Source organism: Bradyrhizobium sp. IAR9 (assembly GCF_013408065.1).
Lineage (GTDB): Bacteria > Pseudomonadota > Alphaproteobacteria > Rhizobiales > Xanthobacteraceae > Bradyrhizobium.
This window is the reverse complement of record NZ_JACBZW010000001.1, coordinates 916,488-1,031,830: the sequence shown is the minus strand read 5'-3', so window position 1 is coordinate 1,031,830 and position 115,343 is coordinate 916,488. Positions and strand designations below refer to the sequence as shown.

General features: G+C 61.4%; 95 protein-coding genes (1 of these 95 only partly in view). 74 read left to right on the top strand and 21 right to left on the bottom strand.

Annotated elements, in window-relative coordinates; translation table 11 throughout:
- The 5 genes in view from GGD67_RS04885 to GGD67_RS04865 are tightly spaced (at most 22 nt apart) and all read left to right on the top strand, a layout consistent with a single transcriptional unit that may run on beyond the window.
- On the top strand, window positions 1–734 hold the 3' portion of the coding sequence (locus GGD67_RS04885) for a carbohydrate ABC transporter permease (RefSeq protein WP_092261879.1). Its footprint begins 208 nt before the window's first position; only the last 734 of its 942 coding nucleotides appear in the window; its start codon lies beyond the left edge, outside the window; the stop codon is at window positions 732–734.
- Entirely contained in the window at window positions 727–1,575 is an 849-nt protein-coding gene (locus tag GGD67_RS04880; RefSeq protein ID WP_179731197.1) for a carbohydrate ABC transporter permease, read from the top strand. Before GGD67_RS04885 ends, GGD67_RS04880 begins: the two co-directional genes overlap by 8 nt.
- A 22-nt stretch (window positions 1,576–1,597) precedes the next feature.
- Window positions 1,598–2,695 (top strand): Gfo/Idh/MocA family protein, encoded by a 1,098-nt coding sequence (locus GGD67_RS04875; protein ID WP_179731195.1) that lies wholly within the window; start codon window positions 1,598–1,600, stop codon window positions 2,693–2,695.
- Between the two features lie 10 nt (window positions 2,696–2,705).
- Window positions 2,706–3,350, top strand: coding sequence for a ThuA domain-containing protein (locus GGD67_RS04870; RefSeq protein ID WP_028143575.1), 645 nt, complete (start codon window positions 2,706–2,708; stop codon window positions 3,348–3,350).
- Window positions 3,347–4,396 carry a LacI family DNA-binding transcriptional regulator gene (locus tag GGD67_RS04865; protein WP_179731193.1) on the top strand — a complete coding sequence of 350 codons (1,050 nt, stop codon included), beginning with the start codon at window positions 3,347–3,349 and terminating at the stop codon, window positions 4,394–4,396. Before GGD67_RS04870 ends, GGD67_RS04865 begins: the two co-directional genes overlap by 4 nt.
- 129 nt (window positions 4,397–4,525) lie before the next feature.
- Here the strand turns inward: GGD67_RS04865 and GGD67_RS04860 are convergent, their stop codons facing one another.
- Both GGD67_RS04860 and GGD67_RS04855 read right to left on the bottom strand, forming a co-directional pair.
- A complete protein-coding gene (locus tag GGD67_RS04860; RefSeq protein ID WP_179731191.1) occupies window positions 4,526–5,566 on the bottom strand; it encodes a tripartite tricarboxylate transporter substrate binding protein in 1,041 nt (346 codons plus the stop codon).
- A gap of 211 nt (window positions 5,567–5,777) precedes the next feature.
- Window positions 5,778–6,746, bottom strand: coding sequence for a LysR family transcriptional regulator (locus GGD67_RS04855; protein ID WP_179731473.1), 969 nt, complete (start codon window positions 6,744–6,746; stop codon window positions 5,778–5,780).
- Window positions 6,747–6,919: 173 nt separating this feature from the next.
- Between GGD67_RS04855 and GGD67_RS04850 the strand changes: the two genes are divergently transcribed.
- The 9 genes from GGD67_RS04850 to GGD67_RS04810 all read left to right on the top strand — a co-directional run bounded on the left by GGD67_RS04850 (window position 6,920) and on the right by GGD67_RS04810 (window position 18,227).
- The gene (locus GGD67_RS04850; protein WP_179731189.1) at window positions 6,920–7,540 is read left to right on the top strand and encodes a UbiX family flavin prenyltransferase; all 621 of its coding nucleotides are present in this window, start codon (window positions 6,920–6,922) and stop codon (window positions 7,538–7,540) included.
- Between the two features lie 28 nt (window positions 7,541–7,568).
- Window positions 7,569–9,002: a UbiD family decarboxylase gene (locus GGD67_RS04845; protein ID WP_179731187.1), complete on the top strand. Its 1,434-nt coding sequence runs from the start codon at window positions 7,569–7,571 to the stop codon at window positions 9,000–9,002.
- Window positions 9,003–9,127: 125 nt separating this feature from the next.
- Complete coding sequence (locus GGD67_RS04840) at window positions 9,128–9,967, top strand: helix-turn-helix transcriptional regulator (RefSeq protein ID WP_018316067.1); 840 nt, start codon at window positions 9,128–9,130, stop codon at window positions 9,965–9,967.
- Window positions 9,968–10,110: 143 nt separating this feature from the next.
- A complete protein-coding gene (locus GGD67_RS04835) occupies window positions 10,111–13,119 on the top strand; it encodes a molybdopterin cofactor-binding domain-containing protein (protein WP_179731185.1) in 3,009 nt (1,002 codons plus the stop codon).
- Window positions 13,116–13,931: a xanthine dehydrogenase family protein subunit M gene (locus tag GGD67_RS04830; RefSeq protein ID WP_179731183.1), complete on the top strand. Its 816-nt coding sequence runs from the start codon at window positions 13,116–13,118 to the stop codon at window positions 13,929–13,931. The genes GGD67_RS04835 and GGD67_RS04830 overlap by 4 nt, the downstream gene beginning before the upstream one ends.
- Window positions 13,928–14,446, top strand: coding sequence for a (2Fe-2S)-binding protein (locus GGD67_RS04825; protein WP_179731181.1), 519 nt, complete (start codon window positions 13,928–13,930; stop codon window positions 14,444–14,446). The genes GGD67_RS04830 and GGD67_RS04825 overlap by 4 nt, the downstream gene beginning before the upstream one ends.
- On the top strand, window positions 14,439–15,983 hold the full coding sequence (locus tag GGD67_RS04820; RefSeq protein ID WP_179731180.1) for an AMP-binding protein: 1,545 nt from the start codon (window positions 14,439–14,441) through the stop codon (window positions 15,981–15,983). The genes GGD67_RS04825 and GGD67_RS04820 overlap by 8 nt, the downstream gene beginning before the upstream one ends.
- Before the next feature lie 29 nt (window positions 15,984–16,012).
- A complete protein-coding gene (locus GGD67_RS04815) occupies window positions 16,013–16,819 on the top strand; it encodes an enoyl-CoA hydratase/isomerase family protein (protein WP_179731178.1) in 807 nt (268 codons plus the stop codon).
- Window positions 16,820–16,895: 76 nt separating this feature from the next.
- Window positions 16,896–18,227, top strand: coding sequence for an MFS transporter (locus tag GGD67_RS04810; protein WP_179731176.1), 1,332 nt, complete (start codon window positions 16,896–16,898; stop codon window positions 18,225–18,227).
- Between the two features lie 39 nt (window positions 18,228–18,266).
- Here the strand turns inward: GGD67_RS04810 and GGD67_RS04805 are convergent, their stop codons facing one another.
- Together GGD67_RS04805 and GGD67_RS04800 are read right to left on the bottom strand one after the other, a co-directional pair.
- Complete coding sequence (locus GGD67_RS04805) at window positions 18,267–19,001, bottom strand: SDR family NAD(P)-dependent oxidoreductase (RefSeq protein WP_179731174.1); 735 nt, start codon at window positions 18,999–19,001, stop codon at window positions 18,267–18,269.
- Window positions 19,002–19,010: 9 nt separating this feature from the next.
- Window positions 19,011–20,051, bottom strand: coding sequence for a LacI family DNA-binding transcriptional regulator (locus GGD67_RS04800; protein WP_179731172.1), 1,041 nt, complete (start codon window positions 20,049–20,051; stop codon window positions 19,011–19,013).
- Between the two features lie 168 nt (window positions 20,052–20,219).
- Between GGD67_RS04800 and GGD67_RS04795 the strand changes: the two genes are divergently transcribed.
- From GGD67_RS04795 to GGD67_RS04760, 8 genes are all read left to right on the top strand, one after another.
- A complete protein-coding gene (locus tag GGD67_RS04795; protein ID WP_179731170.1) occupies window positions 20,220–21,521 on the top strand; it encodes a sugar ABC transporter substrate-binding protein in 1,302 nt (433 codons plus the stop codon).
- Window positions 21,522–21,583: 62 nt separating this feature from the next.
- Window positions 21,584–22,471: a carbohydrate ABC transporter permease gene (locus tag GGD67_RS04790; protein WP_049814758.1), complete on the top strand. Its 888-nt coding sequence runs from the start codon at window positions 21,584–21,586 to the stop codon at window positions 22,469–22,471.
- Between the two features lie 4 nt (window positions 22,472–22,475).
- Window positions 22,476–23,303 carry a carbohydrate ABC transporter permease gene (locus GGD67_RS04785; protein ID WP_179731169.1) on the top strand — a complete coding sequence of 276 codons (828 nt, stop codon included), beginning with the start codon at window positions 22,476–22,478 and terminating at the stop codon, window positions 23,301–23,303.
- A 7-nt stretch (window positions 23,304–23,310) separates the two neighbouring features.
- Window positions 23,311–24,315: a zinc-binding dehydrogenase gene (locus GGD67_RS04780; RefSeq protein WP_179731167.1), complete on the top strand. Its 1,005-nt coding sequence runs from the start codon at window positions 23,311–23,313 to the stop codon at window positions 24,313–24,315.
- Between the two features lie 6 nt (window positions 24,316–24,321).
- Window positions 24,322–25,395 (top strand): ABC transporter ATP-binding protein, encoded by a 1,074-nt coding sequence (locus tag GGD67_RS04775; RefSeq protein WP_179731165.1) that lies wholly within the window; start codon window positions 24,322–24,324, stop codon window positions 25,393–25,395.
- On the top strand, window positions 25,392–26,351 hold the full coding sequence (locus GGD67_RS04770) for a sugar kinase (protein ID WP_179731163.1): 960 nt from the start codon (window positions 25,392–25,394) through the stop codon (window positions 26,349–26,351). The genes GGD67_RS04775 and GGD67_RS04770 overlap by 4 nt, the downstream gene beginning before the upstream one ends.
- On the top strand, window positions 26,348–27,385 hold the full coding sequence (locus GGD67_RS04765; RefSeq protein WP_179731161.1) for a tagatose 1,6-diphosphate aldolase: 1,038 nt from the start codon (window positions 26,348–26,350) through the stop codon (window positions 27,383–27,385). Before GGD67_RS04770 ends, GGD67_RS04765 begins: the two co-directional genes overlap by 4 nt.
- A gap of 48 nt (window positions 27,386–27,433) precedes the next feature.
- Complete coding sequence (locus GGD67_RS04760; protein WP_179731159.1) at window positions 27,434–28,561, top strand: mandelate racemase/muconate lactonizing enzyme family protein; 1,128 nt, start codon at window positions 27,434–27,436, stop codon at window positions 28,559–28,561.
- Window positions 28,562–29,135: 574 nt separating this feature from the next.
- On the opposite strand, the gene GGD67_RS04755 is transcribed toward GGD67_RS04760, so the two are convergent.
- Window positions 29,136–29,393 carry a hypothetical protein gene (locus tag GGD67_RS04755; protein WP_179730456.1) on the bottom strand — a complete coding sequence of 86 codons (258 nt, stop codon included), beginning with the start codon at window positions 29,391–29,393 and terminating at the stop codon, window positions 29,136–29,138.
- On the opposite strand from GGD67_RS04755, the gene GGD67_RS04750 reads away from it, so the two are divergent.
- Window positions 29,290–30,495, top strand: coding sequence for an ABC transporter substrate-binding protein (locus GGD67_RS04750; protein ID WP_409411096.1), 1,206 nt, complete (start codon window positions 29,290–29,292; stop codon window positions 30,493–30,495). The two genes, GGD67_RS04755 and GGD67_RS04750, sit on opposite strands and share 104 nt — an antisense overlap.
- 108 nt (window positions 30,496–30,603) lie before the next feature.
- A complete protein-coding gene (locus tag GGD67_RS04745; RefSeq protein ID WP_246790733.1) occupies window positions 30,604–32,406 on the top strand; it encodes an AMP-binding protein in 1,803 nt (600 codons plus the stop codon).
- 106 nt (window positions 32,407–32,512) lie between these two features.
- On the opposite strand, the gene GGD67_RS04740 is transcribed toward GGD67_RS04745, so the two are convergent.
- Window positions 32,513–33,025 (bottom strand): helix-turn-helix domain-containing protein, encoded by a 513-nt coding sequence (locus GGD67_RS04740; protein ID WP_179731153.1) that lies wholly within the window; start codon window positions 33,023–33,025, stop codon window positions 32,513–32,515.
- Between the two features lie 235 nt (window positions 33,026–33,260).
- On the opposite strand from GGD67_RS04740, the gene GGD67_RS04735 reads away from it, so the two are divergent.
- From GGD67_RS04735 to GGD67_RS04705, 7 genes are all read left to right on the top strand, one after another.
- Window positions 33,261–33,890, top strand: a complete 630-nt coding sequence (locus GGD67_RS04735) for a 2-hydroxychromene-2-carboxylate isomerase (RefSeq protein WP_179731151.1) — start codon at window positions 33,261–33,263, stop codon at window positions 33,888–33,890.
- 42 nt (window positions 33,891–33,932) lie between these two features.
- The gene (locus GGD67_RS04730) at window positions 33,933–34,670 is read left to right on the top strand and encodes an SDR family oxidoreductase (protein ID WP_018316088.1); all 738 of its coding nucleotides are present in this window, start codon (window positions 33,933–33,935) and stop codon (window positions 34,668–34,670) included.
- Between the two features lie 13 nt (window positions 34,671–34,683).
- Window positions 34,684–35,865, top strand: a complete 1,182-nt coding sequence (locus tag GGD67_RS04725; RefSeq protein ID WP_179731149.1) for an acyl-CoA dehydrogenase family protein — start codon at window positions 34,684–34,686, stop codon at window positions 35,863–35,865.
- A gap of 24 nt (window positions 35,866–35,889) precedes the next feature.
- Window positions 35,890–37,020 carry an acyl-CoA dehydrogenase family protein gene (locus tag GGD67_RS04720; protein WP_179731147.1) on the top strand — a complete coding sequence of 377 codons (1,131 nt, stop codon included), beginning with the start codon at window positions 35,890–35,892 and terminating at the stop codon, window positions 37,018–37,020.
- A 14-nt stretch (window positions 37,021–37,034) separates the two neighbouring features.
- Window positions 37,035–38,222: an acetyl-CoA C-acyltransferase gene (locus tag GGD67_RS04715; protein WP_179731145.1), complete on the top strand. Its 1,188-nt coding sequence runs from the start codon at window positions 37,035–37,037 to the stop codon at window positions 38,220–38,222.
- Window positions 38,223–38,245: 23 nt separating this feature from the next.
- Complete coding sequence (locus tag GGD67_RS04710) at window positions 38,246–39,250, top strand: nitronate monooxygenase family protein (RefSeq protein ID WP_179731144.1); 1,005 nt, start codon at window positions 38,246–38,248, stop codon at window positions 39,248–39,250.
- Window positions 39,251–39,368: 118 nt separating this feature from the next.
- The gene (locus GGD67_RS04705; protein ID WP_179731142.1) at window positions 39,369–39,980 is read left to right on the top strand and encodes a TetR/AcrR family transcriptional regulator; all 612 of its coding nucleotides are present in this window, start codon (window positions 39,369–39,371) and stop codon (window positions 39,978–39,980) included.
- Between the two features lie 92 nt (window positions 39,981–40,072).
- On the opposite strand, the gene GGD67_RS04700 is transcribed toward GGD67_RS04705, so the two are convergent.
- Window positions 40,073–41,233, bottom strand: coding sequence for an iron-containing alcohol dehydrogenase (locus GGD67_RS04700; protein ID WP_179731140.1), 1,161 nt, complete (start codon window positions 41,231–41,233; stop codon window positions 40,073–40,075).
- 652 nt (window positions 41,234–41,885) lie between these two features.
- On the opposite strand from GGD67_RS04700, the gene GGD67_RS04690 reads away from it, so the two are divergent.
- A complete protein-coding gene (locus tag GGD67_RS04690; protein ID WP_157644194.1) occupies window positions 41,886–42,206 on the top strand; it encodes a hypothetical protein in 321 nt (106 codons plus the stop codon).
- Between the two features lie 524 nt (window positions 42,207–42,730).
- Window positions 42,731–44,020 carry a c-type cytochrome gene (locus GGD67_RS04685; protein ID WP_179731137.1) on the top strand — a complete coding sequence of 430 codons (1,290 nt, stop codon included), beginning with the start codon at window positions 42,731–42,733 and terminating at the stop codon, window positions 44,018–44,020.
- Between the two features lie 7 nt (window positions 44,021–44,027).
- On the opposite strand, the gene GGD67_RS04680 is transcribed toward GGD67_RS04685, so the two are convergent.
- Both GGD67_RS04680 and GGD67_RS04675 read right to left on the bottom strand, forming a co-directional pair.
- A complete protein-coding gene (locus tag GGD67_RS04680; RefSeq protein ID WP_038970411.1) occupies window positions 44,028–44,327 on the bottom strand; it encodes a hypothetical protein in 300 nt (99 codons plus the stop codon).
- Between the two features lie 52 nt (window positions 44,328–44,379).
- Entirely contained in the window at window positions 44,380–46,350 is a 1,971-nt protein-coding gene (locus tag GGD67_RS04675) for a 4Fe-4S binding protein (RefSeq protein ID WP_179731135.1), read from the bottom strand.
- Window positions 46,351–46,529: 179 nt separating this feature from the next.
- On the opposite strand from GGD67_RS04675, the gene GGD67_RS04670 reads away from it, so the two are divergent.
- The 10 genes from GGD67_RS04670 to GGD67_RS04625 all read left to right on the top strand — a co-directional run bounded on the left by GGD67_RS04670 (window position 46,530) and on the right by GGD67_RS04625 (window position 55,702).
- Window positions 46,530–47,255, top strand: coding sequence for a biotin/lipoate--protein ligase family protein (locus GGD67_RS04670; protein WP_312013654.1), 726 nt, complete (start codon window positions 46,530–46,532; stop codon window positions 47,253–47,255).
- Entirely contained in the window at window positions 47,252–47,791 is a 540-nt protein-coding gene (locus tag GGD67_RS04665) for a DUF6505 family protein (RefSeq protein WP_179731133.1), read from the top strand. Before GGD67_RS04670 ends, GGD67_RS04665 begins: the two co-directional genes overlap by 4 nt.
- A complete protein-coding gene (locus GGD67_RS04660; RefSeq protein WP_179731131.1) occupies window positions 47,788–48,795 on the top strand; it encodes a DUF6352 family protein in 1,008 nt (335 codons plus the stop codon). The genes GGD67_RS04665 and GGD67_RS04660 overlap by 4 nt, the downstream gene beginning before the upstream one ends.
- Complete coding sequence (locus GGD67_RS04655) at window positions 48,792–49,307, top strand: DUF3305 domain-containing protein (protein WP_179731129.1); 516 nt, start codon at window positions 48,792–48,794, stop codon at window positions 49,305–49,307. The genes GGD67_RS04660 and GGD67_RS04655 overlap by 4 nt, the downstream gene beginning before the upstream one ends.
- Window positions 49,304–49,939, top strand: coding sequence for a DUF3306 domain-containing protein (locus tag GGD67_RS04650; RefSeq protein WP_179731127.1), 636 nt, complete (start codon window positions 49,304–49,306; stop codon window positions 49,937–49,939). Before GGD67_RS04655 ends, GGD67_RS04650 begins: the two co-directional genes overlap by 4 nt.
- A gap of 137 nt (window positions 49,940–50,076) precedes the next feature.
- Window positions 50,077–50,856: a molecular chaperone TorD family protein gene (locus GGD67_RS04645; protein WP_179731125.1), complete on the top strand. Its 780-nt coding sequence runs from the start codon at window positions 50,077–50,079 to the stop codon at window positions 50,854–50,856.
- Between the two features lie 29 nt (window positions 50,857–50,885).
- Window positions 50,886–51,095 carry a twin-arginine translocation signal domain-containing protein gene (locus tag GGD67_RS04640; RefSeq protein WP_026201605.1) on the top strand — a complete coding sequence of 70 codons (210 nt, stop codon included), beginning with the start codon at window positions 50,886–50,888 and terminating at the stop codon, window positions 51,093–51,095.
- A 14-nt stretch (window positions 51,096–51,109) separates the two neighbouring features.
- Window positions 51,110–54,052 (top strand): formate dehydrogenase subunit alpha, encoded by a 2,943-nt coding sequence (locus tag GGD67_RS04635; protein ID WP_018316105.1) that lies wholly within the window; start codon window positions 51,110–51,112, stop codon window positions 54,050–54,052.
- Between the two features lie 12 nt (window positions 54,053–54,064).
- Window positions 54,065–54,661: a formate dehydrogenase FDH3 subunit beta gene (fdh3B, locus tag GGD67_RS04630; protein ID WP_018316106.1), complete on the top strand. Its 597-nt coding sequence runs from the start codon at window positions 54,065–54,067 to the stop codon at window positions 54,659–54,661.
- Window positions 54,662–54,700: 39 nt separating this feature from the next.
- Window positions 54,701–55,702 (top strand): formate dehydrogenase subunit gamma, encoded by a 1,002-nt coding sequence (locus GGD67_RS04625; protein ID WP_018316107.1) that lies wholly within the window; start codon window positions 54,701–54,703, stop codon window positions 55,700–55,702.
- 31 nt (window positions 55,703–55,733) lie between these two features.
- Here GGD67_RS04625 and GGD67_RS04620 read toward each other — a convergent pair whose 3' ends face one another.
- Entirely contained in the window at window positions 55,734–55,931 is a 198-nt protein-coding gene (locus GGD67_RS04620; protein WP_246784211.1) for a hypothetical protein, read from the bottom strand.
- 854 nt (window positions 55,932–56,785) lie between these two features.
- The gene (locus GGD67_RS04615; protein WP_179731121.1) at window positions 56,786–57,001 is read right to left on the bottom strand and encodes a hypothetical protein; all 216 of its coding nucleotides are present in this window, start codon (window positions 56,999–57,001) and stop codon (window positions 56,786–56,788) included.
- A gap of 685 nt (window positions 57,002–57,686) precedes the next feature.
- Here GGD67_RS04615 and GGD67_RS04610 point away from each other — a divergent pair.
- The 3 genes from GGD67_RS04610 (at window position 57,687) to GGD67_RS04600 (ending at window position 60,294) form a co-directional block, all read left to right on the top strand.
- Window positions 57,687–57,908 (top strand): hypothetical protein, encoded by a 222-nt coding sequence (locus tag GGD67_RS04610; protein ID WP_246784212.1) that lies wholly within the window; start codon window positions 57,687–57,689, stop codon window positions 57,906–57,908.
- A 204-nt stretch (window positions 57,909–58,112) separates the two neighbouring features.
- Window positions 58,113–59,231 carry a serine/threonine protein kinase gene (locus GGD67_RS04605; RefSeq protein ID WP_026201606.1) on the top strand — a complete coding sequence of 373 codons (1,119 nt, stop codon included), beginning with the start codon at window positions 58,113–58,115 and terminating at the stop codon, window positions 59,229–59,231.
- Window positions 59,218–60,294 (top strand): nucleotidyltransferase family protein, encoded by a 1,077-nt coding sequence (locus tag GGD67_RS04600; protein WP_246783312.1) that lies wholly within the window; start codon window positions 59,218–59,220, stop codon window positions 60,292–60,294. The genes GGD67_RS04605 and GGD67_RS04600 overlap by 14 nt, the downstream gene beginning before the upstream one ends.
- A 128-nt stretch (window positions 60,295–60,422) precedes the next feature.
- Here GGD67_RS04600 and GGD67_RS04595 read toward each other — a convergent pair whose 3' ends face one another.
- On the bottom strand, window positions 60,423–60,806 hold the full coding sequence (locus tag GGD67_RS04595) for an H-NS family nucleoid-associated regulatory protein (protein WP_018316113.1): 384 nt from the start codon (window positions 60,804–60,806) through the stop codon (window positions 60,423–60,425).
- Window positions 60,807–61,502: 696 nt separating this feature from the next.
- On the opposite strand from GGD67_RS04595, the gene GGD67_RS04590 reads away from it, so the two are divergent.
- The gene (locus GGD67_RS04590; protein WP_018316114.1) at window positions 61,503–61,871 is read left to right on the top strand and encodes an H-NS family nucleoid-associated regulatory protein; all 369 of its coding nucleotides are present in this window, start codon (window positions 61,503–61,505) and stop codon (window positions 61,869–61,871) included.
- A 55-nt stretch (window positions 61,872–61,926) separates the two neighbouring features.
- Here the strand turns inward: GGD67_RS04590 and GGD67_RS04585 are convergent, their stop codons facing one another.
- From GGD67_RS04585 to GGD67_RS04575, 3 genes are all read right to left on the bottom strand, one after another.
- Window positions 61,927–63,396, bottom strand: a complete 1,470-nt coding sequence (locus GGD67_RS04585) for an exopolysaccharide biosynthesis polyprenyl glycosylphosphotransferase (RefSeq protein WP_026201608.1) — start codon at window positions 63,394–63,396, stop codon at window positions 61,927–61,929.
- 107 nt (window positions 63,397–63,503) lie between these two features.
- Window positions 63,504–65,516: a hypothetical protein gene (locus tag GGD67_RS04580; protein ID WP_179731120.1), complete on the bottom strand. Its 2,013-nt coding sequence runs from the start codon at window positions 65,514–65,516 to the stop codon at window positions 63,504–63,506.
- Between the two features lie 73 nt (window positions 65,517–65,589).
- Entirely contained in the window at window positions 65,590–67,929 is a 2,340-nt protein-coding gene (locus tag GGD67_RS04575) for an AAA family ATPase (RefSeq protein ID WP_179731468.1), read from the bottom strand.
- A gap of 350 nt (window positions 67,930–68,279) precedes the next feature.
- On the opposite strand from GGD67_RS04575, the gene rfbC reads away from it, so the two are divergent.
- From rfbC to GGD67_RS04530, 9 genes are all read left to right on the top strand, one after another.
- A complete protein-coding gene (gene rfbC / locus GGD67_RS04570) occupies window positions 68,280–68,837 on the top strand; it encodes a dTDP-4-dehydrorhamnose 3,5-epimerase (RefSeq protein WP_018316118.1) in 558 nt (185 codons plus the stop codon).
- Window positions 68,838–68,851: 14 nt separating this feature from the next.
- The gene (gene rfbB, locus GGD67_RS04565) at window positions 68,852–69,910 is read left to right on the top strand and encodes a dTDP-glucose 4,6-dehydratase (RefSeq protein WP_179731118.1); all 1,059 of its coding nucleotides are present in this window, start codon (window positions 68,852–68,854) and stop codon (window positions 69,908–69,910) included.
- A gap of 7 nt (window positions 69,911–69,917) precedes the next feature.
- Entirely contained in the window at window positions 69,918–70,907 is a 990-nt protein-coding gene (gene rfbD, locus GGD67_RS04560) for a dTDP-4-dehydrorhamnose reductase (protein ID WP_179731116.1), read from the top strand.
- Window positions 70,816–71,703, top strand: a complete 888-nt coding sequence (rfbA, locus tag GGD67_RS04555; RefSeq protein ID WP_179731114.1) for a glucose-1-phosphate thymidylyltransferase RfbA — start codon at window positions 70,816–70,818, stop codon at window positions 71,701–71,703. The genes rfbD and rfbA overlap by 92 nt, the downstream gene beginning before the upstream one ends.
- Before the next feature lie 1,193 nt (window positions 71,704–72,896).
- Window positions 72,897–78,713 carry a DUF4082 domain-containing protein gene (locus GGD67_RS04550; protein ID WP_409411103.1) on the top strand — a complete coding sequence of 1,939 codons (5,817 nt, stop codon included), beginning with the start codon at window positions 72,897–72,899 and terminating at the stop codon, window positions 78,711–78,713.
- 11 nt (window positions 78,714–78,724) lie between these two features.
- Complete coding sequence (locus GGD67_RS04545; protein ID WP_038948915.1) at window positions 78,725–79,045, top strand: hypothetical protein; 321 nt, start codon at window positions 78,725–78,727, stop codon at window positions 79,043–79,045.
- Window position 79,046: 1 nt separating this feature from the next.
- Window positions 79,047–81,242 carry a peptidase domain-containing ABC transporter gene (locus GGD67_RS04540; protein ID WP_409411097.1) on the top strand — a complete coding sequence of 732 codons (2,196 nt, stop codon included), beginning with the start codon at window positions 79,047–79,049 and terminating at the stop codon, window positions 81,240–81,242.
- The gene (locus GGD67_RS04535) at window positions 81,239–82,666 is read left to right on the top strand and encodes an HlyD family type I secretion periplasmic adaptor subunit (protein WP_246784214.1); all 1,428 of its coding nucleotides are present in this window, start codon (window positions 81,239–81,241) and stop codon (window positions 82,664–82,666) included. Before GGD67_RS04540 ends, GGD67_RS04535 begins: the two co-directional genes overlap by 4 nt.
- Before the next feature lie 18 nt (window positions 82,667–82,684).
- Window positions 82,685–83,863, top strand: a complete 1,179-nt coding sequence (locus tag GGD67_RS04530) for a hypothetical protein (RefSeq protein WP_246784215.1) — start codon at window positions 82,685–82,687, stop codon at window positions 83,861–83,863.
- Between the two features lie 16 nt (window positions 83,864–83,879).
- Here GGD67_RS04530 and GGD67_RS04525 read toward each other — a convergent pair whose 3' ends face one another.
- Window positions 83,880–84,767 carry a glycosyltransferase family 2 protein gene (locus GGD67_RS04525; protein WP_179731112.1) on the bottom strand — a complete coding sequence of 296 codons (888 nt, stop codon included), beginning with the start codon at window positions 84,765–84,767 and terminating at the stop codon, window positions 83,880–83,882.
- A gap of 194 nt (window positions 84,768–84,961) precedes the next feature.
- On the opposite strand from GGD67_RS04525, the gene GGD67_RS04520 reads away from it, so the two are divergent.
- The 11 genes from GGD67_RS04520 (at window position 84,962) to GGD67_RS04470 (ending at window position 96,975) form a co-directional block, all read left to right on the top strand.
- On the top strand, window positions 84,962–85,756 hold the full coding sequence (locus GGD67_RS04520) for a WecB/TagA/CpsF family glycosyltransferase (RefSeq protein ID WP_179731110.1): 795 nt from the start codon (window positions 84,962–84,964) through the stop codon (window positions 85,754–85,756).
- A gap of 3 nt (window positions 85,757–85,759) precedes the next feature.
- A complete protein-coding gene (gene wecB / locus GGD67_RS04515) occupies window positions 85,760–86,884 on the top strand; it encodes a non-hydrolyzing UDP-N-acetylglucosamine 2-epimerase (RefSeq protein ID WP_179731108.1) in 1,125 nt (374 codons plus the stop codon).
- Entirely contained in the window at window positions 86,877–88,139 is a 1,263-nt protein-coding gene (wecC, locus tag GGD67_RS04510; RefSeq protein ID WP_179731107.1) for a UDP-N-acetyl-D-mannosamine dehydrogenase, read from the top strand. Before wecB ends, wecC begins: the two co-directional genes overlap by 8 nt.
- Before the next feature lie 40 nt (window positions 88,140–88,179).
- On the top strand, window positions 88,180–89,244 hold the full coding sequence (locus GGD67_RS04505; protein WP_179731459.1) for a Gfo/Idh/MocA family protein: 1,065 nt from the start codon (window positions 88,180–88,182) through the stop codon (window positions 89,242–89,244).
- A gap of 52 nt (window positions 89,245–89,296) precedes the next feature.
- Entirely contained in the window at window positions 89,297–90,772 is a 1,476-nt protein-coding gene (locus tag GGD67_RS04500) for an oligosaccharide flippase family protein (protein ID WP_179731105.1), read from the top strand.
- 35 nt (window positions 90,773–90,807) lie between these two features.
- Window positions 90,808–91,302 carry an acyltransferase gene (locus GGD67_RS04495; protein WP_179731103.1) on the top strand — a complete coding sequence of 165 codons (495 nt, stop codon included), beginning with the start codon at window positions 90,808–90,810 and terminating at the stop codon, window positions 91,300–91,302.
- 121 nt (window positions 91,303–91,423) lie between these two features.
- The gene (locus GGD67_RS04490) at window positions 91,424–92,602 is read left to right on the top strand and encodes a DegT/DnrJ/EryC1/StrS aminotransferase family protein (RefSeq protein WP_179731101.1); all 1,179 of its coding nucleotides are present in this window, start codon (window positions 91,424–91,426) and stop codon (window positions 92,600–92,602) included.
- Window positions 92,599–93,600 (top strand): NAD-dependent epimerase/dehydratase family protein, encoded by a 1,002-nt coding sequence (locus tag GGD67_RS04485; RefSeq protein ID WP_083859315.1) that lies wholly within the window; start codon window positions 92,599–92,601, stop codon window positions 93,598–93,600. The genes GGD67_RS04490 and GGD67_RS04485 overlap by 4 nt, the downstream gene beginning before the upstream one ends.
- Window positions 93,540–94,736: a DegT/DnrJ/EryC1/StrS aminotransferase family protein gene (locus GGD67_RS04480; protein WP_210286305.1), complete on the top strand. Its 1,197-nt coding sequence runs from the start codon at window positions 93,540–93,542 to the stop codon at window positions 94,734–94,736. Before GGD67_RS04485 ends, GGD67_RS04480 begins: the two co-directional genes overlap by 61 nt.
- The gene (locus GGD67_RS04475) at window positions 94,733–96,223 is read left to right on the top strand and encodes a bifunctional 2-polyprenyl-6-hydroxyphenol methylase/3-demethylubiquinol 3-O-methyltransferase UbiG (RefSeq protein WP_179731095.1); all 1,491 of its coding nucleotides are present in this window, start codon (window positions 94,733–94,735) and stop codon (window positions 96,221–96,223) included. Before GGD67_RS04480 ends, GGD67_RS04475 begins: the two co-directional genes overlap by 4 nt.
- The gene (locus GGD67_RS04470) at window positions 96,220–96,975 is read left to right on the top strand and encodes a bifunctional 2-polyprenyl-6-hydroxyphenol methylase/3-demethylubiquinol 3-O-methyltransferase UbiG (protein ID WP_246784216.1); all 756 of its coding nucleotides are present in this window, start codon (window positions 96,220–96,222) and stop codon (window positions 96,973–96,975) included. Before GGD67_RS04475 ends, GGD67_RS04470 begins: the two co-directional genes overlap by 4 nt.
- Before the next feature lie 56 nt (window positions 96,976–97,031).
- Here the strand turns inward: GGD67_RS04470 and GGD67_RS04465 are convergent, their stop codons facing one another.
- Entirely contained in the window at window positions 97,032–98,327 is a 1,296-nt protein-coding gene (locus tag GGD67_RS04465) for a glycosyltransferase family 4 protein (RefSeq protein ID WP_246784217.1), read from the bottom strand.
- A 437-nt stretch (window positions 98,328–98,764) separates the two neighbouring features.
- On the opposite strand from GGD67_RS04465, the gene GGD67_RS04460 reads away from it, so the two are divergent.
- Window positions 98,765–99,742: a glycosyltransferase gene (locus GGD67_RS04460; protein WP_179731091.1), complete on the top strand. Its 978-nt coding sequence runs from the start codon at window positions 98,765–98,767 to the stop codon at window positions 99,740–99,742.
- A 76-nt stretch (window positions 99,743–99,818) separates the two neighbouring features.
- On the opposite strand, the gene GGD67_RS04455 is transcribed toward GGD67_RS04460, so the two are convergent.
- Together GGD67_RS04455 and GGD67_RS04450 are read right to left on the bottom strand one after the other, a co-directional pair.
- Complete coding sequence (locus GGD67_RS04455; protein WP_179731089.1) at window positions 99,819–101,090, bottom strand: hypothetical protein; 1,272 nt, start codon at window positions 101,088–101,090, stop codon at window positions 99,819–99,821.
- A complete protein-coding gene (locus GGD67_RS04450) occupies window positions 101,087–101,872 on the bottom strand; it encodes an FkbM family methyltransferase (RefSeq protein ID WP_179731088.1) in 786 nt (261 codons plus the stop codon). Before GGD67_RS04450 ends, GGD67_RS04455 begins: the two co-directional genes overlap by 4 nt.
- Window positions 101,873–102,011: 139 nt before the next feature.
- On the opposite strand from GGD67_RS04450, the gene GGD67_RS04445 reads away from it, so the two are divergent.
- Together GGD67_RS04445 and GGD67_RS04440 are read left to right on the top strand one after the other, a co-directional pair.
- Window positions 102,012–103,085 (top strand): glycosyltransferase family 2 protein, encoded by a 1,074-nt coding sequence (locus GGD67_RS04445; protein WP_179731086.1) that lies wholly within the window; start codon window positions 102,012–102,014, stop codon window positions 103,083–103,085.
- 21 nt (window positions 103,086–103,106) lie between these two features.
- Window positions 103,107–103,934 carry a right-handed parallel beta-helix repeat-containing protein gene (locus tag GGD67_RS04440; RefSeq protein ID WP_179731084.1) on the top strand — a complete coding sequence of 276 codons (828 nt, stop codon included), beginning with the start codon at window positions 103,107–103,109 and terminating at the stop codon, window positions 103,932–103,934.
- 26 nt (window positions 103,935–103,960) lie between these two features.
- Here the strand turns inward: GGD67_RS04440 and GGD67_RS04435 are convergent, their stop codons facing one another.
- On the bottom strand, window positions 103,961–104,923 hold the full coding sequence (locus tag GGD67_RS04435) for a class I SAM-dependent methyltransferase (protein ID WP_038948887.1): 963 nt from the start codon (window positions 104,921–104,923) through the stop codon (window positions 103,961–103,963).
- Window positions 104,924–105,625: 702 nt separating this feature from the next.
- Between GGD67_RS04435 and GGD67_RS04430 the strand changes: the two genes are divergently transcribed.
- The 4 genes from GGD67_RS04430 to GGD67_RS04415 all read left to right on the top strand — a co-directional run bounded on the left by GGD67_RS04430 (window position 105,626) and on the right by GGD67_RS04415 (window position 112,960).
- Window positions 105,626–108,160, top strand: a complete 2,535-nt coding sequence (locus tag GGD67_RS04430; RefSeq protein ID WP_246784218.1) for an Ig-like domain-containing protein — start codon at window positions 105,626–105,628, stop codon at window positions 108,158–108,160.
- Window positions 108,161–108,430: 270 nt separating this feature from the next.
- Window positions 108,431–110,188 (top strand): type I secretion system permease/ATPase, encoded by a 1,758-nt coding sequence (locus GGD67_RS04425; RefSeq protein ID WP_179731453.1) that lies wholly within the window; start codon window positions 108,431–108,433, stop codon window positions 110,186–110,188.
- Window positions 110,185–111,501: an HlyD family type I secretion periplasmic adaptor subunit gene (locus GGD67_RS04420; RefSeq protein WP_179731082.1), complete on the top strand. Its 1,317-nt coding sequence runs from the start codon at window positions 110,185–110,187 to the stop codon at window positions 111,499–111,501. Before GGD67_RS04425 ends, GGD67_RS04420 begins: the two co-directional genes overlap by 4 nt.
- Before the next feature lie 844 nt (window positions 111,502–112,345).
- Complete coding sequence (locus tag GGD67_RS04415; protein ID WP_179731080.1) at window positions 112,346–112,960, top strand: transglutaminase-like cysteine peptidase; 615 nt, start codon at window positions 112,346–112,348, stop codon at window positions 112,958–112,960.
- A gap of 144 nt (window positions 112,961–113,104) precedes the next feature.
- On the opposite strand, the gene GGD67_RS04410 is transcribed toward GGD67_RS04415, so the two are convergent.
- Window positions 113,105–115,189: a Calx-beta domain-containing protein gene (locus tag GGD67_RS04410; protein ID WP_210286304.1), complete on the bottom strand. Its 2,085-nt coding sequence runs from the start codon at window positions 115,187–115,189 to the stop codon at window positions 113,105–113,107.
- Window positions 115,190–115,343: the final 154 nt, after the last annotated feature.

Genomic DNA, 115,343 nt, shown 5'->3' with positions numbered 1-115,343 from the left:
GGCCGACCAACTGGATCGGCTTCGACAATTACCGCTTCGTGCTGGAGACGCGCGCCTTCTGGCTCGCGCTGCGCAACAATGGGCTGATTATTGCGGTCTCGCTCGCGATCCAGCTGCCGCTCGCGCTGACGCTCGCCTTGATGCTCGCCGAACGCTTTCGCGGGTCGGTTGCGCTACGCATGCTGTTCTTCATGCCCTATATCCTGGCCGAGATCGCGACCGGGCTGATCTTCAGCTTCGTCTATGACGGCGACTACGGCCTAGTCGCCTCGATCTGGCGCAGCTTCGGCGCCGAGCCGCCGCATTTGCTGGCCTCGACCGACACGTCGATGCTGGCCGTGCTGATCGTGATCGTGTGGAAGTATTTTGGCTTCCACATGATGCTGTTCATCGCGGCGCTCCAGAGTCTCGACAAGAGCCTGATCGAGGCGGCACGCATCGACGGTGCGACGCGCTGGCAAGCCCTGCGCCATGTCGTCATTCCCTTGCTCTATCCGACGATCCGCCTCTCGGTGTTTTTCGCCATTGTCGGCTCGCTGCAGCTGTTCGACCTCGTCATGCCGCTGACACGCGGGGGGCCTGCGGACTCCTCGAACACGATGGTGAGCTTCCTCTACAACAACGGCATCTCGCGCATGCGGGTCGGCTATGGCAGCGCCATCGGCGTCATCCTGTTCGCGATCTGCGTGACCTTTGCCTTTACCTACAAGCGTTGGTTCATGCGCGATGAATAGTGCGAAGATTTCCCGCAACCCGGTCGATCCTGCCGTGCTGTTCAAGGCCGTGTTCCTCGCCATCGTGGCCATCTTCGTGCTGGTGCCGCTGCTCGCGACGTTGCTCGGCGGCTTCAAATCGCTCGGCGAATTGCGCGTCAACCCGTTCGGTTTGCCGCGTCAATGGGAATGGCAGAATTACTCCGACATCCTGTTCTCCGCGCGCTACTGGCAGCTCCTGCGCAACTCGCTGATCATATCGTCGCTCGCGGTGGTGTTGACCCTGATCACCGCATCGATGGCGGCGTTCACCTTTGCCCATGTCAAGTTCTACGGCAGCTCGATGCTGCTGAGCTATCTCACGCTCGGCCTGCTGTTTCCGGCGGCGACCGCGGTGCTTCCGCTGTTCATCAAGGTGCGCGATCTCGGGCTGCTCGATACCTATTTCGGCGTTGCCTTGCCGCAGGTGGCCTTCAGCCTCGCGATGAGCGTGCTGCTGCTACGGCGGTTCTTCAAGGACATTCCCTACGAACTGCTCGAGGCTGCGCTGGTCGACGGCTGCAGCTACATCAAGTTCTTCCGCTATGTGACGTTGCCGCTGTCGCGGCCGATCCTGGCGACCGTCGGGACCATCACCTTCGTCAACAGCTGGAACGCCTACCTGTTGCCGCTGGTGATGCTCAACACGGATGCGCTCTATCCGTGGCCGCTCGGCATCATGGTCTATCAGGGCGAGTATTCGTCCGAATGGCACCTGATCCTGGCCTTCATCACGTTGACCATCCTGCCGACGATCATTCTCTTCCTTCTGGCGCAGAAGCACATCGTTGCCGGCCTCACTGCGGGTGCGGTCAAGGGATGAATGGACCCTTACGGAGATCACAATGAGAAAAGTCGGAATTGGAATCATCGGCTGCGGTGTCATCAGCACCGCCTACCTCAAGGCGGCGCAACGCTTCCCGGTCATGGAGGTCAGGGCGCTCGCCGATATGCGCAGTGAAGTCGCGGAGCGGCAGGGTGCCGTTTTCGGGCTGCCGGCGATGCGGGTCGATCAATTACTCAAACGCGATGACGTCGAGGTCGTCATCAATCTCACGGTGCCGCTGGCACACACTGATGTCAGTCTCGCGGTGCTGAATGCCGGAAAGCATGTCCATTCCGAGAAGCCGCTCGGCATCAACGCCGCCGAAGCCCGCAAGGTGATCGATCTCGCCGCACAGAAGAACCTGCGCGTCGGCTGCGCGCCCGACACGTTCCTTGGCGGCGGGCACCAGACCGCCCGCAAGCTGATCGACGACGGTGCGATCGGCACGCCGGTGGCGGGCAGTGCCTTCTTCGGCTGCCCCGGCCATGAGCGCTGGCACCCGGCGCCGGGCTTCTATTACTTGCGCGGCGGCGGGCCGATGCTCGACATGGGGCCGTACTACATCACCGATCTCGTGCAATTGCTCGGCCCGGTCGCGAGCGTGATGGGCTCAACCGCGCGGCCGAAATCGGAGCGCCTGGTCACCAGCCAGCCGATGAACGGCACGCTGATCCCGGTCGAGGTTTCGACCCATGTCGCGGGCACGCTTGAATTCGAGAGCGGAGCAGTCATCTCGATCGCGATGAGCTTTGATGTACCGAAGCACCGGCACGCGCCGATCGAGATCTATGGCGACAAGGGCAGCCTGCAGGTGCCGGACCCGAACCGCTTCGGCGGCGAGGTGCACCTCGCCAGGACCGGTGGCGAGTGGGAAGCAATGCCATTGACGCACGGCCATGTCGAAGGCGAGTTCCGCTCCATCGGGGTCGCCGACATGGCGTCCGCGATCCTGAACAACCGACCGCACCGCGCCAGCGGCGCGCTTGCGTTCCACGTGCTGGAGGTGATGGAGGCGTTCCAGACCTCCGCCGATGAAGGGCGCCGCGTCAAGATCGAGAGCAGCGTCGAGCGGCCGGCGATGCTGCCGGCGGGACGTGAAACGGGACAGATCGACTGAGGAAATGACCATGCGCAAGGCAATGATTGTATGGGGCGGCTGGCCGGGACACGATCCGGATCTCTGCGCCTCGATGATTCGCGGCTGGCTGAGGGCGGAAGGCTTCGAGGTGCGGATCGAGACGACGACGGCGGCATTCGCCGATCCCGCGATCCATGACATGTCGCTGATCATCCCGATCTACACGATGTCGAAGATCGAGAAGGCGGAAGCGCTCAATCTCTGCGCTGCGGTGCGGAGCGGCGTCGGGCTCGCCGGCCATCATGGCGGCATGTGCGATGCGTTCCGCGATTCCGTCGACTACCAGTTCATGTGCGGCGGGCAGTGGGTTGCCCATCCCGGCAACATCATCGACTACAAGGTCGACTTGACGAAGCCGGATGACCCCATCATGAAGGGCCTGAACAGTTTCGAACATCGTTCCGAGCAGTATTACATGCATGTCGACCCCGCCAACGAGGTGCTGGCGACGACGACCTTCACCGGCGAGCACGCGCCGTGGATCGAGGGTGTGGTGATGCCCGTGGTCTGGAAGAAGCGCTACGGCGCGGGCAGGGTGTTCTATTCTTCGCTCGGCCACCGTGCCTACGAGCTCGACGTGCCGGAGATCCGGACACTGATGACCCGCGGCATGCTGTGGGCGGCGCGCGAATGACGGGTGGGGCGACGCAGCCGGTGATTCGTGCCACGCTCGAGGACGTCGCGCGTGCGGCCGGCGTTTCGCTTGCGACCGTCGATCGAGTCGTCAACCGGCGCGAGGGCGTGCGCGCCAAGACCGTCGCGCGTGTCGAGGCCGCGGTGGCAAAACTCGGCTATCGCGCCGACGTCGCGGCCGCGCGGCTCGCCCGTGGGCAAACATTCCGCTTCGCCTTCGTGCTGCCGACCGGCAGCAACAGCTTCATGACCAATCTGAGCGAGCAGGTCCTGCGCACCGCGGACTGGCTAGCCGGCCAGCGCGGCTTCATCGACATTCTCCATGTCGATGTGTTCGATGCGGATGTGCTTGCCGGCGCGCTGGAGACCCTGTCGCCGGCCTACCAGGGCGTTGCCGTCATCGCGCTCGATCATCCCAGGGTTCGGGCCGCGATCGACGAGCTCGTCGGACGCGGGGTCGCCGTGGTGACCCTCGTGTCGGACGCGCCAAGTTCGCGCCGCCTGCACTATGTCGGCATCGACAATCCCGCCGCAGGCCGCACTGCCGCGACGCTGATGGGGCGCTTCCTCGCCGGGCGCGAGGGGACGGTCGCGGTGATCGCGGGGTCGCTGTCGCTGCGCGATCACACCGAACGGCAGTTCGGTTTCCACCAGATCCTGTCCAGCGAGTATCCGAACCTGCCCGCGCTGCCGGTCATCGAGGGCCGCGACGATAGCGATCGCACACGGGAGCTCACGGCCGCGCTGCTGGCGCGCCATGCAGATCTTCGCGGCATATACTGCTGCGGTGCCGGAAACCGCGGCATCGCCGATGCGCTCGAGGCTTCGGGCCGCGCTCGCGAAGTGGTCTGGATTACCCATGAGCTGACCCAATACACACGGCGTTTCCTGGTTCGCGGCACCCTCGATGCCGTGATCAATCAGGATCCCGGGCACGAGGCGCGCTCCGCGGCACGCATTCTGCTCGCGCACTGTTCGGGCGAGCCAATCAGCGCCGATCAGGAGCGCATCCGCATCGACATTTTTCTGCGGGACAATCTGCCGTAACGCGAGCTCATACCGCGAGCGCCGCAGCGTTGAGCCTGGCGCGGGCCGGTCAGCGAGCGAGCTTTGGGCGAGCAGAGCGCGGATAGCGGATCACGCGGAAGAGGCTGACGACTACCCAAAAGCTGTAAGTCACATCGGCTCGATGCCGATCTTCTTGATGATCCCGGCCCATTTCTTGGTTTCCGCGGTCATGAAATCCTTAAGACCTCGGGGGTCCATCACCAGGGGCTCGGCGCCCTGCTCCACCAGGAGGGTGCGCACCTTCGGATCGTTCATGGCTTCGATCATGGCGGCATAGAGCTTGTCGATAACGGCGGTGCCCGTGCCCGCGGGCGCGAGCAGGGCAAGCCACGCCGCGCTCTCGTAATCCTTCAGGCCAGCCTCGGCCGCGGTCGGCACGTCCGGCAGCGCCGTCATGCGTTTGTCGCTGGCAACCGCGAGCGGGCGCGCGTCGCCGCTCCTGATCAGACCGATGACGTTCGGCAAGAGCTGGAAGCCCAGTGGGACTTGGCCCGCGATGAAGTCCGGCGTGTAAGCGGCGATGTTGCGGTAAGGAACGTGGGTTATCTCGGTGCCCGTGAGCTGCTCGAAATAGGCGGCCGCGAGGTGCTGCGACGAGCCGACTCCGACCGTCCCGTAGTTCAGCTCCCGCGGGCGCGCCTTGGTGTACTCGATCAGCTCGCGCAGCGATTTTGGCGGCAGCCTCGAATTGATCACAATGACATTCGGCAGCGTGGCAAACAGCCCGATCGGGGCAAGATCCTTCAGCGGATCGTAGGGCAGCTCCTTGTACAATGATCGGTTCGCGGCTAGTGGGCCGGAGGTGCTCATCAGCAGCGTGTAGCCGTCCGGGGCGGCATGTGCAGCGGCCGCGGTACCGATATTCCCGCCGGCTCCAGGGCGATTGTCGACCACGAAGGCCTGTCTCAATGACGCCGACATGCGGTTAAGCAGGATGCGCGTGATGACGTCGCTGGCGCTGCCGCCTGCGAAGGGCACGAGCACCTGGATCGGACGCGCGGGGTAGTCTTGCGCTTGCGCAGGACGCAGCCCGGTGGCGGAGAGAGCTGCGCCCAGGCCGAGCGAGAGCAAAGACCTGCGGTCAGGGTGAAATCCTTCAACGCGCGGCGCTGTGCCGTCCGTGATCTTGCTGTGACCGAACCTTGCCATCTCGGACTGAATCTCCCGACCGTGTCTTGTTCTGCAAGCCTTGGGAGCGTCCGTGACAAGAATGTCCGGGAGGAGCGCCAGGCCGCGATTTTCTGCGTCTGGACCGTAGTTAGCGGCTTGACGTGACCGTCATGCCGGCTCGTCTCGAAACTTACCAACCCGTCTCATTTTGCAACGGGCGCGACATCTTGTCCGAATGAGCGTTCGGAATTCAGGAAATAATCTTCCCAGCCTTGCGACGCCGCTTGCGGGATGACGAGGCTGCGCCGCCGGAGCCAGGTTCAGCCAACTCCTTTGCCACCGCTGCGGCCTGCGCCAGATCGTGGCTGATGACGTCCAGCACGGCCTTGGCGGCAACCGAGACCGCTCGCCGCGGGTGATGCACCCAGGCGATCGAGCGAACGATCCGTTGCGCGTCGAAACGATGGGCTCGAATGGTTCCGCTTGCCAGTGATTGCCGGAGCGCGATGGTAGGCAGCACGGTCGCGAAGTCGGTGGTCGCGATCACGTCGCAGAGGGCGGGCAGCGTGTCGAGCTCCAGGCGCGGCCGCAGGTCGATGCCGAGGGCTGCGGCGTGCTCATCGAGGATCAGCCGCAGTCCGTGGCGCTTCGATGGTAGCACCAGATCGAAATTCGCGATGTGGTCGAAGCGCAGTTTTGCGGGCGGCTTGATCGGGCCGTCCTTGCGGCAGGCGAACACCATTTCCTCGTCCATGATGTGATGCGCCGCGAGCGGCGTCCTTCGGCGCGGCACGTTGATCAGCGCGAAATCGAGCTGGCCGCTGTTGACCCAGTCGACCAGCGTTTCGGTGTAGCCTTCGCACGCGGAGAGGATGATCTCGGGATAGCGGCGCGCGACCGTCGCCGACGAGCTTGCCATGGTGCTCTGCGCGACCGAGGTGATGAGGCCGACCGAGACGCGGCCCGAAATCCGCCCGCCGATCTGGGCCATCTCCTGGCGCGCATACTCGGCATCGCGCACGATAGGCGCCGTCAGCCGCACCAGCGCCTCGCCGGCGCTGGTCAGCGTCATGCCCTGGACGCTGCGGTCGAACAGCTTTTGGCCAAGCTCGGCCTCGAGCTTGGCGATTTGCATGCTGAGCGCCGGCTGCACGATGTTGAGCCGGCGCGCGGCCCGCGTGACGTTCTTTTCATCGGCCAGGCACAGGAAATATTGCATCTGCCTGAGTTCCACGACGCTAGTCCTTCGTTCGCCAACTCGCTCGCGATCCATCATCTCTGATGATGAATGATATAATCAATCATTATTTGTTGTGATGGCAGAGATTGCCTAGTTTTGCGGCCGGCCACGTGACCTCGAGGGTACGTGCCTACGGGAGCGAAATCAGACATATGCAGCACGCAGCGCCCAAGCGCATGATCATCGGCATCTCCGGCGCCTCGGGCGTCACCTATGGCGTGCGCCTGCTGCAACTCCTGCGCAATGCCGGCGTCGAGACTCACCTGGTGATGTCGAGGACGGCCGAGCAGACCTTTGCCTACGAGACCGACCTGAAGATCGCGGAGGTGAGGGCGCTCGCCAATGTCAGCCATGCGATCGACGACATGGCTTCGGCAATCTCGAGCGGCTCGTTCCGTACCGCCGGCATGATCGTGGCGCCGTGCTCGATGCGCTCGATGTCCGAGATCGCCTCGGGCGTCACCACGACGCTTTTGACCCGCGCCGCCGATGTTGTGCTCAAGGAGCGCCGGCGCCTGGTGCTGATGGTGCGCGAGACCCCGCTGCACTCCGGGCATCTCAGGACGATGACGGCCCTATCAGAGATGGGCGCGATCATCGCGCCACCTGTGCCCGCCTTCTACGCAAAACCCGAGAATCTCGACGACATGGTCGAGCACACCGTCGGCCGGGTGCTCGACCTCTTCGATATCGATATGGGCGTGGTGCGCCGCTGGGGCGAGGACGAAGCGCTCAAGCGCCGCTCGCCGTCGCTGCGCAAGATCGCGCCCTGACCCGAACGCCCGAGGAGAGATAGGTCATATGCGAATGCAAAATTCGGCGAGGCAAAATTCGGCGAAGAGCTCGAACGCACCGGCCGATCTGCGTGCCTGGCTCGCTTACCTCGCCGAGCGCGGCAAGCTCGCGATTGCCCGCGAGGGCATTGCGCTGACCGATGAGCTCGCCGCTATCGCGAAGCGGCTGGAGCGCGACAGCGCGGTGCTGTTCCCGCGCCCCGACGGGCACGAAATTCCCGTCATCGCCAACCTGTTTGCCGGCCGTGATTGGGTCGCCGATTCCATCGGCGTCACCGAGGACCAGTTGCTGCCACGATTCCTTGCTGCCGCAAGCAATCCGCTGCCGACCCGCGAAGTTCCCGACGGTCCAGTGCAAGAGGTCGTTCACGACGACGTTGATCTGCTCCGACAGCTTCCAGTGCCGAAGCACAATGAACGCGATAGCGGTCCCTATATCACGGCCGGCCTGCTGATCGCCCGCAATCCGAGGACCGGCGTTCAGAACGTTTCGATTCATCGTTGTCAGGTCAGCAGCAGGAATCGTATCGGCGTTCTGCTACTGCCGCGGCACACTTTCTCTTACTATCGTCTCGCGGAGGAGCTGGGCCAAGCGCTGGAGATCGCTATCGTCATCGGCGCGCATCCGGCGCTGCTGCTGGCTTCGCAGGCGATTGCTGCGCTTGACGAGGACGAGATGGCGATTGCGGGCGCGCTGCTCGGCTCGCCCGTGGACGTCGTCAAATGTCGCACCAATTCGGTTCGCGTTCCCGCCCATGCGGAGATCGTGATTGAAGGACGGATTCTGCAAGGCGTACGCGAGCCGGAGGGTCCGTTCGGGGAATTCCCGCAATATTACGGCCCGCGCGCCAATCGCGAGGTGATCGAAGTCGATGCGATCACGCATCGCGCAGCGCCGATCTTCCATACCATCGTCGGCGGCGGCTTCGAGCACCTGATCCTCGGCGGCGTGCCGCGCGAAGCGACGCTGCTCCAGCATCTGCGCCGCAGCTTCCCGTCCGTGCTGGATGTTCGCCTCACGCGCGGCGGCACCTGCCGCTACCATCTCGCGATCAAGATGGACAAGACCAATGACGGCGAGCCGAAGAACGTCATGATGTGCGCCTTCGGCGCGCATTACGACATCAAGCAGGTGGTTGTGGTCGACAAGGATGTCGATATCTCTTCCTCCGAGGAGATCGAATGGGCGGTGGCGACGCGCTTCCAGGCCGACCGCGATCTCATGGTCGTCGCCGGCGCGCTCGGCTCGAAACTTGATCCGACCACGGATGACGGTATCGGCGCCAAGATGGGCCTCGACGCGACCGCGCCGGTCAGGGCGTCCGAGCTCGCCTTCAAGCGCATCCGCGTCAAGGGCGAGGAGGACGTCGACCTGGCCAAGGCGCTGCAGGCCGATCCGGGCGCTGCGGTCGCGCGCCTTCTTGCGGAGGCGCGGATGTGAGCGGGTTACCGCCGCGGAAGCGGCTTGCGTCCGTTTGCGCCGTTGGAATATGTAGCTGGGGCGGCCTATAGTGCCGCACCAGCAAGGCAACCATTTTGCGGCGCAACGCCGGGAGGAAGAAACTGATGTCGACGGCCCTGCGCATCGCTCATGGCGCTTTCGGCAGGGTCGCTCTGCTCGACATGGACCGTTCGCTGGTCCGCCACGCTCATCATCACTGCCACGTCCTGCTCAAGGTCGAGGGCGCCGACACCCAGTTTCTGGTCGGCGACCAGGTCACGCCGCTCACGGACACGGCCGCCGTTCTGGTCGACGGCTGGAAGCCGCATGCCTATGTGCATGACGTCAATCGCCCGCGTACGCTCATCATGGCGCTTTATATCGAGCCGGAATGGCTGAAGGAGTTCCGGCCCGGATGGGCCGCGAGCGGCGCGCCGGGCTTTTTCGAGCGGCCCTCGGGCGAAGTCTCGCCGCGCATTCGGCAACTCACGCTGCATCTTGCGGCCGAAATGATGGCGAATCCCGATGCGGTGCGAACCCACGAGCAGACCCTTTCGGACCTCATGATCACGGTGATCGAGCGCTTCACGCCCTGGCGCAGCTTTCCGACCTCGATCCGCGGCATGAGCGCCGTGAGCTGCGACTGGCGGATCCGCCGCGCGATGGACGCGATGCGCGTGAACGATTCCTACGCCAACGTCGATCAGTTCGTGAAGGGCGCGGGCCTGTCGCGCGCGCAGTTCTTCCGCCTGTTCGAGACCTCGCTCGGCGTTTCGCCAAAGCTTTACCTCAACGTCGTCCGTATGGAGCGGGCGCTCGACGCGGTGATGCGCGAGGACACGCCGCTCGGCGAGCTCAGCGAGCGCTTTGGTTTTCCGGAGCCTGCGCATTTCACGCGCTTCTTCCGCGATCATGCCGGTGTCAGCCCGCGCGAGTTTCGCAACGTCTCGCGACTCGCGGGCTGATCCTTGCGGGTTGATATTGCGCTGCACGCTCTCGAATGAGACGATTTGGTAAGTCGTGAGAGCGGGCGGTATGGCCCTCGCGCCTCCTGTCCTGACAAACGTCGCCGTCGCGTCAGAGAACGCGTCGGGAGGTATGCCGGGACATGGTGCAGGCCGCGGTTCAATCCGCAAATTCGGTTGATCAGGGTGGCGACAAGCCGTGGGTCGGGCGTTCAATCGAGCGTGTCGAGGATGCCACGCTGCTCAGCGGTCGCGGCCGCTTCATCGACGATCTCGGCGTCCAGCCCGGCACGCTGCATGCGACGATCCTGCGCTCGCCGCACGCCCACGCCGATATTGTTTCGATCGACGTTGAAGCGGCCAGGCGGCTGCCGGGCGTTGCCGCGGTCCTGACCGGCGAGCAGATCAAGGCGGTCACCACAAGTCTCGTCGTCGGCGTGAAGGCGCCGGTCGAGTGCTGGCCGATCGCGGTCGAGCGTGTGCGCTATGTCGGCGAACCGGTCGCCGTGATCGTGGCGACTGATCGTGCCCGTGCTGAAGATGCAGCCGAACTCATCAATGTCGCGTATCGCCCGCGAGCGGCCACAGTCGACCCGCTCGGGGCGATAGCACCGGGTGCACCGGTCCTGCACGACGGTTTTCCCGGCAATCTCGCCAGCGACCGCGCGTTCCACTACGGCGATCCTGAAAAAGCGTTTGCGGATGCGCCGCATCGCTTCTCCATCGACATCCGCTATCCCCGTAACTCCTGCACGCCGATCGAGACTTATGGCGTCGTCGCCTCGCATGATGCCGGCGAGGATGCCTTTGAGGTTCTCGCGAATTTTCAGGGGCCGTTCAGCATTCACACCGTGATTGCGCGTGCACTGAAGGTGCCGGGCAATCGGCTGCGGCTGCGCACGCCGCCGGATTCCGGCGGCAGCTTTGGCGTCAAGCAGGGCGTGTTTCCGTACATCGTTCTGATCGCGGCTGCTGCGCGCGTCACGGGCCGGCCGGTGAAGTGGATCGAGGATCGGCTCGAGCATCTCACCGCGTCGGTGTCAGCGACCAACCGCGCGACGACATTGGCCGCGGCGGTTGCGGCCGACGGCAAGATTCTCGCGCTCGACTGGGACCAGGTCGAGGATTGCGGCGCGCATCTGCGCGCGCCCGAGCCCGCCACGCTCTACCGCATGCACGGCAACATGACGGGGGCCTATGACATCAACCACGTCAGGATTCGCAACCGCGTCGTGGTCACCAACAAGACACCGACCGGCCTCAACCGCGGCTTTGGCGGGCCGCAGGTCTATTTCGCGCTGGAACGCCTGGTGCAGCGCATCGCGATCGGGCTCGGTCTCGATCCGCTCGATGTCATCAAGCGCAATCTGATCGAGGCAGGTGCCTTTCCCTATCGTACCGCAACCGGCGCGTTGCTCGATTCCGGCAACTACCAGGACGCGATCGCGCGCGCGGTCGAGCAGGGCAGGCTTGCGGAACTGAAGGCGCGGCGCGACGCGGCGCGGGCAGAGGGGCGTCTCTACGGGATCGGTTTCACGGCGGTGGTGGAGCCCAGCGTCTCCAATATGGGTTACATCACAACGGTGCTGACCGCGGCCGAGCGCCGCAAGGCCGGGCCGAAGAACGGGGCGCAGGCGACCGCCACTGTCGGCCTCGATCCGGTCGGCAGCGTCACTGTTCACGTCGCCTCCGTGCCGCAGGGGCAGGGCCATCGCACCGTGCTGTCGCAGGTGGTCGCCGACGTCTTCGGCCTTGAGCCGAAAGACATCCGGGTCAACACCGAGATCGACACTGCCAAGGACGCCTGGTCGATCGCGTCGGGCAACTATGCCAGCCGTTTTGCTGCGGCGGTGGCGGGCACCGCCAAGATCGCGGCCGAGCGCGTCGCCGGCCGTCTCGCCCGTATTGCTGCCAGCCAGCTCAACGTCGAGGCCGCGGACATCGAGTTCGCGAAAGGTTTCGTGGCCTCAAAACACAATCCGGAGAACCGGATCGCGTTCTCGCGTGTCGCAGCGCTCAGTCATTGGTCGCCGGGCTCGCTGCCTGACGATGCCGGCCAGACCATCCGTGAGACCGTGTTCTGGACGCCGCCGGAGCTGACGCCGCCCGGCGAGGACGACCGCATCAACTCCTCGCTGTGCCATGGCTTCATCTTCGACTTCTGCGGCGTCGAGATCGACCGCACCACTCTGCAGACGCGGATCGACCGCTACGTCACCATGCACGATTGCGGCACCATCCTCCATCCCGGCATGGTCAATGGCCAGATCCGTGGCGGCTTCACCCAGGCGCTCGGTGCCGCGCTCTACGAGGAATATGCCTACGCCGAGGACGGCAGTTTCCTCACGGGAACGCTCGCGGACTATCTGCTGCCGACCACCACCGAGGTGCCGGAGCCCGAGATCTTCCACATGGAGACGCCATCGCCGTTCACGCCACTCGGCGCGAAAGGCGTCGGCGAAGGCAATTGCATGTCGACGCCGGTCTGCCTCGCCAACGCGGTCGCGGACGCGCTCGGCGTTGCCGACATCACGTTGCCGCTGGTGCCCGCGCGGCTTGCCGAGCTGGTGCGCGGCGCCGAGCCGCCGCCTCCCGCGGATGGCGTGGCCGCGGCGCCTGCGCGCGAAGCAGATCGGCGGCTTCGCGGCGAAGGGCAGGCCTCGGTGAGAGAGACGCCCGGGCAGGTTTGGGCCATGCTGCTGGATCCCGCCACGCTCCAATCGATCATTCCCGGCTGCCAGCGCGTCGACAAGATCACCGATACGCATTTCCGCGCGGATGTCACGCTCGGCATCGGCCCTGTCACCGGGCGCTACCGCGCCGACGTGGAGCTGTTCGATCTGGATCCGCCGCGCGCGGTCACCTTGCGCGGCGGCGCCACCGGCGCGCTCGGCTTCGGCAGCGCTGAGGGGCGCGTCACGCTCGCGCCCGACGGCAGCGGTCGGACGAAGCTGACCTACAGCTATGACGCCGCGATCGGCGGCAAGATCGCAAGCATCGGCGGCCGGCTGCTCGACGGCGCGACGCGGGTGATCATCGGCCAGTTCTTCGCAGCGCTCGCCCGCAGGGCCGGCGGTGGTGGTGCGTCGGGCGGCTTCTCGCTGTTGGCTCTGCTGGCGAAGGTCGCCGGCCTGTTCGGGGGGCGCCGATGAAGCCGCCCGCATTTGACTATCTCCGCGCCGAGACCGTCGGCGAAGTCCTCGACGGGCTGGCGCAACAAGGCGGCGATGCCCGTGTGCTCGCCGGCGGACAGTCGCTGATGGCGATGCTCAACATGCGCCTGGCCAAGCCGAAGCTTCTGATCGACATCATGCGGATCCCGGAGCTCCGCAAGATCGAGCGGAAAACTGATGCCGTCGTCATCGGTGCCGGCGTGCGCCAGGCCGATCTGCTGGCCTGGCCGGATCTGGCCGAGGCATTGCCGCTGGTGGCGCTGGCGCTGCCCTGCGTCGGTCACATGCAGACCCGCAGCCGCGGCACCATCTGCGGCTCGCTCGCGCATGCCGATCCCAGCGCCGAGATGCCGCTCGCGCTGGTTGCGCTCGGCGGCGAGGTGCTTTTGCGCAGTGCCAGGCGTCGTCGCCGCGTCGCGGCCAGGGATTTCTTCGCCGGCATGATGCTGACGGCGCGCAGCGACGACGAGCTGATCGAGGGCATCTCGCTCCCGGTCATCAATGGATCTCGCTTCGCGTTCCGCGAGGTCGCGCGCCGGCACGGCGATTTTGCCATCGTGGCCTGCGCCGCGATGAAGACGCCATCCGGCGTCCGCCTCGCGGTCGGTGGCGTTGCGGACGTCCCGACCGCGCGGGATTGGCCGCGACTAGAGGGCAGCGCGCTCGACGATGCCCTCAACGCCTTTGCCTACGAGCTCGGTGCCCGCGACGACGTCCATGCCACCGCGCGCTATCGCCGCGACCTCGTGCGCATGATCGGCCGCGATCTGATCGGCGAGGTTCTGCGATGACCCGTTTCAAATCCGACGCCCGCCATCCCATCCACGTCTCGCTGAATGGCGAGCCCGTCGCGGGGGAAGCCGAACCTCGGACGCTGCTGTCCGACTTCCTGCGGCACCAGTTGGGCGCCACCGGCACCCATGTCGGCTGCGAGCACGGCGTCTGCGGAGCCTGCACGGTCGTCGTCGACGGCATGCTGACCCGTTCCTGCCTCACGCTGGCGGCGCAGGTCGATGGCTGCGAGATCAGGACGGTTGAAGGGCTTGCACCCGCGGCCGATCGTCTCGGCGTACTGCAACAGGCCTTCCGCCGTCACCACGCGCTCCAGTGCGGCTTCTGCGCCGCCGGCATCCTGATGTCGCTCGATCATTATCTCGCCAGGAACCCGGCGCCGACCGAGGCGGAGATTCGCGATCTCCTCAGCGGGCATCTGTGCCGCTGCACCGGCTACACGCCGATCGTCCAGGCGGCCCTCGAAGCCGCCGCCCAGCTCGCTTCATCGAAAAAAGAGACGTCAGATGCTTGATCTCGCCAGCAGCTTCATGGCCAGCGCCGCGCGCGATCCGCGCGCCATCGCTCTGGTCGACGGCGATCTCCGCCTGACCTACCGGCAATGGTACGACAAGATCTCTGCTTTGGTCGCATCCTTGGGCCGCCTGGGCCTCAAACCCGGCGACCACGTCGTCACGCTGCTGCAAAACCGCTGGGAGGCCGCGACGCTGCATTGGGCCTGCCAGTTCGCAGGACTCGTAATCACCCCGATCAACTGGCGCGCCAAGGCCGACGAGCTGGACTTCTGCATCGAGAACGCCGAAGCCCGCGCGGTTTTCTACCAGGATGTTTCTGCCGAGGCGGTGCGGGGTTCGGCGCTCGCTGGCCGGCTGCTACGCGTGTCGGTCGATCCGGGCACAGGCGAGGCGGTCGGCTTTGCTGATCTGATCAGGGGCAGCGCGCTCGACGCCGAGCCGTGCGTCGACTCTGATGCCTGGTCCATCATGCTCTACACGTCGGGCACGACCTCGCGGCCGAAGGGCGTGCCGCGGCGTCATCGCGCCGAGCGTGCCGCGGCGATCGCCCATGTCGCGCAAAATCTCTACGGCCGCGGCGAGCGCACGCTCGGCGTGATGCCGCTCTACCACACCATGGGCGTGCGCTCGTTGCTCGCAATGTCGCTGATCGGCGGCAGCTTCATCTGCCTGCCGCGCTATGACAGCCGCCAGGCGCTGGAGCTGATCGAGCGGGAAGGGATCACCAATCTCTATCTGGTGCCGACGCTCTATCACGATCTCGTCCATCACGAGGGCTTTGCCCGGACCAATGTCTCCAGCGTGCGCAAGCTCGGCTTTGCCGGCGCCTCGATGACGGATGGCCTGCTGAAGAAGCTGAACGAGGCCTTCAGGCCGGAGCTGTTCGTCAATCATTACGGCAGCTCCGAGATCTACACCTTCACGATCGATCAGAACGCTACGGCAAAACCCGGCTCGGCGGGCAAGGCAGGGCTGAACCAGCACGTCAAGGTCGTGCGCATCGGCGCGCGTTCGGTGACGGAGCTTGCCGCGGTGGGCGAGGAGGGTGAGATCATCGCCACGCTCGCGGGCGACGAAGCCTTTGAGGGCTACTGGCGCCGCCCCGAGGCCGACGCCAAGTCGCTGCGCGAGGGCTGGTATTTCACCGGCGACACCGGCTTTATCGATCCGGACGGCGACCTGTTCGTCACGGGCCGCGTCGACGACATGATCATCACCGGCGGCGAGAACGTCTCGCCGGTCGAGATCGAGAGCTGCCTGTCGCTGCACCCGGCCGTCGACGAGGTCGCGGTGGTTGGCGTCGCCGACGAAAAATGGGGCAAGGTCATCGCCGCCTTCGTCAAGCGCAATCGCAACGTTTCCGAGATCGAGCTGGAGAAGTTCTGCCGCACCTCGGGCCTCGCCAATTTCAAGCGGCCGCGCCGCTACGTCTTCGTCGACGCGATTCCGAAATCGCCGGTCGGCAAGCTGCTGCGGCGCCTGCTCGTCGCCGGAGAATACGAGACCGAGCGCCGGCCGCCATCGGACGCCGCTTGATCGTCACGCATCAACAGAAGGAAGCGAAAATGCCGTCACCCTATACTTTTGCCGATCCTCGGCTCGCCAAGCTCGATGGGTTCAAGGTCGAGATCGATGAGGCGCATGAGCGCGCGGACATCATCCTGGGACGTCCGCCCTACAACGTCGTGGCGATGCCGCAGCGTGACCAGCTCCGGCTGACCTTCGAGACTCTCGACGAGGATCCGCGCGTGCGCATCATCGTGCTGCGCGGAGAGGGCGAGCATTTCTCGAGCGGCGGCAATATCGGAGGCTTCATGGAAGCGAGCCCCGAGCACGTCTCCAAGCTCGCCTGGAACATCGCCGCGCCGGCGCGTTGCGCGAAGCCTGTCATCGTCGCCAATCGCGGCTATTGTTTCGGCGTTGGCTTCGAGCTGTCGCTGGCCTGCGATTTCCGTATCGCCTCGGAGACCACGCAGTACGCGCTGCCCGAGCAGAAGCTCGGCCAGATCCCGGGCTCCGGCGGGTCGGCGCGGCTGCAGAAGATGGTCGGCATCACCCGCACCAAGGACATCGTGATGCGCTCCAAGCGCATCTCGGCGAAGCAGGCGCTGGAGTGGGGCATCGCCACCGAATGCGTGCCCGATTCCGAACTGGAGAGGGCGACCGACAAGCTCGTCGACGAGCTCCGCAGCTTCTCTCCGCTGGCGCAGCGCACCGCCAAGAAACTCCTTAACGACACCGAGGATACGACGCTCGCGATCGCCATCGAGCTCGAAGGCCATTGCTACAGCCGTCTGCGCCAGTCGGAAGATTTCAGGGAAGGCGTCGAGGCCTTCAACGCCAAGCGTCCGCCGAAATTCGCCGGTCGCTGATACGCGACGCAACAAGCTGCCGCGGTTCGCAATGGCGCGGACCGCGGTCTTATTCAAACGGGGAGGGTAAATCAAAATGGCTGAGATGGATATGCCGGTCGCCGGTGCACGGGCATCGAACGATAACAAGCAGATGGTCAATGCGATCATCGCGTCAGTGCTCGGATGGGCACTCGACCTGTTCGATTTGTTCATTCTGCTCTATGTGGCGCCGGTGGTTGGCGCGCTGTTCTTCCCGTCGAGCAATGCGGCGCTGTCGCTCGCCGCGGTCTACGGTTCGTTCGCCGTTACGCTGCTGATGCGACCGCTCGGTTCGGCGGTGTTCGGGCACTACGCCGACGTGCACGGCCGCAAGCAGGCGATGCTGATCGCCATCATCGGCGTCGGCATCAGCACGGCTGCGTTCGGCTTGCTGCCGACCATTGCGCAGGTCGGCGTGATCGCTCCCATCGTGTTCCTGATCCTGCGCCTGGTGCAGGGCGTGTTCGTCGGTGGTGTCGTAGCCTCGACCCACACGATCGGTACGGAATCGGTGCCGCCGCATTGGCGCGGCGCGATGTCGGGCCTGGTCGGCGGCGGCGGCGCCGGCATTGGCGCGCTGCTGGCGTCCTTCATCTTCCTGATCACATCCTCGGTATTTCCCGGAGATGCCTTTGCCGTCTGGGGCTGGCGCTTCATGTTCTTCTCGGGGCTGCTGAGCTCGCTGCTCGGCTGGTTCATCTTCCGTAATCTTGAAGAATCTCCCTACTTCAAGGAGCTCAAGCGCCAGCAGGGCAACAAGCAGGCGAAGGTCTCGAAGGCGCCAGTCAAGGACGTATTGTCCCGCGAGTATCGCGGCGTCCTGCTGATCAACCTGCTCATTACCTTCGGCGGCGGCGCCGGTTATTATCTGACCTCGGGGTACCTGCCGAGCTTCCTGAAGGTCATCAACGCGGTTCCGAACCAGACCTCCTCGCTGATCCTGATGGGCGCCAGCGTCTCGGCGTTCTTCGCCGCGGTGCTGGTCGGCGCGCTGAGCGATCTCATCGGCCGCAAGAAGACGTTCCTGCTGATCGGGGTCCTGGCGGCGGTGCTGTTGCCGCTGTGCTATCTGAACCTCGCCACGACCAAGGACACCACGCAGATCACGCTTCTTGCGCTTGCCATCGCCTTCATCGGCAATGCCGGCTATGCGCCGGTGCTGATCTTCCTGAACGAGCGGTTCCCCACGGCGCTCCGCGCCAGCGGCACCGGCCTGTCCTGGAATATCGGCTTTGCGCTGGGCGGTATGATGCCGACGTTCGTTTCGCTGGTAAGCGGCAGCCCCGCGGAGATTCCGATGTCGCTGGCCTACTTCGCAGTCGGCGTGTTCGTGATCTATTTGATCGGCGCGGTCGTGATCCCCGAAACCAAGGGCAACTTCCGCTGAGCTGGATCGGCGCGGCTGCACCTGCGGCCGCGCCAGCCACTACCCCGCAAGAAACCCGCCATCCACCGCGACCACCGTTCCGGTCGCGTATTGCGAGGCCGGCATGCAGAGGAAGGCGACGGCACCGGCGATGTCCTCGGGCTGGCCCCAGCGCTTGAACGCGGTGCGGTCGGCGATGCGCTGATAATGGGCGCGGTCGGTGCGGCCGGCGGCATTGATCGCGGTTTCGACATAGCCGGGCGCAACGGCGTTGACGCGGATGCCGTCTTCGGCCCACGCCAGGGCCAGCGCCTTGGTCAACATCACGACGCCGCCCTTGCTGGCGCAATAGGCAGGAATCCGCGGCAGAGCCAGAGTTGCATTCATCGAGGCGATGTTGACGATCGATCCTTTCATCTTCGCCAGCTGCGAGCGGAACGCCATGCAGGTCCGGAACGTGCCCGTGAGATTGACGTCGAGCACTTTCATGAAGGTCTCGATTTCGTATTCCTTGTCCCGCGCCAGGATGCCGGCGCAATTGATCAGCGCATCGACGCGTTGGTGCTGCCCGGCGAGTGACGCGACGGCTTCATCGCTCGTGACATCGAGCGTCGTGAGCGCAAGTCCGGCGCGCGGCTTGAGCAGGGAGCGTGCGAGATCGGCGTCATTGACGCCTGTGGCGGTCACCGTCGCCCCGAGGTCGCAGAACTGGTTGCTGATCGCGGCGCCGATGTCGCCGGCGCCACCGATCACGACGGCATGAAAGCCGGGGGTGAGAGAAAAGCTGGCACTCATCGGAAGATCTCATTTCGGGATTGCGGGAGGCGGAGCTGTCGATTCCCGGACCACCAGCGAGAAGTCGATCTCGCGATGCATGATGGTCTGCTCGCCGGCGAGGCTGCGCACCAGATATTCTCCGGCCCGCTGCCAGGTCTCGTCGGTTGGGACGTGGATCGTCGTCAGGCTCGGTCGCAAATGGCGGCTCCAGTCGAGGTCGTCGAAGCCGACGACCGACAGATCACGCGGCACCGAAAAGCCGCTGCGCTCCGCTTCCAACAGGACGCCATAGGCAATGACGTCGTTGCCGCAGACCACGGCCGTCGGGCGATTCTTGAGGTTGAGGAGATGGCGGGCCGCCTCGCGCGCGTCGTCCAGGGTATAGGGCACCTCGACATGCCATTCCGGAGGCAGCTCCAGGCCGTTCTCCGCGAGCGCGCGGCAAAAGCCGGCGACGCGGGCGCCGGCGCGGTCGTTGTTGCGCTGAAGCGCGGAAACGATTCCGATCCGGCGGTGGCCGAGCTCGATGACATGCCCGGCCGCCCGATGGGCGGCGGCCTCGTTGTTCGTGCCGACGCAAGGGTAGGGCCGGTCGGGCTGATAGATCCCGACATTGATGAAAGGCACTGCATTGTCCGCGAGTAGCTTGCGCAACCCCTCGTGATGGCAGTCGCCCCGCAGCACGAGGCCATCGACGCCGCGGCCGATCAGGTTGCGGGCCTGTTGCAGCTCGACGTCGAGATCGTATCCGCTCGTGGTGAGAAACAGCATGTAACCCACCGAGGAGAGGTATTTTTGCAGCGAGGCGATGCCGCGCGCGAACATCGTGTTGTCGATCGTCGGCACGATCGCGCCAAGCGTACGCGATCGCCGCGATGACAGAATGCGGGCCGGCGCATGCGGGATGTAACCGACGGCTTCGATTGCCTGCGCGATGCGCGCGCGCAGGGACGGGCTCACCGCATCGGGATTGTTGAGCGCACGCGAGACCGATGCCGTCGACACGCCGGCTCGTGCCGCGACGGCGCGGATGCCTTGCTTCGTCAATTTGGCGGACGGTGCGTTCATAATGTAACGTTACAATATCGTCCCACGAGCGAGGTAAGCAGAATAGTTGCGATAATGCCGCACAAAAGATCGATTGTCTATCGCTTGACAGAGGTGCGTTGGCGCTTAGGATGTAACCGTTTTCAGAAAGTGCCGACAGCATAATGCGGCCAGCGGGAGGAGAGTTCGATGAAAGTCAGCATGCTCGCGACGCGCGTCGCGTTGCCCGTTCTTGCGATTGCCGCCGTCAGCGCGCAGGCGCGCGCAGCCGATTTCGACTGGATGAAGTTCAAGGGCAAGACCGTCACCTTTCTCGCCAACAACAATCCGGTTTCGCAGGCGCTGCTCACCTATAAGGCCGATTTCGAGAAGCTGACCGGCATGACCCTCAAGGTCGACGGCTATCAGGAACAGCAGATGCGCCAGCGTCTGGTCACCGTCATGAACGCGAACAGCGACGAGGTCGATGTGTTCATGACGCTGCCCTCGCGCGAAGGCGAGCAATTCGCCGCTGCCGGCTGGTACGGCGATCTCACCGCGATGGCCAAGAACGAGGTCGCCAAGGACTACGATCCGGCGGGGTTGAGCCAGGCCTTGCTGAAGGCCGCGACGTTCGGCGGCAAGCTGACCAGCATGCCAATGAACATCGAGGGCCCGATTTTCTATTACCGAACCGATATCTTCAAGAAGTGCGGCCTCGAGGCGCCGAAGACCATCAAGGACGTCGAGGCCGCCGCCGAGAAGATCAAGACCTGCGACAGCACGGTGACGCCGTTCGTCTCGCGTGGCCTCAAGCCTGCGATCGCCTACACCTTCAGCAACATGCTGCACAATATCGGCGGCACGTATATCGCGAGCGGCAAGTCGAGCCTGTGCTCGGCCAAGGGCAAGGAGGCGCTTGACACCTATAGCCGGTTGCTGCGCGACTTCGGACCGCCCGGCGTCGTCAATTATAGCTTCCAGCAGATTTCGGCGCTGTATCGCGGCGGCCGCGCGGCGATGGCGTTCGAATCCTCGAATGAATTGCGCACGGTGATGGAAGGCGGCGCGCGCCTGAAGGACACTGGCCTGTTGCCGTTCCCGGCGGGCGAGGCCGGCCAGGTGCCGACCACGATCGGCTGGGGCATGGCGGTGTCCTCGCACAGCAAGCAGCCCGATGCGGCCTGGTACTTCGTGCAGTGGGCGACGAGCCCCGAGGTGCAGAAGAAGATGGCTCTGCAGGGCATTGCCCCGCCGCGTCCGTCCGTCGCCAACGACCCCGAATATCGCAAATGGATCGACGAGGAGCCGGTGCGCAAGGAATGGCAGGCCGCGCTCGATGTGCTCGCCACCAAGGGCTCGTCCGAAGTCGGCTATCCCATCGTCGCCAATCCGCAATCGCGGGAGTTCATTGGTCAGGCGGTGCAGGATTTGATCCTGAAGCAGAAGACCGTCGATCAGGCTTGTGCGGACGCCGACAAGGCGCTGGACGCGCTGATCGCGCTGAACTGACCGCCTGGTGCCGGCTGGTGTCCGCGCCGGCCGGCACCTAACTCGATCGAGGACAGGAATACATGTCTGATACGGCTGCGACACTCACGCAGGACCGGCAGAAGCTGGAAATGGCGGCGCTCTCGGCACCGGCCGTGATTTTCACGGTCGCGATGATCGCATTTCCGGTCGTCTATACGATCTGGCTCGGCTTCCAGACTTTCTCTTCGACCGGCAAGCAGTCCTTTGCCGGCCTTGCCAATTACACCAAGCTGATTTCCGACGTCGAGTTCTGGCATGGGTTGTGGATCACCATTGCATTGTTCGTGCTCTCGCTGGTGCTGCAGCTCGTCTTCGGCGTCTGGCTTGCGTTGGTGCTGTTTCATGCCAAGCGCCTTCCTGGGATCGTGCGCTCGCTGTTCATCTCGCCGTTCATGATGCCGCCGGTGGTCGCCGGCATGATGTGGCTCGTGATTCTCGATCCGTCGCTGGGCGCGGCCAATTACATCCTGCAATCGCTCGGCTTGCCGCCATCGGACTGGCTGGCGTCGCCGACATGGGTCATTCCGACGGTCGCGCTGATCGATAGCTGGCAATGGACGCCGTACGTCGCCCTGATCGTGCTCGGCGGCCTGCAATCTCTGCCGCCGAGCGTCTACGAGGCCGCGCAGATCGATGGCGCATCTGCGTTCAAGACCTTCCAGCGCATCACGCTGCCACTGCTGCTGCCGACCATCGTCACTGCAGCCATCCTGCGCAGCGTCGATCTCCTGCGCTTCTTCGACATCATCTACATCACGACCCAGGGCGGCCCCGGCAACGCCTCGAATACGCTCAATATCTACGGCTTCCGGGTCGGCTTCGAGTTCTTCAACATCGGCTATGCCAGCGCGTTGATGCTGACGCTGACCGCGATCGTGTTCGGCGCCGTTCTCGCCTTCAACCGCCTGCGCGGCGCGGTAGCGTGGTGATCTCATGACCGACGCAGTCAACACCGACCGCTGGATACGCTGGCTCAACCTGGTGCAACTCGTGCTGGCCGGCGTTATCATCATGACGCCAACGGTCTGGATGGTGCTGTCCTCCTTCAAGCCGTCCTTCGAGGTGACGGCCTATCCGCCGACCCTGATCTTCACGCCGACGCTGGACAATTATGTCGAGCTGACCAAGACGACGCCGTTCCTGAGCTACGCCCTCAACAGCCTGATCGTGACCGTCGGCTCGACGGCGCTCGGGCTCCTGTTCGGAATCCCGGCCGCGTTCGCCGTCTCCTGGACGCGCATTTCGTGGCCGGCGATCCTGACGCTCGCGGCGCGCATGGCACCGGGAACGCTGTTCCTGCTGCCGTGGTACGTCATGTTCCGGCAGGTCGGCATGATCGGGTCGTACACGGCGCTGATCCTCAGCCACGCGGTGATCACACTCCCGATCGTGATCTGGGTTCTGCTGCCGTCGTTCGACGGCATCCCGCGCAGCGTGTTCGAGGCGGCGCAGGTGGATGGATGCAGCGTCACACGCATCCTCTGGCGCATCGCGCTGCCGCTGGTGGCGTCCGGCATCGCCGTCTCGGCCATACTCGCCTTCGTATTCTCGTGGAACTACTTCCTGTTTGCGCTGGTGCTCTCCAATGGCGACACCAAGACGCTGATCGCGGCTGCCTTCAATTTCATCGGCGAAGGCTCGACGCAATGGGGCGCCCTGATGGCCGCGGCGACGCTGATCGCATTGCCGCCGCTGGTGCTGGCGGCTCTGGTTCAGCGTTGGCTGGTGTCCGGGCTGACGCTCGGCGCGGTGAAAGGTTAGGTATCTGATGAACGAAATGCCTCGTCCGAACGCGATCATGCAGGCGGCGGTGTTCCATGGTCACGAACGCATCACCATCGAGCCGGTGCGGATGCCCGACGTCGGAGCAGGCGAGGTGCTGGTGCGGGTCTCGCGCACCGCGCTGTGCGGCTCCGACTTCAAGCTCTGGCACAAGGGCGCCGAGTTCACCGCCGGTCACGAGATTTTTGGCGTGGTCGAGCAGCCCGGCCACCGCCTGCATGGCCGCCGCTGCGCCGTCTATATCCCGCTGCACTGCGACCACTGCGCGGCCTGCAAACGCGGCGACACCCAGATGTGCCTGGAGGTCTCGAGCCTGATCGGCTGGAACAGGCCGGGCGGCTATGCTGAATACGTGCCGGTGCCGGAAAACTGCCTGCTGCCGGTGCCCGACGATATCGAGGACAACCTCGCGCCGCTCTTGCTCGACACCATCGGCACCTCCGGCCACGCCGTCCGGTTCGTCAGTCGTGTCGTGCCGCCGGACGAGGCAGGTGCGGTCCTCGTGATGGGAGCGGGGCCTGTCGGTCTCGGCGTCGTGCTGGCACTCCGCAGTCTCGGCTATGATGACATCCATGTGGCCGATCCGAACGCCGCACGCTTGAATATCGCCCGATCGTTCGGCGCGAAACCGCATCCGGTCGGCGACACATCGAAACGGTTCGCCCTCATCATGGAATGCTCCGGCGCGCATGCGGCACGCAATCTCGGCATCGAGCTCGTCCTGCCGCGCGGGGCGCTGGTGCTGGTCGGCGAGAACGCCGCGCCCTGGACCATCGAGGAAGGCAAGGTGTTCCGCCGCAAGGACTTCTACATGATCCGCACGTTCTACTTCCCGGTCTCGGATTTCGAGCCGAATGTCGAACTGCTGCGCCGGTACAAGGACGAATACCGCGTCCTCGTCGACGGCGAGTTCGGCCTGTCCGCTTTGCCTGAGAACTTCGCCCGCTTCGCCAAGGGCGAGTTGATCAAGCCTGTACTGGCGCTGGACTAAGCGATCATGGCCTCGATCTCGATCCGCAACCTTACCAAACGCTACGGCAATTTCACTGTGATCCCCGATCTCAATCTGGAGATCGCGGACCACGAATTCGTGGTTTTCGTCGGCCCGTCCGGTTGCGGCAAGTCGACCTTGCTCCGGATCATCGCAGGTCTCGAGCCCATTTCCTCCGGCGACCTCTACATCGGCGACACGCGCGTCAACGGCGTGCAGGCGGCGCAGCGCGACATCGCGATGGTGTTCCAGGATTACGCGCTCTATCCGCACATGCGGGTTTACGACAACATGTCCTTTGCGCTGGAGCTGCGGGGAACGCCGAAGGCGGAGATCGACGCGCGGGTGAAGCGCGCGGCGGCGCTGCTGCATATCGAGCCGTATCTCGACCGCAAGCCGAAGGAGCTCTCCGGCGGCCAGCGCCAGCGTGTCGCCATGGGACGTGCGATCGTGCGCAATCCAAAAGCCTTCCTGTTCGATGAGCCGCTCTCAAATCTCGACGCCAAGCTGCGCGGGCAGGTGCGCGCAGAGATCAAGGCGCTGTCGCAGGAACTCAAGACCACCATGGTCTTCGTGACGCATGACCAGATCGAGGCCATGACCATGGCCGACCGCATCGTGGTGCTTCAGAGCGGCACGATCCAGCAATACGACACGCCCGAGGCGGTCTACGAGCGGCCGGCCAACCAGTTCGTCGCCGGCTTCATCGGTTCGCCAGCCATGAATTTCTTCCCGGTCGAATGGCGACAGGAGCGTGCGATCCTTTCGCAAGGCGGAACGGTGGTGCCGTTGGGCGAGGAGACGGCAAACGGGCTGCGGTGGGCCCGGAGCGCTGTGCTTGGCATTCGCCCCGAACATTTTGCCGTTGCCACCGATGCTGCCGACGGCATTACAGTGAACGTCAAGCTCGTTGAGCCGCTCGGCTCGGACACGCTGATCCATTTCGATCTTGCCGGCGCGGCATCCATCGCGCGGGTTGATCCGTCGCTGCGACCGAAGGTCGGCGATCGCATCAATCTGCGACCGCAGCCCGGCAAGACGCATCTGTTCGATGCCGCAAATGGACAGGTCGTGCGGTGAGCGCATTGGTCAACATCGGCGATCTCTCGGCGCTGGCGGACGTCGCGTCCAAGGCGAGGCCCGTGCACGTGATCTGTCTCGGGTTGTCCGCGCTCGACCAGGTCTGGCGCGTCGACCGGCCGTTCTCGGGTGGAAGCGAGAAAGTCAAGGCCGTCGAGTACGGCACGCTCGGCGGCGGCATGGCCGCCAATGCGAGCGTTGCGGTCGCAAAGCTCGGTGCATCCGTCGCGTTCTGGGGGCGGGCAGGGAATGATGCTGCCGGGCACGAGATGAAGTCGGCCTTCACCGCGGAAGGCGTCGACATCGAGAATTTCCGGCTGTTTGCGGACGGCCGCTCGTCCGTCTCCGGTGTCATCGTCGACAATTCCGGCGAACGGCAGATCGTCAACTTCCGCGGTCTCTATTCGGAAGCAGCCGACTGGCTGCCGCTGGAGACCGTTGCCCGCGCATCCTCGGTGCTGGCGGATCCGCGCTGGGTCGAGGGGGCCGCGACGTTGTTCCGCGAAGCCCGCGCGCGCGGGATCCCGACGGTGCTCGACGGCGACATGGCCGATGCCGAGGTGTTCGAGCGGCTGTTGCCCCTGACCGACCACGCAATCTTCTCCGAGCCTGCGCTCACGGCTTTTGGCGGCTCGGCCAAGGATGAAACCCTCGCCGCGCTCGCCCGCTTCGGGTGTCGCATCATCGCCGTCACGCGCGGTGAGGAGGGCGTGAGCTGGTACGAGAACGGCTGCCTGCACCGACAGGCGGCCTTCGCGGTCGATGTGGTCGACACCACGGGCGCCGGCGACGTCTTCCATGGCGCTTATGCCCTCGCGATCGGCGCCGGTCTCGACGTGCGCGACGCGATGGCATTTTCGGCTGCGGCGGCCGCGATGAAATGCCGCCACGCAGGCGGACGCAACGGAATCCCCACCATCAACGAGTGTCTTGCATTCATGAGGACGAAGCCATGAGAACGATTGGAAAGAACCGCGGCCTGGCGCGTCTGGCCGACGCGGACGGTCATTTTCGCATGGTCGCGCTGGATCAGCGGCCGCCGCTGTTTGATGCTATTGCGAAAGCAAAGGGGATTACGCGGGACCAGGTCGAATATTCCGACGTGACGGCAGCAAAGCGTCTGCTCGTCGAGAACCTCGCGCCGCATTGCAGCTCGATGCTGTTCGATCCGAATTTCGCGGTGCCCGCGGCAATCGATCTTCTGCCGCCGCGTTGCGGTCTCATCATGACGCTCGAAGAGCACCGGGTGGATGAGACGTCGGGCGGACGCAAGTCGCGCGCGATCGCCGATTGGAGCGTTGAGAAGATCCGCGCCATGGGCGGCGATGCCGTCAAGGTGCTGGCGTGGTACCGGCCGGACGCCGATGCTGCGGTCAACGAGCATCAGAAGCGGTTCGTTCGCGAGATCGGACAGGACTGCGCCCGTCACGACATTCCCTACGTCCTGGAACTGCTGGTCTATCCGTTCCTCGGCAGCGCCAATCATACCGCCGACTACGTGGAGTCGCCCGGAAAACTTCCAGGTCTGGTCATCGAGAGCGTGCGCGAGTTCGCCAAGCCGGAATATGGCGTCGACCTTCTGAAGCTGGAGAGCCCGCTGGCGGCCAACAGTCTGCCTGCCCGGGATGGCAGCGCCGAGGCGAAAGCCGCGCAGACGGAGTTCGATGCGATCGGCGACATCTGCCGCGCGCGCAGCATCCCCTGGGTGCTGCTCTCCGGCGGTGCCGCGCCCGAGAAATTCGAACGGGTGCTAGACTTTGCCTATGCCGCGGGCGCGGGCGGGTTTTTGGCGGGCCGCACGATCTGGCTCGATGCCGTCTTGAAGAATTTCCCGGACCGCGCGGCGGTTGCCGCCAGCCTGCGCAAGGACGGCCTTGGTGTGCTCGAACGGCTCAACGAGCTGACAAAGGCCAAGGGAACGCCGTGGAAGGCGCGCTTTCCCGTATTTACTGATATCAAGCGGGAAGGGGACTTCGCGCGCGCGTATTGAGCTGGTGGTCGTTCCGCGTGGTCTGATCCCGATCGCAGGATCTGCAACATGACGTCTGACAGCTTCACAATCCGCTCGATCGAAGCGTTCTGCTATCGCTATCCGTTGGTAACGCCGGTGGTGACGTCGTTCGGCCGCATGCTCAACCGCCCCGCCGTCTTCATTCGTGCTGTCGATGAAGACGGCGTCGAGGGATGGGGCGAAGCCTGGTCGAATTTTCCCGCGCCGGGTGCGGAGCATCGCGCACGGCTCGTGAACGAGGTGCTCGCACCGGGTCTCGTCGGGCGCAAGTTCGACGGTCCGGCTCAAGCCTTCGAGAGCCTGACGAGGGGCACCGAAGTGCTGGCGCTGCAATGCGGCGAACCCGGTCCGTTTGCGCAGGCGATCGCGGGCATCGATCTCGCGCTATGGGACCTCTCGGCGCGCCGTCGGCGTTTGCCGCTGTGGCGGCTGCTCGGTGGGCACGGCAGCACGATCAAGGTCTATGCCAGCGGCATCAATCCCGGCGGCGCCACGCAGACGGCCGAAGCCGCACTCGAGCGAGGTCATCGCGCGTTGAAGCTGAAGGTCGGATTCGGCGCCGACATCGACCTCGCCAATCTCGCAGCCCTGCGCCAGATCGTCGGCGCGGGCATGCTCGCGGCGGACGCCAATCAGGGCTGGTCGGTCGAACAGGCGCTTCAGATGCTGGAGCGGCTCGGCGGGTTCGATCTGCGCTGGCTGGAAGAGCCCATCCGCGCCGATCGGCCACGCGAAGAATGGCAAAGACTGCGGGCAGGCGCGGACATGCCGATTGCGGCCGGCGAGAACATCTCGAGCGTCGAAGGCTTCAGGCAGGTGCTGACCGAGGACGTGCTCGGCGTGGTTCAGCCGGACATCGCGAAATGGGGCGGACTCACGGTCTGTGCCGGGCTGGCGCGTGACATTCTCGACGTGCGCAAGACGTTTTGCCCACACTATCTCGGCGGCGGCATTGGACTGCTTGCCTCGGCTCATCTGCTGGCCGGTATCGGAGGAGATGGCTGGCTGGAGGTCGACGCCAACGATAATCCGCTGCGCGATTTGTTTTGCGGCTCCCTGATCGACGTGCGTGAAGGCATGGTTCAGCTGAGTGACGACCCGGGGCTCGGAATAGTGCCGGATTTCTCAGCTATCGAGCGCTATCGCAGCATCTAGATGTGCGGGTTTGGGGTGTTCTTCGCCTAAAGCCCAGCAAGAGCACTTTCGGCCCCGTCGCGAGCGCGCGGACGTCCCGGCGCTGACCGCACTGATCCATAATGGCCGCCATTGCGCACCGTCTTGAAAATGCGGTTCGCGCCACTCTCTGAAAGCTTGCGCCGCAGTCGACTGGTCAGCGGCGCAGGCTGGCGCCCTGAACGTCTTGAAGGCGACCATGGAGCCCGGCCTCACAGAGAGCGCTCCTCCCGTCTAAGCCTGAACCTCTTCGGCCACGCGCTGCACATCCAAAGCTGATCGCCGGCTTGCGGGGCGCAAGCGTTGCCGCGCCGCTATTTGACGGCTCAACGCCCATCATTTCGTAAGTTCAATAATAGAATTAATTGGTCCGGTGCTGTATCGCACGGTGTCCAGGCCGACAGGGCGGGGCCTCGCGACTGGACAATGGTATCAACCGCTGATGCAGCGTCTAGCGACTTCCGAACATAACTCTCCACAAACCGCAAGCGCTGCTTTCGAGGTCGGGGGAAGTTCATCGAAGCGCTTGACTAGTTCTAAAAAAGAACTGTAAGTTTCAGGAAATGAAGCGGCCGATCGAAGAGCCGCAACGGTTGACGCGCTTGGCCATCGACGCTTTGCGCGTGCGCTCGATTTCGCGCGGCGTGACGCCCTGCGAGCCGTTAGAGACAAAGTCGAAGGGCGCACCGAAAGAGTGCGCATCAGGGAGGATGCCGATGTTGCCGAAATGGAAGAGTCTTGCCGTTCTGCTCGTGCTGTTGAGCAGCCCGGCGTTCGCAGCCGATGAACCAGGCGTCACCGCGACTGAAATCAAGATTGGCGGGGTGTTTCCGTTCAGCGGGCCGGCTTCATCGATCGGTCTCGTGGGCAAGGGGCTGATCGCCTACATTCAGTCCCTGAATGATCGCGGCGGCATCAGCGGGCGCAAGATCAATTACGTCGCCTATGACGATGCCTATAGCCCGCCCAAGGCGGTGGAGCAGGTCCGCAAGCTCGTCGAGAGCGATGAAGTTGCATTCATGTTCGGCCAGCTCGGCACTCCCGCCATTTCGGCGACGTCAAAATACCTGAAGTCGAAAGGGGTGCCCAGCATCGCGATCGTCAGCGGATCGTCCAAGTTCACCGACGTCGCCAGTTACCCGCTGATCACGACAGGTCTCGTCAGCTACGATACCGAGGGAAAGATCTACGCAAAATACCTCACGAAGGCTCTGCCGAACGCCAAATATGCGATCCTCTACCAGAATGACGACCTCGGAAAAGACTACGTCAACGCCTTCAAGGCGTTTCTCGGCAAGGACTATGATCGCAGGGTCGTCACCGCGTCCTACGAGGTCACTGAACCGACCGTCGATTCGCAGATCACCAACCTGAAGAGCTCCGGTGCGGATGCCCTGATGATCGCGGGCACGCCGAAATTCGCTGCGCAGGCGATCCGGCAGGCCTCTTTGATCGGCTGGAAGGCGACCGTGATCATCAACTTTCCGTCCGGTTCGGTTGGGGGCACGCTCACGCCGGCCGGCCTTGACAAGTCGACTGGCGTGATCGTCGGCACCATCAACAAGGATGTCGTGGATCCGAAGTGGAAAGATGATCCCGGCATGCAGGCCTATCGGGCGTTTATCGACAAATATCTGCCTGGCGTCGATATCACCAACGGCAGCTATCTCACCGGTTACCAGCAAGGCATCCTGCTCGAGCAGATCCTGAAGCAATGTGGGGACGACCTGTCCCGCAAGAATATCCTGGCGCAGGCCAAGAACCTCCGGGACTTCGTCGTACCGACCGCACTGCCGGGCATCAAGATCAACACCAGCGAAACCGAGAACATGATCTGGACGCAGATGCGCCTGCAGCGATGGACCGGATCGACTTGGGAAGCCTTCGGAGAGGTGCTGGACGCCAGGTCCGAATGAGCAGGTAACAGGCGAGGGGCGGAGCGGCATTGAGCCGGCGCCGGCGTCCTGCGCGACTTGAGCGCAACGGGTGCGATCGCCATCCCGGTACTTCAGGAGATCAATTCGATGTCGACGAAGGCACTGACGTTTGCGCCGCGCGAGGTTTCAATCGAGCGCCGACCAGATGGCGCGCTCATATTGAGTTCGCCCCTCGAGTGGAAGCCGTGTGACTGGCGTATCACGGACTTCTTGCCGAGTTGGGCGAGCGCCACGCCGGACCGGATATTCCTCGCGCAGCGCAACGCGAAGGGCGGGTGGGACGAGATCACCTACAGCGAGGCATGGTTTCAGGTCCAGGCGGTGGGCCAGAGTTTGCTCGATCTGGGCGCAAAGCCAAAGGACAAGCTGGCCATCCTCTCCGGAAACTCGATCGAGAACGCCGTGGTTTCGTTTGCGGCGATGTCAATCGGCGTCATCCTGGCGTCGATATCGCCAAACTACACGCTGATGCCCGGTGGACTTGCTCGTCTCAAGGACATCGCCGAAGTGCTGCGCCCGAGCTTCGTGTTCGTCCAAAGCGGACGCGAGTTTTCCGCAGGCCGCACCATTCCGGAATTGGCGGCCGCGACCTGGATCAGTGTCGATGGCGCGCCGGACACGGTGCCCTTCCGCGCCCTGACAGCCAAAATCGCGTGCGCCGGCTTTGCCGGGGCATCTCGTGCGGTCTCGTGCGAGGCTGTCGCCAAGATACTCTTCACGTCGGGTTCGACAGGCTTTCCGAAAGGCGTGCTCAACACCCACCGCATGATGGCAAGCTCGCTGCAAATGGGCAGCCAGCTCGTGTCTCCTCCGGCTGCGCCAGTCCAGGTGGAGTGGCTGCCTTGGCACCACACGATGGGCAGCAACGTCATTCTTCACGGCATCCTCAAGAACGGCGGTACGCTCTATATCGACGACGGCCGTCCGCTGCCGCAGCTCTTTCACAAGACGGTCGCCAATCTCAAGGAAGTGTCGCCGACCGCCATGTTCAACGTGCCTGCCGGCTATAATCTCCTGTGTGATGCGGTCGAGAGGGATCTCGATCTGGGCGCCAGTGTATTCAAGCGGATGGACCGAATGAGCTATGCCGGCGCTGCAATTTCAAAGGACACGCTGGAGAAGCTCTATCGCTTGACACTCTCGGTGACCGGCCGGCGAATTCCGGTCATGTCGGGTTACGGTACGACCGAAACCGCCCCGACCATCAGTACGACCCATTGGGCGACAGATCGACCCGGCGAGATCGGTCTTCCCGCGCCGGGACTGCGGCTCAAGCTCATTCCGGTCTCGGATACCTACGAGGTCAGGGTCAAGGGACCCAACGTCACGCCGGGTTATCTCGGGCGGCCGGATTTGACGGAAATGGCCTTCGACGAGGAAGGCTTCTATCGCATCGGCGATACTGTCTCGTTTCTGGATCCGCAGAAGCCTGAGCTCGGGCTACGCTTTACCGGTCGAATTTCCGAGAACTTCAAGCTTGCGAATGGGACCTGGGTCTCGATCGGCAATATGCGCGCGGCAATCCTGGCCGCAACGCGCGGTGTCTTGCTCGACATGGTGGTCGCGGGCGAAAATCGTGAGGCGTGCGCGCTGCTCTGCTGGTTGAACCCCACGGAGGCCGCGCGAATCTCGAAAACTCCGGGTGCGGATTTGACCTCGGATCCCGCCGTGGTCGGATTCCTGCAGGATCGCTTTCGGGACTACAACGAGACTGTTGGAAGCAGCGAACGGATCTGCTCCTTCGTTCTGCTGAAAGATCCGCCATCAATGGCGGCAGGAGAGATCACCGACAAGGCCTATGTCAACCAACGCGCTGTGCTGAAAGTTCGATCCGAGCAGGTTGAGCGTCTCTACACACTTGAGGCTGGCGCCGACGTGATCCGGGTCTAAGAGCGAGCTTGTCGCTGTGCGGACGTTACGGACTCCTGGCCGCCAGATCGCGTCTGCCGGTACCTTCTGCGGGATTGTTTGCCGCGGAACGGCTTCGGTGCAGGCCTCAGGCGGCCCGCGAGCGCGCCTTTGTTTTCGAGGTCGTCGGCGCCGCTGCCGCCGGGGCGCCGCGAGCACCCGGCCCGGGATGAGTATGGACTTCCTTGGCCGACAGCGGCTCGCCGCACTCGGAGCACACCATGACCGGATCGAAATCTTTTCCGCACTTGCGATGCTGGTGCAGCAGGGGGCGGCCGCGCTCGTCGACCATGTGAGTATCGCCCCAATGCACGATTGCCATCATGATCGGATACAGATCGAGCCCCTTCTGGGTCAGGATATATTCGTGCCGTTTAGGGGATTCCTGGTAGGGAATTCGGCGCAGGATGCCCTGCCGAACCAACTTCTTCAGACGTTCGGCAAGCAAATGCCGGGTGATTCCGAGTGCCGACTGAAATCCCTCGAAGCGGCGTGTGCGCAGAAAGCACTCGCGCAGGATTAGAAGAGTCCAGCGATCGCCGATCACGCCGATAGTTCGGGCCATCGAGCACGGCTCTTCCTCGAGTTCCTTCCACTTCATCCATGCACTCCAGTCGCCGCCGCGGCACGGACCTCGTCTCGAATCGTTGCGGAGGCCGGCGCGGGATTTGCCATTCTAGATAGGTACTAAATTCCAAACAATACCCTTCCAGCCAAGACGAAAGCAGCAGATTGCGGCAGCGTTTGACAGTTCTATTTTAGAACTGTATGTTTGAGGAAAGTCAGGCCGGCGACCGATCGCCAGTGCAAGCACATGTTCCGCGGGAGGAGCCGAGATGACCTTGAAGATTGAATTCCAGTTCGATTTCGGCAGTCCGAACGCTTATCTGGCAGAGGTGGCGATTCCGGGCATCGAGCAGCGCACCGGTGCGAAATTCGAGTATGTTCCGGTCTTGCTCGGCGGCATCTACAAGGCAACGGGCAACATGTCGCCGTTCGACTCGCTTCGTGGGATCAAGAACAAGCCGGAATATCAGGCGCTCGAGACCCAGCGGTTTATCCGCCGCCACAACGTCACGAAATTCCGCCAGAATCCCTTCTTTCCCGTCAACACGCTGATGCTGATGCGGGGCGCCGTGGCGGCCCAGTTCGAGGGCGTGTTCGAGTCCTATTTTCGCGCGGCCTATCACCATATGTGGGAGGAGCCGAAGAAGATGGACGACCTCGAAATCTTCCGGAATGCGTTCATCGCTTCGGGGCTCGATATCGACAGATTGATCGCTCGCACCCAGCAGGACGACGTCAAGAAGAGGTTGATTGATCTGACCAACGACGCCGTCAGCCGAGGCGCGTTCGGGTCGCCAACCTTCTTCGTCGGCAAGGAGATGTTCTTCGGCAAGGACCAGCTTCGAGACGTCGAGGAGTCCATCCTCGAGCAAACCAGGCCGGTCGCCAGGACGGCGTAGAGCTACGAGTTTACGAAGTTCAATTCAACCGGGAGACGATCCGTGCAAAAGAGAAACGCAACTGTCGCAGTGATCGGTGCCGGCGACTATATCGGCGGCGAGATCGCCAAGAAGTTCGCCTCTGAGGGCTTCACGGTGTTTGCCGGGCGCCGGAACGGCGCCAAGCTCGAGCCGCTCGTCAAGGAGATCGAGGCCACCGGAGGCGAAATCCACGCGCGCTCGCTGGATGCCCGCAAGGAGGAGGAGGTTATCTCCTTCCTCGCTGATGCCGACCAGCACGCGCCGTTGGAGGTCTGCATCTTCAACATCGGCGCCAACGTCAACTTTCCGATCCTCGATACGACCGAGCGGGTCTTCCGCAAAGTCTGGGAGATGGCCTGCTATTCCGGCTTTCTCGCCGGCCGCGAAGCCGCGCGGCTCATGCTGCCTCGCGGCGGCGGCAACATCTTCTTCACCGGCGCGACAGCGTCTCTCCGCGGCGGCAGCGGCTATGCCGCCTTTGCCAGCGCGAAGTTCGGCCTGCGGGCGGTGGCTCAGGCGATGGCGCGCGAGCTCGGCCCCAAGAACATTCACGTCGCGCATCTCATCATCGATTCCGGCGTCGATACGGAATGGGTGCGGCAGCGCCGGCTCGAGGCGCTCGGTCCGAATGCGCTCGACGATCCCGATCTCTTGATGCCGCCGTCGTCCGTCGCTGCGTCCTATTGGCAGCTTTATCAGCAGCCGAAGAGCGCGTGGACGTTCGAGCTGGAAATCCGCCCCTTCGGCGAGAAGTGGTAAGGAGGCCCTTACGATGGAGCTTGCGCTGTCTGCCGAGGACGCGGCTTTCCGCGATGAAGTGCGCGCCTTCATCGCGGACAATTATCCGGTGGAGATGCGCGTTCCCAATCCGGAGACCGACCTGACCAAGGAGCAGTCACTGCTCTGGCACCGGATCCTCCACAAGAAGGGCTGGATCGCGCCGCTGTGGCCCAAGGAGTATGGCGGGCCGGGCTGGACGGTCACACAGCGGTTCATCTTTGAGCAGGAAACCTCCCGGGCGGGAACGCTGCCGCCGCTTGCCTTTAGCGTGACCATGGTCGCGCCGGTGATCTACACGTTCGGCAACGAGGCGCAGAAGAAGAAGTTTCTGCCGCGAATTCTGTCCGGCGAGGATTGGTGGTGCCAGGGCTATTCCGAGCCAGGCTCCGGCTCCGATCTCGCAACCGTCAGAACCAAGGCGGTGCGCGAGGGGGACCACTACGTCGTCAACGGGCACAAGACCTGGACCACGCTGGCACAGCACGCCGACTGGATCTTCTGCCTGGTGCGAACCGATCCGAATGTGAAGCCGCAATCCGGAATCTCCTTCCTGCTGATCGACATGAAGTCGCCCGGCGTCACCGTGCGGCCGATCATCACGATCGACGGCAGTCACGAGGTCAATGACGTCTTTCTCGAAAACGTTCGGGTGCCCGTCGAGAACCTGGTCGGCGAGGAGAACAAGGGCTGGACGTACGCCAAATTCCTGCTCGGCAACGAGCGCACCAGCATGGCGGGCATCGGCCGGTCCACCCGCTATCTCCGGAAGCTGAAGCAGATCGTGAAGGCCGAGATACCGGCCGACGATCCGGCGCATCTGGAATTTCTACGCGACATCGCCCGCGTCGAGCTGGACGTGCTGGCGCTGGAGGCGACCGAACTGCGCGTCGTCGCCCAGATGGCGCGTGGCATCGATCCCGGTCCGGCGGCGTCGCTGTTCAAGATCCGCGGCACCGAGATCTTCCAGGACATCACCGAGCTCACGCACCGCGCGATCGGCAATTATGGTCTTGCGATCCGCGAGCATCCGATCAGCTCCAACCGCTTCGTGCCGGGCCCGGACTACGGCCACACCGCGTCCGAGAAATATCTGAACGCGCGCAAGCTCAGCATCTACGGCGGGTCCAACGAGATCCAGCGAAACATCATCGCCAAAGCCGTGCTCGGGCTCTAAGCAACGGCGGATCGGGAGGATCGGATGGATATTCAGTTCACGGAAGAGCAGGAATTGCTGCGATCCAGCGTTCAGCGCCTTCTGCGCGACCAGTATGATTTCGAGGCGCGGCGCAAGATCGTGGCGAGCGAGGAGGGATTCAGCCGGACGCGGTGGAAGGTCTTCGCCGAGCTCGGCCTGCTCGCTGCGCCGTTTTCCGAGGACGCCGGCGGCCTCGGCGGCGGTCCGTTGTCGACCATGATCGTCATGCAGGAGTTCGGCCGTCACCTCGTCGTCGAGCCTTTCGTCGAAACGGTGGTGCTTGCCGGTGGCCTGATCGAGCAGCTTGGTACGTCCGAGCAGAAGCAGGGTTTCATTCCAGGCATCATCGACGGCTCCAGGATCTGGTCGCTGGCCTGGACCGAGAGAGCCTCCCGGTTTGATTTCGCCAATGTCGCGACCAAGGCGCGGCGTGAGGGAGGCGACTACGTTCTGAGCGGCGAGAAGACCATGGTGATGGCAGCGCCGTGGGCGGATCATCTGATCGTCTCGGCGCGGACCGCCGGCGATAATCGCGACCGCGGCGGCGTCAGCCTGTTCGTGGTCGACCGCCATGCCGGGGGCGTCAATCTCCAGAGCTTCAAGACGATCGACGGACGCCGCGCCGCCGAGATCGGTTTGCGCGAGGTCCGCGGGCAACTGCTGGGAGCAGAAGGCGAGGGCGTTGCCGCGCTGGAAACCTGTCGTGACCGCGCGATCGGCGCGCTCTGCGCCGAGGTCGTCGGCGCGATCGGCGAGCTGAATGCCGCAACGTTGGACTATTCGAAGACCCGCGAGCAGTTCGGCACCACCATCGGCTCCTTCCAGGTGTTGCAGCATCGCATGGTCGACATGTTCATTGCCCATCAGGAGGCGCTCTCCCTGATGCAGCATCTCAATCTCAGCCTCAACGCCGGTGATTCAGGCCTGTCGCGGCTCGCCTCCGGGGCCAAGTCGAAGATTGGCTATGCCGGAAAGTTCGTAGCCGACCAGGCGGTGCAGCTTCACGGCGGCATGGGAATGACCGACGAGCTGAACGTCGGACACTATTTCAAGCGAATCTCCTCCATCAACATCCAGTTCGGCGATCCCGCATTCCACGTCCTGCGCTACGCGCAGCTGGATGCGGCCGCGTAAAAGAAGAGGCCAGCATGACGACTGAAGCAGTCATCGTTTCCACCGCCCGGACGGCCGTCGGCAAGGCCTATCGTGGCGCGCTCAACAACACGGACGGCCCGACCATGGCCGGGCATGTGATGGCCGAAGCCGTGAAGCGCGCCGGCATCGCGCCGGGCGAGGTCGAAGACGTGGTGATGGGCTGCGCGATGCAGCAAGGCACCATGGTGATGAATGTGGCGCGCAAGGGCGCGATCCGCGCTGGCCTGCCCGTGACGGTGGCCGGCACCACGATTGACCGGCAATGCGCGTCCGGCCTGCAGGCCATCGCCGTTGCCGCGCGCTCGGTGATGCTGGACGGCGTCGAAGTCGCCATCGGCGGCGGGATCGAGTCGATCAGCCTCGTGCAGAACGAGCACATGAACAAGTTTCACGCCGTCGACCACGAGCTGATGGCGATGAAGCCCGAAATGTACATGTCGATGCTCGATACGGCGGAGGTCGTCGCCGAGCGGTACAGGATCGGCCGCGACAGGCAGGACGAATACAGTCTCGAATGCCAGCGCCGCGTCGGCGCCGCTCTGCAGGCCGGCCGCTTCAACGACGAGATCGTGCCGTTCACGACCAGGATGGCGCTCGTCAACAAGGAAACCAAGGAGGTCACCTACGAACAGGTGACGCTCACGAAGGACGAGGGTCCGCGTCCGGAAACCACGGCCGAGGGCCTTGCCAAGATCAAGCCGGTGTTCGAGGGCAAGACCATCAGCGCGGGCAATGCCAGCCAGCTCTCGGACGGTGCTTCGGCCTGTGTGATCACGAGCGGCAAGTTTGCAGCCAGCAAGGGGCTGAAGCCGCTCGGCATCTTCCGCGGCTTCGTTGCCGCCGGCGTCGAGCCGGACGAGATGGGTGTCGGCCCGGTCGCTGCGATCCCGCGCCTGCTCAAGCGCCATGGTTTGAGGATCGACGACATCGATCTCTGGGAGCTCAACGAGGCGTATGCGGTGCAGGTAATCTATTGCCGCGACAAGCTCGGCATCGATCCGGACAAGCTCAACGTCAATGGCGGCTCGATCGCGATCGGCCACCCCTACGGCATGACCGGCTCGCGGCTCACCGGCCACCTCCTGATCGAGGGACGGCGGCGCAAGGCGAAATACGGCGTGGTGACCATGTGCATCGGTGGCGGCATGGGCGCCGCGGGCTTGTTTGAAATCATCCACTGAGCGGAAACGCGGGGAGATCATTCGTGAAGACAGCGATCACTGAACTGTTCGGTATCGAACATCCGATCATCCAGGGCGGAATGCACTATGTCGGCTTCGCGGAAATGGCGGCCGCGGTATCCAACGCCGGCGGGCTCGGCTTGATCACGGGCCTCACCCAGCGGACGCCGGAGCTGCTTGCCAAGGAGATCGCGCGCTGCCGGGACATGACGGATAAACCGTTCGGCGTGAACCTGACGTTCCTGCCGACCTTCAGCGCGCCGCCTTATCCGGAGTACATCGCTGCCATCAGGGAGGGCGGCGTCAGGATCGTCGAGACCGCCGGGCGCAGCCCTGAACAGTACATGCCGGCCCTGAAGGCGGGCGGCATCAAGGTGATCCACAAATGCACCTCCGTCCGGCATTCGCTGAAGGCCGAACAGATCGGCTGCGATGCCGTCAGCGTCGACGGCTTCGAGTGCGGCGGTCATCCGGGCGAAGATGACATGCCGAACATGATCCTGCTGCCGCGTGCGGCCGAAGAACTGAAGATCCCGTTCGTGGCTTCCGGCGGCATGGCCGACGCGCGCAGCCTGGTTGCGGCGCTGGCGATGGGAGCGGCGGGAATGAACATGGGTACGCGGTTCATCGCCACCAAGGAAGCGCCGGTGCACGAAAACGTCAAGAAGGCGCTGGTCGCGGCGTCCGAGCTCGACACCAGGCTCGTTATGCGCGCGCTCCGCAACACCGAGCGGGTCCTGAACAACAAGGGCGTCGAGCATCTGCTTGAGATCGAGCGCGAGAAGGGCAAGAGCCTCAAGATCGACGACATCCATGATCAGGTGGCGGGCGTCTATCCCAGGGTGATGATCGACGGCGACATGGACGCGGGCGCCTGGAGCTGCGGTATGGTCGTCGGACTCATTCGCGATATTCCGACCGTGAAGGAGCTGATCGACCGCATCATGGCGGACGCCGAGCGATTGATCAGGGGCAGGCTGACGGGATTCCTTGACGCCGACAGCGGGGCCACGCTCAAGGTCGCGTGAAGCCACGGCTTGGCGATCCGCGCTGCAGACGACATTTCGTCGTCTCTGCGCGGGCTGGAAGCTCCGGCCGTGATGGGACCGTCATCAGCGAATATCTTGGGCCATCCCGGAGCAGGCGATGCGTTACGCAAAGGACCATGGGCAGCACACCCGCAGACGCATCGTCGAAAGCGCTTCCCGCGGTCTGCGCCAGGCCGGGGCCGATGGCTTGAGTGTGGCCGACCTGATGAAGCTCGCCAATCTGACGCATGGCAGCTTCTACGCCTACTTCAAATCGCGCGATGCGTTGGTCGTCGAAGGGCTCGCCCTGGCCATGGATCGAACGATCGTGCATTGGCTCAGTCTCACGCAGGGGCTGCCCGCCGGGAAGGGATTCGACGCACTTGTCGAGTCTTACCTGAGCCCCCGCCACCGTGACGATCCGGGGCGGGGCTGCGCGCTGCCGGCCTTGGCGGCCGATATCGGGCGGTCGGGTCCGGAGGCGCGGCGCACCCTTGAAAGGGGGCTCGGCAAGATGATCGATATCATCGCGCGGTTGACCTCGGGGAGGCCGTCATCGGATGTGAGACAGACGGCCGCCGGCGCAATTGCGACCATGGTCGGTTCGGTCGTGCTGGCGCGTGCGGTCGACGACAAGCGTTTGTCCGACCTCCTGCTGGAGGCCGGACGGCAGGCTTTGGGCAATTCCGTTGCGTGCGACTGCGAGAGAGCGCATTCGGCCGACAATTGAGACCTGTCTTAACCGATGTTGGCTTCAGGGCGGTGCAGGCCGATGGCGGAGGCAAACGACCGTGCCTCCACCATCGGCCGCAGCCGTGGCGGCTACGCAGCCATTCGCAGCAGATCGACGATTTCGGCTTGATCGTTGAAGGGGCGCGGATTGGCTTTGACGAAGCGATGGTTGATCGCGATTTCGCTGATCTTGCCGAACTTGTCTTCGCCGATGCCGACCTCGGCGAGGCGGCCCGGTAGTCCAAGTTGCCTGACGAACTCCGCAAAGGCGTCTGCCGCGTCCCCACCGGGAGCACCCAAAGCTGCCGCCAAACGCTTCTGCGCGTCATCGGTGAACGGCTTGTTATAGCGAAGAAGGCTCGGCATGATGACGGGCGTGCAATAGTAGTGAGGTACCCCGAAGGTCCCGCCAAGCACGTGGCCGATGCCGTGACTTGCGCCCATGGGAACGCGTGCCTGCAGTCCAAAGGACGCAAGCCATGAGCCGTATTGACACAAGCGGCGCGCCTCGAAATCGTCGGGTTGCTGCAGGGTCCGGAGCATTCCCTCGCGCAGCTCGCGGATACCCGCCAGAACCACTTCGTCAGCAAGGGGAGTGCCAGCTGGCGAGCACAATGCTTCGATGCCGTGATCCATGGAGCGAGTGCCCGATCCCATCCAGAGATTCGAAGGCGTGTGAAGTGTGAGGGCAGGGTCGAGGATGACTGCCACCGGCATCATGTGGGGGTGAAAGAATATTTGCTTCAGCTTGTTGCGCTCATCGGTGACAAGCGCTGCGGCATTGTATTCGCCGCCATTCAGCGTTGATGGCACGGCGATCTGCCGGACTGCAGGCGCGCGGAACGGGGAATGGCTCACGCCCGGTCCCATGGGGAACGGATCGAAGCCCGCTTCATCGCGGATATCGTGCTCCATCGCCATGATGACGATCTTGGCGAGGTCAACGGCAGAACCGCCGCCGACGGCCACGACGAGATCAGCGTGGGCTTCCTTGGCGTGGAGGGCAACTTCGGCGGCTTGCTTGCGCGTGGTGTGCTGTGCGATTCCGTCGAAGGTCGCGGCATGCTTGTCGCCGAGCATATGCCGGATTTTCTCAATCTCGTCGGTCTTGGTGTTCAAGGTGCGGCTGACGATAAGGAAGACGCGCGTTGCCTTTAGTCGTTCCGCTTCTTCGTTGATGGCCTCAGCCGCCGGTCTGCCATAGATCACGCGATCAATTGCCGGAAAATTGTGTGCTCCAGTGCTGCGCATTTTTATCCTCCCATCGGAACTGCGGTCGAAGCCGACATAGTCTTTTATATTATGAGTATCATGCAATAGTGGTTCAAAAATATCGCACCACCTCGGTTAGACGGCCTTCGCCAGGTTCCACGCGAAGCACTGGCGAGGACTTGCCGGCTTCGCGCTCCATCATCCTTCGCCGCCCTTGCCCCGTCGAAAAGTCTCAGCCACATCATGTCTCTTGCAGCGGACTCGGACGCGTCAGTTTCCTGATGCCAATTGAGTGAAGCCACTACGCATGTGCACTCCAGTTTTCGTGTGCACCGAAAGGCCAAAACGGGTAGGGCTGGTCGAAAAAAGCTGACGCCGAACGCTGCGATGGTTTTCGGCGTTTGCGGTATACCTTGCTCCGCAATCGCCAAGGCCTGCGCACGAATGTTGCTCGATGCTCTCGAACTCCTCGCGTGTCATCTTGCCGATACAGGATGCCCCGACGGTCCCGAAAGCTAAGACGATCGTGAGGTCTTTCGCACGCGGAAGCGTGGAGAATGGCACCGGCCGACGGGGCCTAACGCTCTGCGAGATTTGAGTGTCTCAGAGACGCACCCCGGTCGTAGCAAACGCTTGGGCGACGGGCTCCTGGACCCGATTCAAGACCACCACTCCCGCAATCGCGATCACGATGGCCGCGACGCAGCCAAGAAGAAAAGCCTTCATCCGCAGCCTCCTTCGATCGAAACGTCAAGGTGTTTATACGACACGGCTTGCCGCGAGCAAACTCGTTGATCGCACCAAGGCACAAGCGATCTTATGGGCTCTTGAAGATGGGATCGATGGAAAATCCATCGCCCAACAAGCCTACGGACCGAAGCGCCGCGCTATTCAGGTCGACTTCCAATATCGCAAGAAGAAGCGCAAGCACGATGGCAACGAGGATCAGGAAGGGCGAGGCTTCCCGGGAAATGGGATCTTGCGGCCCATCAAGCGCGCGCAGAGCGCGTAGCCGCGCCATCATCCGCAGAAATGGCCGCGTTGGCCCCTGCATGTCAGTCGTCCTTGACGTGACCAGCAAGAGACTAGTCTTCGGACCACCGGCGTTCAAGCGGAGGAGGCGGGAAGTCAGGTTATTGCAATGCACGCTCCGGAACGGAAGGCCGTGTTGCCCGGTTGACTACACGCACCGGAGGATCCGACGTGAAATTGCCAACAACGATCTTGTGCTTCGCAGCACTCTGCTTCTTCCAGAGCGCCTCCGCCCAACCCGCGCAAACCAACTCATCTGCGCCACCAAGCCCTCCCGAGGAGAAGGGTCAACCACAGCCGCAAGGCTGGACGGGCCCAATCAATACAGGTTCGGGTGGCGCGCCCGCCGAGAGTCCCCAAGGTCAGAGTCCGCCTGGAATGCAGGCCGCGCCTCACGGATCGTCCAAGAGCACGACGGCACCAGCCAAGTAGATCGGTTCGGATATTCTCCTCAGTCCGCTGTTCTGGCAATCTGAGAGCGTGAACGTGACGCGGCGAGGGTCAATGAAGCTACCTTTCTGCGCGGGCGGCGCCGCAGCCTTGTGGGCCATCTTTGCCGTATCATCCGTGCACGCCGACATGGCGGGACACGGCGGCCCCGTGCGGGCTCTTGCTATTTCCCCCGATGGGAACGGACTCTTGTCCGGCAGCTTCGACTCAGCCGCCATTCGGTGGTCGCTAAAGGCGGAGACAGCGGAGGAGGTGCTGCGGTATCATGCTGATGCAGTCAATGCCGTCGCCTTTCTGAGCGACGGCCGCATGGTCACCGCGGGTGCCGATGCACGAATTGCGGTCTGGATGGCGGGCAGGCGGCAGCCGGACCGGGTGTTCGAGGGACACGTCGGTCCAATCGTCGCACTCGCGGTCTCTCCCGACGGCGCGCTGCTCGCGTCGGCTTCATGGGATCGGACGGTGCGGCTCTGGTCGCTGTCGGACGGCGTGTCGCGCGTGCTCGAAGGGCATTCGCAGAACGTCAACGGCGTCGCCTTCACGTCGGATGGGAGGTCGCTCGTCAGCGCCGGCTATGACCTTACGTTGCGCATCTGGCGGTTGTCGGACGGCCAGCCTGAAGTCGTGACGTTGCCGGCTCCGCTCAACGTGGTGGCCGTGGCGCCGGACGGTGAAATCGTCACAGGCGGGGTCGACGGCATGCTGCGGATGCTGACCATGGACGGCAAGGTCAACGGCGAGGTATCGGCCGGCCCAACACCAGTGGTGGCCTTGGCGATGTCGGCCGACGGCAAGCTGATTGCCGCGGCCAGCATCGGAGGCACAGTGGCGATCATCGATCGCAAGTCGCGCAGCCTGCTACGCACGCTGGTCGGGCCTGGGCTGCCGGTGTGGTCGGTTGCCTTCCTTCCGGATCGCGAGACGCTGATGACGGGGGGCGCGGACGGCAAGATCAGGCGGTGGAATGCACGCACTGGCGATCCCGTCGGCTCGAGTCTGATGGGCTCACCGGCCGATCCGCTTGCTGCCTATGCCGGCGATCATGGCGCCGACGTATTCCGGGCGTGTGTTGCCTGTCACACGCTGTCGGACAAGGAGGTCCAGCGCGCAGGCCCGACCCTTGCCGGATTGTTTGGCCGTAAGATCGCATCGCTGCCGGGCTACCGCTTCTCCGATGCACTGAAGACGATGGACATCGTCTGGACGCCGGAGACGGTTGCAAAGCTGTTCGAGGTTGGACCGAACGCCTACACCCCAGGTACCAAGATGCCGGATCAGCGCATCGGCTCGCCCGAGGATCGCCGCGCGCTCACCGATTTCCTTGGCCGCGTGACATCGCGATAGCTGCCTCTCAGATCGAATCCCAATTGTCCATCGGAAGATCCCTCATCTCCGGATGTTGCTTGAGGATCTGAATGACGTCGATGCTGGGGTGCTCCTTGAGCGCTTCCGCGACGCAGTGATTGACGTATTTGCGACGCGACAGCCATGCGATCTTCTTGCCCTTGGCCTCGGCTTTGCAGGCGGCGATCGCCTGTTTCACGGCAACCTTTTGTGCCTTGGTCAGTGGAGGAGCGGCAGCTTCGGCCGCTGCGCCGGCGAAAGCGATGGAGATCAAGCACGTCGACAGAGCTGTGATCAAACGAGACATGGTGATGCTCCCCCTGGTTTCCTGCCCCTGCGTAGATGTCTGGTGGTCTTGTCTAGTCCTTGCCCTCGCGCTGACGTAGGTAGTCGTCCGTGGTTCGCGGTGGCGTGCGTTCGGGAACGCCCTTGAACGGATTGAACTGCTGCTCGCTCATGACGATGACGCGGCAGTCGGCGCACATCCTGAGTGCCTCGATCCGTTTGTCGCCGGCGGGATACATCCAGTGCCGCCCCTCGAGCTTGGCGGCGATCCGGTCGATCGTGCTTTTGACGCCAAAGGCCGCGCCGCAGCGGACACAGAGCGCGGGCTCCTCTTCCTTGATGACCGCGGCGGGTGCGCGGGCGGCGCGGAAATCGATCTGCGGCTTGAGTGTGATGACCTTTTCCGGACAGGTGGTCTGGCACAGGCCGCACTGCACGCAGGCATCCTCGATGAATTTCAGCACGGGCCGCTCGGGGTCGTCGCGCAGCGCGCCGGTCGGGCAGGCGGAGACACACGAGAGACACAGCGTGCAGCCGCCCGTGTCGACGCTGATCGCGCCGACTGGTGCGCCCTGCGGCAGCGCAATCACGTCCACCGGCTTTGGCGCAAGGCGATGCAGCTCGCTGAGGCCGAAGCGCAGGAGGTCGCGCCGCTTGCCGACGGTCTTGAAGGTCGCCGGTGTTGCGACCGCCGCAAGCGTGCCGATGCCAGTCAGATGGCCGCCGAGCGCGTCAGGGTCGTCGGTCTCGATCGTGGCGACGCGCTGGCCCTCAAATCCGAGACCGCCAAGGATTGCATCGGCAATGCCGATCGTCTGCGATAGTCCGGTCACATCGTGGCGCGGCTTTGCGCGCAGCAGGAAGCGCACGGCTGTTACGCCATAAGCGAATGCTCCGACGATCGCTTCCAGCCCGACCTGCGTGAGTTCGTTGACGACAAAGGGAAGCACGTTCGCCGGAAGACCGTCGCCATGTCGTGCCAGAGCATCGATCAGCGGTGTGCCGTGCGGGCCGTCATGGAACAGCAGCACCGCGTTGGCGCCGCCGGCTTCGTGGTAGGCGAGCAGCATGGCGCGAATTCGTTGAAGCTGCGTATCGGCAGGCGGCAACGTGTAAGATGCAGCGCCGGTCGGGCAGGCGGCGGCGCATTGCCCACAGCCCGCGCAGATGTTCGGGTCAACAGCGACATGATCGCCGGCGGGCGTGATTGCGCCGGTCGGGCAGAGATCGAGGCAGCGATGGCACCCCGTGCGCTTCGAGCGCGAATGGGCGCAAAGACCGGGCGTAACGTCGACATATTTCGGCTTGTCGAAGCTGCCGACGAGGTCGCGTGCGGCGAGCACGGCGCGCAGCACCGCGGCGGGATCGTTCGGGTTGGCGCGGAGATACCCGTCGCGCAGGTCATGTGCGGGAAAGAGCGGCATTCCGCCCGAAAGGTCCAGCACGATATCGCAGTGCGACGTCACTCCGTTTCGGGGAGCGTCAAGCACGTAGCGATCGCGCGAGGAGGGGCGGGGCCTGGCATAGTCGTCGATCGTGAGCTCGAAGGCGCCGAAATGTCCCTTCGCGGAGCGGATCGTGCCCTTCACGATCGGGAAGACCGTTGCAGCGGCTGGCACCATCTCATCGAGTTGCTTCAGCATCACCGTGACGTCGAGGTGATCCGCGAGCAAGCGGCCTGCCTCGATCGCAGCCTCATCGCGCCCGTAGACCAGGACGACGCCCTCGCTCGACAAGGTGACAAGCGGATAGTCCGGGGCCGGGATGGAGGCGGAAGCGAGCAGGGCGGCCATTTTCGCACCGGTCCGTGCGCCGTCTCGCGACCATCCGGCCGTTTCGCGAATGTTGACGAAGCTGATCGCATCAGGCCGTTCCCCGGCCTCCTCAGCAAACTGCGCCGCCTGCTGCGTGCAAGCCACCGTCAGCGCGCCACCAGCGGCGGCCGCGTTACGGAAGTGATCGAGCTCGGCGCCGCAGAGATGGCAAAAGCCTTTGATCTCGCTGTTGGGGCATCCTCGCCGGATCGTGGCCACGTCAAGACGCATCGTGTCTTCGCACGAGCAGATCAGGACGGTCTTCGATGGCTGTTCCAGGTTGACCCCTCCGCCATTCGGGCGCCGACGACGGACTCGCGCCGACCCTTCGCCTCGTATAGACATTATTCATCGGGAAGAAAAGGAAAGCGGAGGACGGCCTGACGTCGACCCCTGTCAGCCACGTTTCCGTGGCGGAACCGATCCATCTGCCGCCGCCGTTCACATTGGTGCGGTTGCGCGAGAGTGGCGACGCTTTTGCCCAAGCATGCCGCATTGCACCGGAGAGTGGCGCCGGCACGCTCGTCTACGTTGGGCGCTTTGACCTGGCGGAGTTCGCCGTGGTGCTCGAGCCGGCTGAGACGCTGCGCAGCGCGCGACGCGCGTTCTACGCCGGCATGGTCGCGCTCACCGATGCCCTGCGCGCCTACGCGCCGCCGAGCAAGTCGATCGCGATCGGCTGGCCGGACGCCGTCTGGATCGACGGAGGTCTGGTCGGCGGCGGCCGCATGGGGTGGCCTCTCGCGGCCGTTGAGGAGGAGCCGTCGCCGTGGCTGGTGTTCGGCGCGATGATCCGGACGATTGCCATGAATGACGACGAGCCTGGTGTTCATCCGCTCGCCTCGGCGCTCGACCTGGAAGGCTTTGGTGAGGCCGGCGCGGCGCAGATCACAGAGAGCTTTGCCCGGCACCTGATGCTGGCATTCGATGGCTGGCAGGCGGACGGTTTTGACGGCGTCGCGCGCGAATATCTGTCCCGCATGCCGCGCGAGCGGCAGACCGTTCAGCGCATCGATGATCGCGCCGATCTCCTCACGCGCCGGATCGGGATCGGCGCGATCGAGCGTGGCGACCTCGTGCAGGCGCTCGCGACCCCATCCTGGCTCGATCCGGCACTCGGGGGGCCGCGGCTGTGAAGCTCCTGCGCACCATCGCGCTCGATTCCTCCGACACATTCGTGTTTGATGTGGCGGCGGAGCCGGGCGAATGGGCTGTCTCCGGCGTTTTCCGCTTTTGGGATTGCGATGCTGCGAAGCTCGAGGGAAAGGCGCGCGCGGCTTTTCGCGGCGGTTTCCTCGGGGTGCAATCCTGGGGCTGGTCGACGCTGGCGCAGATCGTTCCGGCCACCGAGGACGATTACCGCAGCCTGGTCGATCTCCTTGCCGGGCAACTGGTCGATCGTTTCGGCGCGCCGGATATGGCAACAGCGAAGAGCGCCGCAGAAGAGGAGGTAGCGTTTTCGCAGTCGCTCTGCAGCCATCCGATCAGCTCCCTTGTTGCGGTGCACCGGGCCGTAAGCGACGGCGAGGTTCGCGAGTCCTTCCGCCGACTGCAACTGCGCGAAGGGCAGGGGCACGGCAAGGCGTTCTCGTTCATGGAAATGGAGGACGACATCGAGCCTGACGGCAATCTCAAGCTTGTGGATCTGGGCCGGAGGCCAACCGCCGGATGAACGATTTCTGGATTGCCTGCGGCCATCATCTGCTCGATCGCGACGAGGGCGGTGGGCTCCGCGTTACCGACGAATTCCTCAAGGCCTATTTTGCCCGTCCCGAGCTGATGCCGCCGGAGGATGCGTGTCAGGTCGAACGCCGGCTGCACCGGGAATTGCTCTCCGATCCGCGCCAACCAGTCAGCGCCGGCGAAATCGCCGGTATTGCCGACCCCGACGCCCGGGAGAATTGGCAGTTCGTGCTGGCCTTTCGCGATCTCCTGTTGCGGCATCCGACGCTCGAAGCCGCTTATCTTGCGACGGTGCGCGCAGGCGCGAACGATCTGCCGCCGCTGTTCGTCAATCAGCTCGTGCACGTCATCCTGCGCAATGCGCTCGACGGTTGCGACGATCCTTTCGTGCTGCGCGCGGCCGAACTGTTCTTCCGGGCCCAGCGGATTCTGCCGCATGAGCAGGCCCTGCTGCTCGGCGACGAGGAGATCGTCGGCGGAATTAGCCCAACTCCGGTGCTCTCGCTGATGTCGATGCTAGGCGCCACGACCGACGCGGTGGTCGATGTCTTGAACGCGGAGAATGTTGCTGCCTATTGGCAGCGCAGCGACCAATTCGACATGGCCTTCGACCTCACGGCTGACGGCTTGGGGCCGACTGCCCTGGCGCAGGTGATGAGGCGCTGGCTCTCTCATCTGCTCGGTCTGGACGTCACGATCGAACCGCTGCGCGCACTGCTGGACGCAAAGCTCACCTGGTATGTCGGGCTCGATGCCGACGCCACAAGGCTCGGTGATCGTCTCTGGCACGGCGAGGAGCTCGACGGGCCCAGCGCCGACCGTGTGCTCGCGCTGTTCCGCCTCACCTTTGTCGATTCAGCGCTCGCGCTCGACGATGTCGAGGACGAGCCGGTCTACCTGATCCTGTCGATGTCGGCGGATCAAAAACTGCGCATGAAGCCCCAGAATCTGCTGACAGGCTTGCCGGTCAAACGTCTGGAGATGGTGACATGAGCCCCGCGGCGCTGCCATTGCTGTCGATTCCGGTCGGTGTCGTGGTGGAGCGGCGCAAGGCCGACTCTCCTTGGGTCGATTTCATCTGGCGTGGCGTCGCCATCCTGCCGGACGAGCCCGCCACGAGACCCTGGACCGTGCTTCGCGAGCAGGACGGCACGACGCTGTTCTATGCCGGAAGCGCGACCGTGGATCTTTATCCGTCCGAGACGGCGCGCTATCGCGACAATCTCGCCTCCGGCAGTCCGAGCATCTGGACCGTGCTGTCGCCTTCGGAAGGCGTGTGGCCCTATGTCGTCACGACCGTTACCGCCGATCCCGCGGAAGGCGAGAGCTTTACCGAGGCTGCCGACAATCTCGTCGAGGCGGTGCCGATGCCGGAGGTGCTGCGGGAGGTGATTGAAAGCTTCGTTGTCGAGCACCATGTCGAGCGGGAGTTCGTCAAGCGCACGCGGCGCCGGGCTGACCCCGAGGCGCTCGCCCGGCGCGAACATGAAGGCGGACAGGAATGAGCCAGGAAGAGTTCCTTGCGCGTTGGTCCCGCCGCAAGCGCGAGTCGCGACCGGAGCCGGCTAAGCCTGCCGAGGCGCAGCCCGCGCCGCCGCCCGAGGCCAAGGATGGTGCAAAGGACGTCGCGAAGGACGGCGAGAGCGAGTTCGACCTCTCAAGCCTGCCATCGATCGACGAGATCAACGCTGCGACCGACGTCACCGCGTTCCTGCGCAAGGGTATTCCGCAGGCGTTGAGCCGTGCGGCCCTTCGCCGCGCCTGGGCGGCCGATCCCGCCATTCGCGACTTCATCGGGCTCGCGGAGAATGCGTGGGACTTCAACGATCCGACCGCGATGCCGGGTTTTGGGCCGCTCGATTGCTCTTCGGAGGAACTGGCCGCGCTCGTCGATCGCATCGTCGGCGGGGTGCGTGAGGCAGTCCGATCCCTCCCCGAGGCGTCGATTGAAACTGCGGATTCTTCAGCGCATTTGCATCAAGCCGATTCGACAGCCGTATCCGACGTCGTCGAGCCACCGATCGAGGCGGAATGCCCAGCGATCCCTGCTGCAGCGCAACTGACGGTGGCGGACAGACCTGCGGATCTTGCCGAGCCCGTCAGGCCGCGTACGCACGGTGGTGCACTGCCGCACTGAGCAGCACGACCAAAGACTATAGGCTTGGGCTATGGGCGGGCGATTGACGGTTCGTGGAACCGGGATTACGCTTCTTCCTAGTGCTTTGTTAGAAAAGCAAAAATCAAGCAGACGGGACTCTTGGATGGGAGGTCCACGTGCGTGATGACGGGCTTGATCGTGCGATCGATGCCGCGGGCGGCATCGCCCAGCTTGCGCGCAAAATCGGCATCAGCCAGCCGTCCGTCTCGAACTGGACGCGCGTGCCCGCACAACGGGTGATTGCGGTCGAAACCGCCACCGGCGTTCCTCGCAACGACCTGCGGCCCGACCTCTACAGCGAACAAGCCGTTTCCTCAGAGCTCGTCGATCCCGTCGATGCTGCGCGGGCGCAGGAATACGCGCTGCTGGCAATGCTGCTGTCTGCGCCGCCGTCGCGACGATTGCTCGACCAGCTTTCCATGTTGACGGGCGACACGACGCCGCTCGGGCGCGCGCATGTTGCGCTGGCTGAGGCGGCCTCAAGCGCTGTCGCGGCGAAAGTCGAGCGCGAATATTTCGACCTGTTCGTCGGGCTCGGCCGCGGCGAATTGCTGCCCTACGCCTCCTATTACCTCACTGGCTTCCTCAACGAACGGCCATTGTCGCGCCTGCGTGCGGACCTGGCGGGGCTCGGCATCGAGCGGGTTGCCAACAACTCCGAACCTGAGGATTCCGCCGCCATCCTGTGCGAGATCATGTCGGGCCTTGCCGACGGACGCTTCGGCGTCTCGCCCGATGCCCAGCGCGCCTTCTTCGAAAAACATGTGTCGCCCTGGATGGCGCGGCTGTTCGCCGACATCGAGAGTGCCGGGAACGCCCGTTTCTATCGGGCGGTCGGCGCGCTCGGTCGCACCTTCATCGGGATCGAGACGGAAGCATTCACATTCGCCAACTGATCGACGCGCGTCGGTCCGGGAGAAATGCGATGAGTGAAGAAACCAAAGCCAAGGTCGGACGCCGCGATTTCTTGCGCAAGGTCGGCATCGGTACGGTCGGCGCGGGCGCGACGCTCGCGACGCCGCTGGTCGGCTCCGCGCAAGCGGACAGCGAGAACAACGATGAGAAGCGCAAGGCGCGCTACAAGGAATCCGACCACGTGAAGGCCTATTACCGCGTCAATCGCTACCCGACTTGAGAGGGAGGCCGCCCGTGCTTATCAAGCGAACCCACCAGAATTCCAATCGCCGCGGTTCTGTCGCGAACACCCTTGCAAGCCAGACTACCGGTCTCGATCGCCGTACCTTCCTGCGCCGGTCCGGTCTTGCGGGTGGCGCGCTCGCAGCCCTCGGCACCCTGCCGGTTTCAGGCGTGCGCAAGGCGGAAGCGGCCGTGGCGGGTCCGCTGACCGCCGGCGCCGCCGTCAAGAAGAGCATCTGCACGCATTGCTCGGTCGGATGCACCGTGACCGCGGAGGTATTGAACGGGGTTTGGATTGGCCAGGAGCCGAGCTGGGAGTCCCCCATCAATCGCGGATCTCATTGCGCGAAGGGCGCTTCGGTGCGCGAGCTGGTGCACAGCGAGCGGCGTCTGCGCTATCCGATGAAGCTCGTGAATGGGCAATGGACGCGCGTCTCCTGGGACACCGCGATCAACGAGATCGGCGACAAGATCTTCGAGGTTCGCGAAAAATCGGGGCCGGATTCCGTCTATTGGCTCGGCTCGGCCAAGATGACCAATGAAGGCTCGTATCTGTTCCGCAAACTCGGGGCGTTCTGGGGCACCAACAACACCGATCATCAGGCACGCATCTGCCATTCCACCACCGTCACCGGCGTCGCCAACACCTGGGGCTACGGCGCGATGACGAACAGCTACAACGATATTCGCAATGCCAAGACCCAGATGATCATGGGTGGCAATCCGGCCGAGGCGCATCCGGTTTCGTTGCAGCATTTGCTCGAGGGCAAGGAGCTGCAAAAGGCCAACTTCATCGTCATCGACCCGCGCATGACGCGCACCGCCGCGCACGCGACGGAATACGTGCGGATGCGTCCGGGTACCGACATTCCCGTGCTCTATGGCATCATGTGGCACATCCTCCAGAACGGTTGGGAGGACAAGGAATTCATCAAGCAACGCGTCTACGGCTTCGACGATCTCCGCAAGGAAGTGGAGAAATGGAATCCGCAAGAGGTCGAGCGCGTCACCGGCATTCCCGGCGAACAGCTCAAGCGGGTGGCTAAGATGTTCGCCACCGAGAAGCCGTCGACGCTGATCTGGGCCATGGGCCAGACCCAGAAGACCGTCGGCACCGCCAATGTGCGGGCGAGCTGCATCCTGCTGCTCATGACCGGCAATGTCGGCGGACCGGGCATGGGCGCCAACATCTTCCGCGGCCACGATAACGTGCAGGGCGCGACCGATGTCGGGCTCGATATCGTGACGCTGCCGTTCTACTACGGCCTTGCAGAAGGCGCCTGGAAGCACTGGTCGCGGGTCTGGGAAGTCGACTACGAGTTCCTGAAGTCGCGCTTTGATTCCAAGCAGATCATGGAAACTCCTGGCATTCCGCTGACCCGCTGGTTCGAGGCGGTGACGCTGCCGAAAGATCAAGTCGCTCAGAAGGACAACGTGCGGGCCGTGTTCGTTCAGGGACACGCCAGCAACAGCATCACCCGCATTCCGGAGTCTCTCAAGGGCCTGAAGGCGCTGGACCTGCTTGTCATTGCCGACCCGCATCCCACGACCTGGGCGTCGCTGGCGGTGGAGGCTGGCCGCAAGGACGGCATCTACATTCTTCCGGTGGCCACGCAATTCGAGTGCAAGGGATCTCGCGTCGCCTCGAACCGCTCGCTGCAATGGGGCGAGCAGATCGTGAAGCCGATATTCGAATCCAAGGATGATCTCGAGGTCATCTATCTCATGGCCAAGAAGCTCGGCTTCGCCGACCAGATGTTCAAGAAGATCAAGGTCGAGAACAACCTGCCTGAAGCAGAAGACGTGCTGCGCGAGATGAACCGCGGCAGCTGGTCGACCGGCTATTGCGGCCAGTCGCCGGAGCGGCTCAAGGCGCACATGAAGAACCAGGCAAAGTTCGACATGCTGACGATGCGCGCGCCGAAGGACGATCCCGAAGTCGGTGGCGATTATTACGGCCTGCCGTGGCCGTGCTGGGGCTCGCCGGAAGTCAGGCATCCCGGCACGCCGCTGCTCTACAACACCAATCTCGCGGTGATGGACGGCGGCGGCACGTTCCGACCACGCTTCGGTATCGAGCGCGAGGAGAAGCTGCCGGACGGAACCACGCGCAAGGTCAGCATGCTGGCCGACAAATCCTATTCCAAGGATTCCGAGATCCAGGACGGCTATCCCGAATTCACGCTGGCGAGCCTGAAGAAGCTCGGCTGGGACACCGATCTCACCGAAACGGAGATGGCCACGATCATGAAGGTCAATCCGACCAATCCGGATTCGGTGTCGTGGTCGCTCGATCTCTCAGGGGGCATCCAGCGGGTCGCGCTCAAGCACGGCTGCGTGCCTTATGGCAATGGCAAGGCTCGCATGAACGCATTCGGCCTGCCTGATCCGATTCCGGTCCATCGCGAGCCGATCTACACGCCACGCGTCGACCTCGTCGAGAAATATCCGACGCTGCCCGATGCCAAGCAGTTCCGCATGCCCAATATCGGCTTCTCGGTGCAGAAGGCTGCCGTGGAAAAGGGGATTGCCAAGCAGTTCCCACTCATCCTCTCCTCGGGCCGTCTGGTCGAGTATGAGGGCGGTGGCGAGGAGACGCGGACCAATCCGTGGCTTGCCGAACTGCAGCAGGACATGTTCATCGAGATCAATCCGGCCGATGCTGCCGATCGCGGTGTCAAGGATGGCGGCTGGGTCTGGGTCACGGGCGCCGAGAACAATTCCAGGGCGAGGATGAAGGCGCTCGTCACCGAGCGCGTCGGCAAGGGCGTCGCCTGGATGCCTTTCCATTTCGGAGGCTGGCTGGGAGGCAAGGATCTTCGCAGCGCCTACCCGAAAGGGACCGATCCGATCGTTCTTGGCGAAAGCGCGAACACCATCACCACCTACGGATACGATCCCGCGACCGGCATGCAGGAGCCCAAGGTCACGCTTTGCCAGATCGCGGCGGCATAAGGAGCAACGACGATGGCACGTATGAAATTCCTCTGCGACGCCGACCGTTGCATCGAATGCAATGCCTGCGTCACCGCTTGCAAGAACGAGCATGAGGTGCCCTGGGGCATCAACCGGCGCCGCGTGGTCACCATCAATGACGGCAAGCCGGGCGAGCGCTCGATCTCGATGGCCTGCATGCATTGCACCGACGCGCCCTGCGCGGCGGTGTGCCCGGTGAACTGCTTCTACACCACCGCCGATGGCGTGGTGCTGCATTCCAAGGATCTCTGCATCGGCTGCGGGTATTGCTTCTACGCTTGTCCGTTCGGCGCGCCGCAATATCCGAAGGTCGGAAACTTCGGCTCGCGCGGCAAGATGGACAAATGCACCTACTGCGCCGGCGGCCCGGAGGCCGACGGAAGCAAGGAGGAATACGAGAAGTACGGCGCGAACCGCCTCGCCGAGGGCAAGCTGCCGCTGTGTGCCGAAATGTGCTCGACCAAGTCGTTGCTTGCGGGCGACGGCGAGATCATCGCCCAGATCTACAAGGAGCGCGTCTTGAAGCGCGGCTACGGCTCGGGCGCGTGGGGCTGGAAGACCGCGTATCGCGAGACGATCGAGTCCTGAAATGGACAACCGAAGGGCGCACAACACCGGGAGGACGTGATGGCGTCAATTGAAAGGATCATTCGCCTGGCTTTCGGCGCGTGCGCGCTGCTCCTCTTGGTCATGGCGGCGCCCGCAACTGCTCAGCAGGTCAATCCGACCGCGAGTGCGGTCAAGGAGCAGCAGCTTTTGCAGGAGCTCAACCGGATCCAGGGGCGCGTCAGCATTCCCGATCAGCGGTCGGGCGTTCTCGAGCAGCCGCAGGGGCGGGAATGGCGTGAGTTCCGCAACGTGACATTGCGCTGGGTCGGGGGCGTTGCCATCCTTGGCATGATCGCGATCATCGTGATCTTCTATCTCTCCGTCGGGATGGTACGTCTCGAAGCCGGACGGTCGGGCCGCACCATCGTGCGCTTCAACATGTTTGAACGCTTCGTGCACTGGATGACCGCGAGTTGCTTCATTGTCCTGGCCATTTCCGGGCTGAACATCACGTTCGGCCGGCCATTGCTGCTGCCGCTGATCGGCTTCGAAGCTTTCTCCGAATGGTCGCAATGGGCCAAGTACGCCCACAACTATCTGAGCTTCCCCTTCACCATCGGCGTCGTCCTGATCTTCCTGATGTGGATCGGCGGCAATATCCCGAACAAGGTGGATGTCGATTGGGCGAGGCGCGGCGGCGGCCTGATCGGTCACGATCATCCGCCGGCCTATCGCTTCAATGCCGGCCAGAAGATGATCTACTGGATCGTCGTGATCGGCGGCGGCTTGGTTGCAATCACCGGATACGCGCTCATGTTCCCGTTCTATATGACCGGGATCGAGGCCATGCAGATGGCCCAGATCGTCCACTCCATTGTGGCCGTACTGTTTGTCGCGGCGATGATCGGGCACATCTATATTGGCACGATCGGAATGGAAGGTGCGTTCGAGGCGATGGGCTCAGGCGAGGTCGACGTTAACTGGGCGCGCGAGCACCATAGCCTCTGGTTCGACCAGGAGACGGCGCGAGCGGGGCCCGACGACGGACAGTCACGACCCGCAACCGAGGCGGCAGAGTAAGACGGACAGCCGCGAAAGCGGGTGGTTCGCTCTATTGCGCCGGTTCTTTCGCAAACAAGATCGAACGGTCTTGCATCTCCTGTTCAGGGAGCTTGTTCGCCTGACCTGTCTGCAATTCTTGGATGGATGGCATGCCTTTCTGATCGAACAGTGCGTGCGATCTGAGCATGCTGCTGGCCGCTCCGGCGAGAAGCAAGGCTGCAATGAGCGAGAGCATGAGGCGTTTCATGCGCATCTCCGTCTGCCATGTCCACCCAGCATGACGGATACACGTATATTGTCTTGCGCAATGTGAGCCACTTCACAGCTAGCGGTTCCGAAGTCATCGACGCGTCTCGTCCAACGAAGCCGGAAGTACGAAGCGAGGAAACGGGAAGAGCTGGATCAGACTCGCACGAATACGTTCGGCGCTGTCTGTTGTGATGCGGCTTTGGTCGTGACGAGAGCCGGAATCGGGGTTCAAGCCTGCGATGTATGCCGCTGTGCAAGTGGCCGTATGGCCTCGCTCTCGTGGGCGCGATGTGGGCACCGGTAGACCCCAAAGGATCCATCGAAGGCAATTGGCGCCTGTCGAAGGCGGGCTAGAGAGGACACGGCACGCTTGCGGCGAACAGGCGTTGCGCATCCATGCTGGTCTTTGATTCAGCCAGCATGGTGATCAGAAATGCACTAACTTGGGAATCGTTCGCGTGCGATATCTCGTTGCTCGTGGCTTTCGCGCACGCGACGCCGATGGTCGTCTGTGTCCCGAGCGCCGTGCTTCCGCCCTTCGTACTCTCTCCCGGAGCCGCTTCAATTGAGCGAGCAGGTTAACGAGCTCGATCGCTGTATGATGCAGAACAGCCAGGCTGCAAACCCCAGTACTCACTATTACACCCCAACAGGCCTTGCCGAATTCGTGACGGGAAGACCGAATTTGTGACGACGTGGCAATAATTTCTAAGCAATGGATCCCGGAGTCGTCCGTTCGCTTTACGACGATACGCAGAAATATTTTCGAGCACTCTAGTGCATTGCATCAAAATGCTTGCATCGGGAAAGGGAGTTTGGACGCGCGCTTTTTGAAATGGCCTTGGCATTACATCAGCGCGAAGGAGCCGCACGAAGGATATCCACCGTCCGGACGATTGATTCTTCGACCCAGGCCTCGCGGGCGAACCAGTTGTGATTGGCCTCACAGATTGGGCAAAGAGTATTGCCGAAAAACACGATGCTCCGCAGGAAAGTCTCGCGATCGGATTTGATGCCGGTAGGAATCGCGCGACCCGTTTGCGGACACTCGACCATGACCATACCCATGTGACCCTCCCAGAAACTACTGCTGAAAAAGGGGCCGGTCGGCTGGAGTGCGCTCTCGTCGGTGCGGGTTACTTGGGGGGGGCATCGCACCTGGGGTCGTTGTCGAGCAAAGGGCAGCTTGCTCGTGACGACGCTTCTCCAACCGACCGGATTCCTGCTTGGCGAATTCTCGGGATACCGCCGGCTTAGCCGGCAGGCCTATGAAATGAGGCTTTCGGCTTCAACCGAAGGCTTCTGGGAGGCCCTCACAATTAGCATGTCCAAATCCCTGCGGCTTCGTGCCAAATATTCTGCTAAATATCTTCCTCTTGACGGACAGATCGGCCAACCGGATCACTGGTCTCACTCCCCCTCACGCAACTCGTTAACATTATCTTTTCGCATTTAATGCGCAATTAAATTCGTGTTGTCGGTCCGGTTTGCGACTCTCGGTCGATTTATTTTGTGGGCTGTCGCGGCGGGGTATCGTCATCGAAAAGGTCGGGCCCTTCGCACGCTCGGCCCATCCCTCACTACCTGCCATCAGTCCGGTGCGCGCCGCCAATTAGCTTTGGTAACGGGTGGTCAGGTTCGGTTCAAATATGAAATAAATTTTGATTATATGGCACTGTTGTAAATATCGTTGTTAATTGCTGCCGATCACGTAAGCTAAGCTCGTCCAGGTTTCGTTCGGCTGGAGGAGACAATGTGGGATTTAACTCTTGGCGAGTACGATTTCGCCCCCGATGCGCCGCAGTTGGCCCAGATGCGCGCGGATTTGATAGGCATTGGCGAGAAGGAGCGCATTCTGCGAGAACGCAGTGCCGATCGCGAAGCCTATCGGTACCTCCTGGATGCTCATCGGTTGAGCGCGAGCGCACTTTCTTTGAGAGCAGGTGTTGAACATTTCTCCGGAGGGAGGGGGTAGGGCGGCCAGCTGTGGCATGACGGACCGGATTGTCGCTTCGAAACGAGGCCGATTGGGTCACTTGTGCCCGGCAGACGGGAATTGCTGCGCCGCGGATGGTTCGGATTGACTTCGTGAGCTGCCGAGGCCGCGACGATAGCATCCCAGGCGCTGTCGTCGCTTCGTCGGTACAGCGAGGCAGATGTCTTCACATTGGTTGGAGCCGTGCTGGAAAGATCGTCGGCAGAGATGGTGTTGAGACCGGCTTCGGACGCAGTGTTCGCACTGCTGGACGGTCGATCAGTGCTCTTCAGCGGAGCAGGGCAGAAGATCTTTGAACTGGACCGAATAGGGGCATTCATCTGGTGTAAGCTGGCGCAAGGCGCCTCTCTGGAAGACGCCTGTAAGGGGCTTGGGACGCTAGGCGTTGACGAGCACACGGCGCGCCAGTTCACGCGACAGGTCGTAGATGCCTGGATCGATCGAGCGTTGCTCGAGGTCGACTGGCAAATGCGGACCGATTGTGCCTTCTCGGCGGTACTGGGCCGGCACCGAATAGGGGTCCGAGCTGCAAATCGGGACCTGTTGGGGCGGCTGTGCTCGCTGTTTTGTGTTTCAGACCAGAGCGCCGGCGGCGATGACGACATTGCGATCGAGGCAATGATGCTGGACGAGCAAGTGATCTTGCGCGGAGAGGATTCCAGCATCTCCAGATGTCAAGTCGAGGCTCTGGCCCCAACGATCAAAGCTCACATCACCGAGCGGCTTATTCGAAGCGATCGCTGGACCTTCTCCCTTCATGCCGCTTCTCTTGTGAAGGACGGTATGGGCCTGTTGTTGTGCGGCCAACCGGGAGCTGGAAAGTCTACCCTCTCATTGCAGCTGGTGGATGCCGGACTTCGGTACGCCGGCGATGACGTTGCGCTGGTTGGCGCGGACGGAGCGATCTGCGGCATCCCGTTTGCACTCACCCTCAAGGAGGGATCGTGGGATTTGCTCTCGCGACTACATGGCGGCCGGTACGATGCGACGCATTGCCGCTCCGACGGCGTTCTGGTGCGATACGTACCCATTGCGGATGCGTACCGCCAGAGCTTTTCCGCAAGCTGGATTATCTTCTTGAACCGTGTCGCGAGCGGTCCGGCCGAACTAACCGCGATAGATCGACTGGATTCGATGAAGCGGCTCATCGATAACGCGTTTGCTGCTGACGGAAGACTTTCGCAGGCCGGCTTTTTCGCCTTGAAGCGGATCATCGCGGGCGCGCGCTCGCTTCAACTCACCTATTGCGAGGCCGCGGAGGCTCGGCGCGTGCTTATGGATCTATGCAATGGCAAGGCATAGCGCGGCGCTGACGAGCCTCTGCAATTGCCTGCGAGGCATGCCACCTGTCGATGTCGAGTGGACGTCCGTAATCGCGCTCGCAAATCAGACACTGACGACGCCGGCGCTCATCGATTTTGTCGACAAATTTGCACCGATCCTTTCGGAGGACGTCTGCGGATATATTCGCCAGATCCACCGCCGGAACGTGCTGCGGAACAATCGGCTCGTCGCTCAACTCGAAGAAGCCGTCATTGCGATGAACGACCTGGGAATTACGCCAATCATGCTCAAGGGGGCATCGACACTGGTGACCGCGCCCGAGGAGCGACGAGGCGTTCGGCTAATGTCTGACCTGGATATTATGGTTATGCCGGACGACGCCAGATTGGCGGTCTCCGCCCTATGCGCAATTGGCTACGATGTAGACTATGAGACCCCTCCTGAAAGCCCTAGATGGCATGTCGAGCTAAATCGCTCGCAGGATGTCGGGACCATCGACCTGCAGCGGGCAGCTCCAGGTCCTGCGTACCTCTACCAGAGCTTCGGGCACCCGCTGAACCATTGTGTGCCGGCGCCGCTGGGGCGCGGACGCGTGTATATCCCCGCGCCCACCTACCGGGCGCTCATGTTGATCATCCATGATCAATTTCAAGACTACGGTTATTGGCTGGGCGATCTCGATCTGCGGCACCTTGTGGAATTGCGCGATATGAGCAATTCTGCTGAGGGCCTGGATTGGAAAGAGCTTGCCTCTCTTGTGTCAGGCGAATTGATGAAGAACGCGGTTGAAACTCAGCTGTTCGCTCTTTCTGAGTTGCTTGGCGTCGAGATTCCGCAAGAGTTGCGCTCTCGGCTGATTCCCCGTCTGCAGTTCATGCGACAGTTGATGCAAGCACGATTTCCGGCCACACGCGTGCCCTTCCTCGCAATGATGATGCTGGATCTCGGAAACTACCGGAAGATGGCGAATGACACCATCCAACCCACTGCGCGCCGGCGTGGATTGTGGTCTCTTCCGAGGATGGGAACCCTGCAGTTTCTGTTGAAGGCGGCCGTCGCGGTGCGCGCAGGGAAGGCCTAAAATCACAAGCTTCTCCGTAAAGGCGGCAGCTCCGAAGCGAACGCTTTCAATTGGCCGCGTTCCGAGCGGCTGCCAGCTTCCGTGGATCAAACGATTTCGCGCATGCGGGATTTGCAGTGGCAGGGCAATCAATGCCCCTGACCACCAGCATTCTGGTCGGAGGCTTCACCGTTCTCGTGAATCCTGAACTCCTCCAATGTGTGCCCTGATTGTAGTGCGGCGACCAGCCAGCGCGGCTGTTTGCCACGTCCAGACCAAGTCTCTGTCGGTTTGAGAGGGTTGAAGTATTTCGGTACGACCTTTGGGTATTTGCGGCGGGGAGGCTGGCCTAGGCCCATCTCTGCCGCCCCGCTCTCGGGCTCACCGACCTGTTCCGGTTGATTGAGTTGCGCTAGGCGCTTCTCCAACTCCCGCTTTTCGGCCGTGATCTTTTCAGCAAGAATCTTTGTTAGCTCCTCGTGGAGGAGCCAAAGTTCCTCAAAATCCATGGTTTCGAGATCTTGCCTGCGCATACGATTCTGGTCACCGTTCGACCCACGCCCCGACTATCTTGTCATCTCCACGCCGAGTATCGTTTCCGAGCGCCAAATCTGGGGATAGATCCAAGGCTGGTTTTTCAAATTAGCGTGACGATAAATAAATAATATATTATTTAATATTTATTGCGAGGATTATTTTCGTTATTTTTAATGCCCCGAAGAAAGGGGTCGGATGTTATCGATTGCCCTCTGGGCGCCTTCAGGAGGCCATCAGCCGGTTCATCGCTCCCGCGGCTGAATAGACTGATAGCCAGGCTTTGAAGCCACAAATCCAGCTGCGATGGCTCGCCCTCAGGCGTATTGCAGTCCCTCAGCATCCCGGATGCCGCGGGTCCATGGTCGCATTTCAGTAAGAGCGAAGCAGCGCGGCCCGCGTGCCGGATATGTTTTTCGAGGGCGCGGCATGGGAGGTCGATCCCACGCCCGACCTACCGTGTCATTCTTCACTTGAGTCGAGACGTCGGTGCACGCAAGGCGCGTAATGTTACTTCGGCCGCTATTAAATTCAGCGGATAAGTTCATTTTTTTGTCTTGATCAGAACCGGCGGCGCAGTTATGTGGAGCACGAACCTGCCGTTCGGTTCCACATATTTTTGAATAAGCTGATCACTTGGTTCTTGATTACCCGGCCGGGACAATATTAAATGGGCGCAACTACAGGATGCTAGCATGTCGACCAAGAAGCTCGAACTAGAAGCGATGTCTCTCGACGATCTATGGTCGCTTCATGAGGAAATTAGCGGCATTTTGTCGGATCGGATTAAGGCCGAGAAGCAGGAACTCGAGAAACGCCTAGCGGTTCTCGGCGGAGGGATGGCTGTGTTGGCCGAAGCAGGCGGGCCGGGCGTCTCGCCGACCGGCAAGCAGAGGCGCAAATATCCGCGCGTGCTGCCGAAATATCGCAATCCCCAGACTTCCGAAACCTGGTCAGGGCGTGGCAAGCGGCCGCGGTGGTTGGTTGCTGCCATGAAATCCGGCCGTCGGATCGAAGAGTTTCGCATAGGGGCAGCGGCTCCGAAGCTCCGGCAGCGGGCGTGAAACCTCGCTGCGCCAGCGGGGTTGCGGAGTCTGGAGCTTTGGGCGGGGATCAACCCTAGTAGGCGTTGCGGCCCCGCAAGACCTCCATCGGAGTTTGCAACACGATTGCGAGATCCAGCCGAAGACTCCAATTGTCGATGTACCAGAGATCGTACTGTACACGTGCTTCGATCATGGACGCTGTGGGTGTTGCACCGCGGCAGCCGTGGATCTGGGCCCATCCAGTCAATCCTGGCCTGACCCTGCGGCGAAACGCGTAGTTTCGCACGAGCTTGTCAAATTCCCCGTCGTGGGCCAAGGCATGGGGACGCGGACCCACCAGCGACATGCTGCCGTCAAGAACATTTAGCAGCTGTGGCAGTTCATCGAAGCTTGACCGCCGTAGCCATTTGCCGACGCGGGTGACACGTCGATCGGCGTGGTGGGCCTGAAGGATCACGGGCCCGTCCTCGAGCACATGCATGGTCCGGAACTTGCGGATCAAGAAGGTCCGGCCGTTGAAGCCACAGCGCTTCTGCCGAAAGAATACAGGGCCCGGAGAATCCAGTTTGATCGCGACTGCGGCCAACGCAAGCAGCGGCGCAAGTATCGCCAGCGCGAGTCCCGCGCCAATAATATCAATCATCCGCTTCGTCGCGCATTCCAGCGGTGTGAGGGGGCCGGGCTGAAGTTCTACACAAACGGCGCTTCCAAGACTTCGCGTATGATGTCGAAGCAATTCGGATGGTGTGCCGACCGGCACAAACATGATCGGGAACGGCAATACCCGTAAATCGGCAATGAGGGCCCGAAGTTCGTGCCATCGTTCCGGCTTAGCTTCCACCACCACCTGCTCAAGCTGGCAACTGCGAATGTAATCGATCACGCGGGCGGTGAGCCGCCTTCGACAGACAGGACCAAAGCCCATTGGAGGCAAGCTGAACCGTCCCTTGACGCAATAACCGTGCATGGCGAGCGCTTCAGACAGCCCCGCGTTCTTCGATAGTGGTTGATCGCTGATCAGAACAATATTTGTCTCGGCGAACTTTCTGCCGCTGAGTCCCCTTCCGAGAAGCGCCTTGACCCCCCACCGCTCGGCCATAAGCAAGCCGAGGCCCAAGACGGCGAAAAGCGGGGCTGCTTGCTGAGAAGACTCCGGGCGAACCGCAAAGCCGGACACGGCCCAGATGAAGAGCAACAACGACGTCCAAGCCATACAGACGACGCGTATTTGGTTTCGGAGGGCGAGGAGCTCAACTGGCTGATAAAGGCCCTGGGTCTTCAGCACGCAAACGAGATAAGCCGCGCTTACTAGCGCCAGGCCAGTTGCAGCGCCCAAGTCGCCTGCGGCCTGTCCATTTTTAGCCTGATGCAGCAATGTGGAAGCGACGCTCGCAAACAAAATGGTCGCAATATCCGCGCAGAGCGCCACGTATTCAACCGAGTCATAACGGAGGGGCCATTTGTGCTGGCGGGACACAGCCGGCCCGGGACTGACACGATCCGTAACCTCCCGATCGGGAAAATGTCGGTTCACGAAGTTCATTTCTCGGGCACCAGCGAGTTAATATTTAATATATTATTAATTAACTGAATTTATCAAGAAAAAAATACCGACCTTGGCTATCTAGCATTCCGTGCCGCCCGGAGGGTTTATCGAGATCCCTGTCGGGAGTTCCGCGCGTGTATCTTGTCGAGGTACGACGGATCCAGCTCCGAAATCAGGCTCTCGAGATAGACCTTTCCGTCGGCCGAAGCCGACCGGTATGCGGCCGCAAGCACCGGGCTCACGATAGGCTGATGCGTAACGACGATGCTGACGTCTCGTTTGATCAAGTCACGGAACTCGAAGTCCCGTAGCACTGCATCTGTAGCGAGTGCGATGGACAGCCTCAACGGAAGCAGATCCAACTCGTTGGGCGCGGTGTACCACGACATCTTGAGCATCGCTGCCGTGCTAGACTCAGCCAAATTGTGCTTCGATGCCGCCGCGAGCAAGAGCCAAATGTCGCCGCGGAGGGGCGAAGAGCGCAATGCACGAGCAAACGCTTTTGAAGCCGCTGGAGAATCTGTCTTTTGCTCGTCCGCAGCTGGTGCCGAATCCCAGCCGGATCTCGCTTCTCCTCGGAGAGATAAGTCTTCACGTGCTGCCGCAACTGAAACCGGTTTCGAGATCCCGTACGGCCATGGCGCTATTGTCGATAGGGCTGTCGACAAAGAAGATTGACCACCGAGATACCACTCCGGAGGGACCGTCCACACTGCCTGCATGATCAGCGCGATTCCAAGCAGCATCAGGGCAGCGCGGGGCCAAATCGCGTTCAATGACGACGCGAACTTTGGAAGCGGCGCCGGGGCCGGACCGGCCATCCGCTCCGAAGGCGCCTTCCATTCCGCGGATATGGCGTCTCGGCCCGCGCCGGGGAGGCTTTGAGCGAACGCCAGTCCAAAAAGCGCAGCGACCAAAAGCGACGCGCCCAAACCCAGAATTCCGTGATCGGCAAAGGCTAGTATCGTTAGCGCTATCGAAGCGCCCGCGCCCAGGGCCGGGTACACGTAATCGTAAGCTCGAGAAAGGGAACGCCTGACCAGAGTACAGGCGCCGAGCATCGCTATAATCACGAGGCCGCAAAGGAAGGCCCAGCCCATATCTATGACAATGGCTGCGGCGGCGGTTGGTCTTTCTCGTGTCGCGCCGGTTCCAACGTCGCGATAAATCGGCAAGAGGACCGCCGAAGCGCCCGCACCGGATCCTGCCGGCGCGACGTCTTGCAGCATCCGTTCTGTCGCGATCTGGCTGCTCGTTGACAAGGCGATCGTCAGATCGGTGTTCGTTTTGAACGGAATGACCGTGATGCTGGCAATAGAGAATATTGCGGCTGTTGCGAAAATGCCGGCGGTACCCCACAAGCCCAAGAACCACCTGCGAATAGCGAATACCGATAGCAAGATTCCTGATCCGAGGAGGGCAGAAACGATGGCGGTGGAGTTGGCCCGGCTGAGCAGCGCGGCCAGGCAGAGGATCATTGCGATGATCGCCGCGAACAGAGCCGGGAGCGGGGCTGGCGCGATTGTTCCGGGCCGACTGTGCCGTCGTAGCTGATCGAGCGCTCGTATTGCCGTCGCACAGGAAAGCAAGACGCCGAGCACAGCGACGGTTGAGCCATCGGGCCCGGCGATACCAGTTGTTTCCTTACGGAACCACATAGCAGTGGCGATCGTGGCTATCGACAGGAGAATATGAAGGACTTGCGCCGCGCGGTATCGATCAAGCGCGATGACCGCGGTGAGGAGGGCCGCGGCGAGCACTGCACAATACTGCGAGAGCGAGACCATAGTCGCCCTGGTATCGACCGTGACTATTTCGGCGAGCGACTCGTTCAGGGCGGCCGATGCAGTGGCCCAAATGGGATTGCCGAATGTGCCCATGGGCATCGGCACTGCCTGTAACGCCATCCAGAGCGCCGGAGCCACGAGTACAGCGACGAGACCGGGCCGGAGCAGCTTGGAGAGCCCGAGGGAGGTGGACGATGGAAAGATCGCTACGACCAGCGCGGCCGTTGCAAGTACGAAGGATGCCAACACCCAGCTTTGCAGGCTTTCCGGCATCGCGAGCGCCGCGGTAATCGCCACGAACGCGGCCAACATGACAAGGCGGATAATCATGTGAACCTCATCGTGGTGCGGCCACTCCGCCGATCCACCGGCCGGAGAACGCGGAGGCCGCTACGAGACAGCCTCAAGAGCCGGAAAGTCCATAACGGATGTAGTGGCTGTCATGATAATAGTAGCTCCGATGACCGTCATATCGAGCCATTGCCTTGGTATCGGTTTTGCTGAGCACTGCCCCAATGAGCGACTCGTGAATGTTGGGTGCTGTGTGCAGCGCGTGCTGCACGACATCTATTTTGGTACGGCCCCATTCAACGACCAGAATGTAGCAGTCGATGAGAGATGAAGTGGCTCGGACATCAACCAACGGGGTCAGGGGAGGAAGGTCGACGATGACGTAGTCATAGTCAGCTCGCAAACGGTCGAACAGCTTGCTTATCGCGTCCGCGCAAAGAATTTCGCTGGTGTGAAGCAGGGGTCCCCGCCGCACGGCGGGCAAAAATGCAAGGTTGGTTGTCGGATCCCGCCAAATGGCGTCCGCCAGAGACCGGGTGCCGTTTGCAACTTCGATGATTCCGCTGACAGCCTTGGGCGCAAAGATAGCTGTTAGTGAGGGATTCCTGAGGTCGCAGTCGACGATGATGGCTCTCTTGCCGGTGTGCCCGATCAATTGCGCGAGCGAGGCCGCAATCGTGGTCTTCCCCTCATTCGGCAGGGCCGAGGTAATACCGATGACCTGGGAGGAGATTTTCGCCGGATTGTGGTCGATGGCCAGCTTGATAGAACGAATTGCCTCCGTATATCGAGATAGTGGCATCCCGACCACGGTCCGGTGAATTGCGGTTGGAGACGAAACTATCCGCTGCTGGTTATCATCATCGGTTTTCAGGAGCCGAACTGACGGCTTCGGAGACTTGCGGGCGGGTAACAACGGGACCATAGATAGGCAAGGCAATTCCAACACAGTTTCCAGTTGGGAGGAGGTACGAAAGACGCGGTCCATGAGGTCTCTGAGGAGCGCCAAGCCGATGCCCACTCCAAGACCGCCAAGGATGCCCAGCGCCAGTACCAGCCTTGTCTTTGGCTTGCTTTTGCTTGGCGGCGGCGAAGCGGGAAAAAGGACCCGCGTTTCTGAGACAGGAAATGTCTCCTGCTGTGCGGAGCCCATGTAACGCTGCAAGAAGGTCTCGTACAGGCTACGCAAGCCCTTCGCCCGGCTATCTAGATCCTTGATAGTCAACTCGGCAGAATTAACTGAACGAGACTGCGAAACGGCCTTGGACAGCTGCTTTTCGACTTCTTCCTGGCGCTGTTTGGCGAGTTCGAACTCGCTTCGGCTGACTTCGGCAAGTCTCCTGACTTCGTCGAAAATGGAGACACGAAATTCTCGCGCGCGATTCCGGACATTGACGACTGCCAAGTGGTCGCGACCGACCCTGGCGGACAACTCGGCCTCGCGTCTCATGAGTTCTAGATACTGCTGGCGCAGCCCCGTGATGATCTGACTGTTCAGCGCATCGGCCCCGACGGCATCCAGATTGGCCATCGAGGCCGGATTTTTCGGATCGGACGAGGTAAGGAGAGTTTGATAGCGAGCCAATTTGGCCGTGGCTTCAGAGGTCTGGGCGCGTGCGGCAGCCAATCGATTGTTGATCTCCGTGATCTGCTGCTCGTCGATGGGCTTTCCATCCAGAGAAACAATATTGTTCTGGGCCTTGTAGACGTCGACGGCCCGTTGTGCAGTGAGGGCCTGGTCACCAAGGTCGCGCAGCCTCTCCTGCAGCCAGCTTGTTGCCCTGCGATTTGCGTCGAACTTTGCGTTGAGCTGGTCCGCAACATAGGCCTTGGCTACGGCGTTGACGATCTCCGCGGCCCGAACCGCGTTGCTCGAATTGAAACTGATCTCAATGATGTTGCTGTACCCGATACGTCCAGCTGAAAGTCGGCCGAGAAATGCGTCTACCATGGCGTCCGATGGTTCGCCCTGCGTATCCGAGGGCCCTTCTTTCTTCGGTCCATTCGAGGCGAATGATCGGATTCGCTGCCAGAGCGACTGTAGAGATGGCCCCGATGCCTTAAAGTCCGGATCGTCCGTCAGTTTCAACTGGTCGATCACCGCAACCGCAATTGCCCTTGATCTCAGGAGCTGAAGCTGGGTCTCGATCTGACCGAGATCGTATGCCGGCTCGGCGACGAGCGATTGCTGCTGGACAAACTGGGGCCTTGGATTGGCTAACAGGATCTGAACCTGCGCCGTATAGGTTGGAGATACCAGCCGGAGATAGAGCACGCTGGCCGCAGTGATGAGTCCAGCAGTGACAAGGATCACGAGATATTGGCGTCGCAGAAGCCCGATAGCGAAATTGATGACGTCGTTGATCCCTCCGCTGTCTGCCTGGACGGGTTGAGCAAGCCCGTTCACCGCCAGCCGTAGTTTATCCGTGTGTTGAAGATTGTTCTGGAGCATCACGTACCTATCCGACTGAGCCACGTTGAGGCCGCCCGCCCGCAGACCAGCGTTCAAGAAGGACGTACCAAGCGGCGAGGGATTATATACCTTATAAAAATCCGCTTGCCAAATTAAATGAATCATATATTAATTGAAGCGAGATCGAAAATCAATTAGCGCGTCATTTTTGGGTCAAATCGTGGGAAAACAGTATTATATTTCCGTCACTTAAGGTCCGTGCAGTGTTTTCATCAAAAATAATGCGATGGTTAGGGGCCGGTTTGGCCTGGCAAAGAATTAATTCCATCGGGGATTATGCCCTCCGCATGGAAACCCGATTCTGAAGTGAGGGCCGGCAGGAGTACCTAATGCTGGAACTGCGATCCTTGGCGATCCCTGATGTCAAAGTAGTTCGAACAGATCGGTTTGCCGACGGCCGCGGCTACTTCTGTGAGACCTTCCAGCGATCGGCCTTTGCCGAAAAGGGTATCCTCCACGACTTCCTGCAGGACAATCAGTCCAGCTCAGACCGGATCGGCACGGTACGTGGCCTGCACTTCCAGCGACCGCCCTTCGCCCAGGCGAAACTCATACGGGTGTTGAACGGGGCCATTCTCGATATTGCCGTCGATCTCCGGCGGTCATCGCCCAACTTCGGCAAGCATATCGCCATCCAGCTGGATAGTGAAAGTGGTGAGCAGGTGTTCATTCCGAAGGGGTTCGCGCATGGCTTCTGTACGCTGCAACCCAAGACCGTCGTCTTGTACAAGGTCGACCAGGTCTATGCCCCGAGCCACGACGGCGGCGTCTATTGGGCTGATCCGACGCTAGCGATCAAGTGGCCCGTGACGATCTCTCAGGCTCAGGTGTCACCAAAGGACCAAACCCTTCCTGCGTTCAACCAGCTTGGTTTCGTTTTTGAGTAGTGGAGACGAGTAGAATGCGTATCCTGGTGACCGGCGGAGCGGGCTTTATCGGTTCTGCGGTGTGTCGCCGTCTGGTGCTGCAGACTGGTGCCGCAGTCATCAACATCGACAAGTTGACATACGCAGCCAACCCAGTTGCGCTGGCGAGCATCGAGACGCGGGAATCTTATGCGTTCCTGCAGTCCGACATCTGCGATCGCGAGGTTATGGATCTCGCATTCGCCGATTACGAGCCGGATGCGGTCATACATCTGGCCGCAGAAAGCCACGTCGACCGTTCGATCACCCGGCCCGACGCCTTCGTCAACACCAATATAGTTGGCACCTACACGCTGTTGGAGGCCGCCAGGACTTACTATGAGCACCTGCCGCTTCTGAGACGCAAGAAATTCCGCTTCATCCATGTATCGACGGACGAAGTCTACGGTTCACTAGGGCCCGACGACTTGTTTCGCGAAGACACGCCCTACAGGCCGAGTTCGCCGTATTCGGCCAGCAAGGCCGCCTCGGACCACCTCGCGCTCGCGTGGTTTCGAACCTACGGTCTGCCGGTCATCGTATCGAATTGCTCGAACAATTACGGGCCGTACCAGTTCCCGGAAAAGCTCATCCCGCTGACAATCCTCAATGCGATCGACCGGAAGCCTCTACCAGTCTATGGCGACGGCAGAAATATTCGCGACTGGCTTCACGTCGATGATCATGCCACCGGCTTGATAAAACTGCTCTACGATGGGAAACCGGGCGAGAAGTACAATCTTGGAGGAGATAGCCAGCGATCCAACTTGGAGGTCGTCACCCAGATTTGCGACGTGCTGGATCGATTGTCCCCGGGCGCAGGAGCGAGACGATCTCTGGTTACGTTCGTGCCGGATCGTCCGGGGCACGATGCGCGCTACGCGATCGACGCGTCGAAGGCACATCGCGAACTTGGCTGGGGACCGACGAGAACCTTTGAAGAGGGCTTGGCCGAAACCGTCGGATGGTATCTCAAGAATCGCGCATGGTGGGAGCGTGCTCGCTGCGGTGTCTATGACGGCACGCGTCTGGGTCTCCTGGCTGCCCAACACTGAGGTGAAGATGACAGATCGCCCCATCCTCATTGCCGGACGGAATGGTCAGCTGGCAAGGTGTCTTCTTGATCTCGGCGCAATGCGCGGTCTGCCTGTGGTGGCCCTCGGGCGGCGAGAGCTCGATCTGGAGGACCGCGAGGGGATCGACAAGCTCATCGCGTCGGTCGCGCCGGTTGCGATCATCAATACGGCAGCCTACACCGCGGTAGATCAGGCCGAATCCGATGCAGCGAAAGCCTTCAGCATCAACCGCGATGGCGCGGCGGCGCTGGCAGATGTCGCGTGGCAGATGAACATTCCACTCATCCATCTCTCGACCGACTATGTGTTCGACGGTGCGAAACCGGATGCCTACGACGAAAGTGACATTCCTGCGCCGTTGAATGTCTACGGTGCGTCGAAGCTCGCCGGCGAGGCTGCTGTTTTGGCCGCGCACCCGCTCGCGACCGTGATCAGGAGCTCGTGGATTTACTCTCCCTATGGCAGCAACTTCGTTCGAACGATGCTGCGGCTATGTGAGAGCCAGCCCATTGTGAGGGTTGTTCGGGACCAACATGGAAATCCGACCTGTGCATTCGACCTCGCGGAGGCCGTGCTTCGGATCGCAGAACGGTCAGTAACGGACGATCGCAGGGCGACGGCCGGCATCTTTCACCTTGCTGGCGGAGGCGAGACGAACTGGTACGACTTTGCGCAGGCGATCTTCGACGCGCGCTCCCGTCGCGGAGAGCGGATTCCGGCGCTCGAGGCGATCACGACGGAAGAGTTTCCGACCGCTGCGCGTCGGCCTCGAAACTCGCGCCTCGACTCATCCAAGGCCGAACGCGTGTTCGGGATTCGATTGGCGCCCTGGCGCCATTCGCTCGAAGCCTGTCTCGATCAGTTAGCGGGAGAAGGAGAAACCAATGCTGAAGGGAATCGTGCTGGCTGGCGGCAGCGGAACGCGCCTCTATCCGATCACGCGCGTCGTCAGCAAGCAGTTGCTCCCGATCTATGACAAGCCCATGATCTATTATCCCCTGTCGACGCTGATGTTGGCAGGGATCCGCGAAATTCTGATTATTACCACGCCGTCCGATCGGTGTCAGTTCGAGCGGTTGCTGGGCGACGGGAGCCAATGGGGCATTCGGCTCAGCTACGCCGAACAAGCCCGTCCCGCCGGTCTCGCGGACGCCTTCATCGTTGGTGCCGATTTCATCGGAAACGATCGTGTAGCGATGGTTCTTGGGGACAATATCTTCTTCGGGGATGGCCTGAGTGAACTGCTTGCCAAGGCGGCGGGACGTGAGGAAGGCGCCACGGTTTTCGCTTATCACGTGCGAGACCCAGAACGATATGGCGTGGTCGCGTTTGATGAGGCGGACCGCCCTGTATCGATCGAGGAGAAACCCAACCGACCGCCTTCGAACTGGGCAATTACGGGGCTCTATTTTTTCGACAACCGGGTTGTTCGCTACGCTCGTCGCGTCGAGCCATCGCCCCGCGGAGAGCTCGAGATTACCGATCTTCAGATGCGCTACCTCTCGGCCAATGCGCTGCACGTCGAGCGCATGGGACGGGGGTTTGCCTGGCTGGATACCGGCACGTTCGAGTCTCTCGTCGACGCAGGGATGTTCGTGCAAACCCTAGAAAAGCGGCAGGGAATGAAGATTGCTTGCCTCGAGGAGGTCGCCTTCAGACTCGGCTTCATCAATCGTGATCAGGTGCTCGCGCTCGCGCAGCCGCTGGAGAAGAGCGGTTATGGCAAATATCTGAACGAAATCACTCGGCTGCCGCATCACGCTTCGCAATAATAGCGGTACCAAGCCGATAATTATAAATCACCTGAATGATGTGCACATTGAATTGACGGACGGTTTAAAATAGAATTAAATCGATAAGGTTCGTTTAATTAATCGGTTTAGCCATGCTTGTGCAAAAGGCGAACGTCTTTGGTCGGGGAGCCCGGGCCGTTTTCCCAGGGGAACTTTCCCCCGCCTTTTGGCCAGAATCGGCGTTCTGGAATGCGTTCGATGGCCCCGATCCATCCGTCCTCTGGAGCCAACCGTTTGCTGATCCCTCGGCGAGCGAGGATTCGCGTCTGCCGCTTCCAGTTGGGGACGCCGGTTTCGCCCGCGCGTCGTCTGGGGCCCGCTCGGGCGATCTGCCAAACTCGCGCGGCGCCTTGCCCCGTCTCTTCCCATCTTTCCAGTCGCGATTGTCTGCTCTGCTGTCTTCGACGTCTTTGACGAGCCGCCATCAGGGCTTGGTCCCGACGATCTCAACTGTGGCAAACGAGCGGACGCCGCCGACATCATCATCGGTTTCGACCCCGAGCTCCACCCACTGGAGCAATTCGAGCGACGGGGTCTGGAATGTCGCTACGAACTGGAGCGCCGGCGTCCCAGGGATCATTGACTCCGCGGTGCTCGATGCGGCGGGAGCGTATGTCGTCACCAGCACTGCCCGTGTTGATATTGGGAGCCTGGTCGTTGATGCAGGCGCGACGCTTTCGATCGGTGCCGGGTCGCCCTTTGTCGTCGAAGGCGATGTACTGAACAACGGGACTGTCGAAGTTGGGGCGTTCCTTGGTAATCGCATTGCTACAGGGGACTTTAAGGGCGACGTCAAAGGCACGGGATCTTTCGAAATTGCAGACAAGGCGATCCTGGAGATCGGAGCTTCGGTTTCGGGGCAGTTCTTGAATGGATCGTTCTCCGGCATAACCGTGTCGTTCGACACGGAAGCTGGCACGCTGGTCCTCGATCAGTCGGCCAGATTCCACGGGTTGATCGCAGGTTCGTCCCCGGGCGCGCCGCTTTCGCCGGGGAACCTCATCGACCTGAAGGATCTACCCTTCACATCCTCGATGTCGGCAACCGTCCACTACGACAACAGTTCGAATATCAGCGTGGTCGATTTCAGCAACGGTGCCGCAAGTGCCACTTTGCTGTTTTCGGGGATGGACCTGAATTGGAATTTCAAGAGCGATGGGCAGGGAGGCACTATTGTCTCCGATCCACCCACGAATCCCACCGTACTGGAAAACCAGAAGCCAGGCACGCCGAGAAGTGTCTGGGAGATCCAGCCGGGCGACAATTCGACCCTGACCCAGGGATTTGCGACAGCAATCAGCACCAATGTCGGCGGGACGGTCCAATTCAAGATCAACAATCTGACGGGCAACCCGAACTATCACGTCGATGTTTACCGGCTAGGCTATTACGGCGGCGATGGTGCCCGGCTGGTTACGAGCCTGCAGCATCAGGCCGGAGCCGCGGTCGTCCAACCCGCTGCACTACGTGATCCGTCGACCGGTCTCGTCGATGCCGGCAACTGGAGCGTAACCGATTCCTGGAGCGTGCCAACCGATGCGGCCTCGGGCGTCTACATCGCCAACGTCATCAACGGCACCGAGATTTTCCAGATCCCGTTCATCATACGGAACGACGCGTCGCACAGCGATATCGTTCTGCAGACGAGTGATGAGGACTGGCAAGCCTACAACGGTTGGGGAGGGGCCAATCTCTATTTCGGAAACGGACCGGGCGTCAACGGATCGGCCTACGCGGTCAGTTACAATCGCCCGCTGGTGACGCGTGACGGCACTGGAACCTTCTCCGAGGGGGGAGACTCTCCGTTCACGGCTGAGATTGCGGCCATCTATTGGCTCGAGCAGAACGGTTACGATGTTTCTTACATTTCCGGAATCGATGCTGCGACAAACGGCTCGTTGTTGCTCAATCACAAAGTCTTCATGGACGCGGGGCATGACGAGTACTGGACCGAAGCGCAGCGCGCCAACGTAGAGGCCGCAGCGCACGCTGGTGTGAACCTTGCGTTTCTCACAGCCAACGAGATTTTCTGGAAAACAAGATTGGCACCCAGCATCGATGGCAGTGGAACAGCCAACCGCACGCTCATCAGCTACAAGGATACGCACGCAAATGCGCTGATTGATCCATCAGGACAGGCGACCGGCAACTACTCTGACCCGCGGTTTGGTGCTCCTCTTCCCTCGAATGAATTGACCGGTACATTGTTTGCGGTCAACGCATTCCGGTACGATACGATCACGATACCGTACTCGATGACCCAGTTGCGCTTCTGGCGCAATACGGCCGTCGCGCAAACCTCACCCGGACAGACCGCCTCGCTCGTACCCGGCCTATTGGGCGTTGAATGGGACGTCGCGCCGGACAACGGATTCCGTCCGGCGGGGTTGGTCAGTGTCTCGTCTTCGACAGTCAATGTGGACGGAAAGTATCTGCTTGATTACGGCAACACGTTCGGAGCAGGCACGGCGACCCACAATCTCGTGCTGCATCGAGATCCCGTTAGTGGCGCACTGATATTCTCAGCCGGTTCAATCAACTGGCCGTGGGCGCTTGCCAGTGACCACGACGGACCTGCGACTCCAGTGGACCCAAATGTCCAGCAGGCGATGGTCAACCTCTTCGCCGACATGGGGGTTCAGCCGGCGACGCTGCAGGCGAACCTGGTCGCCGCGATCCGGTCCACAGACACTACGGCGCCGACCTCTGCGATCAGCAGTCTCTCGGCTACCAGCGTTGTCGAAGGGCAATCGATCACGGTGACGGGTACGGCTGCTGACGCGGCGGGAAAGATCGCCGGCGTCGAAATCTCCACGGATGGTGGAACAACCTGGCATCCAACCAACAGCAACGTCGGCGCGGCGAACGTGACGTGGTCATATACGTTCATCACAGGCGCCCAGGGGACATATAGTCTCAAGACCAGGGCGATCGACGACAGCCTGAACCTGCAAACACCTGTTACGGGCACGACCTACACGGTCACGCCGTCTTCCAGCCTGTCGCTCTTCAGTCCGACCGACACGCCTGCGGTGATTTCAAACGGCGATTCCGGCGCAGTTGAAGTCGGCCTCAAATTCGTCCCTACCGCGTCGGGCAAGATCACCGGCATTCGCTTCTACAAGGCGCCTGATAATACCGGCACCCACATCGGCGATCTCTGGACCACCAACGGCACGCTACTCGCGAGCGCCACCTTTAGCAACGAAACAGCGAGCGGCTGGCAGCAGGTTGATTTCGCGACGCCTGTCAATGTTCAAGCGGGCGTCACGTATGTCGCCTCCTATCACACCAACACCGGCCACTATTCCTCGACGGACTTCTATTTCATCGACTATGACGGCATTACGAAAGGTGCGCTCACCGCGCCCGGTAGCAGCCTCAACGGCGTCTATGCCTACGGCAGTAACCCGACTTTCCCCAGCAACGCGTCCTCGATCGACGCCGCGAATTACTGGGTGGACGTCGTCTTCAGCGATTCAGGCCAGACGTCGCCGCAAGCTCGTGACGACGGTGGTTTCACGGTCAGCCAGAATGGTGTGCTGAACATTGCGGCATCAACGCTGCTCGCGAACGACACCAACCCGTCCGGGCTGACTTTCTCGATTTCCAGCGTCGGTAACGCGGCCAACGGAAGCGTAAGCTACAATTCGCAGAACCAGACCGTGACCTTCACGCCCACCGCTGGTTATGCCGGGGCGGGAAGTTTCACCTACACGATCACGGACACGAGCGGCCAAACCGGCACCGGCCAGGTGTCGCTCAAGGTTAATTATCCGGCCTCGGCGCAGAGCCTGTTTGGCACCAATGATGCGCCGAGCGTCCCCAATGGCGGCGATACCAGTCCCATCGAAGTCGGCGTCAAGTTTACCGCATCCGTGAACGGGACGATCACCGGCCTGCGCTTCTACAAGGGATCGTCGAATACGGGTCCCCATATTGCTGATCTCTGGAGCTCGACCGGAACCCTGCTTGCAACCGCCACGTTCACGGGCGAGACCGCCAGCGGCTGGCAGCAGGTCAACTTCTCCACCCCCGTCGCGATCACGGCAGGCACCACCTACGTCGCGTCCTATCACACCAACGGCAATTATTCCGGTACCCAGAACTATTTCACGACATCGCTTGCCAACGGCCAGTTGACGGCTCCGGCCGGCAGCAACGGGGTCTATGCCTACGGATCCGGAAGCACGTTCCCGACAAATACCTTCAAATCCTCGAACTATTGGGTCGATGTCGTCTTCAACGGCTCCGCCGCAACCAGCGCGCCGCAAGCGAATGCCGACAGCGGCTTCACGGTTAGCCAAAATGGCGTGCTGAATATTGCGGCATCGACGCTGCTCGCGAACGATACCAACGCGTCCGGATTGGCTTTCTCGCTCACCAGCGTCAGCAACGCGGCCAATGGAAGCGTAAGCTACAATTCCCAGAACCAGACCGTGACCTTCACGCCCACCGCCGGCTATGCCGGGGCGGCGAGTTTCAGCTACACGATCACGGACACGAGCGGCCAAAGCGGGTCCGGCCAGGTGTCGCTCAAGGTCAATTATCCGGCCTCCGCGCAGAGCCTGTTCGGCACGAGCGATGCGCCGAGCGTTCCCAATTCCGGTGATAGCAGCCCGGTCGAAGTCGGCGTCAAGTTTACCGCATCGGTGAACGGGACGATCACGGGCCTGCGCTTCTACAAGGGATCGCTCAATACCGGTTCCCATATTGCGGATCTCTGGAGCTCGACCGGAACGCTGCTTGCAACCGCCACGTTTACGGGCGAGACCGCCAGCGGCTGGCAACAGGTCAACTTCTCCTCCCCTGTGGCGATCACGGCAGGCACCACCTACGTCGCGTCCTACCACACCAACGGCAACTATTCCGGTACCCAGAACTATTTCGCGACGTCGCTTACCAACGGCCAGTTGACGGCACCGGCCGGCAGCAACGGAGTCTATATTTACGGAGCCGGAAGCGCGTTCCCGACGAACAGCTTCAAATCTTCCAACTATTGGGTCGATGTTGTCTTCAACGGCTCCACCGCCGCCAATAATACGCCGCCAACCGCGGTTGCTGACGGCGCGGATGCGACCGAGAAGGGCGGCGCGAACAACAGCACTGGCGGTTCGCCCGCCATCGGCAACGTGCTGACCAACGATATCGATCCCGATTCCGGCGACACCAAGACCGTCACTGCATTCAGCTTCGGCTCGACCAACGGGATATTCAATACCCCTCTCGCGGGCGCACACGGCACGCTCTTGCTCAGTGCCTCAGGTGCCTTCACCTATACGGTGAACGAGAACGATGCGGCCGTGCAGGCCCTGCGGCAGTCGAGCAATACGCTGAGCGATGTCTTCAACTATACGATGCGGGACGCCGCCGGCGTCGCATCGTCGACCACCCTTACTGTCACCATTCACGGCGCCAACGACGCGCCGGTGCTGGCGATCCAGACCGGAAGCCAGGCTGCGACGGTGGGCTCCGTGTTCTCTCTGACGCTGCCCGCCGGCACTTTCACCGATGTCGATGCCGGCGACACGCTCACCTACGCCGTAACTTCGGCCCTTCCCGCCTGGCTCACGTTCAATGCTCAGACCCGTACCTTTAGCGGCACGCCGACGTCTGCGAACGTTGGCACGCTCAGCGTTACGGTCTCTGCTGCCGATCTGGGCAATCTCACGAGCAGTGAGACATTCAATATCGCAGTGTCGGCAGTTCCGTCAACGGTGAGCCTGTTCTCGAGTTCGGACACCCCCGCACTGCGATCCAATGGGGACACATCTCAGGTCAATCTCGGCGTGCAATTCTCATCCTCCGTGGCAGGCACGATTACCGGCATCAAGTACTTCAAGAGTGCAAATGACCTCGGCACTCATACGGGATCGTTGTGGAGCAGCACCGGCGCGCTGCTGGCGACCGCGACTTTCACGAACGAGGGCAGCAGCGGCTGGCAGACCGTCACGTTCAGCAGTCCCGTAACCATCACGGCCGGCGCCACCTATGTCGCAAGCTATCACAGCAACGGCCACTATGCCTCCACCACCAGCTACTTCACCACCGCCCGCACCAACGGTCCGCTCACGGCTCCTGCGAGCGTCAATGGCCTCTACACTTACGGAACAAGCAATCTGATGCCGACCAGCAGCTATAGCGCAAGCAACTACTGGGTCGATGTGGTGTTCAACAGCTCGAGCGGCGGCGCCAACCAGTCGCCCGTCGCTGCGAACGACAGCGGCTTGGACGCCACGCAGAACGTCCCCTTTGCGATTCCGGCCTCGGTACTGCTTGCCAACGACACCGATCCGGACGGCAATACGCTCACGATCACGGGTGCGAGCGGCGGTACGAACGGGGTCGCCAGCTTCAACGCCCAAAGCAACAGCGTGATCTTCACTCCTACGGCCGGCTACACGGGACCGGCGTCCTTCAACTACAGCATCTCCGACGGCCATAGTGGTACCGCCAGCGCACTCGTCTCTCTCGATGTGAACGCTGCGTCTTCGACGACTGTGCGCCTGTTCAGCGCAAGTGATGAGCCCAGCATTGTGGCGGCCAATGATCCAAAGTCGGTGGAACTTGGCGTCAAGTTTCAGACGTCCACCCCGGGCGATATTGTCGGCATTCGCTTTTACAAGGGTCCATCCAACACGGGCAGCCACGTCGCGGATCTCTGGAGCAGCACCGGGACTTTGCTGGCAACGGCGACCTTTACCAGCGAAACGGCCGACGGCTGGCAACAGGTCAATTTTGCCACGCCCGTGACGATCATGCCGGGAACGACCTACGTCGCGTCCTATCACACCTCCGGGAATTACGCGGCCGATCCGGGCCTGCTCGCAAACGCGATTACCAACGGACCGCTGACGGCCCCATCGTCGTCATCGATCGGCGGCAACGGTGTGTTTGCGTACGGGACGGACAGCCTATTCCCGAACAACACCTACAACTCAACGAGCTATGGCGTTGACGTAGTTTTCAGGCCGCAGCTGGCAGCATAGGAGACGTAAAGATGCACGCCGAACTTTATACCGATGGAATCGAAGAAATTACCGTCAGCGGCACCATCGTCCGTGTCGATCTGGTCAGTCTTTCACCGACGGAGCGCGACGCAAACAATGCCCCCAAGCGAGTGTTTTCGCAGCGATTGATTTTTTCGGTCGAATCCTTCGCCAATTCGGTCGATGTGATGCAGAAGGCGCTTCAGGGCCTAGTTGACGCGGGCGTGGTCCGGAAGAATCCGTCAGTTCAGTCGCACAACGGTGCGTCGGGAATACATGATGCGCTGGCGCCCAACACACGGTCCCTGAATGTCTCTTCGAATTTCCGCTGAAATGGACGTCGCTGGCGGCGCGAAAGACCAGGTTGCGGATACGCCCGCGCCCGGATTGTCAATGCAGACGGCATTGGAATGCCTGTCCAAGGTCTCCGGTCACCATGGCATAGATCTGCCAGTCGAGCGCTTAAAGCGTGCCTACGCGGTAGCCGCCCCGATCTCGTTGAATCTTCTGTTGCGCATGGCGAAGGATGCGGGCTTGCGCGCGAGAAGCACGGACCTGGATTGGGGTGCGCTGATTCGTCTCGGAGAAGCCTATCCGGCGCTAGCGAGGCTCGCCAATGGCAACTGGATCGTTGTCCTTGGCGCGGGACGGCGAGCTGACGGCGCCGAGGTCGTCAGCATCTTCGACCCCCTAGCCGACCGCAAGCACGAGGTCTTGGTTGTTGATCGCGACCGCTTCTGTGCCCAGTGGGCTGGCGACACGATCCTGATCAAGCGCGAGCCGTTGACACAAGATGGTCGGAGGAGTTTCGGCCTCCGGTGGTTCGTACCGGAATTGCTTCTTCAATGGCGACTGTTCAGGGACGTCGCCATTGCCGCCATCCTGCTCTACGCGTTGGGCCTCGTCGTCCCGATCTTTTTCCAGCTCGTCATCGACAAGGTTCTGGTTCACGAGAGCTTCACCACTCTTTATGTACTCGCGGCAGGAGCAGGCGTAGCGCTCGTCTTCGACGCCATATTCGGCTTTCTGCGGCGCTACTTGCTGCTGTATGCGACCAACAGGGTCGACATTCGCGTTGCGACGAAGACGTTCGGTCATCTCCTCGGGCTGCCAGTCACCTTCTTCGAGCACATGGCCGCGGGGGTACTGGTCAAGCACATGCAACAAGCGGCGCGGATCCGCGAGTTTCTGACCGGGCGACTATTCTTGACGACCCTCGACGCGCTCTCGTTGTTCGTCTTCCTGCCGGTCCTTGCGCTCTACAGTGTCAAATTGACCTTGATGGTCCTGGCCTTCACCGCCGCGAGCGGCGCTGTTGTCGGCCTGCTCATGGGCCCTTTCCGGCGACGTCTTTACGATCTCTACCAGGCGGAAGGTGCGCGGCAGGCTCTCCTCGTCGAAACAGTCCATGGTATGCGCACGGTGAAGACGCTGGGCATGGAGCCAGCGCAGAGCAGGGTTTGGGATAGCCGATGTGCGCAGTCCGTGACCATGCGATTCGGTGTCGAGAAGATTTCCGCAGGCGCCCAGGCGCTCACCGGATTTCTCGAGAAGATCATGACGCTTGGAATCATCTCTGTCGGAGCACTCGATGTCTTCGCCGGAGAAATGACAATCGGCGCGCTGGTCGCTTTCAACATGTTGGCCGGCAGGGTCTCCGGACCACTGGTCCAGCTCGTGACCATGGTGCAGGAATACCAGGAAGTGGCGCTTGCCGTGAAAATGCTCGGCGAGGTCATGAATCAGAAGCCTGAACGTGACGGTCGGAAAGATGGGCTGCGGCCTGACCTCGCCGGCAAAATCGAGTTCGACAGTGTCTCTTTCCGCTACGGAGCCGAGGGAGCGCCGGCGCTTGACGATGTCTCCTTCACCATCGAGCCAGGCTCGATCTTCGGGATCGTGGGCCGAAGCGGCTCCGGCAAGACGACGCTCACAAGGCTGATTTCGGGCATGTATCCGGTGCAGCAGGGGCTGCTACGTATCGACGGATATGATTCGAGAGAGCTCGACCTGGCCCACCTGCGCCGAAACCTCGGAATCGTCTTGCAGGATAATTTCCTGTTTCGCGGGACGGTTCGCGACAATATCGCCTGCGTGAAACGTGACGCGACCTTTGCCGAGGTCGTCGCCGCAGCGCAGCTCGCTGGCGCCGATGAATTCATCGAGAGGTTGCCCCGTGGCTTCGACACCATGCTCGAGGAAGACGCCTCGAACCTGTCCGGCGGGCAGAAGCAGCGACTCGCGATCGCGAGGGCTCTGATTGTCAATCCACGAATCTTGATTTTCGATGAAGCGACGAGTGCCCTCGACTCCGAAAGCGAAATGATCATCCGGCGCAATCTCCGCCGTTTGGCGGCAGGGCGTACCGTCATCATCGTCTCGCATCGGCTGTCGATGCTGACCGAGGCAAGTCAGATCCTGGTGATGGACCGCGGCCGAATCGTCGACGTGGATCGCCACGACCATCTCCTGTCGAAATGCACCATCTACAGACACTTGTGGAACCAACAGATGAAGCAGATTGCATGAAGGAGACGAGGCCATCACGCGCAGATGCGAAGCCGATCGGCCCGGTCCCGGCCAGACCGGTCGACCGACGGCGAAAGCTATTCAGGTCATCGGCGAGGCGAGCGCCAGTCATCGCCGAATTCCAGTCCGATGCCACCGAGGTCGAGCAGCAAGCGCCGCCGCGGCTCGCGCGTCTCACCCTCTACGGCATACTTGCGCTGATCGTCTTCGCGATCACTTGGGCATCCGTTTCGCAAGTAGAGATGATCGTCACGGCGCAGGGAAAATTGACCACGACACGTCCCAACCTAGTCGTGCAGCCGCTGGAAACGTCGGTCATACGCGAGATCCATGTCAAGGCCGGTGACCGCGTCAACCGCGGCGACGTTCTGGCGACCCTCGATCCGACGTTCTCGCAAGCGGATTTCGATCAATTGCGCGGCAGAGTGGCCGGTTTCGATGCCTCGATCGATCGGCTGGGCGCCGAATTGAATGGAGCCGAGTACGCCGTCAAGGAGCTCGCGAACGCGGACCAGGTCCTGCAGGGCAAGTTGTTCTTGCAGAGGAGGGCCGCTTACGAAGCGCAGATCCAGAATTACGACGCGCAGATCGCTTCCGCTCAAGCCAATCTCAAGACAGCACAGAACGAAGAGGCGGTTCTCCTTCAGCGTCTCGACACGATGCGTTCAATTGAAGCCATGCGCACCACACTGATGGACAAGGAAGTCGGATCAAGGCTGAACTTCCTATTGTCTCGCGATGCACGGCTCGAGGTCGAGAGCAATTTGGCGCGTGTTCGTGGCAGTATCGCCGACACGACGCATCGGCTGGACAAGGCCCGCGCCGACCAGAAGGTCTTCGCCGAGGAGTTTCGTCGTACCACTTATCAGGAATTGGTGGAGACGGTGCCGAAGCGTAACGGCGCAGCAGAGGAATTGAAGAAGGCCGAGCTTCGTCGACAGTTGATCGTCCTGCAGGCGCCGGCAGATGCCGTGGTGCTGGATATCGCGAACCGGACAGTCGGCTCGGTGGTTCGCGAAGCGGAAACGCTGTTTGTCCTGGTTCCGCGTGACGTGCCTCTTCAGGCGGAGGTCAACGTCGAGGGGCGGGATATCGGTCAGGTGGCGCTTGGACAAGCGGTTCGGATCAAGTTCGAAGCGTTTCCTTTTCAGAAGTATGGAACCGCGACGGGAGAAGTCCGCGTCATCAGTCAGGACACGTTCTCGCCGGATACGAAGGCCGAAGGTGCGCGCCGTGCGCCAGCTCCCTATTACCGCGTACTGGTCGATTTGTCGGACACGCACCTTCGGCTTCCTCCTGAGCGTATTCAACTGATTCCGGGGATGGCGGTGACGGCCGAACTGAAAGTCGGCAAGCGCACCGTGATTTCCTATTTCCTCTATCCATTGCTGCGCGGATTGGATGAGAGCATCCGGGAATATTGACCCGGCTAGGGATGGTAAATGACCATGATCATTAGTCCAAATTTTGGGGTGAAGCTCCTGGTGCCCACGGCTTCGAGTAAGCTCTCGCACAATTCACCGCTGGTGAACTATGCGCTCAATGGGCTGGAACGCTGTTGGTTACCTGAACATCGCCGGTGGTCGCACATTTTCCATCTCGATGGACGTCCTTCACCAAACGAGTCGGTACCGAACAGCGACGTATTCTATACGCTCAATGTCTTACTCGGGATGTCGCGCGTCGCTGGAGTTCCGAGTGGTCTTGATCTGCCCGAAATATTCAGCCGCAACGCTTCGCTACTCACGAGGCTTCCGGTGCGCAAGTACGCCTTCGGTATGGCGCTGTGGAGCGCCGCCGAGCTCGGCCTCGAAACGCCCGAGCCGGTCAAACGCGAGCTGACGGCCATTCTCGCCGACGAGTCCAGGTGGAAGAGCTTTCGTGCGCAGGATATTGGCATGCTGCTCACGGGAGTCGTGGCTCAGGCGAGGGCAGGCGAGAACGAGTGGTGGCGCTACGCCGGGCCGCTTTTTCGTTTCCTGAAGGAACGCTTCCACAGCGAATCGGGATTGTTCTTCGATGCACCGTTCGGGTTTCGCCGCCGCTTCTCGTCATTTGCGACGCAAACCTATCTCTCGATCGCCTGCTATCAATATGGCGAATTCGCCGGAGACGCGTCCGCGCTTGTCATGGCCGATACTTGCGTGCGCAATCTGATAGCGCTTCAAGGCCCACAAGGTGAATGGCCCTGGTTTTTCGACGCGATGAGCGGCCGCGTCCTTGATTTCTATGAGGTCTACTCGGTTCATCAGTATGGAATGGCCCCGGCACTGCTGGAATGGGCGGAGCGCTTTGGGCAGAGGGGATCGCGGGACGCCCTGGTCAAGGGATTCAACTGGGTACTTGGCCAGAACCAGCTGGACCGGGCCATGCTCGTGCCTGAACTGAGCCTGACCCTCCGCTCACAGGTTCGCAAAGGCGAATTGACAACGAAGGCGCCGCGCGCATTGCGCGCAGTCAAGAACGCCTGGCTCGGAAACCGGCAGCGACTGATCGACGGCACTGACGTGGAAGTTCGGCTTGAGTGCCGTAGCTACGAGCTCGGCTGGATTCTGTGGTCATTCGGCCGGCGCACCGACTTGCCGGGGCTGACCAACAACTGTGCCTTCGGCGGCGCCTGACAGAATTGCCTTCGCACTAACGATTCCAAGCGACTGCTCGCCGGCCCCGCAGGTGCGAGATCATCGTCATGGCGCGGTGCGCCCGGACGGCACACAATACGGCAATAGCTTTGAGGCGGACGCCGCTACCATGGAGGCGGTCGCTGGTCAGCACAGTCACGGCGTTTGGCGCGAGAGATGCGAAGACCAGCAACGCCTGCGCGAGCCAGCGCAATTGCCAAACAGGCTTGCCTTCCGCCATGTTGCGATAATGCGCGATGTGTCGATCCCATTTGGCGTAGAGCTCCCGAAGGGAGCTCCGGGCGGGATGGAAGACGATCATCTCGGGAGTGTATCGAAATCGAAGTCCCGCGCGCAGCGCACGCTCTCCCCACTCCATGTCTTCGGCGATCTCAATGCCGGCAAAAGGGCCGACGCGATCGAAATCGCGGCGAAACACCGCCATATTGCCGGTGCCGGAATAACCGTGGCGCTCGATATAGAGCTTGAAGCGATAAGCGAAGACGCTCTCGTATGCCGCAATGGCGTCGAGCTCCGCACTTTCCGGGTGCCAAATGCGAACGTCGCCCCCGAGAACTGTGCCAGCCGGCGACAAGTTGAACCATTTCATCACGCTGCTCAACCAATCCGGATGGGCCCTGCAATCGGCATCGATGAAAGCGAGGATCTCGCCGTTGGCCGCAGCGACACCCGCATTTCGCGCCGGACCGGGACCCGGATGCGGTTCGTGCTGCAGTCGTACACGAGGATGGCCGCCAACGATGTCTGTTGGGGGCGTTGCCGAGCCGTTGTCCACCACGATGATCTCGAACGCGTGCCGAGGCAGGGTCTGCGCGTCCAGGCTTCGCAAGCAGGATTCCAGCGCGTCAGGCTGGTTGAGATGCGGAATAATGACCGAAATCATTAGTTAAATCCTCTATTTAATTGACTTTGGATCTGCTGCCCGCCTCTTGCGTGTGGGCCCCGATATTCCGCTGTCAGGCGCCAAATTCTATCCTATTTAAACCTTGCTATTAAATATCCGGTGCGTATTATCTAGATAATAATCTTAAATGCAAACTTAAACAGACCGTATTTTTTTCTGGGAGGTAGGTTCCAATGCGCGCCTCATTTCTGGGATGTCCCGTTGACCTGCTGACAATGGCAGAAACCGTCGATCTGGCGCGCGGGGCTATGCACAGCCGGCGAAGGCTGCAACATGTGGCGCTGAACGTCGCCAAATTCGTCAATATGAGGTCTGATGCCGTGCTCGCGGCCGATGTCGCCAACAGCGATGTCGTCGGCCTCGACGGCATGGGGATCGTTTGGGGCGCTCGAGCGCTGGGACTTCCGGCCACGTCGCGCGTCGCGGGCGTGGATCTCCTCGCCGAGTTGCTCGCGGTATGCGCGCATGAAGGCTTCAAGCCTTATTTCCTGGGAGCGACCCCCGGCGTGCTGCACCAGGCGATGCAGAGCGCGCGCGAGAGGCATCCCTCGCTTGTCTTTGCGGGCTGGCACGACGGCTACTTCAAGCGCGAGCAGGAGAAAGACGTCGTACGAGACATCCAGTCCAGCGGGGCCGATTGCCTCTTCATCGGCATGCCGACGCCCCGGAAGGAGCGCTTTCTCGCCGCTCACCGCGATGATCTCGGCGTGCCTTTTATCATGGGTGTGGGTGGTGCATTCGATGTTCTGGCAGGTACCGTTCGGCGCGCGCCAGTACGGCTTCAGAAGCTCGGCCTCGAGTGGCTGTACCGCATCTATCAGGAGCCCGGGCGGATGTGGTGGCGATACGCCAAGACGAACGCGCTGTTTGCGGGCGTGCTGGCGCAAGCGCTCTTCAGGCAGGCGCTTCGGCACCCGCTCGGTGCGCCCGGCGCCGTTCCCCCTGGTCCGAGCCGGATCGGGGGTTGAAGCGTGGGCAAGCATTTTTTCATCCTTCTGGGAACCCGGCCGGAAGCAATCAAGCTGTTTCCGGTCATCAACCGACTCAAGGCTGAGAATCGCAAAGACATCTCCGTAACGATATGTGCGACCGCACAGCACCGGCAGCTGCTTGATCAGGTCCTCAAATTGGCCAACGTGGTCCCGGATTTTGATCTCAACGTCATGACGACAAACCAGACGCTGGATCATCTGACCGCCCGGCTGCTCGGACAAATCGGCGAGCTCCTCGAAAAGGTGAAGCCCACCAGGGTGATTGTCCAGGGCGATACGGCGACTGCCATGACGGGTGCACTGGCATCCTATTATCACCGTATACCGGTCTCGCACATCGAGGCCGGACTGCGCAGCGGCGACATCTTCGCTCCGTGGCCCGAGGAGGTGAACCGCAAGATCGTCGGCTCGATCGCCGATCAACATTTTGCCCCGACGGAGCGCGCGGCCCGCGCGTTGCGTTCTGAAAACGTGGCTGATGACCGCATTCACGTGACCGGAAACACGGTGGTGGACGCTCTCATCCTCGCGAAAGCCATGGTCGAGTCCGATCCGGGACTGGCGTGTCGCTGGGACGGCATCAAGAAGCGTCACGGCAATCGGCGCATCATCCTGGTGACTTGCCATCGCAGGGAGAATTTCGGTGGCGGCGTCACCAACATCGTGAACGCGCTTGAGACCATCCTGCAGCGGGAAGATGTCGCCGTGGTGCTCCCTGTGCACCCGAATCCGAATGTCCGCGACCTGTTTGCGTCTCGGTTGTCGGATCACCCGCGGGTCGTCCTCATTTCTCCTCAGGAATACACGGATTTCGTCAGCCTGCTCTCGATGTCGTATCTGGTCCTGACAGATTCAGGCGGCGTCCAGGAGGAGGCCCCCACTTTCGGGAAGCCGGTCCTGGTAATGCGCGATACGACCGAGCGTCCCGAAGGCGTGGAAGCCGGAACGGCGCGCCTGGTTGGCGCCAACTACGACAGGATCGTTGGCGAGACGTTTCGCCTGCTCGACGATGACGAGACTTATGCTGCCATGGCGCGTTCGCACAATCCGTTCGGTGACGGGCACGCGAGCGAGCGTATCGTGAAGGTGCTTCTCGATGCCTGAATTCCAAAAGATAAACGTCATCGGGCTTGGCTATATCGGGCTGCCAACCGCGGCGTTGATTGCGAGCCGTGGGCTGCAGGTGGTCGGCATCGATACAAACGAACGCATCGTCGACACCGTTGCATCCGGCAAAATTCACATCGCCGAGCCCGATCTGGACGGTCTCGTCTCCAAGGTCGTGTCGAGCGGTGCGCTCACGACGTCGAGGAAGCCGCAGCCGGCGGACGTGTTCATCATCGCGGTGCCGACCCCGATCGACCACGATAACCGTCCAGACCTGGCAAGCGTTCACGCCGCGGTCGACAACATCGTGGACCTTCTCGCGGCAGGCAATCTTGTCATTCTTGAATCGACATCGCCGATCGGGACAACCGAAGCCATCGCAAAGCGCATCGTTGAACGCAGGCCGGAGCTGCACATTGGCGTCAACGGCCGGGAGGATGGAGCGATCTACGTTGCATACTGTCCCGAACGCGTGTTGCCAGGGCGGATCTTGACCGAGCTTATCAACAATGACAGGTGTATCGGCGGGATTACGCCAACCTGCACGCGGCGTGCCCAACGCTTCTACAAGATGTTTGTTCGCGGCGCCTGCGTCGGCACTACGGCACGCGCGGCCGAGTTGGTCAAGCTGACGGAAAACGCCTTCCGCGACACCAACATAGCGTTTGCCAACGAACTCTCGCTGATCTGCGACAGGTTCGATATCAACGTCTGGGAGGTGATCGATATCGCCAACCGTCACCCTCGCGTAAACGTACTGCGGCCGGGGCCGGGCGTGGGCGGGCACTGCATTGCGGTCGACCCCTGGTTCATCATCGACTCTGCGCCCGATCTCGCGCGAGTGATGCGAACAAGCCGCGAGGTGAATAACGCCAAGACCCGGAAGATCATCGAGAACGCAGAGGCGCTGATCGACGATCATCCCTATGCGAACGTTGCCTGTTGCGGATTGACGTTCAAGGCGAACGTCGACGACGTGCGTGAAAGCCCCGCCTTGGAGATTGCCACGCATCTCGCGGCCAAATACGGCGAACGGATCAAGGTCGTCGAACCGAATCTGCGCCGTCTGCCGTCTCAGTTGGCCGATTATCGCGTCGCGTTCGTGACCATCGATGAGGCCCTCCGGAGCTGCGAAATTGCGGTTCTTCTCGTTGATCATGACGAATTCAAAATGGTGCCGTTGGCGGAGCGCCGGCACCTCGACGTCATCGATACGCGAGGCATATGGCAGGATATGCCGGCGCGAACCTAACGTGCAGAATCGTAGTTTCCCCGAATGGATCGAGGTCAGTATGCGAGATAGTCAGCTGGGAATCGGGGTCGTGGGATACGGCTATTGGGGGCCCAATCTCGTTCGCAATTTCTCGATCAATCCCGCCGCCCGCGTCGTCAGCGTGAGCGACCTTGATCCAGGCAGGCTTGCCGCCATCATGCAGCAGTACCCGGGGGTCGCGACCACCGCGCGATATGACGACCTTCTGAAGGACGCCTCGATCGATGCAATCGCCATCGCCACGCCGGTGCACACGCATTACGAGCTGGCAATGGCGGCGTTGAGAGCTGGCAAGCACGTGTTGGTCGAAAAGCCCCTTGCGCAGAGTTCAGAGCAGGTGATGCGCCTGATCGACGAGGCGGATCGGCGCGGACTGATTTTGATGGTCGATCATACCTTTCTCTATACCCCGGCGGTTCAGAAGATTCGTGAGCTGTTGCTGAAAAGCGAGCTCGGAGACGTCTACTACTACGATAGCACACGCTCGAGCCTCGGATTGTTTCAGAAAGACGTAAATGTGATCTGGGATCTGGCAGTGCATGACATCTCGATCATTCATCACATCTTCGATGAGGAGCCGATTGCGGTATCGGCAACGGGATCGTGCCATGTCGTCGGTTCGCCGGAAAACATGGCGCATATCACATTGTTCTTTGCCAACGCATGTGTGGCCCATGTCAGCGTCAACTGGCTCTCGCCTGTCAAAGTCCGCCAGACTTTCATTGGCGGCAGCAAGAAGATGATCGTCTATGACGATCTCGAACCGACCGAAAAGATCAAGGTCTATGACAAGGGAATTACGCTCGACAGGCCTCCCGAGAGTGCCCATCAATTCCGGATTGGATATCGCGCTGGTGACATGTGGGCTCCGCATATCTCGCCTAAGGAGGCACTGCAAACGGAGGTCGAGCACTTTATCGACTGTGTGCGCACCGGGACGCGGCCGATCTCCAGCGGCATGTCCGGGCTGCGGGTGATCGAGGTGCTCGAGGCAGCTTCTCGATCAATCGCGAAGCAGGGCAAACCAATCCCGATAAGGCAACTGCCGCGGATGCTACCGGAGCGGGCCCGGGCGACGGCTTGATGGGCGGCTTGGCCGTGGCTGTTGGCCAGATCAGCCCCGGGACGGAGTCTCGATGAATTCAGTGCATCGTTCAGTCCTGTTTTCCGGGGTGGACCGCTATGCCGCCCTTGTGCTGTTCCTTGTCTCGACCGCAGTTCTGTCGCGTCTGCTGACGCCGGGCGAGTTCGGGGTCTTTGCGGTCGTCAATGCACTTACCGCCGTGATCGCCGCCGCCTTTCAGGAGTTTGGAGGGGCAAACTATCTGATTCAGAAGCATGAGTTGTCGCGCGGGACCATTCGCACGGCGTTTACTATCACCTGTATCATCTCGCTGGCAGTTGCGCTAATCCTGTCAGCTGGGGCCGACGTCGTATCGCAACTCTTTGGGCAGGACAGCCTAAGGCAAGGTATCCAGGTTTCTGCGCTGAACCTTCTCCTTCTACCGGTCTCAGGAACGTTGGCTGCCCTGTTTCGTCGTGACATGCAGTTTGGGACGCTCGCGATCTGCAATCTTGCAAGCAACATGACGGTCGCGCTGGTTTCGATCGGGCTGGCACTCCTGAACTTCAGCTACATGGCTCCGATCTGGGGTGGTGTGGCAGGGAGCATGGTTCTTACGGCCTTGCTGCTGAGTTCGTACCGGGATTTCGGCGTGTTGCGCCCTTCGCTGTCCGAATACCGCGAGGTCCTCAGATTCGGTCTCTATTCCAGCGGTGTCAGCGTCATCAATATCTTCTACAACCTCGCACCCCAGCTCTTTCTCGCGAAGATTCTCGATTTTACGGCTGTGGGTCTCTATAGCCGGGCGATCAACCTGACTCAGGTATTCGACAGGCTCGTCACGCAGGTGCTGAACCCCATCATCATGCCGGCGATCGTGTCGAGGCGTGCAGCCGGTGCAGATCTAAAGGGCGTGTATCTGGACGCGGTCCAACTGCTTTCCGCGGTGCAGTGGCCATTTCTCACCTTCGTAGCGATCATGGCAAAGCCGATCGTCTTGATCTGGCTTGGCGGAGCCTGGTTGGAGGTCGTGCCGTTGGTGCGGATTCTCTGCCTTGCAAATCTGGCGCTATTTGCTGCGTGCCTGACATATCCCGTGTTCCTGGCGGTTGGACGCGTGCGCGACGCGCTTGTCTCGTCCTTCATCTCGTTGCCACCGTCGCTCCTTGCCCTTTTGGGCGCATCCGTTTTGGGCGTGGAGGCGGTCGCAGCGTGCGCATTGCTGACGTTGCCATTCCAGGCGGTAGTGGCGATATACTATCTCAGTCGGCATCTTGCGCTGCGGCCAAGCGAGTTTGGCCGTGCCGTTCTCAAGAGCGGTGTCGTCACGATGGCGACCGCCGCCGGCGTAGGCGCCTGCGCGCTGTTGATTGAGGCAGGAATTCTCAATTTCGTTGTAGGCCTTATATCGGCGTTTGTGGTCGCCGCCTTCTGCTGGTGGTGGGGATTGATCGTAACAGGGCATCCTCTGCTGCAGCACCTTCGTCAAGCTGCGACGGGTCTCGTCGAGATGGCGCCCAAGCTGCGCCCGTCACGCTCGGTACTGTAGTGGTTTTGCTGGATTGTAGAGACAGGGAAACAAACATGCCAATAAAGGATACCCAGCTTGGTCGCGATGTTCGCATCCTGCATCCAGACCTGGTCAACCTGTATGGCTGCACCGTCGGCGACGAGAGCAGAATCGGAACTTTCGTCGAGATCCAGGCGGGGGCAGAGATAGGTGCGCGTTGCAAGATATCGTCGCACAGCTTCATTTGCGAGGGCGTCACGATCGAGGATGAGGTGTTCGTCGGTCATGGCGTGATGTTCACGAACGACAAATATCCGAAGGCAACAACCGCGGACGGTCGTCCTCAGCAGGCTTCGGACTGGACGCTGCAGCGCACCCGGGTCGGTCGGGGAGCTTCGATCGGCTCGAACGCCACCATCCTGTGCGGTGTGACGATCGGAGAGGGCGCCTCCGTAGGTGCCGGTGCGGTGGTCACTAAGGATGTTCCGCCCGGCGCTATCGTCGCGGGAGTGCCCGCTCGGGTCCTATCCGCAGCTGAAAATACGCTCCTGAGCGATCGTCGCTCGTAAGAACTGCTCCATAAACCATTTTTAGCGCGATATATATGCGTCGCAATTTAATGCTTGATTTAATATGATTATGAGAGTTAATATTTTATTATAATGTTTGGTCCAACCAAGGTCTTGAATCTTGATACCCTTCCTGGATCTGAAAGCCCAATATAGCCAGATCAAGCCGGAAATCGACGCCGCGGTGGCGAGAGTCATCGGGAGCGGGCACTTTGTGCTCGGGCCGGAGGTGACCGCCTTCGAGGGGCGCTTTGCGGGTTATTGCCGGACTGCCCATTGCCGCGCGGTGAACACCGGCACTTCGGCGCTTCACCTTGCCTTGCTTACGGCGGGTGTCGGACCCGGTGACGAGGTCATCACCGTATCCATGACGTTCGTCGCGACCACCGCGGCCATTATCTACAGCGGTGCCAAGCCGGTGTTTGTCGACGTTGACCCTGTAACGTGGACGATGGATCCCGGCTTGATTGAAGCTGCGATAACACCACGAACCAAGGCGATCCTTCCGGTTCACCTCCACGGGTTGATGGCCGACATGGATCCGATCATGGCCATCGCGCGTCGTCACGGCCTGGTCGTCATCGAGGACGCCGCGCAGGCGCATGGCGCCGAATACCGGGGACGTCGAGCAGGCTCGATTGGCGATCTGGGATGCTTCAGCTTTTACCCTGGCAAGAATTTGGGGGCGTTCGGCGAGGGCGGAGCCGTCGTAACTCATAGGCCTGAATTCGCGCACCGCGTGTCACTGCTGCGAGATTGGGGGCAGGAGGCGAAGTACGACCACGCCATCCCCGGATATAATTATCGTATGGACGAGATTCAGAGTGCGATATTGAACGTCAAGCTGGACTACATTGAGAGCTGGACGGAAGCGCGCCGGTCGGCGGCTGAGCAATACAATGCACTGCTGTCTGAGCTCCCATTCGCGCGTCCCCAGCCGCCAGGGCACGCCCGTCACGTGTATCACGTCTATGCGGTCAGATTGGAGGAGCGCGATCACGCACTGTCGCTGTTGCGCGATGCCGGAATAGGCGCCGGGATTCACTATCCCGTTCCGGTGCATCTGCAAAGAGCCTACGCAGAACTCGGCTACCGTGCCGGTGATCTCCCCGTCACCGAGATGCTGGCGAACGACTTCCTCTCTCTTCCCATTTATCCGGAGCTGCAGCCGGAACAGGCGGCCGAAGTTGTCGCCACATTGAGGAACGCAGCGATGCTGCGGCCCAGTGAAGCGGTTGGCGCCCGAGCGGAGTATCCACAAAGCGTCATGACATGGTCCCACAACAGGAGAGCGTCTTGATTGATCTCAAGGGAAAGCGCGTTCTGGTCACCGGCGGCGCAGGCTTCATCGGGTCCCACATCGTTGATCTGCTCTGCGACGAGGGCTGCATTGAAATTGTTGCTCTAGACAACATGGTCAGAGGCCGACCGGAAAATCTTCGGCGCGCGCTCGGGCGCGGACCGGTGAGATTGGTTCACGGCGACATACGCGATCGCAAGCTGATGGAAGCATTGGTCAAGGCGGCCGATATCGTCTTCCACCAGGCCGCACTTCGCATCACTCATTGTGCGGCCGAACCACGCCTCGCCAAGGAGGTTATGGTCGACGCCACCTACGACCTGCTGGAGCTGTGCATCAAGCACGACATTCAGAAGATCATCGCGGCGTCTTCGGCATCGGTATATGGCATGGCCGAGGAATTTCCGACGACGGAGCGGCAGAATCCGTACAACAACCGAACTCTCTATGGAGCCGCCAAGGCGTTTAACGAAGGCCTTCTGCGGGCCTTCAACGATGTATGCGGCCTCGACTATGTGGCGTTCCGGTATTTCAACGTCTACGGCAGCCGGATGGACATCCACGGACGGTACACCGAGGTCTTGATCCGCTGGATGGAGCGGCTGGAGGCCGGATTGCCTCCCGTTATCTTTGGTGACGGCCGTCAGTCTATGGATTTCGTTCACGTCCGCGACATCGCGCGCGCCAACATCCTTGCGGCCAGGTCAAAGATCACCGATGAGGTCTTTAACGTTGGAAGCGGCACCGAAACCAGCCTGACGGAGCTGGCTACGGCGCTTGCGTCCGTGATGGGACGCCGGGGCCTGACGCCTGAATTCGCGCCGGAGCGCTCGGTCAATCCGGTGCCGCGCCGACTGGCATCGACGGGCAAGGCAGAGCGTCTGCTGGGTTTCCGCACCACGGTTTCGTTGGAGCAGGGGCTCGCCGACCTCGTGAAATGGTGGCGATCCGAACGCGAGCTTGCTTCGGACCACCAGCGGCAGGCGGCAGCATCGTGATTCCGATCGCTTTGCCGCTGCTAGCGGACGAAGAGGCTGACGCGGCGCGCGCAGTCGTGCTGTCGGGCTGGGTATCGCAAGGTCCGCAGGTGGCCGCATTCGAGCGCGAGTTCGCTGCACTTGTCGGCGCACCGCACGCCTGTGCCGTCTCGAATTGCACGACCGCGCTCCAGCTCGCCTTGGCGGCGCTGGACATCGGCATCGGCGACGAGGTGATCACGGTCAGCCATTCCTTCATCGCGACCGCAAACGTCATCCGACATCAGGGAGCCACTCCGGTTTTCGTCGATATCGAGCCGGAGACATATAATCTTGATTGCGCCCGGTTGGCCGAAGCCATCACCGAGCGCACGCGTGCGATCATCGTCGTCCATCAGATGGGCATGCCGTGCGATATGGCCGCTCTTCTGGCCATAGCGCGCCGCCACGGGATCGCGGTGATCGAGGACGCGGCCTGTGCTGCCGGATCGCAGATCCGGATGAACGGGGAATGGGAGTCGATCGGCAGGCCGCATGGCGACATTGCCTGCTTCTCCTTCCATCCGCGAAAGGTGATCACGACGGGTGAGGGGGGAATGCTCACCACCGCGAATGCCGAGCTTGATCGCAAATTCAAGCTTCTGCGCCAGCACGGCATGAGCGTTCCCGATACGGTGCGGCACAATTCGTCGTCCGTGATCTTCGAGGAATACGTCGTTGTGGGCTACAACTACCGAATGACGGACATGCAGGCCGCCATTGGGCGCAAACAGCTCGAGCGGCTCCCGGAACTGATTGCGCGCCGGCGAGCCGTCGCCGCAAATTATGCCGAACAGCTCGGCAATTTGGAAGGGTTGCGGTTACCGACTGAACCAGCGTGGGCCAGATCCAACTGGCAGAGCTATTGCGTACGTCTTCCAGACCGCCTCGACCAGCGCATCGTTATGCAACATCTCCTCGATAAGGGCATCGCGACCCGCCGCGGTATCATGTGCGCCCATCGTGAGCAGCCTTATTCGGCCCTTGTCCAGACACAGGATCTGCGTCAATCCGAGCTCGCCCAGGATCGGTCGATCTTGCTGCCCATCTATGCACAGATGAGCGCCGAGGAGACCTCGAGGGTGAGTGCTGCGGTGCGGGCAGAGTTGGAACGATGATCCCGGGGATCGCCGACCAAAAGGCATTGCGACTTTTGGTCGTGATCGCGAGCTATGGGACTGCCAATAATGCCCACCTGGATCGAGTGATCAAGGAATACCGGTCCATGTCGTTCGACGTGGATATCGTCATCATCTCCAACATCGACAAGAAGCCGGCTGCAGACATCGAGTGTGTCGTTGGCCTTCCCAACAAGAATCCCTGGTCGCTTCCCTTCGCGCACAAAGAGTTGTTTGCAGCGCGGGCTGATCAGTATGATATGTTCATTTATTCCGAAGACGATATCCTGATCACTGAAAGAAATATTCGAGCGTTTCTCGAAGTGACCTCAGTGTTGAATGAGGGTGAGGTTGCCGGATGGATGCTCGTCGAGAGAGCGTCGAACAGCGAATTGAATTATCCGCAGGCCCACGGTTCCTTCCACTGGGATTGTACTTCGGTCAAGACCAGGGGAAATTACCATCTTGCTCATTTTACCAACGAGCATGCTGCCAGCTATATGCTCACCCGGCAGCAGCTTGCCAGAGCAATTGCGTCCGGCGGCTTTTTGGTCGGGCCTCACGAAGGCAAGTACGACCTGCCTTGCACCGCTGCAACCGATCCATTCACCCAGTGTGGCTTCCGGAAGCTGATACCAATTTCCCATATCGACGATTTCTCGGCGCACCATTTACCGAATAAATATATCAACCGGCTCGGCGTCGATCGCCGGCAATTGGACGCACAACTATCCGTCCTGATGCAGATCGCGCGTGAGGGAAACGATGCCGTTCCGCTATTCAGCGCCGAGACCAGGCTCTGGCACGGCATGTATTCGAAAGACTACTACGAGCCGGCCAGGGACGAGGTGTTGTCCGCTGTACCGCAAAGCGCGGCCGTATTGTCGATCGGGTCCTGCTCGGCTGCAAACGAACGCCGATTGCTGGAGAGAGGAAACCGAGTGGTGACTATTCCCCTCGACCCCGTTGTGGGTAGCGGCTTGGCCCAGCTTGGGGCTGAGGTGGTGTTAGGGGACGTCATAACGGCGAGATCAAAAATTGCAGCGGAGCGGTTTGACCGACTGCTGTTCGTTGATGTCTTGCAATTCATTCGTGATCCGGCGCATCTCCTCAAGCTGTTTGCCGATCTCCTGGCTCCGGACGGGCGAGTGATCATTTGCGCGCCAAACCGCCCCTCTCTTCGGTATGCCTGGGAATGCGCGAAATCCAGCAGCGTCTTTCGACGCTGGGGGAGCTTCGATGCTGTGGGGATCCACGACACGACGAGCGGTAAAATTCAGAGGTGGTGTGCGCAAGCCGGTCTGGCGATCGAGAAGATTGAGAGGCGCGCTCCGCATCGCGCCGGTCTGAGGTTGAAATTCCTGTCTTCTGTGCTTGCACCCGACCTTGTTGCGACCGCCACCAGGCGTGAATCGCTAAGGCCGTTCCTTCGCAAGGATCACGGCATTGAGCAAATGGAGGTTTCCAGAAGGAGCGTCGTTCAATGACCTTGGAGGCTGCCAGAAGAATCCAGATCGACGACATGCAGGGACGCGCCGGTGCTGCGCAGGACACGGCTGCGCAAAGCTACTACATCCGCTCTCGCCGCGAGATACGGTCGTTACTGCCCAGCCGCGCCTCCCGGATCCTCGAAGTGGGACCTGGCGCAGGCTTCACTCTTGCCTGGCTCAAGTCGATCTACTCTGCCGCCACGACATTCGGAGTCGAGCTCAATCAAGAACTTGAAGCCGACCTCAAACTGAACGCCGATGTCGCGATGATCGGAGACATCGACGATTTGATATTACGAGTCGGTAGCAAGTTTGACCTGATCTTGTTGCTTGATATCCTTGAACATGTTCCGGATCCAACGCGAACTCTTCAGGCCATCACCAGAAACCTTCTCATGGATGGTGGGCGCGTAATCGTTTCTGTTCCGAACATCGCGCATCTGAGCGTGACGCTTCCGCTGCTCTTCCAGCGTCGATTTGAATACACAGATTCGGGGATTCTTGACCGCACCCATTTGAAGTTCTTTGTCGAAGGCACCGCCGTCAGGCTTCTGAACGATTCGGGCCTGGTCGTTAAGGATGGTCTGGTCACGGGCATTGAGGGTCCAAGATCGAAGATGTTGGACAGACTTACCTTCGGCGGCCTGACCCATCACCTGGCAAAGCAATATATTATGGCGGGTGAGCTCACCACTGCATCGACCGCGCAGCCGAAAATCAACTGGAAGAAGAACCGGCTGATCAGCTAGCAGCGATAGCCGTCAGGCGGACCGCTCCAATTCCCGAAGAGGCGCACTCGGGCGCGTCAACTACGAGCGGGACAATCCGCAAATTCACCTTCGAGCATAGCACGTGAAATCGCCCCAAGCAGGACCTCGGCATGCCGTTTGGAGCATATGACGGGATCAAAGCGGCCTTTTGAATCTGCCGACAGTTGTTCGCGCACCCTGGACCAATAGTCGCGATGAGCGACGACTGACTTCATGGCGGAGACGAGTTCATCCATATTCTTCTGCGGCCGAAATCGCATAAGGCTCGAACTATGCCAATTTGCGCTTTCGGGATCGCCAACCGGGTTCGCCACCACGAAGCCTCGGCTACCGTCCAGACCGATCTGCTCACGCGCGCCGCCGACATCACTCACGATTGTAGGTAATCCCGCGCTTAGCGCTTCCATGGAGGCCAATGACCATCCCTCAAAAAATGAGTTCAGAACAAAGCAATCGGCGGCGGCCAGCAGGATGGATGGATCTGGAAACGAATGCCGCAGGTGGATCCGGTCCTTGCAAGGCATCTTGTCGCGAAGCGTACGGACTTGACGCGTGTACACAGCATCGTCCAGGCGGCCGGCGATCAGCAGATGGACCTTGTGATCATCTTCTGCGACTTCTGAGAATGCCCGCACCAAGCCGTATGCATTCTTCTGGACCGTGTGACGACCGAGCGAGAGAAAGAGAAACTCGTCATTGAGGCCCAGCCAGGCCCGGGCCTTCGACCGGTTCACCGACGGGCGATGTGTCTGGTTGAATGCATTGGGGATGGTGATGACCGCACGAGCGGAATAGGCCGGATTGCCCGACAGGTACTGACGCCGCACGAGCTCGCTTACCGCGACAAAGCAGGTGACGAGTTCCGATCTCTGACGCTCCTCCATCCAATTGGTGCTTATGGGGGTCGGAATGCCGTGGAGCGTCTCCACGACCGGAACGCGGGCATCTTTGGCCGCCTTCAAGAGCCAACCCGGCGGATCGTGCGCGCTGATAACGTCAGGACGGTTCGTTTTCATCCAGAGACAAGCGTCGCCTGGCGAGGCGGCAACAACCGCCGTGCCTTCCCTCTGCAAGATCGTGAACAATTGTCCGACGGGCGCCGACGATGAATGTGCGCACATAACCGTCACACGAAGCCCGAAATGGGGGAGGCGTCGCGCAAGAAAGGCGACAAATTCATCTAGCCCGCCGGCGTCGAGCACCGGAGTGACGATGAGGCAATGGACACTTCCCGGCGACACGAGAAAATCGTCCAGATTCGACACGCTACTGGTCGGAATAGAGGCGGGCGCCGCCGGGGCATGCGGCGCGACCATGGCATCATATGGCATGAGCGGCTTCGACCAGTCGTCAACGAGACCGTCGTCTCCGGACGCCAACCGGCTGCCAATGAACAGTTTCTTCCCGATACGTCGCACGCTTCGCGGCAGGCGCCAAGAGTTTCGTTGTGCCCAAAGCGTCGCACGCCCTCGCAAGGAAAGGTCGTTCTGCCTGAAACCCGTCATGAGTTCAAATGCCGTCGGTCTCGATTTCCTGATACCGATATACAGCGTGCAAATTAAATATTAAACACATATTGCGGCGGGATAAAAATCCAATTAAACAGGTGGCATTATTCTTGCGGCCGTATTCAGGATGTACGATCACATATGTCGCCTGGTGATTTGATGAACGGCCGGTCTGGATTGTGGGCAACCAATATTGGGAATGCGGGCTCAAAAATCATGGAAGGCGCGTTCCGGAGGCCTTTGGCAGGAATGGATGCGTCGTGAGTTCCATTGATGCGATCATACCCTGTTATCAGTATGGGCATTTCCTTAGAGAATGCGCCGACAGCATATTGAGGCAGTGCGGACCCGAGTTGCGGCTGCTGATTATTGATGATGCCTCGACGGACAATACAGCCCAGGTTGCGCAGGAACTGGTTCGTGCAGATCCTCGGGTCGAGTTTCGCAGGCATTCTGTCAATCTCGGCCACATCGCCACCTTCAACGAGGGGATCGACTGGGCCGCTGCGGACTACATGATTCTGCTCTCTGCAGACGATTACCTGATGCCCGGTGCGATCGAGAGGGCTGCGAGGTTGATGGATGAGAATCCCTCCGTCGGCCTCACGTTTGGAGGCGCAGTCGCGCTTTGCCAGGAGCGCGAGGAGGTTGTGCCGCTGCCGCCGGAACTTGGACCTGGTACGAAGATACTGGCCGGCCGCGATTTCATCAAATTGGGGGGGTGCAGAAACATAGTCCTGGCGCCAAGCGTGATGGTGCGAACCAGCCTGCAGAAGAAGGTGGGGGGATATTTACCGGATTTGACGCACAGCGGCGATATGGAGATGTGGCTGCGGTTCGCCGCGCATGGACCCGTCGGCTTCATCGATGCGATCCAGGCCGTGTACCGGCGACATTCAACCAACATGTCAGGCGGATATTCGGCCGAGCAGGATTTCGTTCAACGCAAGCTGGCGTTGGAGCATTTCCTGGATAGCTGCGCTGGCGTGCTTCCGGACGTCGACGATCTCAGGTCCTGGTTGACAAGCCATCTGGCGCTCGACACGATCAGTTGTGCGAGCCGAGCTTTCAATGACGGAGACGTTGGGTTATCGGAGCGCCTTTCGGCGATAGCGGCAAAGCTGGACCCGGCGGTCACGAGATCGCGTCGTTGGTGGCTTCTCGCCAGCAAACGGCAGTTGGGATCGCGCGGGTGGCAATTGCTGCGACCTGCTATCGAGCGGCTGAAGATGTTGTAATCGGCTCCGAGCCTCACGGGCTGCCACGCCGCAAGCCGCGTTTCGGCCCGACGGCGTGTTCCACCGCTGGATCGGGCTAGACCGGATACATCGCGGACTCCCGCAGCGATGCCCTGATGCCGATGCATACTCCCCAGAAGATCCAGAGGTAGTTCCAGTAGTGGACCGTCAGCCCGGTAAACATGAGCATGACGACTGCGACGGTGAATGCGATGCGCAGGCCCGACGCGCTGGGATCCTCCATGACGCCCTTGAAGCGCTTTTTTACCGGTAGAATGCTCGCAATGTTCGTCAGGATGAGCAGGAAAATCATAGGAAGTCCGAACCGTAGCGCGAACACCAGCCACACCGAGTCGATCGTGGTATCGAGAATGTCGTGATTGAGCAGGGCGAATGCGTATCCGGTGAAGGGAGAATACATGATCTTCTGTGTCGCTGCGTCCCAGATCAGCATCCGAAAGTAACCCGAAACCGGATCGAAGGTGAGGTGGGAGATGATCCAGCCTAGCGGGTGATTGGCCACGGCCAGGATCACGAGAACGATCGTAGCCAGACACACTTGCAGCGCGCGCCATCGTCCAGAAGTTTGCTTCAGTGCCGTATCATAGAGGTAAAGCATCAGGACGAGGAGACACGACAACAACGGCGCGGAGGACAACGACAGCAGGCAACCGAAAACGCACAAACCTCCCCAAAGCATCCTCGACAATGGCCGTTGCTCCGAAAACAGCAGGATGGCGCAAGCGACGGTGCAATAGGTGCCCAACAGAATTGGGTGGTCGAACGTCGAGGCGGCTCTTACCCAATACAGCCTGTAGTCGGGCGAGAGCGGCGCATAGCTGCCGAAGGCGGCAGAAAACATCTGCTGAACAATGAGCCGGCCGGAAAGATTATCGAAAAGGGCCAGCAGGACGATGTAGGCAGTCACGATCTTAAAGGGTTGAATGAAGCTTTGAATTGCCGCCGGCCCGAAGAAAAATCCGCGGGCGACGATGTAGCCGCCCAGAAACTCGAGGCTCTCGGCGGCGGTCGATGAGATCGCACTCGACCCGCTGGTGTAGGTGGCGGCTGCGAACATCCAGGCTGCGACGGCACATGCAAGATAGTCCGAGGCGAGGATGTGACGACCGGTCCTGAGCAGTCTTGCCGCTGCAGGTATTATGAGCAGCAGGATGCCGATCCGCCCGACCGTGAGCTTCGCATCGGCGAGATAAAGCTGGACTTGCGCCGCCGGCAGAATGAGCCCCATCAGCAGCAGCCAGGCCGGCAGCTTGCTGCACCGCTCAGCGGCTTGCGGCAAAGCCGTACTTGTCAGGCCGAATTCGCCGCCCGCAACCGTGACGCTCATGAGAGAACCGCCTTGCCCGGTGATCCCGCTTCGATTTGAACGCGGCGGCTGTTGTCGTCAGTCAAGTACCAAGTGAACGTGACCGAACGCGGCGCCAGTCCGCTCATGAAATGTCCATTCTGAAAGACGTACGGCCGATAGCCGATGTCGGAAACGAATTCCGAGATCTCGTCCGATGCGAAGGCGCACATCAGTGCCGGCTTGTGCCGTCTCAGCGTGTGCTCCGACCCTCGCAAGATCTCCAGCTCGGCGCCCTGAGCGTGCACCTTGATCAGGGAGGGCGACATTGCAAAGGAATCGAGCGTGTGGCACTCGATCCTGTGTTCCTCCACGCTCAACTTGGACTGATCGAAACGGTACATGCGGCCGCCATCGTTCAGCCACTCGGTCGCCGCCTCCCGGGAGGTCGCGGCCATGCCATCGCAAGCCCACCGACCGTAAGAGGGGACGAAGAACGTAATGGTGCCCGGCTTGGCTCCGAGAGCGCAGGGGAAGATCGAGACGGACCGATCTCCGGAGAAACGGAGTTTGAGCCGCTCGGCCGAGAGCGGTTCGGGCTCAAAGGCCACGATGCTCGATTGCGGCCTGAACCTCTTGAACGCCTGGATGCTTTGTCCGCGATTGGCCCCGATGTCGACGATCAGGCCATTGGCGCTGGAGGTCCAAGTCGCGCCCCTGTACTCGGGTTTTGCGAGGTAGGAGGCCGCCGCGTCCTTGAATGCGAATCGCGCCGCGGCAACGCCGGGGATGTTCGCATATGCGAAACGGGCAAAAGGCTTCAAGTTCATGACGATAGGACCTTGCCCAAGCGCATGCAGCGGCTATTAATCGCATATTAAACAAAATAAATGTGATTGCAATATCCGTCATTTAAATATAGGGAATGTAGATAATTTATTAAATCGTGCAGCGAAAGTTCCCATGGCGACCGCTTTGAAGGTTGGCGAAACCGATGCTTCGTATGGGCTGGCGGAGAGCCTCGTTTCCGAGGTCGCGGTGCTCATCGTCGGTTACCGGAACTCGGAGGACGTCGTTGATTGCCTGTTGGCATTGTCGCGTGCGACCACGTCGCCCACTTTCGACATCTTCATTTGCGAGAATGGCGGTCGTGATGCCTATCACCACCTTGTAAGCGCCCTGATCAGCGAAGAAGGGCCCTGCCGGCGGGGCCAATCGTTTGGAATCGCCCTAGATGACAACACCAGCCGGTTTACGAACGTTCAGCGCCTGTCTCTGCGCGGAAGATCGTCAAATGTCTGGGTGGGGTGCGCCTACGACAATTTGGGCTATGCCGGCGGGATTAACGCGTGGTTGCGTCCCCTCTCTGCGATACCCACCTGGTGCGCCATCTGGATCCTGAATCCCGATACTCAGCCGACCGAATCTGCCTTGGCGGCGCTGCACGAACGGGCACAATCCGGCCGAAAGGCGATGGTGGGCAGCACCATTCTGGACAGCCTCGACGCAGATCACGTGAGATTTCGCGGCGGGCTTTCCTGGCAGAGGCTGGCGGCGAGAGACGTTGCCATAGGCCTGGGAGAGCTTATTGACATGTCCTGCAACATCGCCGCCGTTGAAGACGCGATGGATAGCCCTTCGGGGGCATCGATGTACGTGACCCGTTGGTGCATCGAGCGGATCGGCCTCATGGATGAAAGCTATTTTCTGTTTTACGAGGACATGGATTGGGGGCTTCGCGCAAGGCACTTGGGGCTCGGTTATGCGGCCGATTCGATCGTCATTCACAAGCGAGGTACGACGACGGGATCGGGCAGAGCTTCGGTGCTCTCCGTCTATCTCCAGCACCGCAATTGCGTTCGCTTCGTGCGACGGCATTTTCCGTGGTCGCTGCCTCTGAGAGTTGCGGTTTCGCTCATGTACGCATTCAGGTTCTTGCTGCAGGGCGCGCCAAGCAACAGTCGCGCAGCGGTCGAAGGACTTGTCGCGGGACTGAAGGGTGAGATGGGCCAGCCGAAGGAGCGGATGGCCCAATAGCGAAGCCGGGGGCGCCTCCAGATGCGGCAGCCGATCCTTGTTCAGGCGCTTCTATTGCTTGCGGTAGCGAGCCTCGAAGCCGGTGGAGTTGCTGCACGCGCGGCCGAGCGCGACAGGTCCGAGTGGCCCAACGAAACGAATACGGGAGTGCGGCCGGACGCGAAGCTGACGCCGTCTGGCGACGTCGTGGCGGATCAGGCCGGCGCGACCTTCTCAGGCCTCGACATTGCAGGCCGCGTCTACATCAAGGCGCCGAACGTGACGTTGACGGACTCCCGAGTGACTTCCGCGTCGTTTTACATCGTGAGAATCGAGCCGGGTGTAACGGGCACGGTGATCCGGAATTGCGAGATCAACGGCGTCGGCTCCGGCAACGATGGTTCGTACGGCATCGTTGGCCAGGGTACGTTTGTCGGAAACAACATCTATAATGTCGAGAACGGAATTGGGGTGTCCGGGTCCGATACGCTCATCCAGGATAACTACATTCACGATCTCCTTGCGTCCGGTTCTCCGCATTACGATGGCATCTCGATCGATGGCGGCAATTCCAACGTGGTCATCAGGCACAACACGGTCATCAATGCGCACACGCAGACCTCGGCGGTCATGATCGACAATTATTTCGGACCGATCTCGAATATTGAAGTCGACGGCAACCTGCTGATAGGCGGCGGTTACACGGTCTACAGCTCGGCGCAATTCAATGGCGGGGCGGTCGACGGGGTTTCTTTTACGAACAACCGGATGGGCAGAGGCAAGTGGGGCTATAGCTCGATTGTGAAGAACGTCCCGGTCTGGCGAGAAAATGTCGATGACGCGACAGGCCGCCGTGCCGGCCCGAGGTAATCAGTGCCTGGCTTCGGGCCTCCTGCCTATGCCACCCGCCGGAACCAGAACGAACCGGGCTGGCGCGAGGGTTCGCGCATCAGAACCGGACATGCGTCGTTCAGCCTGTCTCTGTGGGAACGGGCGAGCCAATTGACCGCGCCAATGATCTCGAAATGCGGGTTGAAGCTCAGGAACGCCTCGAGTAGATACTGTTCATTCCACAGCCAGCGGTCGCGAAGTATCCATTGAGCGGGATAGTCGTGCGGCGTGAAGACGTCGTGGACATGGATGATCACATTGGGGCGAAGCAGGCCGAGCACGTGCAGGTATTCGTGCAGCACGTCACCCTGCGGCCGGATCATGTGGGATGAGTCGATAAAGAGAATGTCATTCTCGTCCAGCGTCTCGAACAGGCTGTCGGGACAGCACTCGACCTTTTTTCTCAAAACCGTCACGCCAGTCGATTCGAGCCACGGCTGCTCAAACGGCTCAATGCAGATCTGCTCACAATGATATCGTGGATCGTCCTTCCTGTTCGCCGCTATCGCGAGGCGGGCCATGAGGGTCGAATTTCCACTGCCGACCTCGATGATGCGTTTGGGTCGGAAGTAACGGATCATATTATAAAGAAATTCGGCATCTCCAGGCTCGAAGGAGCCGTTGTGGTAGCCAAATTCGCCCGGGCCTTTTTGATGGACCGGAATTGCGAGTAGTTCGTCCCGGTAGTTGAATTGCGCGATCAGAGCGAGCTGTGCCGCTTCGTTCAGGTTCAGTCCGGCTATTTGCCTCGGCAGATCGAGATCGCGCTTCAGGTCTGCCGGAAAAACGATGGGCTCGTAGTAGTGATGCCGCACGATGGCGAACTGAAATCTGTCGCAGACAGACCTCGACAAGGGGGCTCGATCACGAAGGCGACTCACGAGGATTGCAAGCGGAGCAAAAAGCAGGATGAACGGCGCCAAAACCAGATCAAGTATTCTGTAAACAGACTTCCGGAAATAGTGCATGGATCACTTCCGATCTGAACGAAGAAAACGAGGGCAATCAGCGGTCCGATAACGCTCCATCTCGATGCACGAGAATATTGTGGCCCATTGGCATTCCACCGTCCAGACCACGGCCATCCCTCCAGTTCGTCCGGGCCGTAAAAACACGGGGCCGCCTGGGCTCTTTGCCTGCCGGAAAGGGCATCTTCAGCGTAGCTTTGGCAACAACGCAGCGAGCCTGGCGTGAGCGGCGGTCGATTGCGGGATAACTCCGCGCGCGATTCAACATCAGGCCCTCCAAGCGGCTCCTTCGAACGCCACATCTCTCGTGAGGTGTGGCCAGGAGCGTCTTGCCAGTAATCCTTTGCTGAAGGCAGGGATTATATATCGCCAATTAAATTGGAAAATGCCGAGCGCCCCGTGCTGGTGGATGAGCACGACCCTCTCTGCCGGCGCTGACGAAGATTGAAGTGAAAAAGTTCGCGGTGTGCTCTTGTGGCAACGCGCGAACACTCGCAATCTGGTGCAGCTTATATGGCGGAGTTGCTTCGGTTTTTTTTAATCCCGCTGAATTAAGTCGAGCGTTGGACCCAAAAAATGACCCTAGTCGCGCCGCCGTCTTGTCCCAAAAAAGCCCCCGCCGATGGAGCATGACACGGCCCGTGGCGCGCCTTTGGGGATGATGCGCCCACGTTCGATTTAACTGCGAAGGAGAAATTTATCTTGGCAACGACGACTGCGTGGCCTGATGCTACGAACACTGGAGTGTCGGCGGGCGTGACCCTCACTCCTTACTACGGGGATCTCGTAATCAACACAGCGGGCGCCGTGATCAGCGGCCTCGACATCCATGGATCGGTCTTCATCAACGCTCCGAACGTCACGTTGGAGAACTGCAAGGTTACGACCGACGCGTTCTACGCCGTGAGGGTTGCGACGGGTGTGACCGGGGCGGTGATCCAGCACAATGAGATCAATGGCGTCGGCTCGGGCAACGACGGCGACTATGGAATCATGGGTCAAGGGACGTTCATCGCCAACAACATCTACAACGTCGAGAACGGGATCGGAGTGGATGGAGGGAATACCCTCATCAAGGACAACTATATCCACGATATGATCGCGTCGGGATCTCCGCACTACGACGGTATCTCGATCGACGGGAATAACTCCAACATCACGATCAGCCATAACACGGTCATCAATGACCATACCCAAACGGCTGCGATCATGATCGACAACTACTTCGGGCCCGTCTCGGACGTCACTGTCGACAACAACCTGCTGTACGGTGGTGGCTACAACATCTACAGCTCGGCCCAGTTCAACGGCGGATCGGTCACGGGAGTGGTCGTCACGAACAATCATATGGGCGGGGGTTATTGGGGCCCGACGGCATTCACCGGCAACTCCCCGGTTTACACCGGCAACGTCGATGACAGCGGGACTCTTGTCGCGACGCTCAACACGTCTGCGAACAGCGGCTCGGGCTCAACAGCCCCGTCTGCCCCGACTGTACCATCCGCTCCCGTCATCGCGTCGTTCTCGACCGATAGCGGCACCGCTGGCGACAAGATCACCAACGACAACACCATCGAGCTCAAGGGGTCCGCTGCTGCCGGCAGCACGGTCAAGTTCTACGATGGTACGACCCAGATTGGTTCGACGACCGCGGATTCGAGCGGCAATTGGGACTACATCACGAAGGTCCTGACTGACGCCAAGCACACGCTGACCGCAACGGCGACTACCACATCGGGTCAGACCAGCGCGGCGTCGTCTGCGTTGGCAATCACCGTCGACACCAAAGCGCCGACCGCGCCGACCATGGCCAGCCATACGGTGAACAGTGCCAATCAGGTGGTGTTGTCGGGCACGGCGGAAGCGAGCAGCGTCGTCAAGGTATTCGACGGCACGACCCAGATCGGGACCGTCACGGCCGACAGCAGTGGCGCGTGGGGCTACACCAGCGCTGCCCTAGCAGCCGGTTCGCACAGCCTCACCGCCAAGGCAACGGACGCGGCAGGCAACACCGGCACGGCGTCCACCGCGTTCGCGGCGAGCATCAGCACCTCGGCCCCGACGTCACCGTCGTCGCCGACCGCGCCCACGTCGCCGACTGCCGGTACGGTCGTCGAGTCGGCCGGCTCGACAACTCTCGTTGAGAGCAGCGGCAAATTTTACCTCAACGGCAGCACCGGATCGGGCCCCACGCTGAAGGATGACGGTGTGGCGTTTGTGAAGGGGTCGGATGGCACCTGGGCACCGATTGGTGCGGAAAAGACTGCGACGGGCTATGAGGTTGTCTGGAAGGAGGCCAGCACCGGTCAGTACACGGCGTGGAACACCGACAACAACGGCAACTACGTTTCCCATGTCGACAGCCTGACCGGGTCAACGTGGGGGGGCTCCGTGTCGGGTACGGACTCCGGCCTGAAATCGCTGGAGGCCACCTTCCATCAGGATCTGAACGGTGACGGTCAGATCGGTACTTCCACAGCAACCGCACCGACGTCGCCAGCGCAGACAACTGGCAAGGTCGTCGAGTCGGCTGGTGTGACAAGTCTCGTTGAGAGTGGCGGCAAATTCTACCTCAACGGCAGCAGCGGAACGGGCCCTTCGCTGAAGGATGGCGGTGCCGATTTCGTGAGCGGGTCAGATGGCACCTGGGCTCCCATCGCCGCGGAGAAGACGGCGACGGGCTATCAGGTTGCCTGGAAGGAGGCGAGCACCGGTCAATACACGGCGTGGAACACCGACAACGACGGCAACTACGTCTCCCATGTCAGCACCCTGACCGGCTCCACCTCGGGCGGCTCGGTGTCGGGTACGGACTCTGGCCTCAAGTCGCTTGAGACAAGCTTCCATCAGGATCTCAACGGCGATGGGCAGGTCGGTACTTCGAGCCTGGCTACGTCGTCCACGAGCACCACGCAGACCATTGCTACTTCGAGCCCAACGACCAGCAACACACAGACGAGCACTTCAGGCAATGACGTGTTCGTTGGCACCAGCAAGGCCGACACTTTCTCGTTTGCCGCGAATTTCGGCAACGATGTCATCAAGGGCTTCGTTGCCAGCGGACCTGCTCACGACACGATCGAGTTTAGTAAGAGCGTGTTCGACAGTTTTGCCAGTGTTCTCTCCCACGCGACCCAATCAGGCGGCGACGTCGTCATCGCGACGGGGGACGACACGCTCACGCTGAAGAACATGAAGGTCGGTTCGTTGACCAGCCAGGACTTCCACTTCGCGTAAGGTGTGAGCATCCACACCGAGTAGTACTCAACAACTGCCTTGGGGATCTCTTGGGGGATCTTCCGTCAAAGGCATGGTTCAAGGGCGACTACCATGATTGACTTTGGACGGCGGGGGGGATTCCCCCCGCCCGCGAATCTCATTCGGATTCCACTTCTTCACATATCAGAGCTCTGGGCGTCCGGACGACAGTGGGCGGATGACGCCGAACTGCGGCCCACGCGACTGATCGGCTTGGCGAGGCGGCCGGTCGAGGCCCTGCGGCAACGGATGTTCGCTGGTCGGTCCGGACCGGCGGAGCCCTATGAGGAACCGCAGTCGGAGATGTCGGCTTTCCTGCGGTCTTGTCGCCGTATTTTCTGGGCTCTCGCGGCCTTCAGCGGAATGAGCAATCTCCTCATGCTCACCGGCTCGTTTTTCATGCTGCAAGTCTACGACCGCGTGCTGCCCGGACGCAGCATACCGACGCTGGTCGCCTTGATGGTTCTGGCCACGGTCCTCTACGTGTTTCAGGGGGGGCTCGACTTCGTCAGAAGCAGGATCAGCGCGCGGGTCGGGCGGTATTTGGATGAAAGGCTCGGCGTTCGCATATTCGACGCGCTTGTTCGTCTGCCTTTGAAGACCAGGGCCGATGGCGACGGCCTGCAGCCGGTGCGGGATCTGGATCAGGTCCGCAGCTTTCTGTCGAGCGGCGGGCCGACTGCGCTCTTCGATCTACCCTGGATGCCGATCTATCTCGGCGTTTGCTTCCTCTTTCACTTCTGGATTGGCGTCACTGCGCTGGCCGGCGCGTTGGTGTTGATCGGCATTACCATGCTCACGGAAACCCGGACGCGCGGGCCGGCAAAGGCGTCCTCGCGTCTCGCAGTCTCGCGAGCGGCACTGGCGCTCGAGGGACGGCGAAATGCCGAGGTTCTGCAGGCCATGGGCATGCGGCAGCAGGCGGCGTTGCGTTGGCGGGATGTCAACGCGAAGTACCTCGCGGCCCATGAGCGGGCCAGCGACGTCGCTAACGGGCTCGGAGGCGTCTCCAAGCTCTTTCGAGCGATCTTGCAATCGCTGGTTCTCGCCGTCGGCGCAGTCCTCGTCATCAACCAGGAATCGACGGCCGGGATCATCATTGCCGGATCAATCCTCACGGCGCGGGCGTTGGCGCCTGTCGAAATGGCCATTGCGAACTGGAAAGGGTTTGTTGCTGCGCGGCAATCGGGGGGGCGGCTCGATGCTTTGCTGAAACTTCTGCCCGGCGAGGAGGAGCGGCTGGCATTGCCTCCTCCTGTTGAAACTCTCACCGTCGAGCATCTCTATATCGGCGCTCCGAACTCGGAGCAGCCCACCGTCAATGACGTGTCGTTCCAGTTGCGGTGCGGGCAGGCGGTTGGAATCATTGGTCCGAGCGGATCCGGCAAATCGACGCTGGCACGTGCGCTGGTTGGGGTATGGCCGGGCATTCGAGGCCGGATACGGCTGGACAACGCCGCACTCGATCACTGGTCTTCTGACGCCCTCGGCAAGCACATCGGGTACCTGCCTCAGGACGTGGAGTTGTTCGACGGCAGCATCGCGATGAATATTGCGCGTTTCGATCCGCAGGCGACCGCCGCCGCTGTTCTGGAGGCCGCGCATGCCGCGGGCGCGCACGATCTCATCCTTTCGTTTCCGGATGGCTACGGCACGAAGATCGGCGAGGGAGGATTAGCACTGTCGGCGGGGCAGCGGCAGCGCATTGGGCTCGCTCGCGCCTTCTACGGCAAGCCATTCCTGGTGGTGCTCGATGAGCCCTCGTCCAATCTCGACGCCGAGGGCGAGGAGGCGCTGACCGAGGCGATCCTGAACGTGCGCCGTCGCGGCGGGATCGTCGTCGTGGTTGCCCATCGTCCGAAGGCGCTTGAAGGCGTCGATCATGTCTTGTGCCTCGGGGAAGGCAGGGTTCAGTCCTTCGGCAAGAGGGAGGAGGTCCTCAAGAAGGTCTTGCGAAATCCCGTGCCGCTCAAGGTGGTCGCGGAAGCTCAAGGAGGCAACCGATGAACGGCCAGGTGGTGGCGCCGGCATTGCAATCCATCCAGCGTTATATGATCGTCGGTATGATCATGTTCGGTCTGGTGACATTTGGGATCGGCGGTTGGGCGACAACGAGCCAATTGTCGGGCGCGGTGATCGCCCAGGGCGTGGTCGTGGTGGATTCGAGCGTCAAGAAGGTTCAGCACTCCACGGGTGGGATCGTGGGTGAGTTGCGCGTGCGCCAGGGCGATCGGGTCAATGCAGGCGACGTTTTGATCCGCCTCGACGAGACTCAGACGCTCGCCAATGCGACGATCGTCACGAACAGCATCGATGAGCTGCTCGCGCGCCAGTCTCGTCTCGAGGCCGAGCGCGATGGTGCCGAGCAGGTCGTGTTTCCCAAGGTGTTGCTCGACCGAGCCAAGGAGAACAACTCCGAGGCGAGCCGTGCAATCGCTGCGGAGCGGAAGCTGTTCGACCTCCGCCGTCAGGCAAGGAGCGGCCAAAAAGCGCAGTTGCAGGAGAGAAGCGCGCAGCTGGAGAACGAGATCAAGGGCTATACGGGGCAGACCGAGGCCAAGCAGAAGGAAGTCGAGTTCATCCGCCAGGAGCTCGAGGGCGTGCGCAGCCTCTGGCAGAAGAATCTGGTGCCGATCACGCGGCTCAATTCCCTCGAGCGCGACTCCGCACGCATCGAAGGCGAGCGCAGCCAGTTGGCCGGCATGATTGCGCAATCGAAAGGCAAGATCTCCGAAATCGGCCTCCAGAGCATTCAGATCGACCAGGACCTGCGGACGGAAGTCGGCAAGGACCTCATCGAAACGCGCTCAAAACTCTCCGAACTGGGCGAGCGCAAGACTGCGGCGGTCGATCAACTGCATCGGATCGATATCAGGGCGCCACAATCCGGCCGCGTCCACGAGCTCAGCGTCCACACGGTCGGCGGCATCATCTCACCCGGCGAGCAAATCATGCTGATCGTGCCTGACGCGGATTCGCTTGCCGTCGAGGTCAAGATCGCACCGAAGGATATCGACCAGGTCTATGTGGGGCAGACAGCGACGATGCGCTTCGCAGCGTTCAACCAGAAGACCACGCCCGAGATCGACGGCGAAGTGAGCATGGTCTCGGCAGACATCACGCAGGATCAGCGTGCCGGCACGAGTTACTACACCGGTCGCATCCTGTTGAAGCCGGAGGAGCTGGCGAAGCTCGGTTCGGCCAAGCTGCTGCCAGGAATGCCGGTCGAGGTCTTCATCAAGACAGCTGGTCGGACCGCGCTGTCCTATCTGCTCAAGCCGCTGCACGATCAGGCGGAGCGTGCATTCAAGGAGCGCTGAGGCGTCGCGGAAGCAAGCAGCGCTCGACCGCATGCATTCGGCGCCGGCGCCCTATCCCTGGTCGCCGGCGTTGCGACCTGCCCCTGAAAGCGCGGCTGGGCGGCCGGACGCATCGGCGGCGGGCGTGCCCGGCCGACGAAAGCGCATCACGGGCCGGGACGGAGTCTGCGGTCTGATTTGAAAGCCCCGCCGCTGCGTTCTGGTGATGTCAGGCCGCCGCAGGATATTTAGCGCAGCGAACGTGGTGAAGTCACCCCACCGCCTGATCAACCTCAGTAAATCGCGCGGCTTTCGACGCATCGACCGTGACGGATGCCTGTTGCCCGTGGGCGAGACCAAGGATCGCTCGAACGAACGTCCGCTCAGTACGTCCATTCGCCTGGCGTACAGTGTCATCGCGGTCACGAAGGCAAGGATTATAGCTTCGGCCCCCAGAATGACGAGCAACTCATCTGGCATATGCAATCCTGTCCGGGAAAGTCCATTTTGAAGACTTGCCTCAGTGAATAATTAAATCAACAGATTTATTGTAATTTGACGTTGAGCTTTTGCTGCAGCTCCGTATCCGCGAGACGCACGTGCGCGCTTCATGAGCCTTTCGATCGGACGACCCAGCCGATCAGGACTTCTCGCCCCACTCGTGCTTCCCCATTCTTCCTGGGGCACGAACCGCGGATACCTGCTGCGACCTTCCCATGTCTATTTAATTGCTATTAAAGCATTGAACGTCTATTTAAATTGAAATAGGATTAAATAATATAATCGACGCGTTTCCCACGACGGGGCGGCCGCGCTGTGCGGTGAGGATCCTGGCCTTGTTCGGCGTTCGCAGGGGGATCGGCAGATGCAACCAACCTCGGGACCGATCATTGCGACAGCCTTGGCAGTCATGATCGGGAGCGTTCAGTGGGCGGGCGCGGCATTGTTGACCGCGCCAGGGGCTTCGCAAGCGGCCCTTGCGCATATCGAGCAGGGACGCCCGACCCTTCCGCCCCTCACTTATACGGTGTTTTGTCTGCGCTATCAGGCCGAGTGTCGCCCGCGGCGCTCATTCCGCGGCGGGCCGACCCGGCTGACGAAGGAACGGTGGGCGGAGCTGAAAGCAGTCAATCGCACCGTGAACCGCGCCATTGCTCCGCAGCCTAATGAACTCGGCCTTGCAGGTGAGGAGTGGATCGTTAACCCCGATCGTGGTGATTGCAACGACTACGCAGTGAGCAAGCGTCACGAACTGCTGCAACGCGGCTGGCCCGCGCGGGTCCTGCTATTGAGCGAAGTAGTCACCAGCTCTGGGGACCATCACCTTGTGCTGGTGGTGCGCGCCAGTAGCGGCGACCTGATCCTCGATAACCTCGTGCCCGAGATTAAGCTCTGGTCGCGGGTGCCGTATCGTTGGGTCCGCATGCAGATGCCGAGCGACAGCCGACTGTGGACGACGATTGGCCGTCCGGGAGCATGACTCCTGTCATGTGGCCGGAATCATGCGGAACTGCACCGGCGGGACGACTGTCTCAAAGCATGCAAGTGCGGTGAGGGCATCGGCTCTGGCGTGCCCCACTGACCTATACAAGTCTCACAAGTGGGGCTCCCGGCGCACTCGTCGTCATGACGCCGCGAGGCCCACGTTGCCGGCGGCCGAGGGGTCCACCCAACGCCGGATCGTGCCGTCATATATATCGGCACCATAGAGCCAGCCGTCGGGCCCCTTCTGCATGTCCACAATGCCTTGCACGTTGTCCACCAACTGGACGCTTGCGACCTGCCGGTTCGCATCGAGCGTCGCGGCGAAGATCGTTCCATTGTAGACGTCGTCGAAGAACATCGTGTTCTGATTGTAGAAATCTCCCGCGGTGATCACGTGGAAGTTGTCCGGTGCCCCGTGGCTCAGAGGCAGGATCGGGAACACGGCAGGCGGGTCGGACAAATTGTTGCGGTTGCCATTGTTGTAAAAGGTGATCGCCTGCGAGAGGTTCTGGTAGCTGGCGGTTTTGTTCGGACCTTCAAAGTAGGGCCATCCGAAATTCGAGCCCGCGGGCCCCGTATTGAGCTCTTCCCAGTTGTTCCAGCCCACGTCTCCGAGCACAGGCAGATTCGTGACGGGATCGAAGCTGAAGCGGTACGCGTTGCGGACGCCGTAGTAGAACACTTTCGACTGATTGCTGTTTGGATCGCCGGCCTGATAATACGGATTGCCCGGCGCTCCCTCGCCCGTGACAGGATCGATGCGCAAGAGCTTGCCCGAGAGGTTATGGATGTCCTGGACCCGCACTGCGCGGGGATCGACGAAGTTGTACGATGTGCCATCCCCGACCGTCATGTAGAGGTACCCGTCGGGGCCGAAATGAACGGCGCCGATCGAATGCGAATCGCTGTCGGTCGCAAGATAGTCGCGGATGTTCTGGTTCTGGATGCCGGCTCTGTCGGGATCGTTGTCCTGCGCTCCTGTCTCGATCTGGCTGGCGGGAGCCGTGATCGTGGTGCCGTTGACGATCCCGGAAGGAACGATGCTGGGATCACCGCCGCTGTTCGCGTCGGGACGGCTGGTATAGGCCCAGGTGCTGTTCTTGCCGACCAGCACCACTTCGCTGGCCGGATCGGCGATCATCGTGCTGGAGTCGACAGTGACCCTCACCAGACGACAAGGTCGGTTGCCGCCCTGATCGGCGGCCGCAAGGCCGCTCTGGCCCGCCGTCTCGGGCGGATCGTAGGTGTAGAGCAGGTAGACATAGTGGTTGGTTGCGAAATTCGGGTTCACCGCGATCCCCAGCAGCCCGCGATCACCGAAATCATTGATCTCGCTCGAAAGGTCGATGAGCGGAGTCGATCGCAATGTGCCGTTGTCCACCACCCGCACCACGCCGTCCTTCTGCGCGACCAACATGTAGCGGCCGTCGGGAGTCCAGTCCATCGCCGCAGGCTGGTTCAGCCCCGAGACGGCCGTCTCGCCCACGAGATTGCCGAGAGCGGGGTTGTCGTTGTCCAGGATCTTCACGGTCGTTGTCGCCTGAGCGCCAAGCGTGGCGCCCGTCGGATTGCTCAAGGTGATGGTGAAGGTCTCGTCGTTCTCCGGCGTCGCATCATTGATGATCGGCACCGAGATGGTCTGGCTCACCTGGCCGGCAGCAAAGGTCACCGTGCCGGATGTGGTCGTGTAGTCGGATCCTGCAAGTGCGCTGCCGCTGCTCGTCGTGAAGCCGGCCGTGGCTGCCTGACTGACGTTGCCGCTGCGGAGCAGCGTGATCGTCGCCGTCGGGCTGCTCTCCGCGACACTTACCACGACGTCCGCCATAGCGATCGAGGCGGGTGAGTCGTCGTCGACGATGGTTACGAGCACAGTGCGTGGAGCCCCGAGGGAGCCGGAGCCGGGATTTTGAAGGCCGATGGCGAACGTTTCGTTGCCTTCGATCAGTTGATCGTTGACGATCGGGATGGTGAAGCTCTTCGTGCTCTCGCCCGGTGCGAAGACGATCTGGCCGGTGTTCGCCCGACCGTTGAAGGTGGGCTGGATGAAGTCCGATCCTGCCGTTGCGCTTCCGCCGGTACCGATTTCGTTCGTCGTGTACTCGACGGTGTTTTGCGACGAGAGGTCGCCGGAGCGTGTGACGGTGACGGTGGCCGTGCCGGCCGCTTCACTGGCATAGATCGTCGACGTGTTGAGGAGCGCGATGATGTTGGACGGGGCGAACACGACGTCGCGGAAGTAGTTTGCATTCTGATAGACGTTGGTCGGGAAGACGCCCTCGGTGTAGTCGAAGACGCCGGCGCCGACCGGCGCGTTCAGGCCGCCATTGCTGATGCCGGACGCGAAGCCCTGCGTGGTGGAGACGTAGTAGCTGTTGATA

What these genes read in the sequence shown, in the direction of transcription:
- GGD67_RS04880 (WP_179731197.1), top strand. Translation starts at nt 727, where the DNA reads ATGAATAGTGCGAAGATTTCCCGCAACCCGGTCGATCCTGCCGTGCTG.
- GGD67_RS04875 (WP_179731195.1), top strand. Translation starts at nt 1,598, where the DNA reads ATGAGAAAAGTCGGAATTGGAATCATCGGCTGCGGTGTCATCAGCACC.
- GGD67_RS04870 (WP_028143575.1), top strand. Translation starts at nt 2,706, where the DNA reads ATGCGCAAGGCAATGATTGTATGGGGCGGCTGGCCGGGACACGATCCG.
- GGD67_RS04865 (WP_179731193.1), top strand. Translation starts at nt 3,347, where the DNA reads ATGACGGGTGGGGCGACGCAGCCGGTGATTCGTGCCACGCTCGAGGAC.
- GGD67_RS04860 (WP_179731191.1), bottom strand. Translation starts at nt 5,566, where the DNA reads ATGGCAAGGTTCGGTCACAGCAAGATCACGGACGGCACAGCGCCGCGC.
- GGD67_RS04855 (WP_179731473.1), bottom strand. Translation starts at nt 6,746, where the DNA reads ATGCAATATTTCCTGTGCCTGGCCGATGAAAAGAACGTCACGCGGGCC.
- GGD67_RS04850 (WP_179731189.1), top strand. Translation starts at nt 6,920, where the DNA reads ATGCAGCACGCAGCGCCCAAGCGCATGATCATCGGCATCTCCGGCGCC.
- GGD67_RS04845 (WP_179731187.1), top strand. Translation starts at nt 7,569, where the DNA reads ATGCGAATGCAAAATTCGGCGAGGCAAAATTCGGCGAAGAGCTCGAAC.
- GGD67_RS04840 (WP_018316067.1), top strand. Translation starts at nt 9,128, where the DNA reads ATGTCGACGGCCCTGCGCATCGCTCATGGCGCTTTCGGCAGGGTCGCT.
- GGD67_RS04835 (WP_179731185.1), top strand. Translation starts at nt 10,111, where the DNA reads ATGGTGCAGGCCGCGGTTCAATCCGCAAATTCGGTTGATCAGGGTGGC.
- GGD67_RS04830 (WP_179731183.1), top strand. Translation starts at nt 13,116, where the DNA reads ATGAAGCCGCCCGCATTTGACTATCTCCGCGCCGAGACCGTCGGCGAA.
- GGD67_RS04825 (WP_179731181.1), top strand. Translation starts at nt 13,928, where the DNA reads ATGACCCGTTTCAAATCCGACGCCCGCCATCCCATCCACGTCTCGCTG.
- GGD67_RS04820 (WP_179731180.1), top strand. Translation starts at nt 14,439, where the DNA reads ATGCTTGATCTCGCCAGCAGCTTCATGGCCAGCGCCGCGCGCGATCCG.
- GGD67_RS04815 (WP_179731178.1), top strand. Translation starts at nt 16,013, where the DNA reads ATGCCGTCACCCTATACTTTTGCCGATCCTCGGCTCGCCAAGCTCGAT.
- GGD67_RS04810 (WP_179731176.1), top strand. Translation starts at nt 16,896, where the DNA reads ATGGCTGAGATGGATATGCCGGTCGCCGGTGCACGGGCATCGAACGAT.
- GGD67_RS04805 (WP_179731174.1), bottom strand. Translation starts at nt 19,001, where the DNA reads ATGAGTGCCAGCTTTTCTCTCACCCCCGGCTTTCATGCCGTCGTGATC.
- GGD67_RS04800 (WP_179731172.1), bottom strand. Translation starts at nt 20,051, where the DNA reads ATGAACGCACCGTCCGCCAAATTGACGAAGCAAGGCATCCGCGCCGTC.
- GGD67_RS04795 (WP_179731170.1), top strand. Translation starts at nt 20,220, where the DNA reads ATGAAAGTCAGCATGCTCGCGACGCGCGTCGCGTTGCCCGTTCTTGCG.
- GGD67_RS04790 (WP_049814758.1), top strand. Translation starts at nt 21,584, where the DNA reads ATGTCTGATACGGCTGCGACACTCACGCAGGACCGGCAGAAGCTGGAA.
- GGD67_RS04785 (WP_179731169.1), top strand. Translation starts at nt 22,476, where the DNA reads ATGACCGACGCAGTCAACACCGACCGCTGGATACGCTGGCTCAACCTG.
- GGD67_RS04780 (WP_179731167.1), top strand. Translation starts at nt 23,311, where the DNA reads ATGAACGAAATGCCTCGTCCGAACGCGATCATGCAGGCGGCGGTGTTC.
- GGD67_RS04775 (WP_179731165.1), top strand. Translation starts at nt 24,322, where the DNA reads ATGGCCTCGATCTCGATCCGCAACCTTACCAAACGCTACGGCAATTTC.
- GGD67_RS04765 (WP_179731161.1), top strand. Translation starts at nt 26,348, where the DNA reads ATGAGAACGATTGGAAAGAACCGCGGCCTGGCGCGTCTGGCCGACGCG.
- GGD67_RS04760 (WP_179731159.1), top strand. Translation starts at nt 27,434, where the DNA reads ATGACGTCTGACAGCTTCACAATCCGCTCGATCGAAGCGTTCTGCTAT.
- GGD67_RS04750 (WP_409411096.1), top strand. Translation starts at nt 29,290, where the DNA reads ATGCCGATGTTGCCGAAATGGAAGAGTCTTGCCGTTCTGCTCGTGCTG.
- GGD67_RS04745 (WP_246790733.1), top strand. Translation starts at nt 30,604, where the DNA reads ATGTCGACGAAGGCACTGACGTTTGCGCCGCGCGAGGTTTCAATCGAG.
- GGD67_RS04740 (WP_179731153.1), bottom strand. Translation starts at nt 33,025, where the DNA reads ATGAAGTGGAAGGAACTCGAGGAAGAGCCGTGCTCGATGGCCCGAACT.
- GGD67_RS04735 (WP_179731151.1), top strand. Translation starts at nt 33,261, where the DNA reads ATGACCTTGAAGATTGAATTCCAGTTCGATTTCGGCAGTCCGAACGCT.
- GGD67_RS04725 (WP_179731149.1), top strand. Translation starts at nt 34,684, where the DNA reads ATGGAGCTTGCGCTGTCTGCCGAGGACGCGGCTTTCCGCGATGAAGTG.
- GGD67_RS04720 (WP_179731147.1), top strand. Translation starts at nt 35,890, where the DNA reads ATGGATATTCAGTTCACGGAAGAGCAGGAATTGCTGCGATCCAGCGTT.
- GGD67_RS04715 (WP_179731145.1), top strand. Translation starts at nt 37,035, where the DNA reads ATGACGACTGAAGCAGTCATCGTTTCCACCGCCCGGACGGCCGTCGGC.
- GGD67_RS04705 (WP_179731142.1), top strand. Translation starts at nt 39,369, where the DNA reads ATGCGTTACGCAAAGGACCATGGGCAGCACACCCGCAGACGCATCGTC.
- GGD67_RS04700 (WP_179731140.1), bottom strand. Translation starts at nt 41,233, where the DNA reads ATGCGCAGCACTGGAGCACACAATTTTCCGGCAATTGATCGCGTGATC.
- GGD67_RS04690 (WP_157644194.1), top strand. Translation starts at nt 41,886, where the DNA reads ATGGCCGCGACGCAGCCAAGAAGAAAAGCCTTCATCCGCAGCCTCCTT.
- GGD67_RS04685 (WP_179731137.1), top strand. Translation starts at nt 42,731, where the DNA reads ATGAAGCTACCTTTCTGCGCGGGCGGCGCCGCAGCCTTGTGGGCCATC.
- GGD67_RS04680 (WP_038970411.1), bottom strand. Translation starts at nt 44,327, where the DNA reads ATGTCTCGTTTGATCACAGCTCTGTCGACGTGCTTGATCTCCATCGCT.
- GGD67_RS04675 (WP_179731135.1), bottom strand. Translation starts at nt 46,350, where the DNA reads ATGCGTCTTGACGTGGCCACGATCCGGCGAGGATGCCCCAACAGCGAG.
- GGD67_RS04660 (WP_179731131.1), top strand. Translation starts at nt 47,788, where the DNA reads ATGAACGATTTCTGGATTGCCTGCGGCCATCATCTGCTCGATCGCGAC.
- GGD67_RS04655 (WP_179731129.1), top strand. Translation starts at nt 48,792, where the DNA reads ATGAGCCCCGCGGCGCTGCCATTGCTGTCGATTCCGGTCGGTGTCGTG.
- GGD67_RS04650 (WP_179731127.1), top strand. Translation starts at nt 49,304, where the DNA reads ATGAGCCAGGAAGAGTTCCTTGCGCGTTGGTCCCGCCGCAAGCGCGAG.
- GGD67_RS04640 (WP_026201605.1), top strand. Translation starts at nt 50,886, where the DNA reads ATGAGTGAAGAAACCAAAGCCAAGGTCGGACGCCGCGATTTCTTGCGC.
- fdh3B (WP_018316106.1), top strand. Translation starts at nt 54,065, where the DNA reads ATGGCACGTATGAAATTCCTCTGCGACGCCGACCGTTGCATCGAATGC.
- GGD67_RS04625 (WP_018316107.1), top strand. Translation starts at nt 54,701, where the DNA reads ATGGCGTCAATTGAAAGGATCATTCGCCTGGCTTTCGGCGCGTGCGCG.
- GGD67_RS04620 (WP_246784211.1), bottom strand. Translation starts at nt 55,931, where the DNA reads ATGAAACGCCTCATGCTCTCGCTCATTGCAGCCTTGCTTCTCGCCGGA.
- GGD67_RS04615 (WP_179731121.1), bottom strand. Translation starts at nt 57,001, where the DNA reads ATGGGTATGGTCATGGTCGAGTGTCCGCAAACGGGTCGCGCGATTCCT.
- GGD67_RS04610 (WP_246784212.1), top strand. Translation starts at nt 57,687, where the DNA reads ATGTGGGATTTAACTCTTGGCGAGTACGATTTCGCCCCCGATGCGCCG.
- GGD67_RS04600 (WP_246783312.1), top strand. Translation starts at nt 59,218, where the DNA reads ATGGCAAGGCATAGCGCGGCGCTGACGAGCCTCTGCAATTGCCTGCGA.
- GGD67_RS04595 (WP_018316113.1), bottom strand. Translation starts at nt 60,806, where the DNA reads ATGCGCAGGCAAGATCTCGAAACCATGGATTTTGAGGAACTTTGGCTC.
- GGD67_RS04590 (WP_018316114.1), top strand. Translation starts at nt 61,503, where the DNA reads ATGTCGACCAAGAAGCTCGAACTAGAAGCGATGTCTCTCGACGATCTA.
- GGD67_RS04585 (WP_026201608.1), bottom strand. Translation starts at nt 63,396, where the DNA reads ATGAACTTCGTGAACCGACATTTTCCCGATCGGGAGGTTACGGATCGT.
- GGD67_RS04580 (WP_179731120.1), bottom strand. Translation starts at nt 65,516, where the DNA reads ATGATTATCCGCCTTGTCATGTTGGCCGCGTTCGTGGCGATTACCGCG.
- GGD67_RS04575 (WP_179731468.1), bottom strand. Translation starts at nt 67,929, where the DNA reads ATGCTCCAGAACAATCTTCAACACACGGATAAACTACGGCTGGCGGTG.
- rfbC (WP_018316118.1), top strand. Translation starts at nt 68,280, where the DNA reads ATGCTGGAACTGCGATCCTTGGCGATCCCTGATGTCAAAGTAGTTCGA.
- rfbB (WP_179731118.1), top strand. Translation starts at nt 68,852, where the DNA reads ATGCGTATCCTGGTGACCGGCGGAGCGGGCTTTATCGGTTCTGCGGTG.
- rfbD (WP_179731116.1), top strand. Translation starts at nt 69,918, where the DNA reads ATGACAGATCGCCCCATCCTCATTGCCGGACGGAATGGTCAGCTGGCA.
- rfbA (WP_179731114.1), top strand. Translation starts at nt 70,816, where the DNA reads ATGCTGAAGGGAATCGTGCTGGCTGGCGGCAGCGGAACGCGCCTCTAT.
- GGD67_RS04545 (WP_038948915.1), top strand. Translation starts at nt 78,725, where the DNA reads ATGCACGCCGAACTTTATACCGATGGAATCGAAGAAATTACCGTCAGC.
- GGD67_RS04540 (WP_409411097.1), top strand. Translation starts at nt 79,047, where the DNA reads ATGGACGTCGCTGGCGGCGCGAAAGACCAGGTTGCGGATACGCCCGCG.
- GGD67_RS04535 (WP_246784214.1), top strand. Translation starts at nt 81,239, where the DNA reads ATGAAGGAGACGAGGCCATCACGCGCAGATGCGAAGCCGATCGGCCCG.
- GGD67_RS04530 (WP_246784215.1), top strand. Translation starts at nt 82,685, where the DNA reads ATGACCATGATCATTAGTCCAAATTTTGGGGTGAAGCTCCTGGTGCCC.
- GGD67_RS04525 (WP_179731112.1), bottom strand. Translation starts at nt 84,767, where the DNA reads ATGATTTCGGTCATTATTCCGCATCTCAACCAGCCTGACGCGCTGGAA.
- GGD67_RS04520 (WP_179731110.1), top strand. Translation starts at nt 84,962, where the DNA reads ATGCGCGCCTCATTTCTGGGATGTCCCGTTGACCTGCTGACAATGGCA.
- wecC (WP_179731107.1), top strand. Translation starts at nt 86,877, where the DNA reads ATGCCTGAATTCCAAAAGATAAACGTCATCGGGCTTGGCTATATCGGG.
- GGD67_RS04505 (WP_179731459.1), top strand. Translation starts at nt 88,180, where the DNA reads ATGCGAGATAGTCAGCTGGGAATCGGGGTCGTGGGATACGGCTATTGG.
- GGD67_RS04500 (WP_179731105.1), top strand. Translation starts at nt 89,297, where the DNA reads ATGAATTCAGTGCATCGTTCAGTCCTGTTTTCCGGGGTGGACCGCTAT.
- GGD67_RS04495 (WP_179731103.1), top strand. Translation starts at nt 90,808, where the DNA reads ATGCCAATAAAGGATACCCAGCTTGGTCGCGATGTTCGCATCCTGCAT.
- GGD67_RS04480 (WP_210286305.1), top strand. Translation starts at nt 93,540, where the DNA reads ATGGTGGCGATCCGAACGCGAGCTTGCTTCGGACCACCAGCGGCAGGC.
- GGD67_RS04475 (WP_179731095.1), top strand. Translation starts at nt 94,733, where the DNA reads ATGATCCCGGGGATCGCCGACCAAAAGGCATTGCGACTTTTGGTCGTG.
- GGD67_RS04470 (WP_246784216.1), top strand. Translation starts at nt 96,220, where the DNA reads ATGACCTTGGAGGCTGCCAGAAGAATCCAGATCGACGACATGCAGGGA.
- GGD67_RS04465 (WP_246784217.1), bottom strand. Translation starts at nt 98,327, where the DNA reads ATGCCATATGATGCCATGGTCGCGCCGCATGCCCCGGCGGCGCCCGCC.
- GGD67_RS04455 (WP_179731089.1), bottom strand. Translation starts at nt 101,090, where the DNA reads ATGAGCGTCACGGTTGCGGGCGGCGAATTCGGCCTGACAAGTACGGCT.
- GGD67_RS04445 (WP_179731086.1), top strand. Translation starts at nt 102,012, where the DNA reads ATGGCGACCGCTTTGAAGGTTGGCGAAACCGATGCTTCGTATGGGCTG.
- GGD67_RS04440 (WP_179731084.1), top strand. Translation starts at nt 103,107, where the DNA reads ATGCGGCAGCCGATCCTTGTTCAGGCGCTTCTATTGCTTGCGGTAGCG.
- GGD67_RS04435 (WP_038948887.1), bottom strand. Translation starts at nt 104,923, where the DNA reads ATGCACTATTTCCGGAAGTCTGTTTACAGAATACTTGATCTGGTTTTG.
- GGD67_RS04425 (WP_179731453.1), top strand. Translation starts at nt 108,431, where the DNA reads ATGTTCGCTGGTCGGTCCGGACCGGCGGAGCCCTATGAGGAACCGCAG.
- GGD67_RS04420 (WP_179731082.1), top strand. Translation starts at nt 110,185, where the DNA reads ATGAACGGCCAGGTGGTGGCGCCGGCATTGCAATCCATCCAGCGTTAT.
- GGD67_RS04415 (WP_179731080.1), top strand. Translation starts at nt 112,346, where the DNA reads ATGCAACCAACCTCGGGACCGATCATTGCGACAGCCTTGGCAGTCATG.